Here is a 112719-nt window from a genome sequence, read left to right on the forward strand (position 1 = left end):
CCGCCCCGAGACGAAGCTGCTCTTCGCCGAGACCATCGGCAACCCCGCGATCAACGTCCTCGACATCCGGACGGTCGCCGACATCGCGCACGAGGCCGGTGTGCCGCTCATCGTCGACAACACGATCGCGACGCCGTACCTCATCCGCCCGTTCGAGCACGGCGCCGACATCGTCGTGCACTCGGCGACGAAGTTCCTCGGCGGCCATGGCACGGTCCTCGGCGGCGCGATCGTCGACGGCGGCACCTTCAAGTGGTCGGAGAACGTCGAGAAGTTCCCCGGCCTCACCGAGCCCGACCCCTCGTACCACGGCGCGAGCTTCACCGCCGCTGTCGGCGACGAGCTGGCCTTCATCATCAAGGCGCGCGTGCAGCTGCTGCGCGACCTCGGCGCGGCGATCGCCCCGCAGAGCGCGTGGCAGCTCATCCAGGGCATCGAGACGCTGTCGCTGCGCATCGAGCGCCACGTGCAGAACGCGCAGGAGATCGCGGAGTGGCTCGAGAACCACCCCGACGTCGCGACGGTGAACTACGCGGGCCTCCCGACCTCGCCCTGGTACGCCCTCGCCAACCACTACGCCCCCAAGGGCGTCGGCGCCGTGCTGTCGTTCGAGCTGAAGGGCGGCGTGGACGCCGGCCGCACGTTCGTGAACTCGCTGGGTCTGTTCAGCCACCTCGCGAACATCGGCGACGTGCGCTCGCTGGTCATCCACCCCGCCTCGACCACGCACTCGCAGCTCACGCCCGAGCAGCAGCTCACGAGCGGCGTGACGCCGGGCCTCGTCCGCCTGTCGGTGGGCCTCGAGAACGTCGAGGACCTCAAGGCCGACCTCGACCAGGCGCTCGTCGCCGCGCGCGAGACGGCCGAAGCCGCCCGCGCCTGACGCGCGCACGACGGATGCCCCGGGTCTCGGCCCCGGGGCATCCGTCGTTCCGGGGCGCTTCTCCTCCCCGGGCGGCGCAGTGGGGGCGTAACAGTGGCCGGGAACGGCCGGCGGGCACGGGAGAATGGACGGATGGACTGGCAGATCTCCGAGGACACGGTGCCGTCGGCCCCCGTCACGGAAGCCGACGCACGCTCCATGGCCGGCCGCCCGCCCGCGACGGGCGCCTGGCGTGACGGCGACCCCGTCGGCGACCGCTCCTTCGCGGCGTTCGGCCTCATGCGCACGGAGGGCGGCGCGCTGCTGCCCGGCTTCCGCCTCGCGTACGAGTCCTGGGGCGAGCTCAACGCCGCACGCGACAACGCGGTGCTCATCCTCCACGCGCTGACCGGAGACAGCCACGTCCGCGGTCCGGCCGGCCCCGGCCATCCGACGGCCGGATGGTGGGACGCGCTCGTCGGGCCCGGCCTCGCCATCGACACCGACCGCTGGTTCGTGATCGCGCCGAACGTGCTGGGCGGATGCCAGGGGTCCACGGGGCCGGCGAGCATCCACCCCGACGGCGAGGCGTGGGGGTCGCGGTTCCCGTATCTGACCATCCGCGACCAGGTCGCCGCGCAGGTGCGGCTCGCTGATGCGCTCGGCATCGACCGCTGGGCGGCGGTCGTCGGCGGCTCGATGGGCGGCATGCACGCGCTGGAGTGGGCGGTCGGCACGCCCGAGCGCGTCGAGCGGCTGGCGATCCTGTCGTCGCCGCCGATCAACACCGCCGATCAGATCGCGCTGAACTCGGTGCAGCTCGAGGCCATCGAGATCGACCCGCGCTTCGCGGGCGGCGAGTACTACGACGCCGCTCCCGGCGAGGGCCCGCACCGCGGTCTCGCGCTGGCCCGGCGGATGGCCCTGCTCAACTACCGCAGTCCGACCGAGCTCAATCAGCGGTTCCAGCGGTCGTGGCAGTCCGGCGTGAGCCCGCTCGGACACGGCGGGCGCTTCGCGGTGGAGTCGTATCTCGACTTCCACGGCAACAAGTTCACGCGGCGCTTCGACGCGAACACGTACATCCGCCTGGTCGAGGCGATGGACTCGCACGACGTCGGCCGCGACCGCGGCGGCGTGGAGGAGGCGCTCGCCCGCGTGACGGCGACCACCCTCGTGCTCGGAATCGACAGCGACCGGCTGTTCCCCGTCGACGGACAGCACCGCATCGCGCGCAGCGTGCCGAACACGCTGGATGGCGCGGAGTCCGTCGTGCTGCACAGCGACTTCGGCCACGACGGCTTCCTCATCGAGACCGCGGCCGTCGCGCATCACCTGGGCCGGCTCTTCACGGCCTGAGCGGACGGCCCCTCCGCGAGACCTCACGCCCAGCGCGAGACCCCATGCGACAGTGGAGGTCTCGCGGCCGAGCTGAGGTCTCGCGGATCGGGTGCGCGTCAGTCGTCGCTGACGGAGACCTTCACGTCGATGTTGCCGCGCGTCGCGTTCGAGTACGGGCACACCTGGTGCGCGGCGTCGGCGAGCGACTGGGCCGTCTCGGCGTCGAGGTCGGGGATGACGACCTCGAGCTCCACGGCGAGCGCGAAGCCGCCCTCGCCGTTCGAGCCAATGCCGACGCGCGCGCCGACCGACGAGCCCTCGATCGCGACCTTCTTGCTGCGGGCGACGGCCTGCAGCGCGGAGTGGAAGCACGCGGCGTAGCCGGCGGCGAAGAGCTGCTCGGGGTTGGCGCCCTCGCCCGATCCGCCGAGCGCCTTGGGGCTCGCGAGATCGAAGGAGAGGGGGCTCTCGGCGACGGAGACCTGTCCGTCGCGGCCGGCGCCGGTGGCGAGTGCTTCTGTGGTGTAGATGGCTTCCATATTCCGAGGCTATGTCCGCGCGAGAGGCGGGCACCCGACGCGCGGCGGTTCACAGCCAGGACATAGGCGCCGCCCCGTCAGGCCCATTCGCCGGTCTCGAGGAACCGCTCCATCTGCGCGCGATGCGGGGCGATGTCGTGCCCCTGCGCGGCGACCCACGCGTCGTTGTGATACGTGTCGGCGTAGCGCGCGCCGCCGTCGCAGATGAGCGTGACGACGCTTCCCTGCTGACCGGCCGCGACCATCCGCGCGATGAGCTGGAAGGCGCCGACGAGGTTGGTCCCGGTCGAGCCGCCCGCCCAGTGCAGCGTGCGCTCGCGCAGCAGGCGGATGGCGGCGAACGACGCCGCATCTGGGATCGGCAGCACCTCGTCGATCACCCCCGGCACGAACGACGGCTCCACCCGGGGCCGGCCGATGCCCTCGATGCGGCTGGGGATGCCCGTGGCCACGTCCGAGCGACCGGTGCGCCAGGCCTCGTAGAACGCCGAGTTCTCCGGGTCGACGACCGCGACACGGGTGGGATGGCGCCGGTACCGCACGTAGCGCCCGAACGTCGCGCTCGTGCCGCCGGTGCCGGCGCCCACGACGATCCAGCTCGGCACCGGGAACCGCTCCGCCGAGAGCTGCTCGAACACGCTCTCGGCGATGTTGTTGTTGCCGCGCCAGTCCGTCGCGCGCTCGGCGTACGTGAACTGGTCGAGGTAGTGCCCGCCGGACTCCGCCGCGAGCCGCTCCGCCTCGGCGTACATCTCCCCCGGCACGTCGACGTAGTGGCACCGCCCGCCGTAGAACTCGATGAGCTCGATCTTCTCGGGGCTCGTCGCCCTCGGCACCACCGTCACGAAGTCGAGGCCGAGCATGCGCGCGAAGTACGCCTCCGACACGGCCGTCGAGCCGCTCGAGGCCTCGACGAGCGTCGTGCCCTCGACGATGCGCCCGTTGACGAGCCCGTACAGGATGAGCGACCGCGCGAGCCGATGCTTGAGCGACCCGGTTGGATGGACCGACTCGTCCTTCAAATACAGGTCGACACCCCACTCCAGGGGCAGCGGGAACACGTGCAGGTGCGTGTCGGCGCTGCGATTCGCGTCGGCCTCGAGCAGGCGGATGGCGTCGCGCACCCAGGTGCATCGGTCGACCGTCATGCTTCGACTGTATGGGAGCGGGATGCGGAGCACCGGGTCGGGCCAGGGCAGGGCCCGGGGCCGGGCCGGGACACAGCGCAGGAGATCCGGCCCCACTCCCGCTCCTAGCCCGCGGATTCCTGCGGTTGCCGGGTCGCCGGCCGCACGGATCTCCTGCGGTGTGTCCCGGGGCTGGCGCACAACACCGCCAGCGGGCCGCGAACGCGCGCGCGCCCGCCGCGCGTCAGTGGGTCGAGATGGGCGAGGTGCCCGTGTCCTCGGAGGAGAACTCGCGGGTGTCGAGGTCGCGGCAGGCGCGCTCGTCCGCGCGGCGCTCGGCCCCGAAGGCGAACAGCGCGATGCCCACGCCGACGAGCGACAGGGCGACGCCGACCCAGACCGGCGCGACATAGCCCCAGCCGGCCGCGATGACCGCACCGCCGAGCGCCGCGCCGAGGCTGTTGCCGATGTTCAGCGCGGAGTGGTTGAGGGCCGCGCCGATCGCCTGGTGGTCGCGGGCGACGTCGAGAAGGCGCAGCTGCACCGTCGGCGTCGCCGTCGACGACACGGTCGCGAAGACGAAGAGGCCGATGATGAGCGGCACGGTCGCATGGGCGAGCAGGGCGAGGATGGCCGAGCTCGCGGAGATCGCGGCGAGCCCCCACACGAGGGTGCGGCGAACGCTCTTGTCGGCCAGCACGCCGCCGAGCAGGTTGCCGATCGTCATGCCCAGTCCGATGGCGACGAGCGCGATCGGGACGACCCACTCATCCGCCCCGGCGACCTCGGTCACCAGCGTCGCGACGTAGCTGTACACGGCGAAGAAGGCGCCGAATCCGATCGCGCCGATCGCAACCGTGAGCCACACCTGCGGGATGCGGAAGATGCCGAGCTCGTGCCGCACGGTGCGGCTGGCGTCGCCCGACTGCGCGGGGACGAAGAACGCGATCATGAGCAGCGCGAGGAGGAAGACCCCCGCCACGATGACGTAGGCCGCGCGCCATCCGAGATGCTGACCGAGGAGCGTGCCGCCGGGCACGCCGACGACGTTCGCGATCATCAGGCCGCTCATGACGATGGAGATCGCACGGCCGCGCTTCTCGGGGCCGAACAGGTCCGCGGCGGCGACCGCGGCCATCCCGAAGTAGGCGCCGTGCGGCAGACCCGAGAGGAAGCGCGCGACCCCGACGAGCTCGAAGGTCGGCATGACGACCGTGAGCGCGTTGAAGAGCAGCAGCGCCAGCGCGAGCGCGATCAGCACGCGGTGCCGCGGGTAGCGAGACACGAAGGCGGCGATCGTCGGGGCGCCGACGACGACGCCCAGCGCGTAGAGGCTGATGAGGACGCCGGCCTGCGCGACCGCCCCCTCGGGGCTCGTCGCGTAGACGGAGGGCAGGAGGTCGCCGGCGATCTGCGGCAGCAGGCCCATCGAGACGAACTCGGTCGTGCCGATGCCGAAAGCGCCGATGGCGAGCGAGAGGAGCGCCCACATCGCCGCACCCCTCGACGTAGAGGTCGAGGTGGTCATCCGTCGATTCTACAGGTGACCATCAGAGGGGCTCCAGGCGGCCGCCGCCTTCCCCCAGCGGATGGCCGGGGCCGGCTACTGCGCGCCGCCCTCGGCCTTCGCGTCCCCCTCGGCGATCGCCTTCTCGAGCCGCTCGATCTTGCCGTCGATCTCACCGGAGTAGCCGGGGCGGATGTCGGCCTTCAGCACGAGCGACACCCGCGAGCCGAACGGCATGACGGCCTCGGTCGCGCGGCGGACGACGTCCATGACCTCATCCCAGGTCTCACCCTCGATCTCGGTGAACATCGAGGTGGTGCGGTGGGCGAGGCCGGATTCCCGCACGACGGTGACGGCCGCGGCGACCGCGTCGTGCACGGATCCGTCGGCGTCGCCGGTGCCGGAGGGCGCCACTGAGAAGGCCACGAGCATGAGGTTCCCCTTTCGAAGGATGGTCAGGTCGAGATGGTCGCGCGGGGTGCGCGGGCGCGCACGGGCACGCGCACCACGCGCGCCACGGCCCAGGCGAGGAGCGCGAAGAGCAGCACGTTGCGGAGGGACAGCACCGTCACCGCGACGGGCTCCGCGTCCATGACGCCGAGGTACATTAGCGGGTAGACGAGCTGGGTGAGGGCGGCGCACGCCAGGGCGAGGATGGCCGGACCGCATGCGCGACCCCGGTCGACGACGATCCACAGCACGAGTGGGGCGATGAGCCAGTCGTGGAACTGCGGCGAGCCCACCTTGTTGCAGACCATGAGGGCCGCCACGAGCGCGAGGCCGAGGGGCGGCACGAGCGCACGGAAGGCGGCGCCTCGACGCGCCTGCACGAGGCCGAGGGCGGCGATCCCGGCGACGACGACCGCGAGAACCGGGGTCATCGCGGCGATCACGACGTCGACGTTCGGCCCGGTGACCTGGAATGTGAGGATGTCCTGGTCGTAGAACACCCATGACCCCGGCATCCCCAGCGCAGCGCCCCAGAGGTAGAAGGTGCTGACCGGGGCCTCGAGCTGCAGCCCGCGCCCGGTCTGCATCGTCACGAAGCCGAGGAGGTGCCGCGCTCCCCCGCCGGCGACGACGAGCACCACGACGAGCGCGGTCGTGACGAGCGCGCCCGCGACGACCGCGAGGCGACGCCGCATCGCGAGCACCGCGGCCCCGACGAGCGCGGCCGGCCAGATCTTGATCCAGGCGCCGGCGGTGAGGAGCGCTCCGGCGAGCGCGGGGCGCCGGGCGAGAAGCAGCACCGCGATGATCGCGAGCGGCACCGTGATCGCGTCGATCCGGTACATCCCGACCGGCCCGAGGAGCACGGCGAACGCCAGCCAGAACCAGGCCGCGGTGCGGCGCCCGCGCGAGCGCCCGCGGCCGAGGAGCATCCAGAACGCGACGGCGTCGCACAGCGTGACGAGCAGCGCCCAGGCGAGGTCGTACCCGCCGATCCAGGTGAGCGCGTGCGCGACGACCATGGGCGCGAGCGCGAGCTGCGGGTACACCCACGGCTCGGTCACCCCGACGATGCCGCCTCCGGCGAGCGCGCGCGTCGACCAGGGCTCGTAGACGAGGTGCACGTCGCCCATCGGCTGGTTCGGCATCCACCAGCCGGCCGCGGCGACCCAGACGTGCACGATCGCGAACGCGATCCACAGCAGCATCCGCCTCGGCACGCGCCCATCCTACGGAAGGCGCGCTCGCGCCATCCGCTCAGGTGCCGGTCGCGGCGGCGAATGCCTGCGGCAGCGCCTCGGCGACGTCGAGGGCGGTGATCGGATGGCCGGAGCCGGCGGCGAGGCGGCCGGCGGTTCCGTGGAGCCAGGCGGCGGTCGCCGCGACGGGTCCGAGCTCCTCGACGTCGATCTCGCGCCCGTCGACGCGGGCTGCGGCCGCGACGCCCGCGAGGACGGCGCCGGCGGCGCCCGCGAGCACGTCGCCGGTGCCGGCTGCCGCGAGCCACGGCGTGCCGGAGCGCACGGCGGTCCACCAGCCGCCGGGCGTCGCGACGATCGTCGTCGCGCCCTTCAGCAGCACGACGCCGCCGAGCGCGACGGCGGTCTCGCGCACGACGAGCACGCGCTCGCGGAAGTCGCCGCTCAGACGCGGCGCGAGCGGGTCCTCGTCGACGTCGTCGATGCCGAAGCCGAGCGGGATGCGCACCTCGCGCAGCTCGCCCTCGTGCGGGGTGACGATGAGCGGCACCGAGGCCTCGGCGGCGAGATCGAGGGCGCCGGCGTCCACGACTGCGGGCGTCGAGCCGTCGCGGAGCGTCTTGCGCATGCGCGTGGAGTCGTCCTCGCTGCGGGTGCGGGCGTCGATGCCCGAGCCCAGCACCCAGGCGTCCGCGCGCCCCGCGCCGAGCACGGTCTCGGGGCGTCGCTGCAGCACCAGTCCCGCGATCGCGTCCGGGCCATCCCACCGCACCATGCCGACGCCGGTGCGCCACGCGCCCTCGGTCGAGAGCACCGACGCCCCCGGATATTCGAGGGATCCCGTCCGCAGCGCCACGACGCCGCGGGAATACTTGTGATCGGCGGCTGTTGGCACTCGGAGGACGCCCGCGGCGTCCTCGGCGGTCCATTCAGCGGAGTGCCATGCGTGTCCTCCCGGCATGCCGCCACCCTACTCGCGCAACGCCTGACGCCGGTGAAACGGCGTATCGGAGACGGAGAACTCTTGAGCCAGCTGTTCAGCACCCTGACCATCCGCGAGACGACGTTCCGCAACCGCCTGTGGGTGTCGCCCATGTGCATGTACAGCGCGGAGGACGGGGTCGTGAACGACTGGCACCACGTGCACCTCGCGCAGTTCGCCTCGGGCGGCGCCGGGCTCGTGATGAGCGAGGCGTCCGCCGTGTCTCCCGAGGGCCGCATCACGCCGGAGGACGCCGGCATCTGGAACGACGAGCAGCGCGACGCGTGGGCCGGCGTCATCGCCTCGGTGCACGCGCGCGGCGCGCTCGTCGGGGTGCAGCTCGCGCACGCCGGACGCAAGGCGTCGACGTGGCGCCCGTTCGCCAACCAGGACGGCAGCGTGCCGCTCGACCAGGGCGGGTGGCAGACGGTCGCGCCGTCGGCGATCGCGTTCGATGGCTACGCCGCGCCGCAGGAGCTCGACGAGGACGGCATCGCCAAGGTCGTCGCGGACTTCCGCGCCGCCGCACGCCGTGCCGTCGACGCGGGCTTCGACGTGATCGAGGTGCATGCCGCGCACGGGTACCTGCTGCATGAGTTCCTCTCCCCGCTCTCGAACGAGCGGGCGGATGGCTGGGGCGGGTCGCTCGAGAACCGCGCGCGTCTCGTGCTGGACGTCGTCCGCGCGGTGCGCGCCGAGGTCGGCGAGGCGCTGCCGGTGTTCGTGCGCTTCTCCGGCACGGACTCCGCGCCCGGCGGCCTCGAGATCGACGACGTGGCGACCGTCGCGCAGTGGGCGCTCGAGGCGGGCGCCGACCTCTTCGACGTGTCGTCGAGCGGACTCGTCCGGCACCAGCGCATCGAGGTGGGCCCGGGCTACCAGGTGCCGCTCGCCGCGCGCGTGCGCGAGGTGACGGGCGCGCCGACGGCCGCGGTCGGGATCATCGACACGGGCGAGGAGGCCGAGGCGGTGCTCGCCGAGGGCAGCGCCGACGCCGTGTTCGCGGGACGCGAGTTCCTCCGCGACCCGCACTTCGCCCTGCGCGCCGCGTCGGAGCTGGGCGAGGCGCCCGAGGGGCTGTGGCCGCCGCAGTACCTGCGCGCGCACCGGGAGTGGTCGAAGCTCCGTCGCTGAGGCCCGCGCGGGCGGCTCCCCGCGCCAGACGATGTCGTCTCATCCGCGCGACACGGAATCCCGCGGTTTTCCGTGTCGCGTCGGTGAGACGACATCGTCTGGTGACCCGGAGCCGAACCACCCCGCTCGCGCACCCGCCCACGCATCCGATCCACCCGCCACCCCGTCCCCCACTCCCCGCACGCGCTCGAAGCGGCGTGCCGTATCATGAGGCGCACAATGGACGACCCTCCGAGTTACAGACGATCGCCCCACTGCCCGCACCCCGAGCCCCTCGGAGGTGAGAAGTGATCGATTACGTCTTCCTGGGCGTGGGGCTCATCCTGACCGTCGGAACCGGATTGTTCGTCGCGAGCGAGTTCTCGCTCGTGAACCTCGACCGCGCCGACCTCGAGGCCCGCCAGGCGCGCGGCGAGTCGCGACTCGCGCTCACCATCCGCGCGCTGCGCCACACCTCCACGCATCTCTCGAGCGCGCAGCTCGGCATCACGTTGACGACGCTGCTCACCGGCTACACCCTCGAGCCGGCGTTCTCGCACCTCCTCGCCCCGGTGCTGCTCAGCACCGGCCTCGCCGAGGCCGCCGTCGCGCCCATCGCGACGGTCGTCGCCATGGCGGTCGCGACGGTCCTGTCGATGATCCTCGGCGAGCTCGTGCCCAAGAACTTCGCCCTCGCGCTGCCGCTCGGCACAGCGAAGCTCGTCGCGCCGTTCCAGATCGGGTTCACGGCGGTGTTCCGCCCGATCGTCACCCTCCTCAACGGCAGCGCCAACGCCGTGCTGCGCGCGATGGGCATCGAGCCGAAGGAGGAGCTCTCGGGCGCCCGCTCGGCCGATGAGCTCTCCAGCCTCGTGCGGCGCTCGGCCCTCGCCGGCGTCCTCGAGGAGGACACCGCGTCGCTCCTCGACCGCAGCCTCACCTTCGCGCGCCTGAGCGCGGGCGACGTGATGACGCCGCGGCCGCGCGTGCACGCGATCGGCGCGGGCGACTCGGCAGACGACATCATCCAGCTCGCGCGGCAGACCGGGCACAGCCGCTTCCCCGTCTACGACGAGTCCATGGACGACATCGTCGGCATCGTGCACCTCAAGGCCGCCGTCAGCGTGCCGCGCGACCGACGACCCGACGTGCCGGCCGCCGCGCTCTCGAACGAGCCGCTGCGCGTGCCCGAGACGGTGCACCTCGACGCCCTCATCGCGGAGCTCCGCGCGGGCGGGTACCAGATGGCGATCGTCGTCGACGAGTACGGCGGAACCGCCGGCGTCGTCACACTCGAGGACCTCGTCGAGGAGATCGTCGGCGAGGTCTCGGACGAGCACGACCGGCGCCTCGCCGGCGTCGTGCGCCATCGCGACTCCGTGACCTTCCCCGGCCAGCTGCGCCCGGACGAGCTGCGCGACCGCGCCGCCGTCGAGGTGCCCGAGGACGACGCCTACGACACGATCGGCGGATACATCATGAGCGTGCTCGAGCGCGTGCCCGTGCTCGGCGACACCGTGCGCGTCGACGACGGCACGCTGACGGTCGAGCGGATGGACGGACGTCGCGTCGACCGCGTCCGCTTCACCCCCGACCCGCTGCCCGAGGGCGCCGACGACGAGGAGGCCCGCTCGTGAGCGACTGGGCAGGCCTGGCATGGCTCGTCGTGCTGCTGCTGGCGAACGCCTTCTTCGTCGGCGCGGAGTTCGCCGTCATCTCGGCGCGACGCTCGCAGATCGAGCCGCTCGCCGAAAAGGGCCAGCGTTCGGCGAAGACCGCGCTGTACGCCATGGAGCACGCGACGCTCATGCTCGCGACCTCGCAGCTGGGCATCACGATCTGCTCGCTGCTGATCCTGAACGTCTCGGAGCCGGCGCTGCACCACCTCGTCGCCGAGCCGCTGGGTCTCACCGGGATGGCCGAGGGTCTCGTCGACGCGATCGCGTTCGCCATCGCGCTCGTCTTCGTCTCCTACCTGCACGTCGTCTTCGGCGAGATGGTCGCGAAGAACATCGCCTTCTCGGTGCCCGACCGCGCGGTGCTCCTCCTCGCCCCGCCGCTGGTGTGGGTGTCGAAGGTGTTCCACCCCGTCATCTGGCTGCTGAACTGGCTCGCGAACGCCGTGCTCCGGCTGTTCCGCGTCGAGCCGAAGAACGAGGCCGCCTCGACCTTCACGCTCGACGAGGTCGCGACGATCGTCGCCCAGTCGCGCCGCGAGGGTGTGCTCGACGACGCCGCGGGAACGGTCGCCGCGGCGGTGGAGTTCACCGACAAGAAGACGAAGGATGTCGCGGTGCCGCTCTCGCGCATCGTGACGCTCCCTGAGACGGTCACGCCCGACGAGGTCGAGCGCGCGGTCGCGAAGCACGGCTACTCGCGCTACGTGATCGTGGACGACGCCGGCGAGCCCGTCGGGTACGTCCACCTCAAGGACATCCTGCGCGCGGCGGGCGGTGACAGCGCCGACGAGAAGGCGACCCAGCCCATCCCGGCGAAGCGCATCCACGCGATGGTGCCGATCCAGGAGTCGACCGACCTCGAGGACGCGCTCGCCATCATGCGGCGGGCTGGCCGGCACCTCGCCCGCGTGCGCGATGCGAGCGGCGCGACCACGGCCGTCCTCTTCCTCGAGGACATCATCGAGGAGCTCGTCGGCGAGGTGCACGACGCCACCGAGCGCTCGCGCCGCCGCTGACTCGCGCCGCCGCTGACCGGCGTCGACACGCCCCGCCGCGACCCGAAGGCCCTCACCGTCACCAGCTGACGGGGAGGGCCTTCCCCTCTTCGTAGCCGGCGGTGGACTGCAGCCCCACGTGCGCGCGCTCGTGGAACTCCGGCACGCTCGCCGCGCCGGCGTACGTGAACGACGAGCGGACGCCCGACGTGATCATGTCGACGAGGTCCTCCACGCCTGCGCGCTCCGGGTCGAGGTAGATGCGCGACGACGAGATCCCCTCGGCGAAGAGCTCCTTGCGGGCGCGCTCGTACGGGTCGAGGCGCCCGAAGCGCTCCTGCACGGCCTTGGCCGACGCCATCCCCCACGATTCCTTGAAGAGGCGGCCGTTCTCGTCCGTCTCCAGCCGCCCCGGCGCCTCGACGGTGCCGGCGAACCACGAGCCGATCATCACGCTGGCGGCGCCGGCGGCGAGCGCGAGCGCGACGTCGCGCGGGTACCGCACCCCGCCGTCAGCCCACACGTGCGCGCCGAGCTCGCGCGCGGCGGCGGCGGTCTCCAGCACGGTCGAGAACTGCGGGCGCCCGACGGCGGTCATCATGCGCGTCGTGCACATCGCCCCCGGGCCGACGCCCACCTTGAGGATGTTCGCGCCCGCCTCCACGAGATCGCGCACGCCCTCGGCGGTGACGATGTTGCCCGCGACGATGGGGACGCCGAGGTCGAGGCCGGCGACGATGCGGAGCGCGTCGAGCATCGACTCCTGGTGGCCGTGCGCGGTGTCGACGACGAGCACGTCGACGCCGGCGGCGGCGAGGGCGCGCGCCTTCGCCGCGACGTCGCCGTTGATGCCGATCGCCGCGGCGACCGCGAGCCGCCCGGAGGCGTCGACCGCCGGCCGGTACAGCGTCGAGCGCAGCGTGCCGCGCCGGGTCGCGGTGCCGACGAGGCGCCCCTTGCTCACCACGGTCATCATGTCGACGTCGGCCTCGACGAGGAGGTCGAACGCGTGCCGCGCGTCGGTGACGTCGTCGGCGTCGATCGACGGGACGGGGCCGCGCACGAGGTCGCCGAGCTCTGCGTCGGGCAGCGCGGTCGCGAGCCGGGTGGCGGGCAGCACGCCGCGGATGTCGGAGACGTGCGGCATCGTGCCGTCCGGCTCGGGCTCGCGCCCGACGACGATGCCGTGCCCGGCGATCGCGGGCAGCAGCCGCCGCGCGCCCTCGACGGAGGTCTGCGGCGAGAGGACGAGCGGCGTCTCCCAGTGCACGGGCTGGCGCTTCACCCAGCGGATGGCCTCGTCCAGCATCTGCAGGGGCGTGTCCTGCGGGAGCACGCCGAGTCCGCCGCGACGCGCCAGGGCGGCGGCGAGCCGGGGGCCGGTCACCGAGTTCATGTTGCTCGAGACGAGCGGGATGGTCGCAGGGGTGCCGTCGCCGGGGGCGAGATCGACCTGCAGTCGGCTCGTGATGCCCGACCGCCGCGGGGCGAGGAACACGTCGGAGTAGGTGAGGTCGACCGTGGGTGGCTCGCCGATGAATTCCATGCCGCCCACGCTAGCGCCGCCGCCGGACATCCGGCCCTCTCCGGCGCGTCAGCTGGGCGCGGCCCGGGCTCGGCGTGCGGCGAGTGGTCTAGGCTGGATGTCTGAACGTACGCGCATCGTCCCGGCGCGGAGCGACCTTTTGGAAGGTCCGGTTCGGGGGGATTCTGCCGCATTGGAGCGCGTGCCATCCATTCAGGGACGAAAGTGGGCGATCCTGCCGTGTCAAGCCATCTGACGGGCGTCGGTACATCGAGCGAGGGCGAGTTCGGGGCCAACGAGTGGCTCGTCGAAGAGCTCTATGAGCAGTTCAAGGTCGACCGCAACGCGGTCGACAAGGAGTGGTGGCCGATCCTGGAGGCCTACGGCGCCGCCGGCTCCCAGCCGAAGCCGCTCGCGACCGCCAACGACGGCCCCGCGCACCCGCCGACCGCTCCCATCCCCGTGATCGGCCAGCAGCCCGTCGCGCGCACGACGGCGCGCCCCGCCGCCCCGGCGCCGATCCCCGCCGACCAGCCGGTGTCGAAGCCGTCCGCCGAGGCGCAGGCAGAGGCCGAGTCCGACAAGGTCACCGCCCTCAAGGGCATGACCAAGACGCTCGCGAAGAACATGGACGAGTCGCTGACCGTCCCGACGGCGACCAGCGTGCGGACCATCCCCGCGAAGCTGATGATCGACAACCGCATCGTCATCAACAACCACATGGCGCGCGCCCGCGGCGGCAAGGTCAGCTTCACGCACCTCATCGGCTGGGCGCTCATCCGCGCACTCAAGGAGTTCCCGAGCCAGAACGTCTTCTACGCCGAGATCGACGGCAAGCCCTCCGTCGTCGCCCCGGCGCACATCAACCTCGGCATCGCCATCGACCTGCCCCGGCCCGACGGCTCGCGCGCGCTCATGGTGCCGAGCATCAAGAAGGCCGACACGCTGACCTTCAACGAGTACCTCTCCGCCTACGAGGACCTCGTCAAGCGCGCCCGCGCGAACAAGCTCACCGGCGCCGACTTCGCCGGCACGACGATCTCGCTGACGAACCCCGGCGGCATCGGCACGGTCCACTCCGTGCCGCGCCTCATGAAGGGGCAGGGCGCCATCATCGGCGCCGGCGCCCTCGAGTACCCGGCCGAGTTCCAGGGCGCGAGCGCGCGGACCCTCAACGAGCTCGCGATCGGCAAGACGATCACGCTCACGAGCACCTACGACCACCGGGTCATCCAGGGTGCGGGCTCGGGCGAGTTCCTCAAGAAGGTGCACGAGCTGCTGCTCGGGCAGCGCGACTTCTACGAGGAGATCTTCGCGGCGCTGCGCATCCCCTACGCGCCCATCCGCTGGAACTCCGACGTCGCGGTCGACCTCTCCGAGCGGATCGACAAGACCGCTCGCGTGCAGGAGATCATCAACTCGTACCGCGTGCGCGGCCACCTCATGGCCGACGTCGACCCGCTCGAGTACGTCCAGCGCGAGCACCACGACCTCGAGATCGAGTCGCACGGCCTCTCCTTCTGGGACCTCGACCGCGAGTTCGTCACCAACGGCTTCGGCGGTCGCCGCCAGATGAAGCTGCGCGACATCCTCGGCGTGCTCCGCGACTCTTACTGCCGCACGACCGGCGTCGAGTACATGCACATCGCCGACTACGAGCAGCGCGAGTGGTTCCAGCGCAAGCTCGAGGTGCCCTACGTCAAGCCGGCCCACGACGAGCAGCTGCGGATCCTGCGCAAGCTCAACGAGGCGGAGGCGTTCGAGACGTTCCTGCAGACGAAGTACGTCGGCCAGAAGCGCTTCTCGCTCGAGGGCGGCGAGTCGCTCATCCCGCTGCTCGACCGCATCCTGCAGGGCGCAGCCGACGCGGGCCTCGAGGGCGCCGCGATCGGCATGCCGCACCGCGGTCGCCTGAACGTGCTCACCAACATCGCCGGCAAGGCGTACGGCGAGGTGTTCCAGGAGTTCGAGGGCGCACTGCCGGGCAACAAGCGCGGCTCGGGCGACGTGAAGTACCACCTCGGCACCCAGGGCACGTTCACCTCGGATGGCGGCTCCAGCCTCGAGGTGCTGCTCGCGGCCAACCCGTCGCACCTCGAGACCGTCGACGGCGTGCTCGAGGGCATCGCCCGCGCCAAGCAGGACCGCGGCCCGATCGCGTCGTTCGCCTGGCTGCCGATCCTCGTCCACGGCGACGCGGCCTTCGCCGGCCAGGGCGTCGTCTTCGAGACGCTGCAGATGTCGCAGCTGCGCGGCTACCGCACCGGCGGCACGGTGCACATCGTCGTCAACAACCAGGTGGGCTTCACGACCCTCCCGCAGGACTCGCGCACCTCGTACTACGCGAGCGACGTGGCCAAGTCCATCCAGGCTCCCGTGCTGCACGTGAACGGCGACGACCCGGAGGCCGTGGTCCGCGCGGCCGAGTTCGCATTCGAGTACCGCGAGCGCTTCCACCGCGACATCGTCATCGACCTCATCTGCTACCGCCGACGCGGTCACAACGAGGGCGACGACCCGTCGATGACGCAGCCGCTCATGACCGACCTCATCGGCGCCAAGCGCTCCGTCCGCCGGCTGTACACCGAGGCCCTCGTCGGCCGCGGCGACATCACCGAGGAGGAGTACGAGCAGGCGAAGGCCGACTTCCAGAACCGGCTCGAGGTCGCGTTCGCGGAGACGCACGCGGCGGAGACCGGCGCGAACCCCGTGATCACGCCCGACGCGGTGGCGGAGCCGGTCGTCGGCGAGCCCGATGTCACGGGCGTGCCGGCCGAGGTCATCCACCAGATCGGCGACGCGCACGCGAACAAGCCCGAGGGCTTCTCCGTGCACCAGAAGCTGCAGCAGCTGCTCGACAAGCGCGTGCAGATGAGCCGCGAGGGCAAGGTCGACTGGGCGTTCGGCGAGCTGCTCGCGTTCGGCTCGCTCCTCCTCGAGGGCACCAACGTGCGCCTGGCGGGTCAGGACTCGCGTCGCGGCACGTTCGTGCAGCGGCACGCGGCCTTCCACGACCGCGTGAACGGCCAGGAGTGGCTGCCGCTGGTGAACCTGTCGGAGAACCAGGGGCGCTTCTGGGTGTACGACTCGCTGCTCAGCGAGTACGCCGCCCTCGCGTACGAGTACGGCTACTCGGTGGAGGCCGAGGAGGCGCTCACCCTCTGGGAGGCGCAGTTCGGCGACTTCGTGAACGGCGCGCAGTCCGTCATCGACGAGTACATCTCGGCGGCCGACCAGAAGTGGGGCCAGGAGTCGGGCGTCGTGCTCCTCCTCCCCCACGGCTACGAGGGTCAGGGCCCCGACCACTCGTCGGCGCGCATCGAGCGGTTCCTGCAGCTGTGCGCGCAGGACAACATGACCGTCGCGCGCCCGTCGACGCCCGCGTCGTACTTCCACCTGCTGCGCCGCCAGGCATACGCGCGCCCGCGGCGTCCGCTGGTGGTCTTCACGCCGAAGGCCATGCTGCGTCTGCGCGGTGCGACGAGCGACATCGCGGAGTTCACGCAGGGCCGCTTCGAGCCGGTCATCGGCGACGACCGAGGCATCGACAAGGCGGGCGTGAAGAAGGTGCTCCTCCACTCCGGCAAGATCCACTGGGATCTGCGCGGCGAGCTGGAGAAGAGCCCGAACCCCGCCATCGCGCTCGTGCGCGTCGAGCAGTTCTACCCCGCCCCCGTCGAGGCCCTGCAGGCGGTCCTCGCGGAGTACCCGAACGCGGAGGTCGTCTGGGTGCAGGACGAGCCCGAGAACCAGGGCGCGTGGCCGTTCATCTCGCTCGAGATCGCCGGCCGCCTCGGCCGGTCGATCTCGGTCGTGTCGCGTCCGGCGGCGGCCGCGCCGTCGACCGGCTCGTCGAAGGTGCACGCCGTCGAGCAGGCCGACCTGCTCTCCCGCGCCCTCTCCTGAGCGCACCCGCGCGAAAGCGGCCGGTCATCCTCGGATGGCCGGCCGCTTCGTCGTGAGGAGGGCTCAGTACCAGATGGTGAGGGCGGGCGCCTCGACCGGCCGCAGCGCCGCGGTGAGGGCGGCCGCCGCCTGCGCGTCGCCCTGGACGCGGCCCGCCGCGCGGAGCCCCGTGAGCGGCACGCCGCCGAGGTACGCCGCCGACAGCTCCGCGACGCCCAGTCGCAGATCGGGCGTCGCGCCGGGCGCGCTCTCCGCGCGACCGCGGCCATCCGCGTCGATCTCGATGCGCCAGGTTCCGGCGACGAGGCCGAGCGGGTCGCTCACCTCGAGGATGGCCGTGGCCGCGGCGGAGTAGGTGCGCGCGGCGATCGCACGCGGCAGGTCGAGGATGCGCAGCCATCCGTGATCGTGGACGACCTGCGTCGCACCCCGCTCGTCCTGCACGAGCCAGCGCACCGGGTCGTCGACGGGACGCAGCTTCGCGGTGACCTCGCCGACGAGGTCGTGCTGCAGTGCGAAGCGCCAGAGCGCGGCGGCCGCCTCCGGCGTCTCCGCCGTGAGGTGGCGGATCTGCAGCTGCGACGGGCGGAAGTCGCCCTCGCCCTCCTCGATCCGGTACGCCATCGCGCCGCGCACGTCGCCCGCCGCGTCGCGGTAGCGCACGCCGCGCACGGTCTCGCCGTTCTTCGTCGAGGCGTCGAGCCCGGCGTGCTGCCGCCAACGGCGCGGCCAGCCCTCCACCTCGCCCGGCCGTGCGGTGCGCCCGCGCTCGTACACGTCGGAGAGGTCGTCGGCGAGCTGCTCGCGCGAGACGAACTCGACCCGGCCATCCGGCTCGTACCCCGCCCAGCCCGCACGACGGGTGTCGATCGTCCAGCGGCTCATCGGCACGGCCGCGCCGAAGCCGTAGCGTCCGTAGATCGTCGCCTCCGTCGCGGTGAGGCCGGCGATCGCGAGGCCGGCGTCGGCGGCCGCCCGCAGCTCGCCCTCCAGCATCGCGCGGGCGACGCCGCGGCGGCGATGCGTGGGGCTCACGGTCACGCCGCTGACCGCCCACATGTCGAGCTCGCCGCCGGGCACCGTCAGCTCGGTGACCCAGGAGTGCACGGTGGCGACGGGCACGCCCTCCTGCGCGACGCCCTCGTCGAACACCGCCACGTAGCGGTTCGACGTGCTCACGAGCTGCTTCTGCTCGTCGATGTAGGCGTCGTCGACCTCGGGTCCGAGGAAGCCGCGCGAGACGGCCTGGATCATCCGGGAGAACGCGGTGCGGTCGTCGTGATCGACGGTGCGGTAGTCGAGACCCGTCGCCGCGAGGCGCTCGCGCGAGGTCGGGTCGAGGGGAACGGTGCGCGGATCGATGCTGCTCACGCCTCCCACCCTACGGCGCGGCGCGCGGGGCGAGCCCGGCCGGCACCGCCCCGCGGGGGCGCCGGTCAGTGCGAGACCGGACGCACGACGACGGGGACGACGTCGATGGCGACGCCGACGCGCTCGTCGAAGGCGAGCCGCTCGGTCGCCGGGTGCTGCACACGCACGAGCGCGGACCCACCGGGCGACTGCACCCGCACGAGCGAGCGACGGAAGCTGCCGAGGAACGTCGATTCCACGACGACCCCCGGGATCGCGCCGCCGAGCCTCACGTTCTCCGGGCGGACGAACGCTTCCGCGGGACCGTCGGGCGCGGGGGCGACGAGCGGCATCCGCGCGCCCAGCACCTCCGCGACTCCGCCCGTGACGGTCGCGGGAAGCAGCGACGAGAACCCGACGAACGCCGCCACGGTCGGCGTCGCGGGTCGCAGGTAGAGATCCTCGGGAGCGCCGACCTGCTCGATCCGGCCCGAGTTCATGACCGCGATCCGGTCGGACACCGCGAGCGCCTCCTCCTGGTCGTGCGTGACGAAGACCGTCGTGATGCCGAGGCGCAGCTGGAGGGCGCGGATCTCCTCGCGCAGCTGCACGCGCACCTTGGCGTCGAGCGCCGACAGCGGTTCGTCGAGCAGCAGCACACGGGGCTCCGTCACGAGGGCGCGCGCGAGCGCGACGCGCTGCTGCTGTCCGCCCGAGAGCTGGTGGGGGTAGCGGTCGGCGAGGTGATCGAGCGCGACGAGCCGCAGCGCGTCGACGGCGCGCGCTGCCGCCTCACGCTTCGGCACACGGCGGCGCTCGAGGCCGAAGGCCGTGTTCTGCCGCACCGTCAGGTGCGGGAAGAGCGAGTACGACTGGAACACCATGCCGAGATCGCGCCGGTTCGTCGGCACCGTCGAGACGTCGGAACCGGCGATGCGCACGATTCCCGCGGTCGCGTGCTCGAGGCCCGCGAGGATCCGAAGCAGGGTCGTCTTGCCGCACCCCGAAGGGCCGAGGAGCGAGAGGAACTCCCCCGGGCGCACGTCGAGGTCGACGCCGTGCAGCACTCGCGTGCGCCCGTACTCCTTCACGACGCCCTCGAAGCCGACGGGCACGCCCTTGATTCGCTCGGCGGGAGCGGCTGCGCCGATGGTGTCGATCGCGTCGAGGGTCATGGGAGGGTCCTTTTCGAGCGGGTGCGGCCGGCGAGCCCGATGACGGCGAGCAGCGCGAAGGCGAAGACGAGAGAGAGCAGGGAGAGGATGACGGGCGCCCACGGATCCTGCTTGCCGACGACGACGAGCGCGGTCTGCAGGTTCTGCCGGCCCAGGATGGAGGCGATCGTGAACTCGCCGAGCACGACGGCGACCGCGATGAGTGACGCGGCGAGGAGCCCCTGTCGGAGGTTCGGCGCAATGACGCGCAAGAGCGTGGTCGTCCATCCGGCGCCCAGGGTGCGGGCCGCCTCTGACAGGGTCGGCAGATCGACGGCGTCGACGGCCGCTCGGATCGCCCGATAGGCGAACGGGAGGACGGTGATCCCGTAGGCGAAGGCGAGCGTCCAGATGCCGGTGCCCACCGCCCGGCCGATGCCCTGGTAGATGGGGGCCAGCCCCACGACGACCACGATCGCCGGGATGGAGATCGGCAGCAGCACGACGAACTCGAACGCGCGCCGCAGCCTCGGGAATCGCAGCTCGACGAGGATGACCGTCGGGGCGAGCAGCACGAGGACGATCGCGACCGTCACGAGGGCCAGCACGAGGGAGTTCGCGAGCCCGGTCCAGACCGGCCGGTAGGTTCCGGCCAGCGCGGGATCGAACAGCGCCGCCCAATGGACGAGCGAATGGGCGTCGCCGTCGCGCAGCGAGTACTCGATCATCGACAGGATCGGGATGGCGAACACGGCGAGGAGGAGGGCGCCGATGATCCAGCGGGTGACCGGGCGAGGAGCGAACGAAGCGGCGCTCATCGTCGCCACCTCGCCGCCCGGCTCTCGATGGCGGAGTACCCCCACATGCATGCCGCGACGATGACGATCATGCCCAGGGCGAGGGCGCCGGCGAGGTTCTCCCGACCGAGCACGGTCTCGCTCGTGAGCGCCGCGCGGATCTGCAGCGGCACGATCTGAGAGCCCTGACTGGCCAGTGCGGCCGCGGTCGCATAGGAGGAGAACGCGTTGGCGAACAGCAGCAGCAGGCTCGCGAGGAACGCCGGGGCGAGCACGGGGATGCCGATGAAGCGCCAGAAGCCGAGGCGCGTGCCGCCCAGCGTGAGGTTCGCCTCGGCCCAGGTCGGCCGGAGTGCCGCCATGGCGGGCAGGAAGGTGATGATCATGAGGGGAACCTGGAAGTACAGGTAGGTGGGGACGAGGCCCGGCAGCGCGTACAGCCAGTTGCGGCCCTCATGGATGTCGATGCCCGTCGCGTCGAGGATCAGCCGCGTGACGAGCCCCTGCGCGCCCAGCGTCGCGATGAACGCGAAGGCGAGCATGACCCCGCCGAACTGCGCGAGCACGCTGGACGCCGCGTCCACGGCGATGCGGATGCGACCGCCCTCGGGGGCGCCGAGGAGCGCGTAGCAGGCGAGGGCTCCGACGACTGCGCCGACCGCCGCGGTGACCGCCGAGAGCCAGAGGGAGCTGCCGAAGGCGCGGAGCACGGTCGGCTCGAGCAGCCCTGCGATGTTCTCGAGGGTGAACGCGCCGTCGCCGTCGAAGAAGGCGGTGCCGAGCGCGATCGTGGTGGGGACCAGCAGGAAGACGAAGACGTAGGCGGCGAACGGCGCAAGGCCGAGGACGGCAAGACCCGGGCGCACGCGGCGGGGCGGGGGCGGAGAGGGCGCCTGCGCGGCAGCCGGCACCCTCTCCGCGGTGATGGCGAAGGTCACTCGACCGCGGCGGCCCAGGAGTCGCCGAGCACCGCGCCGGCGGCCTCCGACTGCTCCTCGGTGGGCACGACGGTCTGGGCAGGCGTCTCCGGGAGGGCGGCGAAGAGCTCCTCGTCGATGGTGCCGGCCTCGGCCATCGCTTCGGCGCGGACAGGGCGCGCTCCGCCCTTCAGCCACAGGTTCTGCACCTCGTCGCTGTAGAGGAACTCCTGCCAGAGGCGCGCCGCGGCGGGGTGCGGGGCGTCGACGTTGATCGCCTGGTTGTAGTAGCCGGCGTAGCCGATGCCGTCGAGGACGACGGTCTTCCAGTCCGGGTTCTCGGCGCTGTGGGCGGCGTTGAGGTAGTCCCAGTCGAAGACGACCGGTGTCTCGCCGGAGGCCACGGTCGCGGAGGTCACGTCGACCTTGAGGAGATTCCCCGCGTCGTTCAACTCCGAGAAGAAGTCGATCCCCGGCTGGAAGTCGTCGAGCGTGCCGCCCGACTGCACCGCCGCGAGGCCGACCGCGGCGAACGCGGCGCCGGCCTGCGTCGGATCGCCGTTGATCGCCACAGCGCCGGCGTACTCCGTTCCCAGGAGGTCGTCGAGCGATGTCGGCTCGTCGAACGTCGACGCGTCGTAGCCGATCGACATGTACCCGCCGTAGTCGCCGACGAAGAGCCCCTCGGGGTGCTTCAGCTCGTCGGGGATGTCATCCCACGTCTCCACCTGGTACGGCGCGAACTGGTCGGTGCTCTGCAGCGCGACGGTGAGACCGAGGTCGAACACGTCAGGCGCGGTATCGAGGCCTGCGTTGGCCTCCGCGGCCTGGATCTCCTCCGCGCTGGACACGTCGGGCGACTGCTCCTCGATGGCGATCTCCGGGTAGCGCTCGGCGAAGAGGTCGAGGATCTCGCCGTAGTTCGCCCAGTCGCGCGGCAGCGCGATGACGTTCAGCGCGCCCTCCGCCTTCGCCGCCTCCTCGAGCGCCTCGATGGAGCCGAAGTCCTCCAGGCTCTCGGCACCGGCGGCGTCGACGCCGGATGCGTCGGCGGCACCGGCGGCACCGCCGGAAGCGCAGCCGCTGAGAGCGACGGCGGTGGCGGCCAGCAGGCCGAGAGAGGCGAGCACAGGGCGTCGTGACATGGGGATCCTCCGGTGAGGTGCTTCGGGAGCGCGCTCGGGCAGCGCACGAACCGCGAAGTTACCCACGGCGCATGACGGAATGTCCTTCTTCCGGTGACAGGTCCCCCGCGCCCCGGTGACGCGCGGGTGAACGCGGGCTCACATGAGGTGGTCGAACCCCTCGAGGGGCCAGCCGGCCCCGGCGAGGCGCGCGGCGACGCGATGGATGTCCTCGTCGCCCGGGTGCTCGAGCACGCGCTGGCGCGTGGCCTCGGCGATGTCGGCGGCCGTGAACGGCGCGCCCTCGCTCTCGATGAGCGCGCGCGTGACGGCGTCGACCTCCGCGTCGGTGAGCTTGCGGTGCAGCACCTCGAGGAGCGGCACGTAGTCCTGCGCGGGCACGCCGTCGGCGTAACCTCGCCGCAGCCACTCCACGACGGATCCGAGCCCGAGACGGCGGACGACGGGCGTGCCGTCGGGGTACTCGTTCATCTCAGCCACCGAACATCTGCTTCCCGAACACGATGACCACGACGCCGAACAGCGCGATCGCGCCGCAGAGCCCGAAGCAGACCCACGCGCCGATGCGGCCCGCGTGCGTCGTGGGAGCGGAAGCGTCGTCGGTCGCGACGTAGCCCGCGGGCACCGCCGCGAGCGAGCGCATGCCGAGCGCGAACAGCGACGGCAGCCCCGCGCCGAACAGCAGACCGACGACGATCACCTGCCACAGCGAGTCCAGCATCCCGAGCACGTCGAGCTCCATGTCAGACCAGCGCCTTCTCTGCGACCTCGGCGGCGAGCGCCTCGTCCCAGTCCTCGTTCACGTTGTCGGGGTTCACCGGCTTGCGCTTCGCGCGCAGCCACATCGAGAGGGCGAGCACGACGAGGATGGCGAACACGACGAGCACGCCGGCGAGACCGCCGATCGCGCTGCCGAGCATCCAGCAGACCGCGCCCACGATGGCCGCCGCCGGCAGCGTGATGACCCAGGCCACGGCCATCCGACCCGCCACGCCCCAGCGCACCTCGGCGCCCTTCTTGCCGAGGCCGGTGCCGAGGATGGAGCCGGTCGCGACGTGCGTCGTCGACAGCGGCAGGCCCAGGTGGCTCGAGGTGAGGATGATCGCCGCGCTGGACGCCTCCGCGGCCATGCCCTGCGGCGCGCCGATCTCGACGAGGCCCTTGCCGAGGGTGCGGATGACGCGCCATCCGCCGAGGTACGTGCCGAGCGCGATCGCGAGGGCGCAGGAGGCCTTCACCCAGAACGGGATGTCGTCCTCGCCCGTGAGGGCGCCGTGCGCGACGAGGGCGAGGAAGATGACGCCCATCGTCTTCTGCGCGTCGTTGGTGCCGTGCGCGAGCGAGACGAGCGACGCCGAGCCGATCTGGCCCCAGCGGAAGCCCTTCTCCTCGATCCGCCGCGGCACGCGGGCCGTGATGCGGTAGATGGCGCGGGTGCCGACGGCGGCGACGAGCGCCGCGACCACGGGCGCGAGCAGTGCGGGCAGCACGACCTTGGCGACGATCGACCCCCACAGCACGCCGTTGACGCCGTTGACGACGCCCCACACGAGCGCGGCGCCGATGAGGCCGCCGAAGAGCGCGTGGCTCGACGACGACGGCAGGCCGAACAGCCAGGTCAGCAGGTTCCAGATGATGCCGCCGACGAGGCCGGCGAACACGATGAGCATGAGCTGCTCGCCGTGCGCCTGTCCGAGGTCGACGACGTCGCCGCCGATGGTCTTCGCGACCTCGATCGAGAGGAACGCGCCGACGAGGTTCAGTCCGGCCGAGAGGGCGACCGCGGCGCGGGGCTTGAGCGCTCCCGTGGCGATGGAGGTGGCCATCGCGTTGCCGGTGTCGTGGAATCCGTTGGTGAAGTCGAACGCGAGCGCCGTGATCACGACGATCGAGAGCACGAGGAGCTCTTCCATACCTCTATGGTCGCGCGCGCGCGAGGGTCGCGCGTGCGGATGAGGGCTTCAGCGGCGTCTGTTCACCCAACGTTCATCTCGTCGTGGGCGGGTCGGTTGCCAGGTGTTCACCGGCGGGTCGGATGGCCCGCTCAGGCTCCGAAGATCACCTTGCCGAAGACGATGATGACGATGCCGAACACCGCCGCCACCGCGCAGAGCGCGAAGCAGATCCAGGCACCCGCTCGCGCACGGGAGGAGACCTCGGGGTGCTCCTCTGTGCCCGCGAGGAGCCGGGTGCCGAGGGCGAAGAGGGCGGGCAGACCCGCGCCGAGGATCAGACCGGCGATGACGACCTGCAGGAGGGCCGCGGAGATCGCGGCGACGTCGATGTGCATGCCGTTACCGCCTGACCTTCACGACGCTGGTGATGTTCGCGGTGTCGAGGGTGGCGGCGTCCTTCTTCCACGCGTCGTTGACGTTGTGGTGCGACACCTCGTCGCGACGCGAGCGCAGGAACATGAAGATCGACAGGGCGATGAGCAGCCCCAGCACGATGAAGATGCCGCCGAGCCCGTCGAAGGCGCTGCCGAGCCACCAGCACGCGCCGCCCACGAGCGCGGCCGCCGGCAGCGTGACCACCCAGGCCACGGCCATCCGACCCGCCAGCTTCCAGCGGACCTCCGCGCCCTTGCGGCCGAGTCCGGTGCCGAGGATCGAGCCCGTGGCGACGTGCGTGGTCGACAGCGGCAGCCCGAGGTGGCTGGAGGTGAGGATGATCGCCGCGCTCGAGGTCTCCGCGGCGAGCCCCTGCGGCGCCGACAGCTCGACGAGCCCCTTGCCCAGGGTGCGGATGATGCGCCATCCGCCGAGGTAGGTGCCGAGCGCGATCGCGAGCGCGCAGGTGAGCTTCACCCAGAACGGCACGTCGTCCTCGGGGTTCACCGCGCCGTAGGCGATGAGCGCGAGGAAGATCACGCCCATCGTCTTCTGCGCGTCGTTGGTGCCGTGCGCGAGCGAGACGAGCGACGCCGACCCGATCTGGCCCCAGCGGAAGCCGCGCTCGGTGCGGCGCTCGGGCGAGCGGCGCGTGATCCGGTACACGAGCCAGGTGCCGACGCCCGCGACGAGAGCCGCGACGACCGGCGAGAGCACGGCGGGGATGAGGACCTTGCCGATGATGCCGCCCCAGACGACGCCGTTCACGCCGTTGGCGACGCCCCACACCAGCGCGGATCCGACGAGACCCCCGAAGAGCGCGTGGCTCGAGGACGACGGCAGGCCGAAGAGCCACGTCACGAGATTCCAGATGATCGCGCCGACCAGTCCGCAGAAGACGATGAGCATCAGCTCCTCGCCCTGCGCCTGGTTCAGGTCGACGACGTCTCCCCCGACGGTCTTCGCGACCTCGATCGACAGGAACGCGCCGACGAGGTTCAGCACCGCCGACAGCGCGACCGCGACCTTCGGCCGGAGAGCCCCGGTCGCGATGGACGTGGCCATCGCGTTGCCCGTGTCGTGGAACCCGTTGGTGAAGTCGAATGCCAGGGCGGTGACGACCACCAGCAGGAGGACGAAGAGCTCTTCCACGTCGTCTATTGTCCACCCCGCGACTGGGTGCTCGGCGCCGCGGTCTCAGGGTCGGATCAGACGCCGGCTCGGGGTCGGATCAAGCGTGGTCTCGGGGTCTGATCAGGCGACGCTGTGCGCGGCGCGCAGCTTCGCGAGGACCTGGTCGCGCAGCTTCTCGGGGGCGACCTCCTCGCGGCACGAGCGCTGGATTGCCTCGGTCAGCGTGTTCTCGACGAGCACCTCGTCCTGACATGCCGGGCAGCCCTCGATGTGCTCCTTGATCTCCGTGTGCTGGGTGTGGCACAGCTCCACGGCGCCCCGGAGGTACGCCTCGAGGTCCTGTCGGGCCTTCTCGCAGCCGCAGTCGGTCATTTCTTCGCTCCTGTCTCGGCGGCCGAGATGCCTCGCTCGGCCGCGTAGTCGGTCAGCAGTCCGCGCAGCAGTCGCCGGCCCCGGTGCAGGCGGCTCATGACGGTGCCGATGGGGGTCTTCATGATGTCGGCGATCTCCTGGTAGGCGAAGCCCTCGACGTCGGCGAGGTACACCGCCATCCGGAAGTCGTCGGGGATGGACTGCAGCGCGTCCTTCACGACGGAGGCCGGCATCCGGTCGATGGCCTCGGCCTCGGCGGACCGGCTGCTCATCGCGGTGGTGGACTCCGCGCCGCCGAGCTGCCAGTCCTGGAGATCGTCGATCGTCCCCTGGTACGGCTCGCGCTGCTTCTTGCGATAGGTGTTGATGTAGGTGTTCGTCAGGATCCGGTACAGCCACGCCTTGAGGTTCGTGCCCTGGGTGAAGGACGACCACGACGCGAACGCCTTGACGAAGGTCTCCTGGACGAGGTCGGCCGCGTCGGGCGGATTCCGGGTCATCCGCATCGCCGCACCGTAGAGCTGGTCCATGAAGGGGAGCGCCTGCTCTTCGAACTGCGTGCGCGCGTCGACCGGGGAAGACTGTGCGTCGCTCATGATCGGAGAGTCTAGGCGCGAGGAGGCGAGCTCGTCGGGCGCATGATCCTCCGCGACGCGCGGATCCGCAAGGGTGGCGTTCATTCGACTCCTCTCGTGCATTCAGTAGGGTGGAACGCGATGACTGCGCGTGGGTATTCCCTCGACGGCAGCGATGCCGCGAAAAGACCGCAGGGCGCCTATCGGGCTCCCACAGCCGAACGCGCCCTGAGTGCGACGCTGGCCGTTCCCGGATCGAAGTCGCTCACGAACCGAGAGCTCGTGCTCGCGGCGATCGCGGAGGGGCCGAGCACGCTGCACCGGCCGCTGCACTCCGACGACTCGCGTCGCATGATCGAGGCGCTCGGCGCCCTCGGCGTGGAGATCGAGGAGGTCGACGGCGACAGCCCGTTCGGCCCCGACCTGCACGTGACGCCCGCCGCTCCCCTGCGCGGCGGCGGCACCATCGACTCCGGTCAGGCCGGCACCGTCATGCGCTTCATCGCGCCGCTGGCGGGCCTCGCGAACGGCGACGTGTACGTCACCGCGCACGAGAGCGCGCTGCACCGCCCGATGGGCGGCATGATCAAGGCCCTCCGCGACCTCGGCGTCGACATCGACGACGGCGGCCACTGGTCGCTGCCGTTCCGCGTGCACGGCCACGGGCACCTGCGCGGCGGCGAGATCGACATCGACGCATCGGCGTCGAGCCAGTTCGTCTCGGGGCTGCTGCTGGCAGCGCCCCGCTTCGACGTGGGCCTGCGCCTGCGCCACGTCGGCGCGCGCCTGCCCAGCGTGCCGCACATCGACATGACCATCGAGTCGCTCGCGCGGCGCGGCGTGCTCGTCGAGCGCTCCGGCCACGACGAGTGGATCGTGCCGGCCGGACCCGTGCGCGCGAAGGACATCGCGATCGAGCCGGACCTGTCGAACGCCGCGCCGTTCCTGGGCGCCGCGCTCATCGCGGGCGGCCACGTCACGGTCACCGGATGGCCGGCGCACTCCACCCAGCCGGGTGCGCACCTCACCGAGATCCTCGCGGCGATGGGCGCACGCGTCAGCCGACGCTCCGGTAACCTGACCGTCTCCGCGGGCAAGGCCATCCAGGGGGTCGACCTCGACCTGTCGGGCGTGAGCGAGCTCACCCCCACACTCGTGGGCCTCGCCGCCTGCGCCGACGGGCCATCCACCTTCCGCGGCATCGCGCACATCCGCGGCCACGAGACCGACCGTCTCGCGGCGCTCGCGGCGAACCTGCGCGCGGTCGGCGGCGAGGCCGAGGAGCTGCCCGACGGCATCCGCATCATCCCGCGCGAGCTGACCGGCGGCACGTGGCGCGCGTTCCACGACCACCGCATGGCGACGACCGGCGCGCTCATCGGCATCCGGACGCCCGGGGTCGTCGTCGACGATATCGGCACCACCGCGAAGACGCTGCCCGAGTTCGTCCAGCTGTGGGAGGGCATGCTGCGCGGGCCCCGGAGCACCTCCGCGTGAGCTGGCTCGACGACGCCGACGATCTCGACGACGAGTTCGACGAGTTCGACGAGTCCAGCATCCGGGTGCGGCCGAACCCGAAGGGCAACCGGCCGCGCACGAAGCGGCGGCCCGCGCACGACGACGCCCGCATCGCGCGCGTGCTGGGGGTGGACCGCGGCCGCTACACCGTGCTCGTGGACGAGGACGGCCCCGACGAGCACGAGTCGACCGCCGCCCGCGCGCGAGAGCTGCGGCGCACGCCGATCGTCACGGGCGACCGCGCGCGCGTCGTGGGCGACACGTCGGGCCAGGAGGGCACGCTCGGGCGCATCGTCGGCATCGAGGAGCGCACGTCGCTCCTCCGCCGGAGCGCCGACGACACCGACCAGGTCGAGCGCGTGGTCGTGGCCAACGCCGACCAGATGCTCGTCGTCGTTGCGGCGGCCGACCCGGAGCCCCGCCCCCGTCTCGTGGACCGCTACCTCGTCGCGGCGCTCGACGCGGGCATCCGCCCCCTGCTCGTCGTGACGAAGACCGACCTCGCCGACCCCTCGGCCTTCCTCGAGCACTTCGACGGACTGCCCGACCTGCGGGTCTTCCGCAGCGCGCGCGACGAGACCCCGATCGACGAGATCGGCCGCGCGCTCGTCGGGCACTCGACCGTGTTCGTGGGGCACTCGGGCGTCGGCAAGTCGACGCTCGTGAACGCGCTGGTGCCGACCGCGGGTCGTGCGACGGGGCACGTGAACCTCGTCACCGGTCGCGGGCGCCACACGTCGTCGTCGACCGTCTCGCTGCGCTATCAGGGCGCGGATGGCCGGGGCTGGGTCATCGACACCCCGGGCGTCCGCTCGTTCGGGCTCGGGCACGTGGACCCCGCGAACATCCTGCGGGCGTACCCCGACCTCGACGCGGTGGCCGAGGAGTGCCCGCGCGGGTGCACGCACCTCCCGGACGCCCCCGACTGCGCGCTGAACGAGGCCGTCGCCGCGGGAACCCTGCCCGCCGGCCGCCTGGACTCGCTGCAGCGCCTGCTGGAGACGTTCGCGGGGCGCCCGGAGTACTGAGCCCGCGCCGGGGTTGCGTCGCTCGGGGTTCTGCGGTTCGCGGGGTCCTGCGTCTCGCGGGGTTTGCGGCTCGCCAGTGCGGGCGACGCGGTTCGCGGGCTGAAAGCGTGTCGCCCGCACTGGCGAATCGGGCTGTGGAGGCATAACCGCAGAACGGCACCACTGAGCGAGCCACCCCGGACTCGATGGAGCCGAACGCGCCGATTCAAGGCCCAGAACGACACAACCGCACCACCGAACGAGCCCGCACGAAACTCGATGGTGCCGAACTGGCCGATTCAAGGCCCAGAACGACACAACCGCACCACCGAACGAAGCACCCTGCGACTCGGCAGTGCCGAACTCGCCGAATCCCGGCTCATAACGCCAGAACCGCACCACCGAACCGGGACCGTGAGCCCGGCTCGGCAGCGCCGCCCGAGTCACTCCGGCAGGGCGAGCACCGGCGCGAGCTCCTCGCGCGTCAGGGTCATCAGCGGACCCGCCGGATCGATGAGCACGCCGCCGAGCTCCTCGTGATCGCGCAGCATCTTCGCGAGCTTCGGCACCTGGATCGGCAGCGCCTTCTCGCCGCGACCCTGCGCGACGACCTCGAGCGGGTGCGAATGGAGCTGCACGAGCCGTGTGCCGTCCGCCAGACGTGCCTCGGCGATCCCCATCTTCTTGTCGTCCTCGGCGAGCGCGCCGACGGCGACCCACAGCGGCGGGGCCTCGGCCAGCAGCGCGGCGACCTTGTGCGGGGTGTCGGCCTCGCGCGGTGCGGCCAGCAGCGCCTTGAGCCGGAACTCCGGGTCGGCCTGCGTCATCGCCTGCTCGACGATGTCGCGCGGCAGCACGACGCGGCGCGGCGCGGAGTTGTTGTCGATGATGATCCCGCCGAAGTCGGCCTTCAGCAGCTGCTGCAGCAGCGCCGACACCGGCTGCGCGACCGCGGACGTCTCGGCGTCGCCGTCGCTCTGCACGGCCTCGCGCAGCGCCCTGCCCGAGCTGAACGCGACCATGAAGTTCTGGTCGCCGACGCGCGCGATGCCGAATGTCACCGGCTTGCCCTCGGAGATCTGCTGGCGCGCGTCGCCCTTCACGCGCAGGAACACGTGCCCCTGCAGCATCTGCCGCAGCACGCCGAGCACCTGCGCGCCCGTCGGCTTCTCCGGCAGCGCGGCGAGCGCGTCGCGCAGCAGCGCGTTGTCGCGCAGCCCGGGAACCGTCTCGAGAACGGTGGGCGGCGCGGCGGGCGCCTTCGGCAGCTCGGGTCGCGCGGCGGGCGTCGGCTGCGGGGCGGATGGCCGCTGCTGGGGCGCGGCCGACGGCGCGGCGGGGGCGGATGGCTGGGGCTGAGCGGGGGCGGACGCCGACTCGGCGGACGGCTGCTCCTCCGACGGGGGCGCGACCTGCGGGCCCGACGAGCCGACGCCACGGAAGGCGGAGAACGAGATGCCGACCTCGGGCGCGCTGTCGGTCGAAGCCTCGGCGGGCTGCTCAGCGGCCGCCGCAGCGGCCCCCGATCCTTCGACGGGGGTCGAGGTCGCCTCCTCCGCCGTGGGGTCGGTCTTCTTCTTCTTCGAGAACAGGCCCATGCGCCCAGCCTACGGGGCGATCACCCGGGGAGCGGCGCCTCCCCGCCGCTCATTCCGGCTCATCCGCGAGGTACTCGCTGATGGCCTCGAACGCGCGCGCCCGCGCCCGCGCGCCCCGTGCCCCCAGACGCTCGCCGATGGCCATGACGAGCGCCTCGAGGAAGATCGCATGCGCGACGCGGGAGGTCTGCTCGAGCTCCTCGCGGAAGCTCGCCCCTCCTGCCACGAGCAGCACGTCGTCGCTGACCCGGGCGAGCGCGGTGCCGTGGAACGAGGTGATGGCGACGACGTGCGCGCCGGCGCGCGCGGCGGCGTCGGCCGCCGCGACCGTGTCGCGGCTCGACCCGCTGGCGCTGATCGCCACGACGGCGTCGCCCGCCCCCAGACCGCGCGCGACGATGAGCTGCGCCAGCGCGTCGGGCTGATACTCCGCGACCCGCCCCTGGGCCGTCAGCCGCAGCGCGAGATCGACTCCGAGGGGGCCGGACAGCCCCGACGCCACGACGACGAGCCGCCGCGCGTCGACGACGGCCGCCACGGCGGAGTCGAGGCGCGCCGCATCCAGCAGGCTCGTGAGCTCGGGCACCAGCCGTGCCACCCGGGCGACGCCGCGCTGCATGGCTCCGAGGGCGCCGGTTCCGGTCTCCTCCGTCATCTCCTCGCGGCGTTGCGCGAGTTCGGCGGCGAGGGCGACCCGCAGCTGCGGGAAGCCCCGATAGCCGAGCGCCTGACACAGCCGCACCACGCTGCTGCGCCCCACCCCGACGACGTCGGCCAGCTGCTGCGCGGTCATCTCCACGACGTCGGCGGCGCGCTCGACGAGGACCTCCGCGATCCGGAGATCCGCCGCACCGAGCATCTTCCGCTGCGCGGCGATTCGGGTGGTGGGCCCCACCACGGGGGCGCCTGGCTCAGTCACGTCGGAAGGCCCCTTCGGTGAGGCGACGGCGGATGGTCGCCGACAGCGCGTCGACGGCCATCGTAACGACGACCACCACGATGAGGAGCACGCCGACCGTCGACCAGTCGCGGTACTGGGTGTAGCTCGTGAGCATGTCGCCGATCCCGCCCACGCCGATGAGACCGAGCACCGCACTCGATCGCACGTTGATCTCGAAGCGGTACAGCCAGAATGAGAGGAAGTCCGCCGAGACCTCCGGCCACACGCCCCACCGCACGACCTGGGCGGTCGAACCGCCGGCTGCCCGCGCGGCCTCGGCCGCGCCGCGCGGAGCGGCCTCGATCGCCTCGTAGCCCCACTTGCCGAGCGTCCCGATCCCGTTGACCGCGAGAGCGAGGGCCCCGGTGAGCGGCGTGAGCCCGGTGACCGAGAGGATGACGATGGCGATGATGATCTCGGGCACGGCGCGGATGAGCGCGAAGAGCCCGCGCAGCGGCGCCCGCAGCCAGGCGGGGCCGATCCCCCGCGCGGCGAGGAACGACAGCGGGAACGCCAGCAGCGCCCCGAGGACGGTGCCCACCCATGCCATCGCGAGGCTGTTCCAGGTCTGCCGCAGCGCGTCGGGGAGCTTGGCCCAGTTCGGGTCGTGGAACATCAGCCACAGGTAGCGCAGGATCTGGGCGGGAAGGTCGCCGAGCCGATCCCAGGGGATCTGCACCGACCAGAACGCGACGACGACCGTCACGGTGACGACGCCGATGACGATGGCCCGCACCGGGTGCGCTGGGGGGCGGGGCGGATCGACGACGCGGCGGGAGGCGGTGAGGAGGGCGGTCATACGAGTCGCTTTCGGGCCAGGGCGCTCGCACCCTCGAGGAGGAGGACGATGAGCAGGATCTCGAGGATGATCAGCGAGAGCTGGTCGTACCGGTAGAAGGTGCGCACGGCATCGATGAGCAGGCCCATCCCGCCGGCTCCGACGAGACCCAGCACGCTGGACGCGCGGACGTTGAGCTCGAGCGTGTACAGCGTCTGATTGAGGAACGCCGGCCACGCGTCGGGGAGCGCCATGGTCCGGATGATCTGCGCGCGCCATCCGCCGACGGCCGTCCCCGCCTCGAGCGGTCCGGTCGGATTCGCCTCGACGGCCTCGGAGACGAGCTTGACGATGATCCCGACGTTGAACAGGACCAGCGCGATGATGCCGGGCAGTGCCCCCACGCCGACCATGGCGACGAGCACGGCCGCGTACAGCAGGTCGGGGACGGCGCGCACGACGTTGAGCGCGGCCCGCACGGCCCCGCGCAGCCAGGGGTGCGGATTCGTCGTCCGGGCGGCGAGGAACACGAGCGGGAGCGACACCGTCGCGCCGATCGCCGTGGCGATGACCGCCATCTGCAGCGTCTCGAGGAGCGGGGCGACCGTCCGCGGAAGGATGCTCCAGTCCGGCACGAGGAGGAGGGCCACCTTATCGGCCGCGTTCCGCCAGTTGCGGGCGATCGCCGCGATGTCGAAGTCGACCCCGATGCCCGGGAGCATCGTCACCACCGTGATCGCGACGACGGCCGCGAGCGCGGCGATGCGCCGCCCTCGTCCGCGCGGCCGCGGCGGCAGGACGAACGCCCGCGGCGGCGCGCTCACCGGCCCTCGCCGATCCGGTCGCCGCCGAGGATGGGGCGGTCGTAGATGCGCTCGAACACGTCGTCGCCGGCCTGCGCGGCCGGACCGTCGTACACGACGCGCCCCGCGCGCATGCCGATGAGCCGCACGCCGTACCGCCGGGCGAGGTCCAGCACGTGGAGGTTCACGAGCACCGTGATGCCGAGGTCGCGGTTGATGTCGGCCAGGTCCTGCATCACGGCGTGAGCGGTGGGCGGATCGAGGCTGGCCACCGGCTCGTCGGCCAGGACGACGCGGGGCTCCTGCGCGAGCACGCGCGCGATGGCCACCCGCTGCTGCTGGCCTCCCGACAGCGCGTCCGCGCGATGGTGGAGCTTCTCGAGCATGCCCACCCGGTGCAGCGCGCGGTAGGCGAGCTCGCGGTCGTCGGCGCCGTACCATCCCAGCAGCGTGCGCAGCGTGCTCGTCCGGCTGAGCCGGCCGACGAGCACGTTGCTCTGCACGCTGGCTCTTCCGGCGAGATTGAACCCCTGGAACACCATCCCGATGCTGCCGCGCAGGCGTCGCAGCTCCGCAGAGCGCGCCCCGTCCACCCGGCGCCTGCCGACGGAGACCGTGCCGGAGGTCACCGGCACGAGGCCGTTCACGGTGCGGATGAGGGTCGATTTCCCCGAACCGGACAGGCCGACGATCGCCACCATCTCCCCCGCGGCGATCCGCAGCGTCACGTCGTCGAGGCCGACCGTGCCGTTCGGGTAGCGGACGCTCACGCCCTCGAGATCGATGCCCCAGGGCGCCGCCGCCGAATCCGAGGATCCGGCGGCGGCGCTCTCGACGAGCCCTGTCATCACTGCAGGCCGAGCGCGTCGGCCGCGCGCGCCACGACGTCGAGCGAGGCGGGATCGGCCGGCGCGAGGTCGGTGATGCTGTAGACGCTCGTCAGCGCCTCCTGTCCCTCCGGCGTGCCCGCGAAGTCCAGAAGCGCCTGCGTGATGCGCTCCCGCAGCTCGGGCGAGAGCTCCTCCGACAGCGCGACGCCGTCATTCGGGATCTCCTCGGTGAGGGCGAACACGACGACCTTCTCGCCGATGTCGGGGACGTCGGTGACGATCGAGCGGGCGTCCCAGAAGCTGAAGCCGACCTCGGCGTCGCCGTTGTAGACGGCGAGCACGGAGGCATCGTTTGCGGTCACCGGGACCTGCTCGATGTCGGTGTCGATGTCGAGCCCGGCTTCCTGCAGGGCGAGCATCGGGTAGATGTACCCGGCGGGCGAGCCCGGGCCGAGGACGGCGACCTTCGCCCCCTTCACCTTCTCGACGCTGTCCAGTCCGGCGGGGCCGGTCATCGCGTCGGCGCCGTTGCAGAACAGCATCCCGTCGCGCTCGACCGGCTCGTCGTCGCAGTAGGTGTCGGGATCGTTGGTCATGAACTGCGCGGGATAGGTGATGTTGCCGTTGCGCTCGGTCTGGAGGACCACCTCTGCGCCGTACATGTCGTTGGCCTGCCAGAGCTGCAGCGAGGGCAGGAAGCCGATCTGCGCCTGCCCGGCGCCGATCGCCTCGACGGCCGCCTGGTAATCCTTGGAGACGACGCCCCGGACGGTCATCCCGAGCTCCTCCGTGAGGTAGTCAGTGATGGGGGCGGCGGTCTCGACGAGGCCGTCCTGGTCCTGGGAGGGGACGAGGGCGAGGGTGATCTCCTCCGGCTCCGCCGCGGCGTCGGCGGGGCCGGCCTCGGAGGCGCAGCCGGCCAGCGCCAGGGCGGTGACGGAGGCAGCCGCGAGGGCCGAAGCGAGGCGGGTGGGGGTGCGCATGATGCTCCTTCAGGGGTGGTGGGGGGACGACGGGAGGGATGGGGTGCGGGCGAGGTCGTGGGCGGCGTCGACCCAGGCCTCGATGACTTCGTAGAGATCGGCGACGCCGGCGGCGCGGTGATCGGGGGCTGCGGTGGCGGGGACATCCGCGGTCCCCACGAGCGCGGTGGCGTGCCCGCGCTGGTGCGCGGGGGCGAGATCGTTCACCCAGATGTCGCCGATGCTCAGCACGCGTGCGCCGGCGGGCAGACCGTCGAGGTAACCGCTCATGCCGGCCGGCTTGCCCACGTCGGTCAGGACCTCGTCGAACACGTCGGCGAGCCCCAGCGCGGCGAGCGCCTCGTCGATCCGGATGGCCGGGGCGTTGGTCGCGAGCACGCGGCGGGCGCGCCCGCGCAGCGCCGCGAGGAAGACATCGAGGCCGCGCGGTGCGCAGACAGGGCTCTCGGGAGTGGCCAGCTGCGCGCGGCTGGCCAGGTAGGCGGCGTCCAGCGTCGACGCGTCCGCGCCCGCCGCACGCGCCCGGCGCGCGACGAGGTCGTACCCGTCGAGCGCTCCCGCCGGCCGCTCCAGGTCGCTGATGAGGTCCTCGTACGAGACGGCGCTGTCGCGCGCGACGATGTGCCGCGCGTAGGAGCACACCGGCCCGTCGCCCAGCGCGACGGTGCCGTCGAAGTCGAAGACGAGAATGCTCTGTGTCACACTTTCCCTCACTGCCGGACGATGCGTCCAAGCTAAGGAGCTCGCATGGACAGAAAGACCACGAAGGGTGACGGGATGGTGAACGACGACGGTCGTCTGCTCGACGTCCTCCTCGCCGACATCGCGGAGGACCGCGCGGCAGAGCGGTTCGCCGGGTGGGCGCACTCCACGCTCGTGGACGAGAACGTCGGCGCTCCCGTCCTGCCCGTCGCGACCGCCCGTCTGCTGTCGGCGGCGGCGGGGCTGCCCGACGGCTTCCCGGTGGGCAACGCGGGCCTGTGGCACGTGTACGGGTATCTGCTCTCGGAGGTGCCCACTCCCTACGGCCTCAAGCGGGAGCGCTGGCTCGGCGGTGACCTCGCGACAGCGCTGGGCCTGCCCCGTGACGCTTTCGTGCCGGCAGCGCACCCGGGGACCCTGCTCGCGCGTGTGACGGCGGCCGTCTCACCGGTCCTCGAGCACGCCGCCGCCGACGGAGCGGACCTCCTCCTCGCGCACCGGGAGGATCTGCCCGGTGCGGCCACCGGGGTGACGGGCGTGGTGCGCGCGGACTCGGCGGGACCGGCGGCCCTCTGCTACGGCCTGCACGAGGCGGGCCGGCTTCGCATCGTCACGGCCTTTCCCTACTCGGGCCGGATCGACGACCTCCGGCGCGAGTTCGACCGCGGGGCGCGCGTCCGCTGGAACGGCGTGCTGAGCGGCTGAGGTCAGGCTGCGTGCTCGTCGTCGCGCGGGATGAGCGGCAGCGACACGAGCGGCGCGAGCGCGGCCAGCGCGAACGCGAGCGGATAGCCGACCGCCGTGATGAGCGCGCCCATGAGCGGGCCGACGGCCGAGGCCACGATGAACTGCCCCGTGTTCTGCACGCCGAGGGCCTTCCCCGCCCAGCCCGACCCCGCCGCCTCGGCGACCGACGTGAAGGCGAGGCCGTTGTCGGCCACGGTCACCGAGGTGGCGATCACGAGCACGACGGCCGCGGCGGGGCTCCAGGCGAGTGCGGCGACCACGGCCAGCAGCGCCATCACCGCGATGCCGCTCAGCGCGACCCAGCGCAGCACGCGTGCCCGGCTGCCGACGCGGTCGCTCAGCGCGCCGACGGCGATGCGGCCGAACGCGCCGATGAACTGCGACGCCGCGATGAGCGCGCCGGCTGCCGCGGCATTCCACCCGAGCCCCGCGATGAGCCACACCATGCCGAATGTCGACAGCAGGAACTGCGGCACGACGAGCAGCGCGGACACCGTGTGGATGCGCAGCAGGAAGCCGCTGCGCCGATACGGGCTCACGGCGGCGGCGACCTCGGCCGACGTCGCGCGCGGCGGGTTCTCGATGCCCACCGCGCAGAGGACGGCGCACACCCCGGTCGCGACGGCGGCCGCGATGAGCGGCGCCGCGATGCCGTGCGCCGCGGCGAGCGGCGGCACGACGATCGCCGCGGCGGCGACACCGAGGGGCTGCGACATCTGGCGGATGCCCATGGCGAGCCCCCGACGCTCCTTCGGGAACCAGCCGACGACGATCCGGCCGCTGGCCGAGTTGACGCTCGCCGATGCCCCGCCCGCGAGCGCGAGGAGCAGCCCGAGCAGGACCAGCCCGGAGGCGGCGGCCGCCGCCGCGGCGAGAAGCGCGGTGAGCACGAGCCCGACCGCGATGACGCCGCGCTCCCCACGGCGGTCGGCGAGGTGCCCCCACACGACGAGCGTCGCGACCATCCCCGCGGTGGGCGCGGCCGCGACGAGCCCGGCCTGCGCGAGCGTCAGGCCCCGCTCGAGGTGCAGCAGCGGGATGAGGTACGCGGGCGTGCTGACGAGCATCGTCCCGGCGGCCTGCGCGAGCACGCCCAGCACGAGCATGCGCCAGGCCTTCGCCGGCGCGCGGGCGGCGACGTCGGCCATCCTCAGATCTTCGTGATCGGCGCGACCTTGATGAGGAGCTTCTTGGCCCCCACCGTGTCGAAGCGCACGTGCGCCACGCGCTTGGCGCCCTCCCCCGTGACCACGTCGATCGTGCCCTCGCCGAAGTCCTCGTGGCGGATGCGATCGCCCGCGGCGACCTCGAGGTCGCCGTTGTCGCGCACCTTGTTCGTCACGAGGCCCGGGAACCGGTCCATAGCCGTCGACTTCGGCTTTAGCCCGCTGCCGGGCGCCAGCGGCTTCACACCCCAGCGGTCGTTCTGCGGCCGGCGGGCGTTGAGCGCGCGCGACTGCGAGCCGCCGCGCGAGTTCACGTCGCCGGGCGACTGCTTCCAGTCGATGAGCAGGGCGGGGATCTCCTGCAGGAACCGGCTCGGCATCGCGGCGGTGACCTCGCCGAACTGCGCGCGGGTCATCGCCAGCGACACGTAGAGCCGCTTCCGCGCACGGGTGATGCCGACGTAGAACAGCCGGCGCTCCTCCTGCGGCCCGCCCGGCTCGTTGGCCGAGATCCGGTGCGGGATGAGGTCCTCCTCGACGCCGGTGAGGAACACCGCGTCGAATTCGAGGCCCTTCGCCGTGTGCAGCGTCATGAGCGACACCGAGCCCGACTCGTCGTCGAGGTCGTCGGTGTCGGCGACGAGCGCGACCTCGGTGAGGAAGTCGACGATCGTGCCCTCGGGGTTGTTGCGCGCGAACTCGCGGGTGACGGCGACGAGCTCGTCGAGGTTCTCCACGCGCGCCTCGTCCTGCGGGTCGCGGCTGCGGCGCAGCGCGTCGTAGTAGCCGCTGTCGTTGAGGAGCACCCGCAGCGCCTCCGTCACGGAGGTCGACGGCGGCTGCTCCCCCGACGCCGGCTGCAGGATCTCGCTCGCCGCACGCAGCACCTCGTCGAGCTGCGCGATGGCCTTCTGCAGCTTCGGCCCGAGGCCCATCTCGGCCGGGTGGGCGAGGGCGTCGCGGAAGCTCATGCCGTTGTCGGCGGCGAAGCGCGCGATCGTCGTCTCGGTCACGTCGCCGATGCCGCGCTTGGGGCGGTTGAGGATGCGGCGCACCGCCATCTCGTCGGCGGGGTTCGCCACCGCGACGAGGTACGCGAGGGCGTCCTTGATCTCCGCGCGATCGTAGAACTTCGTGCCACCCATGATCTTGTAGGGCACGGCCGCGCGGATGAAGATCTCCTCCAGCGCGCGCGACTGCGAGTTCGTCCGGTAGAAGACCGCCATCTGCTGGTAGTCCATGCCCGAGCGACGCAGCTTCTCGATCTCATCCGCGACGAACTGCGCCTCGTCGTGCTGCGAGTACCCGGTGAAGCCGACGATCTTGTCGCCCTCGCCCTGGTCGCTCCACAGCCGCTTGTCCTTGCGGTCGAAGTTGTTGCGGATGACGGAGTTCGCCGCGTCGAGGATGTTCTGGCTCGAGCGGTAGTTCTGCTCGAGCAGCACGACCTTCGCCCCTGGGAAGTCGCGCTCGAACTCGGTGATGTTCCGGATGTCCGCGCCTCGGAACGCGTAGATGGACTGATCCGAGTCGCCGACGACCGTCAGCGAGGCGCCGTCGGCCTCGGGGATGAGCACGGCCGCGCCGCCGGAGGAGATCTCCGTCTGCACCGGCTTGGTCAGCTCGCGGATGAGCTGGTACTGCGCGTGGTTGGTGTCCTGGTATTCGTCGACGAGGATGTGCCGGAAGCGCTTCCGGTACACGTCGGCGACGTGCGGGAACGCGCGGAAGAGGAACACGGTCTGCGCGATGAGGTCGTCGAAGTCGAAGGCGTTCGCCTTCTGCAGGGCCCGCTGGTAGTCGCCGAAGATCTCCACGAACTTCCGCTCGGCGGGGTCGCTCATGTTCGCGTCGCGCGCGTACGACTCCGCGTCGGCGAGCTCGTTCTTGAGCTTGGAGATGCGCGACTGCACGCCGGCGGGCGTGAGCCCCAGCGCGTCGGCCTCCCGTTCGCGCACGATGCGCTTGAGCAGCGCGCGGGAATCGCCCGAGTCGTAGATGGTGAACGCCTTGGTGAACCCGAACTGGTCGGCCTCGCGGCGGAGGATCCGCACGCAGGCGGAGTGGAAGGTCGCGATCCACATGCCGCGCGCGCTGTCGCCGACGATCTGCTCGACGCGCTCGCGCATCTCACCGGCCGCCTTGTTCGTGAACGTGATCGCGAGGATCTGGCTCGGCCACGCCTCCCGATTGCGCAGCAGCGACGCGATGCGATGGGTGAGCACGCGGGTCTTTCCCGAGCCGGCGCCCGCGACGATGAGCAGCGCCGGACCGCGGTATTCGACGGCCTCGCGCTGAGGCGGGTTGAGCCCCTTCAGCAGGTCGTCGTCGGGGGCGGCGGAGAGGGAGAAGAGCGCGTCTGTCATGTCGGTTTCGAGTGTAGATCGGCCCCCTGACAACGCCGGATCTATGGATATCCCCCACAGCCGGGCTTCAGAGCAACAATCCGCAGGTTGTGACGGTAGTGTTCATCCGTTCGCATCGACTCTGGGAGGTTGCGATGCCGAATTTCATCGGAAAGCTCGACCTGTCACCGGCCCGACTCGGTGACGCTGTGTACGACCGGATCGCCGCGGCGATCGTCGACGGCTCTCTCGCACCCGGCGAGCGGATCCGCGACCTCGATATCGCCGAGAGCCTCGGCGTCTCCCGCATGCCCGTGCGGGAGGCTCTGCAGCGTCTGGAGCGCGAGGGCCTCATCGAGATGTCCGCGAGCCGCTTCACGCGCGTCACCGAGATCACGCCCGAGATGGTGGCCGCGTCCATCGAGTTCGCGCGCTACCAGACCGGCGTCGCCGCTCGGATGGCGGCGGAGCGGATGGACGACGACGCACGCGAGCGCGCGCTCGCGCTGCTCGACGAGCTCCGCACGGCGCTGACCGCGGGCGACCGCGACCGCGCCTGCGAGCGCTACTTCGCGTCGTTCATGTTCCTCGTCGACCAGACGGAGAACCCCGTGTTCCGCTCGCTGACCGGCGAGGCGCGCTTCGCCCTGGAGCGCAACATCGGACAGGGCGACTTCGCGATCGCCGTCGACGAGGCCTCCGCGGCTCTCTTCGACGACCTGCGTGCGGCCATCCAGGATGGCGAGGGTGTGCGCGCCGAGCAGATCATCCTCGATCTGTTCGACGCGGTCACGCCGCAGCCCTGACGTCACATGCTTGGCGCTTCCGTCTTGGAGCGCTAGCTTCTCTGCAGGGGGGTCTGCCATGGAGCGTTCTTCTGGGCAGGTGCGTGTCGTCGAGCACGCCGAGCTGTTCCGCGCGATCGATCACGTCGCCGATGCCATCCGGTCGGGTGATCTGCCGCCGGGGGCGCGCATCCGCGATGCGCGACTCGCGGTCGAGCTCGGCATTCCGCGCATCCTCGTGCGCGTGGCGCTGCGCGAGCTCGAGCAGCACGGGCTCGTCCGCGAGACGCGCGCGCGCTTCTACCGGGTGACGGAGCCCACGCCGAACCGCTTCCAGACGGCGATGGAGTGCGTGGGGCTCGAGATCGGCATCGCCATGCAGCTCGCACTGCCGAAGATGGACGCCGCCGAACGCGCGGACCTGTCGGCGCGGCTGCGCCGGGCCGCGCTGGTCTGCACGCGTCCGGGGGCCACCGCCGAGGCCGTGTACGCCGTCACCTTCGACCTCTTCGACGAGATGGTCGCACGGACGGGCAATCCCTTCCTGCGCACGTCGTACGACCGGGCAGGCCGCGAGGTCCAGCGCAGCATGCGCGGTGAGATGCCGCTCCTCAATCCACCGAGCGTCATCGGCGCGTGCGCGGCCGAGGTCGCCCGCGCGGTGGACGACGGCGATCCTCGCCGAGCCGACCGCGCGCTGCGACGCATGTTCCGGCCCACATTCGGCCACGCTCTCACGTGACCGGTCGGAAGACGTCCATTCCCAGATCGGGATGGTCGACGAAGACGCCGTCGAGCTCGCGCAGGAGCTCCCACTCCGCACGGTAGTCGCCGAACGCCGAGCGCCCGCCGGCGCCGCCGAACTCTGGCAGCAGGAACGCATTCTCCGGCCGGCATGTCCACGCGTAGATCAGCAGGCCGCGCTCCCGCGCGTCGGCCACCAGGCGAGCCGGCCCCCGCGCGCGACCCGCGCCATCCGGGTCGAGCACCATCTTCTTGTCCACGCTGATGCCGTCCACGACCCCGACGAGGGCGTCGAGCCCCGCCGGGCTCACGATCTCGGCATACGTCCGCGCGGCGGCGCCGTCGCGCGCGACGAGATCGGCCGGGGCGCCGTCCGCCTCGATGAGATGGATGAACGTCGCCGCGACGCCCCGCTCCCGAACCTGCTCGAGAACCGTCCCCTCGAACGACTCGACGATGAGTGGAAGGCCCGACCCGGGCCATCCGCTCTCGCGCAGGTCGCGCTCGACGAGCGCCGCGAGGTCAATGCCGAGACCCGCGAAGTACGTCGCGTGCTTGATCTCGAGCACGACGCCGATCTCGCGGCCGTGCTCGAGCGACGCGTCGCGGACGAGGTCGAGCAGGTCCGTCAGCCGCAGGATGGGCTCCGCGTCGTCGAAGCTCGCGCTCGCCGGGCGAATCGCCGGGATGCGCTCGCGGGTGCGGAGCGTGGCAAGCTCGTCCCAGGTGAAGTCCTCGGTGAACCAGCCGGCCATTCGCTGCCCGTCGACCGTCTTCTCGGTGCGTCGATCGGCGAACTCCGGATGGTCGGCGACGTCGGTGGTCCCGGAGATCTCGTTCTCGTGGCGCACGACGAGCACGCCATCGCGGGTGGCGACCACATCCGGCTCGACGGCGTCGACCCCCATCGCGAGCGCGAGCGCGTACGACGAGCGGGAGTGCTCGGGGCGGTACCCGGGGGCACCGCGGTGGCCGATGACGAGCGGGTGGTGACGGGGCATCTCAGCAGGCTAGTTTCGCCCGCGGAGAACCGGCGACAATCACAGCCCGTCCATAGCGTCGCGTGACTAGCCTGAGGAGACAGCATCATCGTGGGGCTTCCGCGAAGCTCGACGATGAGATCGCGCCGTCTTTGCAGACATTGGAGTGACCACATCATGGCCAGCCCCGGTTTCAACAACCCCGTCTTCTCGCCGGACCCGCGCGCGGTCCGGTCCTACCCCGGCGCGCCCCGCACCGCGCAGTACGGCACACCCACGACCCCGCCGCCCGCGGACCAGTTCGGACAGATGGGCGTCGACGCCGCTGCGAACGCGCAGATGGAGGGGGCGTTCGCCGCTCCCCCCGCCGGCGCGCACCAGACCGGGCGCATGACCATCGAGGACACCGTCATGAAGACGGTGCTCCTGTTCGCGGTGCTCCTCGTGACGGCGGCGGTGGGCTGGATCGTCACGCTCGGCGGCTCGCTCAGCCCCGCGAACGCCACCTCGCTGTCGATGGGCCCGTGGCTCATCGGCGTCATCGGCGGCGGCATCCTCGGTCTCGTCAACGCGTTCAAGAAGAACCCGAGCGTTCCGCTCATCGTCGCGTACGCGGCGTTCGAAGGTCTGTTCGTCGGCGGCATCTCCGCCTACTTCGAGTTCATCTACCCGAGCATCATCGTGCAGGCCACGCTCGCCACGGTCGCAGTCGTCGGCGTGACGCTCGCGCTGTTCATGAGCGGCAAGGTCCGCGCCACCCCGCGCGGCGCCAAGATCCTCATGATCGCGATGATCGGCTACCTCGTCTTCTCGGTGCTGAACCTCGTGCTCTCGATGACCGGCGTCGTCGACGGCTGGGGCCTCCGCTCCGGCTGGATCGGCATCGCGATCGGCGTGCTCGTCGTCTTCATGGCCGCGTACTCGCTCGTGATGGACTTCGACATGGTGCAGCAGGGCGTCCGCAACGGCGCTCCCCGCAAGTTCGCCTGGCAGGCCGCCTTCGGCATCATGGTCACCGTCGTGTGGCTGTACGTCGAGATCCTGCGCATGATCGCGATCCTCCGCGGCAGCGACTGACCCCGCCACCGCTTCCCACGAAGGCCGTCCCGTCTCGGGGCGGCCTTCGTCGTACCGGGTCCCAGCATCCGACGAGCGCGCCCGCTCCCCACGCGGTCCGCGCATCTCGTAGCGCCGCCATCCCCCTGACATAGCAGCGGCATAGCGGGCGCGTCGAGCATCGGCTCATGACCGAAAGACGCACCCTCTCCCGCCGGGCCTTCCTCATCGGCGGCGCGACCGCCGTCGTCGGCGCCGGCTCCGCGACCTGGTGGGCCGCGGATCGCTTCCTCATCCCCCACGTCGAGGTCGCCGACGTCTCCGCCGTCGAGCAAGAGCAGGCGCAGCAGCAGACCGGAACCGCGGCGTCCGCCACGACCTCGACCGCACCCGACGTCACCGTCGAGACCGTGACGACCGGCTCCGGCAGCGACACCGTCACCGCCTACGTGGCGAAGGTGTCGCTCGACGACCCGACCGCCCTGCGCACGGCGTTCGCGCACGACCAGTTCGGCGAGAACATCACCCAGCTCGTGTCGGAGATGGCTACGGCGCAGGGGGCGGTCTTCGCCGTCAACGGCGACTACTACGGCTTCCGCGACACCGGCATCCAGATCCGCAACGGCGTGATCTACCGCGACCTCGGCGCACGCGAGGGCCTCGCGCTCTATGCGGATGGCCGTGCCGCGATCTACGACGAGACGACGACGAGCGCGCAGGAGCTTCTCGACGACGGCGTGTGGACCACCCTGTCGTTCGGCCCCGCCCTCGTGCGCGACGGCGCCGCGATCGCCGGCGTCGACGAGGTGGAGATCGACACGAACGTCGGCAACCACTCGATTCAGGGCCGGCAGCCGCGCACCGCCATCGGCGTCATCGACGCCTCGCACCTCGTCTTCGTGGTCGTCGATGGACGCGACGAGGGCTACAGCCGCGGGATGACCCTCCCCGAGCTCGCCGACATGCTCGTCGGCCTCGGCGCGCAGACCGCGTACAACCTCGACGGCGGCGGCTCGAGCGAGATGTGGCACGAGGGCGAGGTCGTGAACCGCCCCTCGAACGGCGGAGAGCGCGCGACCAGCGACATCCTCTACATCGGCGGTGCGGCGTGACGGTCGTGGCGATCCCCGCGTACGAGCCGGATCATCGCCTCGTCGACCTGACCGCGGCCATCCGCCGGCTCGACCCGGGTCTCGAGATCGTCGTGGTCGACGACGGCAGCGCCGTCTTCTCGGCGCCCGTGTTCGCCGCCCTCGAGGCCGCCGGCATCGCGGTGCTGAGCCACGGCGCGAACCGGGGCAAGGGCGCCGCCCTCCGAACGCTGTTCCAGCACGCGCGGGCGCACCATCCGGGCGCCGCCGTCGTCACCGCCGATGCGGATGGCCAGCATGCGCCGGACGACATCGTCCGCGTCGCGCGGGAGGCGGAGAGCCGCCCGGAGGCGATCGTCCTGGGGGTCCGCGCCTTCGACGGCGAGGACGTCCCGCTGCGCAGCCGCTTCGGCAACGCCGTGGCCGCCCGGGCCTTCGCGCTGGCGACCGGCGAGCGCGTCGCCGACACGCAGACCGGGCTGCGCGGCGTCCCCGCGGCCGCCCTCCCCTGGGCGGTCGGCCTGCCCGGCGACCGCTTCGAGTACGAGGCGGTGATGCTGCTGCGCGCGCGGCGTGCGGGCTTCGCGCTCGCGCAGACGCCGATCGCGACGGTCTACCTCGACGAGAACCGCAGCTCGCACTTCCGGCCGCTGCGGGACTCCGCGCGGGTGCTGGCCCCGCTCGCGGCGTTCCTCGCGTCGTCGCTGCTCGCGGCCGCGGTCGACGCCGTGCTCCTCTGGGCGCTGCTGCAGGCGAGCGGATGGCTGCCGGGCGCGATCGTGATGGCTCGCCTCGTGAGCGCGGCCGTCAACTTCGTCGTCAACCGGCAGTGGGTGTTCGGGCGCGACGGCCGGCCATCCGCTCTCGGCGTGGCGCTGGGCCGGTATGCGGCGCTGGCCACGGCCATCCTCGCGGCGAATGTGACCCTCATGACCGTGCTCGACGCGCTGGGTGTGGGGCTGGTCGTGGCGAAGCTCGCGACCGAGGGCGTGCTGTGGGTGGCGGCGTTCGTCGTGCAGCGGGTGTGGGTGTTCGCCCGCGACCGGGCCGCCGGATCAGCTCGCCAGTGCGGGCGACACGCTTCCGGCGCCGAGACCGCATCGCCCGCACTGGCGAACCGGAAGGCGGTGCGCAGACCCTATGTCCTCGCATGAGCCGCCCATAGAAGCCGCATAGCCGGCCCGATTTCACTGAAAGCAACGAAAGGTGAACGACATGCCCGATCTCACGATGCTCCTCATCGACCTGGCCGCCATCACGCTGCTGACGGTCGCCGTGTACTTCCAGCGCCACCGGCGCCGCGACCTCGTCGTCGCCTTCTTCGGCGTCAACATCGGCGTCTTCGCCGTCTGCCAGGTGCTCGCCACGTCGGAGGTCGCCGTCGGCCTCGGACTCGGCCTGTTCGGCGTGCTGTCGATCATCCGCCTCCGCTCGAGCGAGATCTCGCAGCGCGAGGTGGCCTACTACTTCGCTGCCCTCGCGGTCGGGCTCCTCACCGGCCTGTCGCAGTCGTTCAGCGTGCTGCCGACCGTGCTCGTCGCGGTCATCGTCGTCGCCCTCGCGATCGTCGACCATCCCGCGCTCTTCTCCTCCTACCGCCACCGAACCGTGCAGCTCGACGAGGCGATCGGCGACGACACGCGACTGCGGGCGGTGCTGGAGGAGCGCCTGAGCGGCGACGTCCGCGCCCTCTCCGTGCAGCACATCGACTTCGTCAACGACACGACGCTCGTCGATGTCCGCTACCGCGCGCACGCCCGCACCACGCGCACGGCCGGTCGCGCCGTCCGCGCCGCCCTCGGCGAGGACGTGGCGGCATGACTCCCGGGTTCGCGGACCGCTTCGCGGCGATCTCCCTCGACGACCTCGTCGCGGAGGCCGAGCTCCTCACCCGGGTCGACCGCAAGTACCTCCTCACGGCGGCCGACGCCGAGCGCGTGCTGGCCCGGGTCGACGACCGCACCCGCGTGCTGGAGATCGACGGCGAGCGCGGCTCGCAGTACGGCACCATGTACTTCGACACCCCCGACCTGCTGAGCTACCGGCTCGCCGCCCTGGGGCGGCGTCGCCGCTTCAAGCTCCGCGCCCGCCATTACGTCGACACCGATGCCGCGTTCCTCGAGCTGAAGACGCGCGGCAGCCGCGGCACGACCGTGAAGGACCGCATCCCTTCGGAGGCCGTCGACCGGCTCACCGCCGAGGGCCGAGCGTATGCCGCCGAAGGCATGGCGGCCCTGGGCATCGCTCCCGAGGTCGTCGACGAGCTCGTCCCCACGCTCCACACGTCGTACCGACGCACCACGCTGCTCCTGCCCGAGGGAGCGCGCGCGACCGTCGACACGCACCTCGAGTGGGCGGATGTCCACGGCGAGCGGATGGCCAGGGCCGACCTCGTCATCGTGGAGACGAAATCGTCCAGCCGCGCATCGTCGCTGGACCGCCTGCTGTGGCGGGCGGGCATCCGCCCCGTCGGCATCAGCAAGTTCGCGACGGGCCTCGCAGCCCTCCGCCCCGACCTCCCTTCCAACAAGTGGAGCCGCGTGCTCCGCACCCACTTCGACGCGCATCACGCGCTCGCCGCCTGACCGGAGATCCTCATGAACCCTCACCGCCCCACTTCCCGCACCGCCCGCACTCCCCGCACCGCGAGGGTCGGCCTCGGCCTCGTCTTCGCCCTCGCGGTCGCCGGCGTCACCGGATGCTCGGCCATCGCGAGCGCCGACACCGGTGCGGCAGCGTCCGGGTCCAGCACCGCCTCCGCGGACTCGAGCACCGACTCGAGCACCGGCACCGGCACCGACTCGGCCGTCGACGCCCCCGCCAGCGTCACCGAGGTGCTCGACGCGAACGCCGACCAGACCGTCGTGAACGACGACGAGTGGTCGGTCGACGACGCCGTGGACGTCACGCTCTCCGGCGACACCGCGACCACCGACGCCTCCGGCGTGACGAGCGCCGACGGCACCGTCACCATCGCCGAGGCCGGCGTCTACCGCCTCTCCGGCGAGCTCGACGGCTCCGTCGTCATCGATGCGCCCGACGACGCGCAGGTGATCCTCGTCCTCGACGGCGCGACCATCACCGCCGACGCGGCCCCGGCCATCCAGGTCGTCGCGGCTGACGACGTCGCGATCTTCCTCGCCGACGGGTCGACGAACGCCGTGGCGTCGACCGGCACCTACGCCGACGACGCCGACGCGAACGCCGCGATCTGGAGCGCGGCCGACCTCACCGTTTCGGGCACGGGCTCGCTCGCCGTCGACGGCTCCGCCGAGGACGGCATCACGAGCAAGGACGACCTCGTCGTCCTCTCCGGCGACCTCGACGTCACGGCGGCCGACGACGGGCTGAAGGGCAACGACTCGCTCACCGTCCGCGGCGGCACGGTCGCCGTCGACGCCGGCGGCGACGGCCTCGCCTCCGACCAGGACGAGGACGACACGCAGGGCTACGTCTCGATCGAGGGCGGCACCCTCGACATCACCGCGGGCAGCGACGGGATCGACGGGTACACCGATGTCATCGTGACGGACGGCGCGATCACCATCTCCGCGGAGGAGGGCATCGAGGCGGGCACGATCGCGATCGGCGGCGGCACGGTCGACATCACGTCGACCGACGACGGCATCAACGGGTCGGCGGGGTCATCGGCGGAGTCCACCAGCACCGATCAGGGCCCGGGCGGCATGGGCGGCGGAGGGATGGCGGACAGCGGCGAGTACGTGCTCATCGCCGGCGGCACCCTGACGATCGACGCCGAGGGCGACGGCCTCGACTCGAACGGCTCGATGGAGATCACCGGCGGCACCACCGTCGTGTACGGCCCGACGAGCTCCGGCAACGGCGCGCTCGACACCAACGGCACGCTCTCGGTGACGGGCGGCACGGTGCTCGCTCTCGACTCCGGCGGCATGAGCGAGTCGCCCGACGCCGACTCCGCGCAGGCGTGGGTGGCGGCGAGCGCTTCCGGCTCGGCGGGTTCGACGGTCGAGATCACCGCGGCGGATGGCACGGTGCTGTTCTCGACGACCGCCGCGAAGGCGTTCGCCGCGGTGGTGTTCTCGAGCGCCGACGTCGTGTCGGGCGACACCTACTCGATCACCGTGGACGGCTCAGCGGCGGCCGAGGCGACGACCGGCCAGGCTCTCGCCGGCGGCATGGGCGGCGGCCCCGGCGGCGGCGCCCCCGGTGGTGCCCGCCCCGGTCGCTGATCCGGGGCGCCGTTCGAGGGCCCTCCGTCCAGAGACCCCCGGCGCCGGCTCCCCCGTACACACCGCAGGAGATCCCAGCGGGCTCGGCCCGTGCCGACGCGCTCCGCCCGCCCAACGAGCGGGGCCGGGGGCGGCGGACTGCCGCCCCCGCCACGGATCTCCTGCGGTATGTCCCGGGCCCCGGCTCCCCGCGTCACCCGCGCCCGCGCCGCCGCTCCAGGAAGCCCGACAGCAGCACGACGAGCACGCCCGACACCGGCACGATGAGCAGGCTGACGCGCAGCTCGGTGGCGTCGGAGATCGCGCCGATCACGAGCGGCGAGATGAGGAAGCCCAGCCGCATCAGCCACGTCACGACCGTGAGCCCGGATCCCGGGCGCAGGCCCGGCAGCTCGTCGGCCGCGTGCATCGCGGCCGGCACGAGCGTCGCCACGCCGAAGCCCGCCGCCGCGAAGCCGATGAGGGTCCCGGGGATGGTGGGCACCGCGAGAGCCGAGCCCATGCCCACCGCGACGAGCAGACCGCCGGCGACCGCGACCATCCGCTGGCCGAACCGGTCGACGAGGCGGTCGCCGACGAGGCGCCCGATGAACTGCGACCCGATGAGGGCGATGAAGCCCATCGGGGCGAGCACCGCGGCGGCGCCGAGCGACTCGCGCATGTAGAGCGTCGCCCAGGAGCTGCCGACCTCCTCGACGATGGTGCCCGCGATGGCGATGACCGCGAGGCCCGCCATGATGAACGCGACGCGCGGCGTGAGCCTGCCGGGGGCGGCGGCGGATGGCCGTGGCGCGTCGGTCTCGCCGGATTCCTCCTCGGGCCCCGGCAGCGCGAACCGCGAGGCGACGACGGCGGTGAGCGCGAAGATGAGCCCGGTGATCGCGAGATGGATCCCGAGCGGCAGGCCGAGGGCGATCGCGCCGGCCGACATGAGTCCGCCGACCACCGCGCCGAGTGACCAGAGGGCGTGGAAGCCGTTGATGATCGAGCGTCCGTAGCGGCGCTGCACGCGCAGGCCGTGCGCGTTCTGCGCGACGTCGGTCACCGAGTCGAGGAGCCCGGCGGTGAACAGCGCCAGCGCGAAGAGGATGGGCAGCGGCGCGAGCCCGATGCCGAGCATCGCCACGGCGAGGAGGACAGAGCCGATCGCGGCGAGGCGTCCGGAGCCGACCCGGCGGATGAGCGACGCGGCCGCGAGCCCGGAGATCAGCGCGCCGACCGGCATCGCGGCGATCGATGCGCCGTAGAGGGTGTCGCTGAGGCCGAGGGCGTCCTTGATCTCGGGCAGGCGCGGCACGACGTTCGCGTACAGGGCGCCGTTCGTGAGGAACAGCGCCGAGACCGCGCCCCGGGCGCGACGGGCGGCCCGGTCCGGCTCGGCACGCGCGGCCGAGGGATCGGGCGTCACAGCGGCCCGCCCTCCGCGACGACGCGGTCGATGAGCGCGCGGATGATCCGCGGATCCTGCCGCAGGCCGTCGTGCTCGTACTCGTTCGTCACCCACAGGTGCGTGTTCGGCACGAAGCGCGCGGTCTCCTCCGCCTGGTGGAAGTCCACGTACATGTCGTCGTAGTACATCGCGGCGGCGACCGGCACCTCGTTCCGCGCGAGCTGCGCGCGGTCGTACAGACGCGGATGGTCGTCGGCCGCCGCCAGCGCATGTGCGGCGTCGCGGAAGGGACGAAGGGAGGCGATCTCGTCGAACATCCACGGGAAGAACATCTCCCCCGTGAACGGCATCGGGCCATCCGTCGCCGGCAGGCCACCCCGCTCGTCGCGCACGCGTTGAGCCGCCCACGCGGTCGCGCCCGGGCCATCCGCGTAGATCTCCTCCTGCAGGAGGGCGTAGAGCGGGTTGCCCCAGTACTGCGTGGCGTCGTCGACCGCGGCGAGGAAGGCGTCGCTGAGGCGTCCGGGGCGCGAGAACGCCTCGTCGAAGAGCCAGTGGAGCCGCTCGAAGCCCGGCTTCATGCCGAAGTCGATGCCGAGGGTCTGCAGGCGCCGGGCGGAGAGCCGGTCGCCGCTCGGGAGGCGGACGTCGTCGTTCTCGACGACCTCGACGACGCGGGCGATGGTGTCGGCGTCCTGCGGGTAGCGGCGGTAGAACTCGGCGGTCTTCGTCGCGACGCGCGGCAGCGTGCGGCGGTAGATCTCGACCGGGTCGGGGTCCGTCGCGGTGAGCCCGCCGGTGACGTACGAGGCCGAGAGCGCCTCGGGGTGGAACGAGAGGTACGTGAGGGTGAGGAAGCCGCCGTAGCTCTGGCCGAGGGTCTGCCAGCGGATGCCGCCGAACTCCTCCCGGCGGATGTGCTCGAGGTCGGCGATGATCTGCTCGGCGCGGAACAGCCGGATGTATGCGGCGGCCTCGTCCCCGCCCATGCCGGCGATGGACGCGCGCTCGACGCGCGTGGAGCGTCCCGTGCCGCGCTGGTCGAGGAGCAGCAGCCGGTGCGTCTTCAGGGCCTCGTCGATCCAATCGCCGCCCGGCATGGGGCGCGGTCCCTTGCCGCCGGGGCCGCCCTGGAGGAAGACGAGCACGGGGGCCTCGGGGCGGTCGACGTGGGCGACCTCGCGCGCGAAGACCTCGAGGGTGCGGCCGTCGTCGGGGCTCGACCAGTCGAGCGGCACCGTCACGGTGTGGTCGCGGATGAGCCGGTCGCGCATGCGGTAGGAGGTCACCGGTCCATTCTCCCGGGTCGCGGCTCCGGCGCGTGTTCGCTCCCGGAACGGCGAAGGCCGCCGCTGCGACTGCAGCGACGGCCTCACGCGCGCGGGATCACTCCCACTCGATGGTCCCCGGCGGCTTGGAGGTCACGTCGAGCACGACGCGGTTGACCTCGCGCACCTCGTTGGTGATGCGGTTGGAGATCTTCGACAGCACGTCGTACGGCAAGCGGGTCCAGTCGGCCGTCATCGCGTCCTCGCTCGAGACGGGGCGCAGCACGATCGGATGGCCGTAGGTGCGGCCATCCCCCTGGACGCCGACCGAGCGCACGTCGGCGAGCAGCACCACGGGGCACTGCCAGATCTCGCGGTCGAGACCGGCCGCGCTCAGCTCCTCGCGGGCGATGGCGTCGGCCTCACGCAGGATCTCGAGGCGGTCAGCGGTGACCTCGCCCACGATGCGGATGCCAAGACCGGGCCCCGGAAAGGGCTGGCGTCCGACGATCGCCTCGGGCAGGCCGAGCTCGCGGCCGATGGCGCGCACCTCATCCTTGAAGAGGGTGCGCAGCGGCTCGATGAGCTCGAAGTCGAGGTCCTCGGGCAGGCCGCCCACGTTGTGGTGGCTCTTGATGTTGGCCGTGCCCGCACCGCCGCCCGATTCCACGACGTCGGGGTACAGCGTGCCCTGCACGAGGAAGCGGATGGGCTCGCCCTCGGCCTTGGCCTCCTCGACGAGGTCGCGCTGCACCTTCTCGAACGCGCGGATGAACTCGCGGCCGATGATCTTGCGCTTCTGCTCGGGGTCGGTGACCCCGGCGAGGTGCCCGAGGAACGTGTCGGCCGCCTCGACCGTGATGAGGCGCACGCCGGTGGACGCGACGTAGTCCTGCTCGACCTGCTCCCGCTCGCCCTTGCGGAGGAGCCCGTGGTCGACGAACACGGCGGTGAGCTGATCGCCGATCGCGCGGTGCACGAGCGCGGTCGACACGGCGGAGTCCACGCCGCCCGACAACGCGGAGATGACGCGCGCGGAGCCGACCTGCTCGCGGATGCGCGCGACCTGCTCCTCGATGACGTTGCCGCTGTTCCAGTCGGCAGGAAGGCCCGCCGCCCGGTGCAGGAAGTTCTCGAGCACGTCCTGACCGTACGGCGAGTGCTTCACCTCGGGGTGCCACTGCACGCCGTACAGGCAGCGCTCGTCGTCGGCGAACGCGGCGACCGGGGTCACCGCCGTCGAGGCGAGCACCTGGAAGCCCTCGGGCGCCTGCGACACCTGGTCGCCGTGGCTCATCCACACGTTCTGCTCGACCGGCTGGCCGCCGAGGAGCACGCCGCCGTCGCCGGCGATCACGGCGTCGGTCGCGCCGTACTCGCGCAGGCCGGTGTGCGCGACCTCGCCGCCGAGGGTCTTCGCCATCACCTGGAAGCCGTAGCAGATGCCGAGTGTCGGCACCTTCAGGTCGAAGATGGCGGGGTCGAGCGAGGGCGCTCCGGGCTCGTACACGGACGACGGGCCGCCCGACAGGATGATCCCGACGGGGTTCTTCGCGGCGACCTCGTCGGCCGTGACCGTGTGCGGCACCAGCTCGCTGTAGACGCCGGCCTCGCGCACGCGACGTGCGATGAGCTGGGCGTACTGCGCGCCGAAGTCGACGACGAGGACGGGGCGCGCAGCGGTGTCTGCGCTCATCGGGGGACCTCCTGGGTGGGGGCGGACGGAGAAGAGGGATCGCCGGCGCTCTTGGCCGCGCGCTTCTCGGCGGCCACCTCCTCGCGCTGAGCGAGGTACCGCTTCACGTCGCGGGCGACGAAGTACTCCATGAAGAAGGAGAGGAACGGCACCACGCCGCCGCCGGCGAGCAGGATGAAGCGCCAGAACGGCCAGCGCATGAGGCTCCACACGCGGAAGCACCCGAACAGGTACACGACGTAGAACCATCCGTGCGCGATGAGGATGCCGAGCGAGAGGTTCACGCCGTCGCCGGTCGAGTCGAGGCCGCCCGTCGGGTTCGGCACGACCTCGCGGAACGCGAACAGGCCGTGCGAATCGAGGAAGAACAGCTCCACCGCGAGCGGCGTGTACTTCAGCAGCATCTCCGCGCACAGCAGCAGCAGGCCGACGCCGGTGATGACCGAGCAGACCTGATAGAAGCGGAGCGCCCGGCGGATCTGAGGGAACGAGGAGACCCGCGGCTGTGGCATGGTCCCATTCTACGGGGCGGCTCGCTGGCCATTCGCCGAGGCGGGATGGCCCCTCCCGCGGTTGCGGGAGGGGCCATCCGCTCGTCTGACGGAAGGATCAGGGAGCCGGGTACGGCGTCTCCGAGAGGAGCTTCGCGAGGTGCGCGGCATTGCGCGCGAGGGTCGCGGTGGTCTGCGCGACGGGCTCGGGCGTCTCGTCGAGGTCCTTGTAGTCGGTCGTCTGCATGGCCTCGCCGTTCCAGTAGACGCCGCCCTGCGAAGGGACGGTGTAGCCGACGTCGTTGAGACCCTGGAACAGCGCGGCCGTGATGGCGTGCGCCCCGTCCTCGTTGCCGACCACGACCGTCACGGCGACCTTGCCGGCGAGGATCGGGCGCCCCTCGTCGTCGGTCTCCGACAGCTCCGCGTCGAGGCGCTCCAGCACGCGCTGCGCGACGCTCGACATGTGGCCGACCCAGGTCGGGGTGGCGAGCACGAGGATGTCGGCGGCGAGGACCTGCTCGCGGAGCGTCGGCCACTGGTCGCCCTCCCCCATGTCGGCCTCGACGCCCGGCTTCACGTCGTAGTCGACGACACGCACGATCTCCCCCGCGACCCCGTGCGGAGCGAGCGCGTCCAGCACCTGCTGAGCGAGGACGTCCGTGCTGGACACGGCGGGCGAGGGCTTGAGCGAGCAGTTCAGGGCGAGTGCGCGGAGCATGTCGATCCTTCCGTTGGGGTGTGCCGCCACGCTAGCCACCCCGATCGCTGTCGCGACAGGGGTTGACGGACTTCGCTCTCGGACCGGCGCGCTCTTCAGGGACGACCCATGACGCGTCGAGCTGCCTCCTTCCCGAATCGACGTTCGTACTCCTGCCGCAGGAGTTCGAGCTGCTCGCGCTCGCGGTTGCTGATCGGCTCGGCCGCCCCGGCGGCGATCTCCCGTCGCAGCGCGCTGATGCTCTGCCGGGTGCGGAGGGTCTCCCCTTCCTCGGTTCCGGCATCCTGCAGCTGCGCGATCGTCTTGGTGATCATGGCGAGCTCCATCGGCGTCGCCTCCGCGGAAAGGGCGAGCAGCGCCTCGTTGGCCACTTCGCGGTCCGACTGCCTGCTCGAGGCCGCCATCTCCAGCGCCCACTGCGCGCGGTTCCACCACTGCTCGCGCGCGCCGTTCTCCTGTGCAATGCGCGTCGACCGATAGGCCGGACCGAACGCGATCAACGCGGCGATGATCGCGAGGATGCCCGCCATCGGGGCTCCGGTCCAGAAGGCGAACCAGAAGTCGTCTCCCACCGACCAGGGCCAGACGACGCGGCCGATGACCGCGCCGAGGATCAGCCCCACGACCAGCGCGCCGGCCGTGACGGCGATCCACCGCCTCCTCGTCATGCGGGGAGTGTATTGCGGACCGCGGACATCCGCAGCGGGCCTACTCCTCGTCGGGGTCGACGCCGGCGATCGCCTCGAGCTCGCGCTCCCAGTCGTCCTTGGCGAGCCGGTACCAGAGGTAGAACGAGAACCCGGCGAAGACCGCCCACTCGGCGGCATAGAAGAGGTTCAGCCAGTTGACCGCGCCGCTCTCCTGCGGTGCGTGCGACGAGATCGTCTTGAGATCCGTCTCGACGAGGCCCGCGACCGGATCGTCGGAGGTGAGGTACTGGCGGTAGACGTCGATGTGCGCGCCGTCGATCTCGGTATCGTGCCAGCGCGAGAGGAGCGCGGCAGGGGACATCCGGATCATCTCGGAGATGTCATCGCCCGGGGGCAGCTGGGGCCCCTCATCCGGGATGATACGCCCGGTCAGCTCGGTGCGCTGCCAGTCCGCGACGTGGCGCTGATCCGGCGCGACGTAGGCCGCTTCCGCGCGCTTCTCGAGCTGCGCGGCCGCGGCGTCCGCCTCGTCACGCGAGTCGGACCATCCGATGGCCACCGCGATCGACCGAGCTTCGGGGGACGCGTCGACGCTGAACTGCCCGGTCACCCAGTAGCCCTCGGCGCCGTCGTCGTAGCGGGAGGAGACGACGAGGAAGTCGCCGGGAACCCACTGCCCCTCGACCGCCACCTTCTGGCCCACGAGCGAATCGTCGAGGTACTGCCCCGGCTGCACGACCTCGTCGATGGGCCGGATGATCTCGGTCGCGCCGGACTCGGGCCGGTCGGTGTCGATCGCGCGGACGAGCTGCCACTGCAGCAGCCACGAGAAGACGCCCGCCACGACGAGGCACAGCACCAGCATCGCGATCCACCGCGGGCGGAGCATGACCTCGCGCAGGGTCGGTGGGAAGACCTCCCCCTGCGTCGAGGTGCTCTCGGATGGCGCGGGGTCGGGCATCAGCGCGGCGGGTTGACGACGACGTCGACGCGCTGGAACTCCTTGAGGTCCGAGTAGCCGGTCGTCGCCATGGACTTGCGCAGCGCGCCGATGAGGTTCGCGGTGCCGTCGGCGACGAGGGCGGGCCCGTAGAGGACCTCTTCGAGCGTGCCGACCTGGTCGACGGTCACGCGGCGTCCGCGGGGCAGGCGGGCGTGGCGCGCCTCGGGGCCCCAGTGCGTGCCGCGGCCGGGAGCATCGGTGGCACGCGCGAGCGCGACGCCGAGCATCACGGCGTCGGCGCCCATGGCGAGCGCCTTGACGAGGTCGCCGGAGGTGCCGACGCCGCCATCCGCGATGACGTGCACGTAGCGTCCGCCCGACTCGTCGAGGTAGTCGCGGCGCGCGCCGGCGACGTCGGAGACGGCCGTGGCCATGGGGGTCGAGAGTCCGAGGGTGGCGCGCGTGGTCGACGCCGCTCCCCCGCCGAACCCGACGAGCACACCCGCCGCGCCCGTGCGCATGAGGTGGAGAGCGGCGGTGTACGTGCCGACGCCGCCGACGATGACGGGCACGTCGAGCTCGTAGATGAACTCCTTGAGGTTCAGCGGCTCTTCGGCGCTGGACACGTGCTCGGCCGACACGGTCGTGTCGCGGATGACGAAGAGGTCGACGCCCGCGTTGACCACGGTCTCGTAGTGCTCCTGCGTGCGCTGCGGCGACAGGGCGCCGGCGACGACGACGCCGGAGTCGCGGATCTCGGAGAGGCGCGCGGTGATGAGCTCGGGCTTGATCGGCTCGGCGTACAGCGCCTGCATGCGCGCGATGGCGGAGCGCTCGGGCAGCGAGGCGATCTCGGCGAGGAGCGGCTCCGGGTCTTCGTAGCGCGTCCAGAGGCCCTCGAGGTCGAGCACGCCGAGGCCGCCGAGCTTGCCCAGCGCGATGGCTGTCTGGGGGCTGACGACCGAGTCCATGGGCGCGCCCAGGACGGGGATGTCGAACGAGTACGCGTCGATGGCCCATGCCGTCGAGACGTCTTCGTGGCTTCGGGTGCGCCGCGAGGGCACGACCGCGATGTCGTCGAACGTGTAGGCGAGTCGCCCTCGCTTGCCGCGGCCCAGCTCGATGTCACTGCTCACCCGCCCAGCCTACCCGCCGTGCCGGACAGGCTGGTTTCCCGCCCCGGACGCGGAGCGGCCGAGGAGCCAGTCCTCCCCCGGGAGTTGAGCGGCTGAGCGCCAGCCCTCCCCCGGACGTTGAGCGACCGAGCGCCAGCGAGGAAGACGAAACGCGGTGACCCGCCCTCAGGGCCGGTCACCGCGTTTCGTCTCGCTCCGCTCGCTCGACGTCCGAGCGGCTGCGGCTCAGCGCTTGTAGTTCGGCGCCTCGACGACGATCTGCACGTCGTGCGGGTGCGACTCCTTGAGCCCCGCCGAGGTGATGCGCACGAACTTGCCGCGGGCCTTGAGCTCTTCGACCGTGCGCGAGCCGACGTAGAACATCGACTGACGCAGGCCGCCGACGAGCTGGTACACGACCGCCGACACCGGGCCGCGGTAGGGAACCTGGCCCTCGATGCCCTCGGGGATCAGCTTGTCGTCCGTCGGAACGTCCGCCTGGAAGTAGCGGTCCTTGGAGTAGGACGTCTGCTTGCCGCGCGTCTGCATGGCGCCGAGCGAGCCCATCCCGCGGTACTGCTTGTACTGCTTGCCGCCCTGGAAGACGACCTCGCCCGGCGACTCGTCGGTGCCGGCGAGGAGCGAGCCGAGCATGACCGTGTCGGCCCCGGCCACGAGCGCCTTCGCGATGTCACCCGAGTACTGCAAACCGCCATCCGCGATGACCGGGACGTCGGCCGCACGAGCGGCGAGCGAAGCCTCGTAGATCGCGGTGACCTGCGGCACGCCGACGCCCGCGACGACGCGCGTGGTGCAGATCGAGCCCGGCCCGACGCCCACCTTCACGGCGTCGACGCCCGCGTCGATGAGCGCCTGGGCGCCCTCGCGCGTGGCGATGTTGCCGCCGATGACGTCGATGTGCGCGAACGTCTCGTCGGCCTTGAGCCGGCGGACGATGTCGATGACGCCCTGCGACTGGCCGTTCGCGGTGTCGACGACGATGACGTCGACGCCCGCGTCGCGCAGCGCCTCGGCGCGCTCCCACGCGTCGCCGAAGAAGCCGATGGCCGCGCCGACGCGGAGGCGTCCCTGGTCGTCCTTCGTGGCGAGCGGGTACTGCTCGCTCTTGTCGAAGTCCTTGATGGTGATGAGGCCGGCGAGCTTGCCATCGTCGTCGATGAGCGGGAGCTTCTCGATGCGGTGCTTCGCGAAGAGGTTCATGACGTCTTCCGCGGCGATGCCGACCGGACCCGTGACGAGGCCCTCGGTGGTCATGACGTCCTTGACGCGGGTGACCGAGCGGCGACGCTCCGACACGAAGCGCATGTCGCGGTTCGTGATGATGCCGGTCAGGCGCCCATCGGCGTCGACGACGGGGAGGCCCGAGATGCGGTACTTCGCGCACATCGCGTCGACCTCGGCGATCGTCGCGTCGGGCGACGTCGTGATCGGGTCGGTGATCATGCCCGACTCGCTGCGCTTCACGCGGTCCACGGCGTTGGCCTGGTCGGCGATCGAGAGGTTGCGGTGCAGGATGCCGATGCCGCCCTGGCGCGCGAGCGCGATCGCCATGCGAGCTTCGGTGACGGTGTCCATGGCGCTCGAGAGGAGCGGGACGGCGACCCGGATGCGGCGTGTGAGGCGCGACGACGTGTCCGCCTCGCTGGGGATGACATCCGTGTGCCCCGGGAGGAGCAGGACGTCGTCGTAGGTCAGTCCTACGAAGCCGAACGGGTCGTGTTCTGTCATTGGGGGTGTCTCCTGCCGACGCGGTGAGGGCTGCTCCGGTACGGGAAAGGATCACCATCCCGTGCAGGAATTCTACCGGCGTGTCTGGGAGCGACGTTCTGCCCCCTCACACCGCGCGCTCAGGTAGCGGGTGGATGGCCGCGGCTGGGTCGGGTGCGGATGGCCGAACCCGGCCCCGGCCATCCGCCGTCGTCAGCCGACGCGCGCGGCCCGGAGCCGGGCCATCCGCCGCCCGAGCAGGCCGTGGCGCGGACCGAAGAGGTAGACGAGCGTGAACACCACGCCCTGCACGAGGATGACGAGCGCGCCCGACGCCGCATCGAGCCAGAAGCTGAGGTAGATGCCGACGACCGAGCTCGCGGCCGAGAGGGCGGGGGCGATGATGAGCATCCGCCCGAACCGGTCGGTGAGCAGGTGCGCGGTGGCTCCCGGGATGATCAGCATCGCCACGACGAGGATCACGCCGACCACCTGCAGCGCGACGACCGACGTCAGCGCGAGCACGCCCAGCAGGATGGCCCCGAGCAGCCGCGGGGAGAGGCCGATCGCGAACGCATGCGTGGGGTCGAACGCGTAGAGGGTGAGGTCGCGGCGCTTCACGAGCAGCACCGCGAGCGCGACGGCGGCGAGCACTCCGATCTGGATGAGGTCGCCGTCGGACACGCCGAGGATGTTGCCGAAGATGATGTGGTTGAGGTCGGTCTGGCTCGGCGTCACCGAGATGAGGACGAGCCCGAGCGCGAACAGCGTCGTGAAGACGATGCCGATGGCGGCGTCCTCCTTCACGCGGCTCGTGTCGCGGAGCACGCCGATGAGCGCGACGGCGAGGAGCCCGAATGCGAGCGCCCCGAGCGCGAACGGCGCGCCGACGATGTAGGCGAGCACGACCCCCGGCAGCACCGCGTGCGAGACCGCGTCGCCCATCAGCGACCAGCCGACGAGCACGAGCCAGCACGACAGCAACGCGCACACGATCGCGGCGACGACGGTGGCGGCGAGCGCGCGCAGCATGAAGTCGTACTGCAGCGGCTCGAGGAGGAGGTCGAGCGGGCTCATGCGACGCCTTCCAGTCCGAACGCCTTCGCGAGGTTCTCCGGGCGCAGCGCGACGTCGACCGGTCCGTGGAAGAGGGGGCGGCGCAGCAGCAGGACGGCCTCGTCGGCCAGCTGCGGAAGCGCATGCAGGTCGTGGGTCGAGACGAGCACCGCGCAGCCATCCGCCGCGAGCTCTCGCAGCAGGCGCACGATCGTCGCCTCGGAGCGCTTGTCGACGCCGGCGAACGGCTCGTCGAGGAGGAGGATCCGCGCGCCCTGCGCGATGCCGCGCGCGACGAACGCGCGCTTCCGCTGGCCGCCGGAGAGCTGGCCGATCTGCCGGTCGGCGAGGTCCGCGAGGTCGACCCGCTCGAGCGCTGTGGCGACGGCGGCCCGGTCCTCCGGGCGGGGGCGCCGCGTGATGCCCTGGCGCCCGAACCTGCCCATCATCACGACGTCGCGGACGGAGACGGGGAACGCCCAGTCGACGTCCTCGCTCTGCGGCACGTAGCCGACGACGCCGCGCCGCCGGGCGGTCGCGGGCGAGCCACCCTCGATGCGCACCCTCCCCTCGTCCGGGCGGATGAGCCCCAGCGCGGTCTTGAACAGCGTCGACTTGCCGGAGCCGTTCATGCCGATGAGCGCGGTCACGCGGCCGGGCTCGACGGCGATCGACGCCCCGTCGAGGGCGAGGATGTCGCCGTACCGCACGGTGATGTCGGCGAGTTCGATGGCGGGGGTCATCCCGTGAGCCCTTCCACGATGAGGTCGACGTCGTGTCGGATGAGATCGAGATACGTCGGCACCGGGCCGTCGGCCTCGGACAGGGAGTCGACGTAGAGGGTGCCGCCGAACGCGGCGCCCGTCGCCTCGACCACGCGCTGCATGGGCTTGTCCGAGACCGTCGACTCGCAGAACACGGCCGGCACGTCGCGGTCGTCGACGAACTCGGTGACGGCGGCGATCTGCTGCGGCCGCGCCTGCTGCTCGGCGTTCACCGGCCAGATGTACGCCTCGGCGAGGTCGGCGTCGCGGGCGAGGTACGAGAAGGCGCCCTCGCACGTGACGAGCGCGCGCTCGTTCTCCGGCAGCGGCGCGAGGGCGGCGACGAGCTCGTCCGCCACGGCCTGCAGCTCGCCGCGGTACGCCGCGCCGTTGGCCGCGTACGCGTCGGCGTGCGCGGGGTCGAGGTCGCTGAAGGCGGCGACGATGTTGTCGACGTAGATCCGCGCGTTCGCCGGACTCATCCACGCGTGGGGGTTCGGATGGTCGGTGCCCTCGATCGAGATCGGCTCCACCCCGTCCGACACGACGACGTGCGGGGCGTCGACCGCATCGACGAACTGCGCGAACCAGGCCTCGAGCCCCATGCCGTTGTCGAGGACGAGCGCGGCGTCCGCGGCGCGGCGCATGTCGCCGGGGGTCGGCTCGTAGCCGTGGATCTCGGCGCCGACCTTCGTGATCGACTGGACGGCGAGGTGCTCCCCCGCGACGTTCTGCGCGATGTCGGCGAGCACCGTGAACGTCGTGAGCACCACCGGGCGGCCGTCGCCCTCCGCCGCGGGCTGCGCCGCGCAGGCGGACAGCAGCGCGGCGACCGCGAGGAGCGCGGCACCGGCGACCCGACGATTTTTCGGCATACCGAAAAATTAGAGCCGCGCGCCCTCCGGGGCAAGCGGCACGCGCGGATCCACCCGACCACCCGGTTTGCCAGTGCGGGCGACACGCTTCCGGTGCCGAAACCGTGCCACCCGCACTGGCGAAGCGAAGAGGCCTCGCCTCAGCCGACCGGATCCGCCACTGGAGCCGCCTGCCGCGAGCGCCGGGCGTTCTGCACCATGTCGAACGAGAGCACCGCGAGCGCGACCCACACGATGCCGAACCCGATCCACCGCTCAAGGGGCATGGGCTCGCCGAGCACGACCACGCCGCACAGGAACTGCAGGATCGGCGCGATGAACTGCAGCAGCCCGATCGTCGTCAGCGAGACGCGCCGCGCGCCGGCCGCGAAGAGCAGCAGCGGGATGGCCGTGGCCACGCCCGCGAGCGACAGCATCACCGTGTGCAGGATGCTGACCGACCCGTACGTGAGCCCCGTCGTCATCGCGACGACCACGAGCTGCACGACCGCGACCGGCGTCAGCCAGGCCGTCTCGATCGCGAGGCCGCTGACGGCGTCCACCGCGCCGCCGATGCGGTTCTTCACGAGGCCGTAGAACCCGAACGAGGCGGAGAGGAGGAGCGAGATCCACGGCACCGACCCGTACGCGATGACGATCACGGCCACCGCGACCGCGGCGATCCCGATCGCCGCCCACTGCGCGGGCCGCAGCCTCTCGTGCAGCACGAGCACGGCCAGCAGCACCGTCACGATCGGGTTGATGAAGTACCCGAGGCTCGACTCGATGACGTGTCCGGTGAGCGTCGCGATGAGGAACGTCTGCCAGTTCACGTAGATGAGCACGCCCGCGATCGCCGTCCACAGCGCGAGTCGACGATTCCGCAGCACCGCGGCCATCCGCCCCCAGCCGCGCGTGACGGTCAGCAGCAGAGCGCAGAACACGAGCGACAGCAGCACCCGCCACGCGACGACCTCCCACGGACCGGTCGGCGCCAGCAGCACGAAGTACAGCGGTAGCACGCCCCAGAGCAGATAGGCGCCGAAGCCGTATCCGGTGCCGAGCATCCGCTCGCGGTCGGGGGCGGATGGCGCGGGTCCGGTCATCCCTCCAGGTTACGTCGGGAGACCCGGCCGAGGCGCTCCGCGGCCCGCCGCCGACGCCCGCGGGAGCGGTCGGCTGGCTCGTGCGCGCGGCCCGGAGCCTGCTCGAGGGTCTGCCCGTCGCCGCGCTCCTCCACCCGCACCCGCCGCGCGGGGAGCGACTCGCCCCGTCGGGAGACGTACGCGACGAGACGCTCGCGCACGAGGCAGCGGAGGTCCCACAGGTCGCCGGAGTTCGCCGCGGTCACCGTCGCGCGCACCTGCACGGCGTCGGCGCGGGCGTCGACCATGACGAGACCGGCCGAGCGGCCATCCCACGAGGGAGCGGACTCGACGACGCGCTGCAGCTCCGCGCGGAGGCCGTCGAGGTCGACTCCCCAGTCCACGTCGATGAGCACGACGCCGGTGAGCTGCGTCTGCGAGCGCGTCCAGTTGGCGTAGGGCGTGGTCGTGAAGTAGGTCGACGGCAGCACGAGGCGCCGGTCGTCCCAGATCTGAACGACGACGTAGGTGAGGGTGAGCTCCTCGACGACGCCGAACTCGCCGTCCACCTCGACGGTGTCGCCCACGCGCAGCGCGTCGGAGAACGCCAGCTGCATGCCGGCGACGACGTTGCCGAGCGTGGACTGCGCGGCGATGCCGGCGACGATCGATGCGACGCCGGCCGACGCGAGCAGCGAGGTCCCGAAGCTCTCCGCGCCCGGGATCGTCATGAGGATCGTGCCGGCGGTGAGCACCACGACGACCACGATGACGAGCCGCCGGATGATGAGGATCTGCGTGCGGCGACGGCGCAGCGTGTAGTCGGCATCGCCATCCGGAACGCTGCGCGCGAGCAGGCCGTCGACGAGGAAGAGCAGGATGCTCGCGATGAGCCAGCCGATCGTGATGATCGAGGCGAGCTTCAGGGTGTAGCGGATGGCGCCGGCCAGGGCGGGCGCGACCTGCTCGAGCGGCTGCGCGGTCGCCACCCAGAGGCCGACCGCCAGGATGGTCCAGAACAGCGGCGAGCGCAGTCGACGGGAGAGCCGCGTGAAGAGCTCGCGACGGCGCCCAAGGGTGCGCATGACGACCCCGAGCACCCAGGTGCACACGAACGCGGCGGCGAGCGCGGCCGCCACGGCGATGGCGACGGTACCCCACCCCCAGGCGAGCGAGGCGGCGTCCACGGGCTGTTCGACGTCGAGAGGGAGCATCCGTCCACGCTAACGACGCCGACCTCCGTGGATGCAGAAAGGCCCGGCGCCGAAGCGCCGGGCCTTTCCGAAGGCTGTCGTCAGCGGACGACGACCGCGAGCACGTCGCGGGCCGAGAGCACCAGGTACTCGTCGGCGCCGAACTTGACCTCGGTTCCGCCGTACTTGCTGTACAGGACGCGGTCGCCGACGGCGACGTCGAGCGGAACGCGGTTGCCGTTGTCGTCGATGCGGCCGGGACCCACGGCCACGACCTCGCCCTCCTGGGGCTTCTCCTTGGCGGTGTCGGGGATGACCAGACCGCTGGCGGTGGTCTGCTCGGCCTCGACCTGCTTGATGACGATGCGGTCCTCGAGCGGCTTGATGGAAACCGACACGGTGTACCTCTTCTTTCGTTGCTTCGACGGAAGACTGGTTCGCACTCTCATGCCGAGAGTGCTAATGCCAGCATAGGACGACGCCTGGCACTCATGCAACGCGAGTGCCAACGCGCGTCGCGAGCGGGGGCGGTCGTCCGGCGGCACGGGAGAATGGGACTCATGGATCAGGGAGAACTCGACGCGCTGCTCACCTCCGAGGGGCTCGCGCTGCTCGACGCCCTCGACCCCGTCGAGACGACCGCCGACGTCGCCCGCGCGGTCTCCCGCCTGCGCGCGGAGGGACACTCCCCCGACCTCGTCTCCGCCGTCGTCGGCCAGTCGCGGCTGCGCCTGCGCGCCGAGGCGAAGTTCGGCCCGTTCGCCTCGCGCATGCTGTTCACGCGCGCGGGTGTCGAGCAGGCGACGCGGATGGCCGTGGCCGCGCACCACGCGGCGCGCTTCCGTCGGGCGGGCATCGGCCGGGTCGCCGACCTCGGCTGCGGCATCGGCGGCGACGCGCTCGCGTTCGCCGGCAGCGGGCTCGACGTGCTCGCGGTCGATGCCGATCCGGTGACCGCCGCCCTCGCCGCCTACAACCTCCGCCCGTTCGGGGATGCGGTCGAGGTGCGCTCCGCCCGCGCGGAAGAAGTCGACCTGGCCGGGTGGGACGCCGTCTGGCTCGACCCGGCCCGGCGCACGGCCGGGCACTCCGAGACGCGGCGCGTGGCGCCATCCGATTACTCGCCGTCGCTTGACTGGGCGCACGAGCTGGGCGAGCGGATGCCCGTGGGCATGAAGCTCGGACCAGCGCACGACCGCGAGGCGATTCCGGACGGCGTCGAGGCGCAGTGGGTGAGCGTGGACGGGTCCACCGTCGAGGTCGTGCTGTGGTCGGGCGCGCTCGCCCGCGAGGGCGTGGGGCGCGCGGCACTCGTCATCCGCGGCGAGGCCTCGCACGAGCTCACCAGTGCGGGCGACACGGAGGACGAGCCGGTGCGCGAGCTCGGGGCGTTCCTGCACGAGCCCGAGGGTGCGGTCATCCGCGCGCGGCTGGTCGGCGAGGTGGCGCGGTCGCTCGAGGCGGGGCCGGTGGCGCCGGGCATCGCGTACCTCACGGGCGACGCGGCGGTGACGACGCCGTTCGTGACGTCGTTCCGCGTGCGCGAGACGCTCCCCGCCGATGCGAAGGCGCTCGCGAAGGCCCTGCGCGCGCGAGGCATCGGCACGCTGGAGATCAAGAAGCGCGGCGTCGACATCGACCCGGCGCTGTTCCGGAAGAAGCTGAACCTGCGGGGCGACGAGTCCGCGACGCTGTTCGTGACGCGCATCGGCGGCAAGCGGACGGCCATCCTTGCCGACCGCGTGTGAGGCACGCGGACGTCGAGCGAGCGAAGCGAGACGACACGCCGCAACCCTTCCCCGGGACCCCGGGAGGGGCCATCCGAATCACAGCAGCCCCGGCACCGCCAGCACCGGCGTCTCCCCCAGCTGACCGAGAATCCACACCGCCCACACGCTGCAGCCCACGAGCGCGGCGATGCCGAGACCGAAACCCCACCACGCCATCGAGCGGTCCGCGTGCCGGCGGACGAGCGCGATGACGGCGAGCACGACGGCGACCAGAGCGAGCGGCGCCACCCACGGCGTGAACCAGGATGTCGGCAGCGCGAACATCCCGAGCATGAGCGCGGGCGTCGAGAGCGAGATCCGGCGGCGGACCACCGGGATCGCGGAGGACACCTCGTTCAGCAGCTCGTCGTCGTCGAGCTGTGCGGCGTCCTCGGGCTCGGTCATGGCACCGGCGCGACCTGGATCTCGGTGACGGGCAGCGTGGAGTCCGCGCCGAACGCGAGCGTCGACGGGCGGCGTCCGCTCTGGATGAGCTCCGACGCGAGCGCGGCGATCATCGCGCCGTTGTCGGTGCAGAGGCGCAGCGGCGGGATGCGCACGGTGACGCCGGCGGCCTCCGCGCGGGCGAGCGCGACCTCGCGCAGGCGGCGGTTCGCGATGACCCCGCCGCCGAGCAGCAGGCGCGGTACGCCGTGCTCGGCGCACGCGTCGAGGGCCTTGGTCACGAGAACGTCGACCACGGCCTCGCGGAAGCTCGCCGCGACATCCGCCATCGGGATGGCCTCGCCCTCGGCCTCGCGCTGCTCCGTCCACCGCGCGACGGCGGTCTTGAGGCCGGAGAAGGAGAAGTCCCAGCGGTGCTTCTCGCGGTCGCTCGCCCGCGAGAGGCCGCGGGGGAAGCGGATGGCGTCGGGGTCGCCGCCGACGGCCGCCCGGTCGATCTCGGGGCCGCCCGGGTAGGGCAGCCCGAGGATGCGCGCGACCTTGTCGAACGCCTCGCCGGCGGCGTCGTCCACGGTCTCGCCCAGCAGCTCGACGTCGCTCGTGAGGTCGCGGACGAGCAGCAGCGAGGTGTGCCCGCCCGAGACGAGGAGCGCGACCGTCGGGTACTCGAGCGGCTCGCTGTCGTCGGCGAGGAGGTCCGCGGCGATGTGGCCGACGAGGTGGTTCACGGCGTACAGCGGCTTCTCGAGCGAGACGGCGAGCGCCTTCGCGGCCCCGACACCCACCATGAGCGCGCCGGCGAGACCCGGGCCGCTCGTCACGGCGACGGCATCGACGTCGGCGAGGCGGATGCCGGCCTCGGCCACGGCCTGCTCGATCGCGGGCTGCATCGCCTCGAGGTGCGCGCGTGCGGCCACCTCGGGCACGACGCCGCCGAAGCGTGCGTGCTCGTCCATGGAGCTCGCGATCGTGTTCGACAGCAGCGTGCGGCCGCGGACGATCCCGATTCCGGTCTCGTCGCAGCTCGTCTCGATGCCGAGGACGAGGGGTTCGGCGGGGGTCATGAGCAGGCTCCGGCATCGGCAGGGTCGGGGGTGCGCGCGGCGCGCCACGCGGGGACGTCGAGGCGCATCACGATCGCATCCACATCGTCGGGTTGGTAGTACCCGGGGCGGCGTCCGAGCTCGGTGAAGCCCTCGCTCGCATACAGCGCCTGGGCGACGGGATTGTCCGCGCGCACCTCGAGGAACACCTCGCGCACGCGGCGCCGGTCGGCCTCCTCCACGAGCGAGCGCAGCAGCGCGCGCCCCTGGCCGCGGCCGCGAGCGCTCTCGGCGACGGCGATCGTCTGCACGTCGGCGTCCTTCGAGCCGGGCAGCGCGCGCAGGCCGGCATAGCCGACGACCTGCCCCGCCTGCTCGAGGACGAGATAGTGCCCGTGCTCGGAGCCGAGCTCCTCGCGCATCATCGCCTCGCTCCACGCGTCGGTGGGGAACGATGCGCGCTCGAGCGCGATGATCGGGGGCAGATCGAGGATGGTCGCGGGCCGGATGTTCACGCGCTCACCTTCTTCCGCGGCGCGGGCATCTTCACATCGGGCGACCGCAGGTACAGCGGCTCGTCGACGTCGGGCGCTTCACCGGCGCCGAGGCGGATGGCCGCGACCCGGCCCAGCATCCCGATCGGGATGCGCGTGGCCGCGAAGATCACGGAGTTCGGGAGGAGATGTGCGTTCGGGAGGACCCCTGTGCGGGATTCCTCCTCCTGACTGCTCATCTCCTCCGGAAAGCGCAGGCTCGCGAGCAGGAGGTCCGCCGCGAGGTCGGCGTCACGCGGGCGGAGCTCGGGCCCCGCGACTCGGCGCGGCAGGCGCCATCCGTCGGGCTCGCCGTAGACCGAGATCGCGTTCTCCCGACGGCGGGCGTCGGTGGTCACGGCGAATCCGCCGTCGGGATGCGTCTCGAGGAGCTCCAGTGCGACGGCGTCGTGGCTCACGACGGGCAGCACGGGGATGCCGCGGCCCAGTGCGAATACGCGCGCGGCGGCGATGCCGATGCGCAGGCCGGTGAACGGCCCCGGTCCCATTCCCGCCGCGACATGCGTGATGTCGCCGGCCGCGACGCCCGCGTCGGCGAGCGCGCGCTCGAGGAGCGTGCCGATCACCTCGGCGTGCCCGAGGGCGTTCTCGCTCTCGACGGCGGAGCGGATCTCGCCGTCGGGCGCGACGACCGCCGCGCCCGAGCCGAGGGAGGTGTCGACGGCCAGGATCATGCCCTCCAGCGTAGTTTCCCGGGCCTCGGGAACGCCGGGAACGCGCGGAGGGCCCGGCCCTACGCCTCTACGAGCGCCGCGCGGTACTTGGCCTCGGCGAGCGCGCCGACGCGGGAGTGCCGTCGACCGTAGCCGAGGTAGATCACCGCGCCCACGACCATCCAGCAGGCGAAGGCGATCCAGGTGCTCGCCGACAGCTGCGACATGAGCGCGAGGCAGGTGAGCGCGCCGAGCACGGGGATGACCGGGAAGAGCGGCACCCGATACGTGCGCGGCAGCTCCGGGCGGCGGTAGCGCAGCACGATCACGGCGATGTTGACGACGGTGAACGCGGCGAAGGTCCCGATGCTCGTGGCGTTCGCGAGCTCTCCGAGGGGCACGACGCCGGCGGCGACGGCGATGACGATCCCGACGATGAGGGTGCCGACGACCGGCGTCTGAGTGCGCGGCGAGATCCGGCCGAGCACGCGCGGCACGAGGCCGTCGCGCGACATCGTGAGGAGGATCCGCGTCTGTCCGTAGAGCACGGTGAGCACGATGCTCGCGAAGGCGATGAGCGCGCCGAGCGAGAAGACCACGCCGAACCAGGGCTGCCCGGTGACCTCGGCGAGCACGGTGACGAGGCCGTTCTCGCGGAACCACGACGCCTCGCGCGCGCCGATCGCCGCGACGGCGACCACCACGTAGATCACCGTGACGAGACCCATGCCGAGCAGGATGGCCCGAGGCAGATCGCGGGTCGGGTTGCGTGCTTCCTCTCCCGCGGTGGACGCGGCATCGAAGCCGATGTACGAGAAGAACAGCACGGCGGCGGCGCCCGTGACACCGGGGAAGAACGTGTCGAACATGCCGGAGAAGTGATCGATCCGGAACGCCGTGAATGCGACGGCGGCGAAGAACAGCAGCACGACGATCTTGAGGAGGACGAGCACGGTGTTGATCCATGCCGCTTCGCGTACGCCTCGCAGCAGCAGCACCATCGCGAGGATCACGAGGAGGAATGCGCTGAGGTTGAACACGCCGCCCTCCGCCGAGGGGTCCGAGGCGATGGCGGTGGGGAGCGACAGGTCGAAGATCGCGAGCGTCTCGTCCACGTACTGCCCGGCGCCCGCCGCGACCGCGGCCACCGAGACGCCGTACTCCAGCACGAGACACCAGCCGACGACCCATGCGACGCCCTCACCGAGGGTGACGTAGGCGTATGAGTAGCTCGATCCGGAGACGGGCACGGCGCCCGCCATCTCCGCGTACGACAGCGCGGACAGCAGCGCCGGGATGGCCGCGAGGAGCACGCTCATCCAGATGCCGGGACCGGCATGCGGGATCTGCTCCGCAAGCAGCGCGAGGATGCCGGTGCCGAGCGTCGCCCCGACGGAGATCATCGCGAGCTGGATCATCGAGAGGTGGCGGCCCAGCGTGCCCGGGCCCTCGCTCGAGGTGCCGGCTTCGGCGACGAGCATGCCGATCGTGCGACGGCGCAGGAGCTGCGCCGCCAGAGAGGGGCGGGTCATGCGGCGGTGCGCCGCTCGATCCGGACGACGCGCGGGGCGTCTTCGTCGAGCTCGGCCGATGCGCGCGACAGGTCGCCGCACATCGTGTCGGAGCCGCGGCCGCCGACGGGCCGCGTGATCTCCACGTCCCACCACACGTCGCGCAAGCCCTCGACCTTGTCGCGGCCCCACTCCATGACGACGACGGAGCCGTCCACGTCGATGTCGAGATCGTCGAGCTCGAGCGCCGACGACAGGCGGTAGGCGTCGGCATGCACGAGCGGCACTCCCCCGACGAGCGACGGGTGCGTGCGCGCGATGACGAAGGTGGGGCTCTGGATGGGCCCGCGCACGCCGAGCTTCTCGGCGAGGCCGCGCGTCAGCGTCGTCTTGCCCGCGCCGAGCGGCCCGGTGAGGACGACGAGGTCGCCCGCTTCCAGGTGCGCGCCGAGGCGGCGCCCGAGCTCTTCCATGTCGGATGCGGTGGGCACGTCGTGCGTGCCGAGCAGGTCGTCGGGAATCATCCCGTCACCCTCCGTGCCACGCGCGGACCGATGCGCGTGACGATCTCGTAGTTGATGGTGGACGCGGCCTCCGCCCACTCCTCGACCGCCGGCGTCCCCGCGCTCGGATCGCCGAAGAGCACGACCTCGTCGCCGATCTCGACGGGAAGGTCGCCCACCTCGACGACGAACTGGTCCATGGCGATGCGGCCGCAGACGCGCAGGCGCTCCCCGCGGATGGCCACCGGCGCGACATCCGATGCCTGCCGCGGGATGCCATCCGCGTAGCCGAGCGGCACGAGCGCGAGGGTCGTCTCGCATGCCGTCCGGTGCACATATCCGTAGGAGACGCCCTGCCCCTCGGACACCCGGCGCACCGCGGCGACCCGGCCGGTGAGCGTCATGACCGGCCGCAGCCCGAGGTCCGCCGAGGTCGCGTCGTCGAACGGCGAGAGACCGTAGATGCCGAGACCGACGCGCACGGCGTCGAACCGCGCGGCGGGCAGGCGGATGGCCGCCGCAGTCGCGGCGAGGTGGCGGATGGCCGGGGCCAGGCCCGCCGCCGATGCTGCGGCGAGCGCTCCCTCGAAGACGCCGACCTGGTCGAGGTCGTCGGCGTCGCTCGTGCCGGACAGGTGGCTGAAGACGCCCTCGACGACGAGGCGCCCGTCGCGCTCGAGGCGTGCGGCTTCGGCGAATGCGTCGGCCCAGTCCGCGGGGGCGAGCCCGTTGCGGCCGAGCCCGGTCTCGACCTTCAGGTGCACACGCGGCGCGCCGGTGCCGGCCGCGTCGCCCGCACGGGCGATCGCCTCGAGCTGCGGGATGCGCGAGACGCCGAGCTCGAGGCGGGCGTGCGCCGCGGCGACGAAGTCCTCGTTCGGGTCGTGCAGCCAGGCGATGATCGGCGCGTCGATGCCGACGGCGCGCAGGGCGAGCGCCTCGGGGATCTCCGCCACGCCGAGCCGCGTCGCACCGCCCTCGAGCGCTGCGCGGGCGGCGGTCTCGGCGCCGTGCCCGTAGGCGTCGGCCTTCACGACGGCGATGAACTCGCGCGTGCCGGCGACCTCCCGCAGGTGGCGCACGTTGTGGACGATGGCGGCGCGGTCGATGACGGCCTCGCGCATGGGCGATTCTCCCCCGCTCACGAGGCGGGGCCATCCGTCGGGGCAGCACCCGGACCATCCGTCGCGGCAGCACCCGGACCATCCGGCCCCTCGGCGACGACGTACGCGACGGCGAGGCCGGCGTCGTGGGAGAGCGAGAGGTGCACGGCGGTCACGCCGCGGGCGGCGATCGCGTCGGCGGTGGCGCCGGTGAACTCGAAGCGCGGGGCCTCGCGTTCGCCGTTGCGGGCGACCTCGGCCTCGGTCCAGGTGAGGCCCTCGGATCCGCCGAGCGCCTTGATGAGCGCCTCCTTCGCGGCGTACCGCGCGGCCAGCGACCGGAGCGGCAGCGGCCGCTCGGCGGGCGTGAAGAGGCGCTCGCGCAGGCGCGGCGTGCGCGTGAGGGTGCGCTCGAACCGCGCGATGTCGACCACGTCGACGCCGATTCCGACGATCATGCTGCTGCCCTTCTCCCGCCCAGACGACATCGTCTCACCGGAAGGACACGCTTTTCCGCGTTGGACGGTGTCGCGTCGGTGAGACGACATCGTCTGGCGGATGGTTACGGAGGCCGACGGGACGACGCCCGCGGGGCCGTACGGGGGCGCGGACGCCCCCGCACCGGCTCACTCGACCGTGACGGACTTCGCGAGGTTGCGGGGCTGGTCGACGTCGAGGCCCTTCGCCGTGGCGAGGCCCATGGCGAAGATGTGCAGCGGCACGACCGAGAGCACCGGCTCGAACAGCGGTGCTGCGAGCGGCACGCGCAGCACCTCGTCGGCGAAGGGCAGCACGGCGGCGTCGCCCTCCTCCGCCACCGCGATCACGCGCGCGCCGCGGGCGCGGATCTCCTCGATGTTCGAGATGACCTTCGAGTGCAGCGTCGCGCCGTCGCGCGGCGAGGGCACCATGACGAACACCGGCTGACCGGGCTCGATGAGCGCGATCGGCCCGTGCTTCAGCTCGCCGGCGGCGAAGCCCTCCGCGTGGATGTACGACAGCTCCTTGAGCTTCAGCGCACCCTCGAGCGCGATCGGGAAGCCCACGTGACGCCCGAGGAACAGCACCGAGCGGGTGTCGGTCATCCAGTGCGCGAGCTGCTCGATGCGGCCCTGCTCGTTGTCGAGGATCCACTGGATCTTCTCCGGCAGCGCCTCGAGCTCCTCGATCGCCTCCACGCCGACCTCGGCCGACAGCGCGCCGCGCACGCGGCCGACATGCAGCGCCAGCAGGTAGAGCGCGGTGATCTGCGCGACGAACGCCTTCGTCGATGCGACCGCCACCTCCGGGCCGGCGTGCGTGTAGACGATCGCGTCCGACTCGCGCGGGATGGTCGCCCCCTGCGTGTTGCAGATGGAGAGGGTCTTCGCGCCGAGGCGCGCGGCCTCCTTGACCGCCATGAGCGTGTCCATCGTCTCGCCCGACTGGCTGATGGACACCACCAGCGTGTCGGGGCCGACGATCGCGTCGCGGTAGCGGAACTCGTGCGCGAGCTCGACATCGACGGGGATGCGCGCCCACTGCTCGAGCGCGTACTTGCCGACGAGGCCCGCGTAGTACGCCGTGCCGCAGGCGAGGACGATGACCCGGCTGACGCCCTGGAACAGCTCGTCCATGCCGTCGAGCTCGGGGATGACGATCTGCCCGTCGTGCACGCGACCCAGCACCGTCTTCGCGACGGCGTCGGGCTCCTCCGCGACCTCCTTGGCCATGAAGCTCGACCAGCCGCCCTTGTCGGCGGCGGCGGCATCCCACGACACCTCGAACGCCTCGACCTCGACGACGTTGCCGTCGAAGTCCGTCACCGTCACGCCCTCCGGCGTGATGGCGACGATCTGGTCCTGGCCGATCGCGAGCGCGCGGCGGGTGTGCTCGACGAACGCCGCGACATCCGACCCGAGGAAGTTCTCCCCCTCGCCCAGCCCGATGACGAGCGGCGAGTTGCGGCGCGCGCCGACGACGAGGCCCGGGTGGTCCTCGTGCATGGCGAGCAGCGTGAACGCGCCCTCGAGGCGCGCCACCACCGCGCGGAACGCGGCCTGCAGGTCGCCGCCCGCGACCCGGTACTCGCGGCCCAGCAGCACGGCCGCGACCTCGGTGTCGGTCTGGCTGCGGAAGGAGTAGCCCTCCGCCTGGAGCTCGGCGCGCAGCGCGGAGAAGTTCTCGATGATGCCGTTGTGGATCACCGCGAGCTTGTCGTCATCCGCGAGGTGCGGGTGCGCGTTCTCGTCCGTCGGGCCGCCGTGCGTGGCCCAGCGGGTGTGGCCGATGCCGGTCGTGCCCGCGGCGAGCGGGGTCTCCTCCAGCGTCTCGCGCAGACGAGCGAGCTTGCCCGCCTTCTTGCGCATGCCCAGAGCGCCATCCCGGTCGATGACCGCGATGCCTGCGGAGTCATACCCGCGGTACTCCAGACGGGCGAGGCCCGAGAGGAGGATGTCCTGGCTTTCCCGAGGGCCGACGTATCCGACGATTCCACACATGCGCTCAATCCTAGATCTGGCGAGGGATCGGTCCCGCCATGATCGAAGGAGGCGGCATCCGCGCTTTTGATGCATCGGCTTCCTGCGCTCGCCAGTGCGGGCGACACGCTTCGGAGTCCGAAACCGTGTCGCCCGCACTGGCGAACCGAGAAAGGGGGGTCAGCGGCGCACCGTGATCACCGGGTCCTGCTTCCGGCCACGGCGGAGCGCGGACTGGATGAGCGGCAGCACGATCACGATCACGGCGACGAGGATGAGCACGCCGGAGATCGGGCGCGTGATGAACCCGGTCGGGTCGCCGCCGAACAGCAGCAGTGAGCGGCGGATGCTCGACTCGAGGAGCGAGCCCAGCACGAACGCCAGCACGAGCGGCCCGGGCTCGAACCCGAACTTCTTCATGAGGTAGCCGATCGCACCGAACGCGACGACGAGCCCCACGTCGAAGACCGAGTTGTTGATCGTGTACGCGCCGACGAGCGTGATGAGCGCCGTGATCGGGGCGAGGATGGCCGCGCGCACCCGGAGGACGCGGACGAACAGCCCCACGAGCGGCAGCGACATGATGAGCAGCAGCACGTTGCCGATGTACATCGAGTTCACGACGCCCCAGAAGAGCTCGGGGTGCTGGTCGACGAGCTGCGGGCCGGGCGTCACGCCCTGGATGAGCAGCGCGCCGAACATGAGCGCCATGGTCGCGTTGGCCGGGATGCCGAGGGTGAGCAGCGGGATGAACGAGCTCGTCGCGGCCGCGTTGTTGGCGGTCTCGGGGCCCGCGATGCCCTCGACGGCGCCGTGGCCGAAGCGGGAGGGGTCCTTCGCGCGCTTCTTCTCGACGGCGTAGCCCGCCATCGAGGCGATCGTCGCACCGCCGCCGGGGAGCAGGCCGAGGAGGAAGCCGAGCACCGATCCGCGGGCGATCGCGCCGGACGACTGGCGCAGCTCGGAGCGGCTCGGCCAGACGTTCGCGACGTGCGCGGGAGCCATGGCCTCGGCGCGGTGGCGCTCCTCGAGGCTGTAGAGGATCTCGCCGAGGCCGAACAGGCCCATCGCGATCGGCACGAAGTCGATGCCGTCGGCGAGCTGCAGGCTCTCGAACGTGAAGCGCTCGGCGCCCGTGAACGGGTCGCGGCCGACGGTGGCGAGCAGCAGGCCGATGGCCGCGGCGATGATCGCCTTGAGCTTCGAGCCGCTGGAGATCGTGGCGACGAGGAGGATGCCGAGGAGCGCGAGCGCCGCGTACTCGGCGGGCCCGAAGCTCAGGGCCCAGCCGGCGAGGATGGGCGCGAAGATCGTCAGCGCGATGATCGAGACGGTGCCGCCGACGAACGAGCCGATGGCGGCGATGCCGAGCGCGGTGCCCGCCTTTCCGCGTTTGGCGAGCGCGTACCCGTCGAAGACGGTGACGACCGAGCTCGCCTCGCCGGGCAGTCGCAGCAGCACCGAGGTGATCGTGCCGCCGTACTGTGCGCCGTAGAAGATGCCCGCGAGCATGATGATCGCCGTGACCGGCTCGATCCCGTAGGTGAGCGGCAGCAGGATGGCGATGGTCGCCGCGGGGCCGAGGCCCGGCAGCACGCCGACGAGCATGCCGACGACGACGCCGATGAGGCAGTAGAGGAGGTTGAGGGGCTCGAAGACGGTCCCGAAGCCGTCGAGCACGGGCTGGAAGTCCATGATGTCTCCGCGCGTCAGATGAGGTGAGGGATCGACGTCTGCAGCGCGACGACGAACACGAGATAGAAGGCGACCGTGATGAGCACGGACCCGACGATGGTCGAGACCCACTTCTCGTGGCCGAGCACGCGCATCCACAGGAACGCCATCAGCAGCGTCGGGATCTCGAAGCCGATGATCGGCAGCAGCGCGACGAACACGATGAGGCTCGCGAAGCCGGCCGCGGCCATCCACGACGCCCGCCCGAACTTCTCGCCGTCGCCGCCGTGGCGGCCGACGACGATCTGGATGAGCGAGAGCGCGGCGATGACGATGCTCACGCCGAGCGGCCAGAGGCCCGGGCCCGGCTGCGCGAGCGAGCCGACGCCGAGACCGACCGCGAGGATGGCGCCGAGCACGCCGACCGCGGCGGTGACGAGGGATGCCGCGAGGTTCGCGATCGGCCCCGCCGCGGGCGGGGTGTCGTCGATCGGAAGCGGGGTGGTGTCCTCCGGCGGCGGCACGGGGAGGCGGAAAATACCGGCCATGCGGCGTCCTCTTCTTCGAGTGGGTCGTGCGGATGGGAGGGAGCGCGGCCGGGGATGGCCCGGCCGCGCTCGCGCTCAGCCCTCGGTGAGCGAGATGTCGTTCTCTTCGACGAGGGTGCGGTAGGTGTCGGCGAGCTCGGTCCACTCGGAGACGACCTCGTCGCCGGAGATCTCGTGCGGCGTGAGGAGGTTGGTCTCGTTGAGCTGCTGGTACGCGTCGGACTCGAGCGCGGCGTCGATGCCCGACACGAGCGCCTCCTGCACGTTCTCCGGCAGGTCCTTCGGGCCGGCGACGGCGCGGTACTGGGCGACGGGGATGTCGTAGCCCTCCTCGGTCGCGGTCGGCACGTCGGAGAGGTACTCGTTGCGCTCGTCGGAGAAGGTCAGAAGCGGCACGACGGTGCCGGCGTCGATCTGCGGCTTCGCCTCGCCGAGCTGGATGGTCGCGACCTGCACCTGGTTGCCCATCACGGCGGTGAGGGCGGGCGAGCCCGAGTCGAAGGGCACCGCGGTGCCCTCGATGCCGGCCTCGGCGAACAGGATGGCCTGGGCCAGCTGCGATCCCGTGCCCACGCCGGTCGTGCCATAGGACAGGTTCTCGGCGCCCTTGAGGTCTTCCAGGCTCGTGAAGCCCGAGTCCTTGCTCGCGACGAGCACGTAGTCGTCCTGCGACAGGCCCTTCAGCACGGTGAGCTCGTCGAGGCTCACGGCCTCGTTCTCGCTGACGGCGAGCGGCGTGATGGTGATGAGCGAGGCGTTCAGCAGCACGAGGTTGTAGCCGTCGGGCTTGGTGCCGGCGACCTCCTCGGTCGCGAGCGCGCCGTTTGCGCCGGGCTTGTTGACGACGGGCACGGCGACGCCGAGCTCGTCGGACATGCCCTCGGCGACGGCGCGGGCGATGAGGTCGGTCGAGCCGCCGGCGGCCTGGCCGACGGTGAGGGTGATGGGGCCGGTGGGGAACTCCTCCTCCGAGCCTCCGCCGGAGGAGATGTTGCCGCCGCACGCGGTGAGAGCGAGGGCGCTGGCGGCGAGGATGCCGAGTCCGGCGAGACGGTAGGCGTTCATGTCGGGTCCTTTCGGTCGGGCATCGCTGCCCGCTTCTCGGGTGCCCACTGCTGTGTGGGGCAGTTCACCAGATTATGGAGATCGTCGATGCCCGTCCAAGCCCGTCTTCGCATGGCGCGATACCCTCACGGCATGGACTTCACGCTCGATCAGGTGCGCTGCTTCATCGCGGTCGCGGAGGAGCTGCACTTCGGTCGCGCGGCCGAGCGACTGCGGATGACGCAGCCGCCGCTCAGCCGCCAGATCCAGCGTCTCGAGGCGCTGCTGGGGGTCTCGCTGCTCGACCGCGACAACCGCCGGGTCGCCCTCACCGAGGCGGGCCACGCGTTCCTCCGGGAGAGCCGCGAGATCATGGCGGCCGTCGAGCGCGCGCCGTCGACCGCGCGCGAGGTGGCGGCGGGGCGCAGTGGCATCGTGCGGATCGGCTTCACCGCGGCCTCGGGCTACAGCGTGCTCGGCCCCCTGCTCAATCTCATCTCCGATGCTCTGCCGCGCGTGCGGATTGAGCTCGAGGAGCTGGTGACGGGGCAGCAGATGACGGCGATCGAGAACGGATCGCTCGACCTCGGCCTCGCCCGCCCGCCCTTCGACGTCAAGGAGTTCGGCTCCCGTCTCCTCCTCGCGGAGGATCTCGTCCTCGCGGTCCCCTTCGGCCATCCGCTCGCCCATGCCGAGAAGCCGCCGACCGCGGCCCAGCTGCAGCAGGAGCCGCTCGTCATGCACTCCCCCACGCGTGCGCGGTACTTCTACGACCTCGCCGTGCGGATGTTGCCCGTCGACCACGGCCGGGTCGAGCACGTCGTGAGCCAGATCGCCACGATGGTGGCGCTGGTCGGAGCGGGCCGCGGCATCGCTTTCGTGCCCGCGTCCGCGCGGCTCCTCGGCATCCACGGCGTCTCGTACGTCGGGCTCGGCGATGTCGGGCGCGACGCCGTGCAGCTGCACGCGATCTGGAATCGCGCGAGCGGCAACCCCGCTCTGCAGCGCGTCGTGGAGCTGCTGAGGGAGCTGCCCGACGATGCACTCGGGGCATCGAACCATCCATAGTTTGGCTTGGACAGGTATGGTTCGGCGCGCTTAGCGTGGCAGTGATCCGACCGACGCCGGTGTCGCCGGCACTGCCTTCAGGAGCACACTCGTGGCACACTTCACCCCCGCCGAGCTGACGGCCCATCTCAAGGATGGCCTCCTCTCCTTCCCCGTCACCGCCTTCACCGCGGACCTGCAGTTCGACGAGCGCGCGTACCGCGAGCACGTGGAGTGGCAGTCGAGCTTCGGCGTCGCGGGCCTGTTCGCCGCGGGCGGCACGGGCGAGGGCTTCAGCCTCAGCCCCGCGGAGTCGGCCGCGGTCGTGCGCGCCGCCGTCGAGTCGTCGCGCCCCGAGGTCCCCGTGCTCGCCTCCGCCGGCGGCGCGACCTGGCAGGCCGTCGAGAACGCCCGCGCGGCCGAGGAGGCCGGCGCCGAGGGCCTCCTCGTGCTGCCGCCGTACCTCACCGAGTGCGACCAGCGCGGTCTCGAGGCCCACGTCGACGCCATCGCGTCGGCGACGAACCTCGCGATCATCGTCTACAACCGCGGCAACGGCATCTACTCGGCCGAGACCGTCGCGCGCCTCGCGGAGAAGCACGAGAACTTCATCGGCTTCAAAGACGCCATCGGCGACATCGAGCACCTCGCCAAGGTCTACAGCCGCAACGGCGACCGCCTCTTCTACCTCGGCGGCCTCCCCACGGCCGAGACGTTCGCGCTGCCGCTCCTGCAGATGGGCCTCAGCACCTACTCGTCGGCGATCTTCAACTTCCTGCCCGAGTTCGCGCTCGAGTTCTACAGCGACGTGCGCGCCCTCGACCGCACCGCCGTCACCGAGAAGCTGACGAACTTCGTGCTGCCCTACCTCGACATCCGCGATCGCGTGCGCGGCTACGGCGTCTCCATCGTCAAGGCGGGCCTCCGCGCCGTCGGCCGCGACGCCGGACCCGTCCGCCCGCCGCTGCAGGACCTCACCGAGCAGGACTTCGCCGACCTCTCGGCGCTCATCGAGCGAGCCGGCGTCCGCCAGCCCGCCGCCGTCTGATTCGAAAGGACTCCCTTCCTATGACCGAACTGACCGGCCACTCCTTCATCGCCGGCGAGCGCGTCGTCGGCACGTCGGGCACGACGTACGGCATCAACGCCGAGACCGGCGAGCGCCTCGAGCCCGGCTACTCGCTGCTCGACGTTGACCAGGTCGCCACCGCCACCGCGGCCGCCGCCGAGGCGTTCCCGTCGTTCTCGAGCCTCGAGCCCGAGAAGCACGCCGCGTTCCTCGAGAGCGTCGCCGACCGCATCGACGCCCTCGGCGACGAGCTCATCGAGCGCACCTCCCTCGAGACCGGGCTCACGGCCATCCGCCTCACCGGCGAGCGCACGCGCACGTCGAACCAGCTGCGCCTGTTCGCGAAGGTCGTCCGTCAGGGCGACTTCCGCGGCGTCCGCATCGATCCGGCCATCCCCGACCGCACGCCGCTCCCCCGGGTCGACATCCGGCAGCGGAAGGTCGCGCTCGGCCCGGTCGCCGTGTTCGGCGCGTCGAACTTCCCGTTCGCGTTCTCGACCGCCGGCGGCGACACCGCGGCCGCCCTCGCGGCCGGCTGCCCGGTCGTCTTCAAGGCGCACAACGCGCACCCCGCCACGAGCGAGCTGGTCGGCACCGCGATCGCCGCGGCCGTCGCCGAGCACGGCCTGCACCCGGGCGTCTTCTCGCTCGTCTACGGGCCCGGATCGTCCGTCGGCCAGGCGCTCGTCGCCGACCCGGTCATCCAAGCCGTCGGCTTCACGGGCTCGCGCTCGGGCGGTCTGTCGATCCTCGCCACCGCGCAGAGCCGCCCCGTGCCGATCCCCGTCTACGCGGAGATGAGCTCGGTGAACCCCGTCTTCATCCTGCCGGGATCGCTCGAGGGCGACGTCGAGAAGCTCGCCGCCGACTACGTCACGAGTCTGTCGGCCTCGAGCGGCCAGCTCTGCACGCAGCCGGGCATCGTGTTCGTGCCGCGCGGCGAGGCGGGCGACCGCTTCCTCGCCGAGAGCGGCCGCATCCTCGGCACCGCGGCGGGCCAGGTCATGCTGACCCCCGGGATGGCCAGGGCCTGGCGTGAGGGCGTCGACTCGCGAGCCAAGGTGGCGGGTGTCGAGCTCATCGCCGCCGGCTCCGACGGACCGGGCGAGAACGCGCCGGCGCCCGTGATCCACGGGGTCGACGCGTCGACCTTCCTCTCCGAGGACGAGCTGCAGGAGGAGATCTTCGGCGCCGCGTCGCTCGTCGTCCGCTACGACGGCGCGGCCGACCTCGCCGCGGCCGCCGCGCGGATGGAAGGCCAGCTCACCGCGACCATCCACCTCACCGAGACCGACCACGAGATCGCCGCGCAGCTGCTGCCGGTGCTCGAGCACCGCGTCGGGCGCATCCTCGCGAACGGGTGGCCGACGGGCGTCGAGGTCGGGCACGCGATGGTGCACGGCGGGCCGTTCCCGGCCACGTCGGACTCGCGCACCACGAGCGTCGGGACGCTCGCGATCGAGCGGTTCCTCCGCCCGGTCGCGTACCAGAACATCCCCGACGCGCTGCTGCCGCCGGCCCTGCGCGATGCGAACCCGTGGCACCTCAACCGTCGCATCGACGGTGACATCCAGCTGAGCGAGAAGCGATGAGCGCCACCGTCGCCCGCGTCGAGGTCGTGCCCGTCGCCGGGCACGACTCGATGCTCCTCAACCTGTCGGGCGCGCATGCGCCGTTCTTCACGCGCAACATCGCCATCGTGACGGACTCCGACGGGCGCGAGGGGCTCGGCGAGGTCCCCGGCGGCGAGGCCATCCGCTCGACGATCGAGGAGGCGGGCGCGATGCTCGTCGGCCAGCCGGTCGCGCGGTTCCGCTCGCTGCTGCGCGACGTGGCCCGGCGCTTCGCCGACCGCGACGCCGGTGGCCGCGGACTGCAGACGTTCGACCTGCGCACGACCGTGCACGCGGTCACCGCGCTCGAGTCGGCGCTGCTCGACCTGCACGGTCAGGAGCTCGGCGTGCCGGTGGCCGAGCTCCTCGGCTCGGGTCAGCAGCGCGAGGCGGTGCCCATGCTCGGGTACCTCTTCTTCGTCGGCGACCCCGACCGCACCGACCTGCCGTACCTGCGCGAGCCTCAGGGGGCGGACCCGTGGGAGCGGGTGCGCCGCGAGGAGGCCATGGATGCCGCCGGCGTCGTGCGTCTCGCCGAGGCCGCGCAGGAGCGCTACGGGTTCAAGGATTTCAAGCTCAAGGGCGGCGTGCTCGACGGCGACAGCGAGGTGGAGGTCGTCACGGCCCTCGCGAAGCGGTTCCCGGAGGCGCGCATCACCCTCGACCCCAACGGCGGATGGCTGCTGGAGGAGGCGGTGCGCCTCGCCGAGGGTCTGCGCGGCGTCGTGGCGTACGCGGAGGACCCGTGCGGGGCGGAGGGCCGGTTCTCCGGCCGCGAGGTGATGGCGGAGTTCCGTCGTCGCACCGGACTCCGCACGGCGACGAACATGATCGCGACCGACTGGCGCGAGATGGCGCACGCCGTGCGCGAGAACGCCGTGGACATCCCGCTCGCCGACCCGCACTTCTGGACGATGGCGGGCTCCGTGCGCGTCGCGGAGCTGTGCGCGGACTTCGACCTGACGTGGGGTTCGCACTCGAACAACCACTTCGACATCTCGCTGGCGATGTTCACACACGTGGGCGCCGCAGCGCCGGGCGAGATCACCGCGCTCGACACGCACTGGATCTGGCAGGACGGCCAGGAGCTCACCACCGCTCCCCCGGTCATCCGCGGCGGCGAGGTGCAGGTGCCGACCAGCGGCGGCCTCGGCGTGACGATCGACCGCGACCGGCTCGCGGCGGCCAACGCGCTGTACCTCGAGCACGGCCTGGGAGCGCGCGACGACGCCCTCGCGATGCAGTACCTCGTGCCCGAGTGGGCGTTCGACCCGAAGCGGCCCTGCCTCGTTCGCTGAACGGGTATTCGCGGGTGCTCGTCGCCCGCGGCGGAGCCCGCCGCGTGTCCTCGGACGCGCGGCGGGCTTCCTCTTTGCGTGGGCGGCTTCCGGCGCGCTTCCAGGCCCGAAGAGCGAGGTCGGCACCACCGAGCGCGTGGGCGCGGCCTTCGATGGTGCGGAACTCGTCAAATGCGGGGCGATAGAGCAAGTTCCGCACCACCAAGTCGGATGCCGCCGGCTTCGGCAGTGCGGAACTCGCGGAAAGCGGGGCCATAGCTCGAGTTCGGCACCACCGAAGCCGAGGGCGCACTCTTCGGTGGTGCGCAACTCGTCAAATGCGGGGCCATAGAGCAAGTTCGGCACCACCGAGTCGGATGGCGCCGGCTTCGGTAGTGCGTAACTCTCGGAAAGCGACTCCATAGAGCAAGCTCGGCACCACCGAGTCGGATGGCGCCGGCTTCGATGGTGCGGAACTCGCGGAAAGCGACTCCATAGAGCAAGTTCGGCACCACCGAGTCGGATGGCGCCGGCTTCGATGGTGCGCAACTCGTCAAATGCGACTCCATAGAGCAAGTTCGGCACCACCGAACCCGAGGGGCGCTGCACTGGGTGGTGCCGAACTCGCGGAAAGCGCGAACTCCCCCGGTGCGACGGACCCGGAAGCATTCGCCAGTGCGGGCGACACGCTTCACCCGTCGAAAGCGTCCCGCCCGCACTGGCGAACCACTACAGGTTACGAGACAGATCACAAACCTGTCTGGTAGGTTGTGTTCAACGCTCTCGAGGAGGAGACCATGACCTACACCCCCGACGCCATCCGCTCGATCACGCTGTCGACGCTGCGTCTGCCGCTTTCCGTGCCGATCTCCGACGCCAAGGTCTTCACCGGCCGCCAGAAGCCGATGACCGAGGTCGCGTTCCTCATCGCCGAGATCCAGACCGAGCAGGGCTTCTCGGGTCACGGCTTCAGCTACTCCAAGCGCGCCGGCGGCGCCGCCCAGTACGCGCACGCCAAGGAGGTCGCGGACGCGGCTATCGGCGAGGATCCGAACGACATCCAGAAGCTCTACACGAAGCTGCTCTGGGCCGGCGCCTCGGTCGGACGTTCGGGCGTCGCCACCCAGGCCCTCGCCGCCATCGACATCGCGCTCTACGACCTGAAGGCCAAGCGTGCGGGTCTCCCCCTGTCGAAGCTGCTCGGTGCGCATCGCGACTCGGTCCGCACGTACAACACGTCCGGCGGCTTCCTCAACGCCTCGCTCGATGAGGTGCTCGCCCGCGCATCGCAGTCGATCGAGGAGGGCATCGGCGGCATCAAGATCAAGGTCGGCCTGCCCGACAGCGCCGAGGACCTCCGCCGCGTGCGCGCGGTCCGCGAGCACATCGGCGACGCCTTCCCGCTCATGGTCGACGCGAACCAGCAGTGGGACCGCGCCACCGCCCTGCGCATGGGCCGCCGCTTCGAGGAGCTCGACCTCATCTGGATCGAGGAGCCCCTCGACGCCTACGACGCCGAGGGTCACGCCGACCTCGCCCGCGCCCTCGACACCCCCATCGCCACGGGCGAGATGCTCGCCTCGGTCGCCGAGCACGAGCGGCTCATCGCGGCGCGCTCGTGCGACATCATCCAGCCCGACGCCCCGCGCGTGGGCGGCATCACGCAGTTCATGCGCCTCATGACGCTCGCCGACCAGGCCGGCCTCGACCTCGCGCCGCACTTCGCGATGGAGATCCACCTCCACCTCGCCGCCTGCTACCCCCGCGAGCCGTGGGTGGAGCACTTCGACTGGCTCGACCCGCTCTTCGAGGAGCGCCTCGAGACGCGCGACGGCCGCATGATCGTGCCGGATCGTCCCGGCCTCGGCATCACCTTCAGCGACCAGGCGCGTGCCTGGACGACCGAGTCGGTGACCATCGGCCGCTGACGGATGGCCGGGCGCCGGCCTCGGACGTCGAGCGAGCGAAGCGGGACGAAACGCGGTGACCGATTCTCGACAAGGGCTCGCCCCGTTTCGTCTCGGCCGCTGACGGATGGCCGGCGCCAGTCCGGACGTCGAGCGAGCGAAACGAGACGAAACGCGGTGACCGGCTCTCGACGACGGCCCCGTCTCGTCTTGGTCGCTGCGTCCCTCGCTCAACGTCCGGATGCATCGACAACGAATGAAACGATGAGCGGATGAGCCGATCACGCGCGGAGGACATCGCCCGGGTTCTCGCAGACCGCATCGTCGAGGGCACGATCGCCCCCGGCGAGCGCCTGCCGAGCGAGGGGCGCCTCGTCGAGGAGTTCGGCGCGAGCCGGACCGTCGTGCGCGAGGCGCTCCAGCGTCTGCAGTCGCTCGGCCTCGTGCGCACGCGCGTCGGCTCGGGCAGCTACGCGCTCACTCCGCCCGCGCCGACGACCGGCGATGACTGGCTCGCCGCGCGCGGAGAATCCGAGCGCGCCGAGCTGCACGCCTTCCGCATCGCCGTCGAGACGGAAGCCGCCGCGCTCGCGGCGCGCGCGCCATCCGCCCCCGATCTCGCGACGATCGACGCGGCGCTCGACGCGCTGGCCGGGGCGACGCTCCCGGTGGAGACGGTCGAGGCGGACTTCGCGTTCCACCGTGCGGTCGCCGCCGCGTCGGGCAATCGCTACCTGCTGACCGCCCTCGACCGGATCGGGGCGCGTGCGATCGTGCTGCCGACCGCGCGGATCTCCGACGCCGAACGCGATCCCGCGGATGCGGCCGCGGTCCTCGCGGAGCATCGTGCCGTGGCCACGGCCATCCGCCTCGCCGACCCGCTCGCCGCGGCTGCTGCGATGCGCGCGCACCTCATGGCGTCCGCCGCGCGTCGCGCCCGTTGACCGATCCCCGCTGACCCACCCGCTCGCCCGCACTGGCGAACCGGAGAAGAGCGCCCCGAGCGCTACAGCTTCCGCAGCAGCACGCTCTCCACCGCGTGATCGCGGCCCTTGTTCAGCACGAGGGTCGCGCGGTGCCGCGTGGGCGCGACGTTGTCGATGAGATTCGGGAGGTTGATGTCGTTCCAGATCCCGCGCGCGGTGCTGATCGCCTCCGCGTCGCTGAGGTGCTGGAATACGTTGAAGTACGACGACGGGTTCGAGAACGCGCCCGCCCGCAGCGCGAGGAAGCGATTCACGAACCACTCCTCGATGTGCGCGGCGTCGGCGTCGACGTAGATCGAGAAGTCGAACAGGTCGCTCACCGCCACGTCGTTCGGCGTGGGCGGCGGCTGCAGCACGTTCAGCCCCTCGATGATGAGCACGTCCGGACGCCGCACCACCACCTGCGCATCGGGCATGATGTCGTACTTCATGTGCGAGTAGAACGGTGCGCGCACCTCGTCGGCCCCGCTCTTCACGCGCGTGACGAAGTCGACCAGCGCGCGGCGGTCGTACGACTCGGGAAAGCCCTTGCGGTCCATGATCCCGCGCCGCTCGAGCTCGGCGTTCGGGTACAGGAACCCGTCCGTCGTCACGAGCTCGACCCGCGGGGTGTCCGGCCAGCGGCTCACGAGCTCGCGCAGCAAACGGGCGATCGTCGACTTGCCCACCGCGACGGATCCCGCGACGCCGATCACGAACGGTGTCGTCTGGTCCTCCTCCTGCAGGAACGTCGACACCTCCGCGCCGATCCGCCGCACGCCGCTCGCCCAGATGCTCAGCGCGCGACTCAGCGGAAGGTGCACATCCCGCACCTCGGCGATGTCGAGACGATCCCCGAGCCCGCGCAGCTGCACGACCTCGGTCTCGGTGAGCGGCTGATCCATGCCCGCGGCCATCCGCGCCCACTCGGCGCGAGGGATCTCGCGATACAGCGAGAGGGAGGCGGGGATGGCAGGCGAACTCACCGCCCCATCGTACCGGCGCGGCTCCGGGGCCCTCTGGCCGCTCGGCCGTGCCCGGCGTTCGCGCGGGCCGCGGTGCCGAATTTCGGATGGCCGGGGCTGATGTGCGCGTGTCGGTCACAGCAGTCACCACCCGTGCCACCGCTCTGAAATCCGACACGTCCACCGAGGGCCGTCGATCGCCCGCCCGTCACGAATTTCGGATGGCCGGGGCTGGTGTGCGCGTGTCGGCCACAGCAGTTGCCACCCGCCCCACCGGTCCGAAATCCGGCACGTCCGCCGAGCGCCGTCGATCGCCCGCCCGTCACGAATTTCGGATGGCCGGGGCTGGTGTGCGCGTGTCGGCCACAGCAGTTGCCACCCGCCCCACCGGTCCGAAATCCGGCACGGGCGACCCAGCACGTACCCGACCCAGCACGTACCCACCCCGACCCGACCCGCCCCGACCCGGCCCGCCCCGCCGGCCCCCAGCCCCGGCCATCCGCGCAATAGAACGACCACCGCCCCAGCGCAACCCCCGCACTCCCGATCCCTGCGCCGCGCTAGCCTTGCGGCGTGCGCCTGGGAGTCCTCGATATCGGATCGAACACCGTCCACCTGCTCGTCGCGAACGCGCATCCGGGCGGTCGCCCGCTCGCGCAGACGAGCGAGAAGTCCGTGCTGCGTCTCATGCGGTACCTCGAGGACGACGGGCGCATCAACGACGAGGGCGTGACGGCCATCCTCGAGGCCGTCAAGCGAGCGCGGGATGTCGCCGAGAAGGAGGGCGTCGACGAGCTGCTCGCGACCGCGACCTCCGCCGTGCGCGAGGCCGCGAACGGCATCGATGTCATCCTGCAGATCGAAGCCGCGCTCGGGCAGCCGCTGCAGGTGCTCGGCGGCGAGCAGGAGGCGCGCTTCACGTTCCTCGCGGTCCGGCGCTGGTTCGGATGGTCCGCGGGACAGATCCTGCTGTTCGACATCGGCGGCGGGTCGCTCGAGCTCGCGACCGGCAGCGAGGAGCTTCCCGAGCTCGCGGAGTCCGTGCCGCTCGGCGCCGGGCGCATGACGATCGGCTTCCTGCCCGATGACCCGCCCGGCGAGCGGCAGGTCGAGCGCCTCCGCGGGCACGCGGCGACGGCCCTCGCGCCCCTCGCCGAGCGCTTCGCCGCACAGCCTCGCCCGGATCACGTCGTCGGCTCGTCCAAGACGATCCGGTCGCTCGCGCGTCTCGCCGGTCAGTCGATAAGCGGATGGTCGGGGACCGAGCGCCTGCTGCTGCGGCGGGATGCGCTCAAGTCGTGGATCCCGCGCCTCGCGAAGATCCCCGCCTCGGCTCGGCAGGAGCTGCCCGGCATCACGGCGGACCGCACGTTCCAGATCACGGCCGGTGCGGTCGTCCTGCACGAGGCGATGTCCGCACTCGACGTCGAGGAGCTCGAGGTGTCGCCGTGGGCGCTTCGCGAGGGGGTCCTCATCCGGTACATCGAAGACCTGGGCTGGTGAACCCAGCCGACATCGACCGAGCGAAGCGAGACGGAACATCGCCGCCCGCCCTGGAGGCCACCGCATGAATCGCTTCCCCCAGCGCGTCTACCGTCACGGTGACGAGCCCGACCCGCGCTTCAGCCTCGCGAACGAACGCACGTTCCTCGCCTGGCTCCGCACCGCGCTCGCGATGTACGCCGGGGCGTTCGCGCTCGAAGCGCTCGCCCTCCCCGAGGCGACAGCCTGGCGACTCGCTGCGGCGGGCGTCTTCCTCGTCCTCGGCACGCTCGCGGCCATCCAGGCCTGGATCGGCTGGTCGCAGACGGAGAAGGCGCTGCGCGACAACAAGCCCCTGCCGGGTCTCGGCGTAGGCGGGGTGCTCGTGGTCGGCGTGATCGTGGCGGTCGCACTCGTCACCGTCGGGATGTTCGTGTGAGCGAGACCGTCTTCGACCCGGGCCTGCAGCCCGAGCGGACGCTTCTCGCCTGGCGGCGCACCTGCCTCTCGTTCGGCCTCGGCAGTCTCGTCGCGATGCGCTTCACGGCCGAGGTCGCGGGCATCTTCGCCGTGCTCGTCGGGCTCATCGGCGTCGGGCTCGCGGTCGCCGCGTACTTCGCGGCCGCCGTCGGGTACCAGCGCGCCAACCGGTCGCTCAATCGCACGGGCGCGCTCGAGCACGGCGCGTGGCCGATGGCGCTCGCGACCGCTGCGGCGCTGGTGCTGGGTGCCGCGTGTGCGGCCTATCTCGTGCTGAGTGCGCTGCGCGGCTGATCCGTCGCGCCACCTCGGACGTTGAGCGAGCGAAGCGGAGACGAAACGCCCCAACCTGCCCTCCAAACGCGGACGTTGAGCGAGCGAAGCGAGACGAAACGCCCCGACCCGTTCTCCAAACCCGGACGTTGAGCGAGCGAAGCGAGACGAAACGCCGCGCCCAGCCCCTCAGTCCTCGACCGGACGGTCCCCGATCAGCGGGCTCTCGCCATCCACCACGCCGTCCTCGTTCATGTCGCTGCTCCGGGCCTTGCGGGCATCCAGTCGCAGGGTGACGGCGGCGAGGATGGCCGCGAGCAGGCTCGCGATGAGGATCGCGATCTTCGCGCCCGACGTCGCCTCCTCGTCCGACCCGAACGACAGCTCGGCGATGAGGAGGGAGACGGTGAACCCGATCGCGGTGAGGAAGCCCACCGGCAGGAGGTCGCGGATGCCGATGCGGTCCGGCAGGCGCAGCGGAGTCACCTTGGTGACGAGCGCGGTGACGCCGAGCACGCCGACGAGCTTTCCGATCACGAGGGCGGCGACGACCGCGATGACCACCGGCTCGGTGAGAACCGCGCCGGCGTCGCTGCCGACGATGGTCACGCCGGCGGCGAAGAACGCGAAGATCGGCAGCGCGATGCCCGCCGACAGCGGCTTCACCGCGTGCTCGAGCTGGTGCGTGCGCGGCTCGACCTCATCGCGCAGCGGGCGCGCGGGGATGCAGAAGCCCAGCAGCACGCCGGCGATCGTCGCGTGCACGCCCGATTCGTGCATGAGCGCCCAGGCGACGAGCGCGAGCGGGATCATCAGCCACCACCGCATGCGGCGAGCGCGCGCGGCGAGGGCGAACAGCGCGATGACGGCGATCGCGCCGATCAGGCTGACGAGGTGGATGGTCGCGGTGTAGAACACGGCGATGACGACGATGGCGAGCAGGTCGTCCACGACGGCGAGGGTGAGGAGGAAGATCCGCAGCTCGACCGGCAGACCGCGCCCGAAGATCCCGAGGATGGCCAGCGCGAACGCGATATCCGTCGCGGTGGGGATGGCCCATCCGTGCAGCATCTCGGGAGCGCCGAGCGCGAGCACGACGCCGACGTAGATGAGGGCCGGAAGCATCATGCCGCCGACGGCCGCGAGCACGGGCACGGCCGCCTGCCGCGGGTTGCGGAGGTTGCCCGCGACGATCTCGTGCTTCAGCTCGACGCCCACGACGAAGAAGAACACGGCGAGGAGGCCGTCGGCCGCCCACGTCGACAGCGACAGGTCGAGGTGGATGCTCTCGGGTCCGAGCGTGAACGCCGACAGCGCGGCGTAGCTTTCGCGCCAGGGCGAGTTCGCCCATGCGAGGCCGAGGATGGCCGCGGCGATCATGAGCACTCCGCCGGTGACGTCCTGCGAGAAGCGGTGTGCGAAGCGGGCCCAGAGTGAGCGGCGGGCGGTGGTTGCCATGAGAATCCCTTAGTCGTCGACAAATGCGTCGCCGACCAGACTTCCCGGCACTCCGCGTTCGAGCCTACAGGTCAACCCCGGGCGTTGAGCGAGCGAAGCGAGACGAAACGCCCCCAAGCTGCACTCAACGACGGGTGCCCCAGCACGTCGCTTTTACGAGAACAGCGAAAGCGTCACCAGCGAGGAGCCGTCACTCTCCGAATAGTCCACCGTGAGCGCGGACTTCCCCGGCTTGTCCGGCTTCCCCGGCTTATCCGGCTTCCCAGGCTTGTCCGGTTTCCCGGGCTTGTCCGGCTTCCCAGGCTTGTCCGGCTTTCCAGGCTTATCCGGCTTCCCCGGCTTCCCGGGCTTATCCGGCTTCCCCGGCCCATCGCACGCCCCCGACACCACGACGCCGGGCAGCCCATCCTCGAAGGGACGGGCCTTTCCGTTCGAGCGGTCGCGCACGAGATCGGCGACATCGGCCGGAACGTGCAGCACCGGCCCGCGGCACTGCGCCTCGTCGATCGTCACCTGAATCGTCACGTCGGCTTCGTCGCCGATCGGATCGGCGGCGTGCGCGACGCCACCGCTGATGAGAACGGCGCAGGCGCCTGCAAGCGCACTCCACCGCGAGATATGCCCCGGCATGCTCGAAGCCTAGTGGTGCCGCGACTCGCCGCGCATCACCGGCGACCCGCGCGCCTCACACCCCGCGCAGTGCCGCCGCAGCGGACTCCAGCGTCTCCCCGACCACCGCGAAGTAGGCCCACTTGCCTCGCTGCTCGCGGCGCACGAGCCCGGCCTCGGCGAGCAGCTTCATGTGATGCGAGACGGTCCCCTGCGACAGGCCGACCGGCGCGGTGAGGTCGCAGATGCACGCCTCCCCGCCCTCGCCGGCCGAGATCAACGACAGCAGCTTCACGCGCGTCGGGTCGCCGAGGGCCTTGAACACGCGCGCCACCCGCTCCGCGTCGCCGTCGGTGATCGCTGACGTGATCACGGGAACGCAGCAGCTCGAATCGCTCACGCCTCGAGTTTCGCACACATTGACATTCTTCGATACGTCCCCCAGAGTAATCGCATTGAAGTTCTTCGATGTGAGGAGTCACCATGCCGGATCTGCCCGTCGTCGTCATCGGCGCCGGCCCACAGGGCCTCACCGCCGCCGCGCACCTCGTCGAGCGCCAGCAACGCGTCATCGTCCTGGAGCGGGGCGACTCCGCCGGAGCCGCCGTGGCCGAGTGGGGTCACGTCCGCCTCTTCTCCGGATGGCCGGAGCTGGTCGACGCGGCATCCCGTCGCCTTCTCGAGGCGGCCGGATGGCAGGCGCCCGCCCGGGGCTACCCGACCGGCGCGGAGTGGGTGGAGCGCTACCTCCTCCCCCTCGCCGACGCGCTCGGCGACCGCGTCCGCACGGGCGTCAACGTGACCGGCATCAGCCGCGCCGGGCGCGACAAGGTCGTCGACGGCGGCCGCCGCGGGGCCCCCTTCACCGTGCACACCCTCGCGGCCGACGGCACCGAGGGTCGCATCGCCGCCCGCGCGGTCATCGACGCGTCGGGCACCTGGTCGCAGCCGAACCCCGCCGGCGCCGACGGACTCCCCGCCCTCGGCGAGCGCGCCGCCCGTGACTTCGTCTCCTACCGCATCCCCGCCGACGTGTCAGAGTTCGCCGGCCGCCACGTCGTCGTCGTGGGCGCCGGGCACTCGGCGACCCACGCCATCCTGCGCCTGGCCGAACTCGCCCGCACCTCCCCCGAGACGCGTGTGACGTGGCTGCTGCGTCGCGGGTCGGCGACCTCCGCGCTCGGCGGCGGCGCGAGCGACGGGCTGCCCGAGCGCGCGGCCCTCGGCGTGCGCGCACGACGGGCGATCGAACGCGGCGAGGTCGAGGTCGTGACGGGGTTCCGCGTGAGCGAGATCCGACGGGCAGCGGATGGCCTGGGCCTCGTCTCCGAAGACGGTCGCGTCGTCGACGGGTTCGCGCACGTGTTCGCGCTGACGGGGTTCCGCCCCGACGCGAGCATCCTGTCGGGGCTGCGCGTCGCCCTCGACCCCGCACTCGAGGCGGTCGCGGGCATCGCGGAGGAGATCGACCCGAACATCCACTCGTGTGGAACGGTGGCGGCCACCGGTGCGCGGCAGCTCGCGCAGCCGGAGCCGGGGTTCTTCATCGTCGGGGCGAAGAGCTACGGGCGGGCGCCGACCTTCCTCGCGCTGACCGGGTACGAGCAGGTGCGCAGCGTGGTCGCGCTTCTCGTGGGCGACCACGAGGCCGCGGCGCGCAACGATCTGGCGCTGCCGGAGACGGGTGTGTGCGGCGGTGCGGGTGACTTCGGTGCCGCGAGCGCGGCTTGCTGTTCCCCGCTCCTCTCGATCGGAGCTGCCCCCTCCGGACGTTGAGCAACCACTCCGGACGTTGAGCGAGCGAAGCGAGACGAAACGCCGCGACCCGCTCTCTGCAACGCCCCTCAGACCGCCCCGGCTCCGGATGGCGCGAGCACCGCGGTCTCGCCGGTCCCGACCACGCGCGGCCGCTCCCACCGCGCCTTGAAGCGCTGCTGGATCGGCAGCTCGTAGAAGCGGAACGACGCCCACGCGATGACGATGGAGATCGCCGCGAGGCCGAGTCGCGGCAGGCCGGCGGCTTCGGGCCCCCACCACGCGATCCACAGCAGCACGGCATGCCAGAGGTAGAGGCCATAGGAGATGGTGCCGAACCACACGAGCGGCTTGGCGCTGAGCAGGCGCCCGCCCGACGCGGACCCGGCGACGACGACCACGGCCAGTAGGGCGGCGCCGAGAACGGTCCAGTTCCGCACGATCGGCGAGCCCTCCGGCAGCAGCACCGACGCGACGGCGATCACCGCAAGCGCTGCGACCGCGAGCCACCGCGGCACGCGTGTGATCGTCTCCTTCTTCATCACGGCCAGCAGACATCCGAGCAGGATGATGAACGCGTTCGTGTCCGGGGCGTAGTAGACCCGGTCGGCGTCAAGGATGAGCGTCGCGACAACGCGCCAGGCGAGTCCGACGAAGGCAAGCGATGCGACGATCGCGACGAGCCGCCTCCGGCTTCCACTCACGCCCCATCCGACAGCGCCCAGCAGGCCCACGAGCAGCAGCGGCCAGATGAGGTAGAACTGCTCCTCGACCGCCAGCGACCACATATGGGTGAAGAAGCCGAGGTTGACCCCGGAGGCCTGGAAGAAGTCGGCGAGGTAGAGGCCGGAGACGACGGCCGGGTACCCGTAGGTCTCCAGGCGCGCATCGGTCGCGATCCACAGCAGGATGGGCGTCACCGCCAGCACGAGAAGCAGCGCCGGCATCAGTCGCAGAACGCGGCGCATGTAGAACCCGGTGAAGCTGATGCTTCCGTAGCGGTCGCGCTCCCGCAGCAGCAGAGACGTGATGAGGTACCCCGACAGCACCAAGAACAGCGTCACGCCGACGTTGCCCGCGTAGGGCGCCCACGTTCCCGAGATGTGGCCGAGGACCACAAGAAGAACGGCGACCCCTCGGACGCCGTCGAGTGCTACAAGTCGGCGGCCACTGCTCATGGGCAGAGCATAAAAGCGGGCAGACCGGCATCCTCCGCCGCGCGAGCGCTTCTTACCCTTCCGTCATCCCCCGCTCGCCCAGCGACAAGCCGGCGGATGGCGGCGGCGCGTTCCCGAAACACACGGCCTTCACGCACGCGGAGCGGCCGTCGGGCACGGGGTCGGCGCGCACGCGATGCGCCAGTACTAGCCATCGACCGGAGACGAGCCATGACGATCGCGGCGGTCCTCCAGCGTGGGGATCCTTCTGACCTAGCGGATGCGTGAACTGCGTCCGCAATCGGCTTCCGGCGCTTCCTATCGCGCTCGTGGGCGTCAGTGCGCAATGCCCCGCGATGCGTCTACGGCGCCGGCGTGTTCTCCGGTTCGGCGGGCGCGGTAGTCTCGGGCTCCGGCGCCACGTCAGATTCCTCGTCCGGCAGCGGCACAGGATCAGGCGTGGCCTCAGGCTCCGGAATGACCTCTGGCTCCGGGAGGGGTTGCGGCACGGGCGGCGGAACCACCTGCTGCTGACGTTCGCGCTCGAGGGCTTCGAGGCGCTCCGCCTCAATGCGCTGAGCCTCCAGACGCTCGGCTTCGATCGCCTCCGCGGCCCGCTGCTGGTCCCCTCGAAGCGCATCGACGGCAGCACGGAACTTCTCGAGCGATCCCGGCAGCGCCGACAGGTCTTCATCAGCGGCGATACCGGCCGCGGCCTCGTTCACCGCCGTCCGGAACTCCTCCACCGCATCCGGGTTCTCCCCTGCGAGCACCTCCGCGCGGGGCGGCAGCGATTCGCGGAAGCCGACGAGCGCCGCGCGCAGGGAGGCCTCGAGCGAGTCCAACTTCCCAGCGGCCGCGGAAAGCGCCTCGGCCCCGGTCGCAGCGTCGCCCTTCACTCGCTCAAGCGCTCCGAGCGCGGTGGCGAACTCCTCCGGATCCTCGACGTCTGACTCCACAGGAAGCGCCTCAAGCGGCTCCGGCAGGTCGACCGCGCTCAGCCCCTTCACGTAGCCGTCGACGGCCGCGAGCGCATCGGTGCGGGCCTGCTCCTCGAGGTACCCCTCTGAGGCTCCGAGAGCAGCAGACAGCTGCTTACCGGTCTCGATGCGCGAAGAGATCAGCGCCTCGGTCTCGTCCCGTGCCTTCGAGAACTCCTCCACCGTGCCAACAGTCTCAGCCCTCGCGCTGTCGTACTGCGTGTGTCGGCTGATCTCGCTGGCGCCGGAACGCCCCGAACCGACGACGAGCGCGGCGACGACGAGCACCGCCACCACCAGCGCGAGCGCGGCCACGAGCCCGATACGCAGCCACGGGAGGGGCGGGCGGTCGCGGAACATCGCTGTCTCTGGCGATACGGCGATCCACGTCTTGCGGACGGGTGGCGTGCGCGTATCGGAAGCAGGCATGGTGACTTCAGGATAGTGAAATGCCGCCGCGCTCCACATATCGCGGAGGGCGGCGGCATGTCCGAGAGTCGGACCTAGAGGGCGAGGCGCTCCCGCACGACGTCCGCGATCGCGTCGGCATGGCGCTGAGCCGTCTCGCCGTCGGCGGCTTCGACCATCACGCGCACGAGGGGCTCGGTGCCCGAGGCGCGCAGCAGCACGCGGCCGCTGTCGCCCAGCTCAGCTTCGATTCCTCCGACGATCTCCTGCACGCCAGCGTCGTGAACGCGCGCCTTGTCGACGCCGCGAACATTGACGAGCACCTGCGGGTACACCTTCATGATCGAGGCGAGCTCGGCGAGGGTCTTGCCCTGCCTCGCCATCTCCGCCACGAGATGCAGACCGGTCAGAACACCGTCGCCCGTGGTGGCGTGCGCGCTCATGATGACGTGACCGGACTGCTCGCCGCCCAGCGAATAGCCGCCCGCGTTCATCTCCTCGAGCACGTAGCGGTCGCCGACCGCGGTGGTCTTCACCGAGATGCCGTGCTCACGCATGGCCACGTGAAGGCCGAGGTTGCTCATGACCGTCGCGACGAGCGTGTCGTTCGCGAGCAGTCCCCGCTCCTTCATCGAGACAGCGAGGATGGCCATGATCTGGTCGCCATCGACGACGGTTCCGTCGGCCGTGACCGCGAGGCAGCGGTCCGCGTCCCCGTCGTGCGCGATGCCCACGTCGGCGCCATGCTCGAGCACCGCGCGAGCCAGCAGGTCGAGGTGCGTCGAGCCGACCCCGTCGTTGATGTTGATGCCGTCAGGCTCGGCGCCGATGACCGTCACCTGGGCTCCGGCGTCGCGGAACACCTCGGGCGAGACGCCCGAGGCGGCACCATGCGCACAGTCGAGCACGACGTGAATGCCGTCGAGGCGCGACGGCAGCGAGCCGAGCAGGTGCAGCACGTAGCGGTCCTCGGCATCCGAGAACCGCTGGATGCGTCCGACGTCGCCGCCCGTGGGCAGCAGCTTCTCGCCGGTCAGGTGCTCTTCGATCCGCTGCTCGACCTCGTCGGGCAGCTTGACGCCGCCGCTGGCGAAGATCTTGATGCCGTTGTCGGGCGCCGGGTTGTGCGACGCAGAGACCATGACACCGAAGTCGGCCTCGCGGTCCGCGATGAGGAACGCGAGGGCGGGCGTCGGAATGACCCCGGCGTCGAGCACGTCGACTCCGGACGCGGCAAGGCCCGCGGCCACCGCTGCTCCGAGGAAGTCTCCAGAGATGCGCGGGTCGCGGGCGATGACCGCGGTAGCGCGCTTGCCGGCGGCGCGGCGCGCCTCGGCGGAACGCCCCTGGCCCAGGACGACCGCGGTCGCCTGGGCCAGGGAGAGAGCCAGATCGGCGGTGAGGGCGCCATTGGCAAGCCCTCGTACGCCGTCCGTGCCGAAAAGCGGCATGGAGAGGGTCTGCCTCAGCGCTTCGAGAACTGCGAGGCCTTGCGGGCCTTCTTGAGACCGGCCTTCTTGCGCTCGATGACGCGGGCGTCACGCGTGAGGAAGCCGGCCTTCTTGAGCGTCGGGCGGTTGTTCTCGCGGTCGACCTCGTTGAGCGCACGGGCGATCGCGAGGCGGAGCGCACCGGCCTGACCCGAGGGGCCACCGCCGTTGATGCGAGCGATCACGTCGTACGCGCCGTTGAGGTTGAGCACCGTGAAGGGGTCGGTGATCAGCTGCTGGTGCAGCTTGTTCGGGAAGTAGTCCTCCAGCGTGCGACCGTTGACCGTGAAGGAGCCCGAGCCGGGGATGATGCGCACGCGGGCGATGGCCTGCTTGCGGCGACCCACAGCGGCACCGGGAACGCTGACGACGGGGCGCTCAGCGACCGCCACGTCGCCCGCAGGCGTCTCGGTGGAGTAGTTCTGGATGTCGTTTTCGATTTCGTTCGCCACGATAAGTCCTTAAACGCCGCTTACTGGGCGACCTGGTCGAGGGTGTACGTCTTGGGCTGCTGCGCGGCGTGCGGGTGCTCGGCACCGGCGTACACCTTCAGCTTGGCGAGCTGGTCGCGACCAAGCGTGTTCTTGGGGAGCATGCCGCGGACGGCCTTCTCGACGGCGCGAACCGGGTTCTTCTCGAGGAACTCCGCGTAGGTGACCGACTTGAGGCCGCCCGGGAAGCCCGAGTGACGGTAGGCCTTCTTCTGCTGGAGCTTCTGACCGGTGAGCGCGACCTTGTCGGCGTTCACGATGACGACGAAGTCGCCCATGTCCATGTGCGGGGCGAAGGTCGCCTTGTGCTTGCCGCGGAGGAGGGCGGCGGCGTGCGAGGCCAGGCGGCCGAGAACGACGTCGGTGGCGTCGATCACGAGCCACTCGCGCTGGGCTTCACCGGCCTTCGGGCTGTAGGTGCGCGTCACAGTTGTGCTGCTTTCTGTTCGAACGGAGACGTTCGTGAATCCCGCTCCGAGCGGTTTGGCTGATAGATCTCGGCCATCACCTGCGGTGGAGGGCTCACGTTCGCGGCGCCCGAGACGGGCACCAACAGAACAGCTTAGGCTACGCCCGCCGCAAGCGCAAAACAGCCATGGCGAACAGTCGTCGCCCTTCTTCTGCGTCTACCGGTAGCTCGCCCGCACGAGGATCGGCAGGTGGTCGCTGCTCCCCTGCGGCAGTGTGGTGACGTCGTCGATCGTCAGCCCCTGCGAGGTCGCGAAGTCGTAGTGCCCCTTGAAGAACCGATACCGCGTGTACGTGCGCGAATCGCTGAGCGTGAGGTCGTAGCCCGCCCCGCGCACCCGCTCGTGCAGCCGCTCCTTGAACACGGGGTAGTTGTAGTCCCCCACCATGAGCATCGGCAGTCCCGGCCCGAGCCGCTCGAGCGCGCCGAGCGCCGCACGGATCTGGTGCCGCCGCAGCGAGTTCAGCGCCGTGAGCGGAGCCGCGTGGAACGACGCGACGATCACCTCGGTGCCGGCGTCGATGTCGGTCAGCCGCACCCCCAGCAGCCGCTCGTGTGCCGGCCGCAGCACGATGTCGTGCAGCGAGCGCTTGAGCGACAGCACGACGGCGTCGCCGAGACGGAACATGTTCTCGCGGTAGTACAGCGCGAGCCCCAGTCGATTGCGCTCGGTGGCCCTCGCAAGCTTCAAGCCGGCGATGTGCTCAGGAAGCGCGCGGGTATCGGCCTCCTGCAGACACAGCACGTTCGCCTCCCACCGCTCGACGAGCTGCTCGAGCTCGTGAGCTGCCGCGTGCTTGCGCAGGTTGTAGGAGAGGACTCTCATCTACCCCACGGTAGGCCCGGGCCATCCGCCCGGCTAGCGCTTGCGCCGGTGCGTCGCACTCTGTCCAGCGATTCGCTCAGCAACGCCCAAGTAGTATTCCGGGTATGGCGGATGGCGGGGGGCGCACGGTAGTAGCGCGCGCCCCGGTACCCCGCCACGAGGGCGATGCGCGCACACGATCCATCTGGCGCCATCAGCTCATCCTCGCCTTCAGCACGGTCGCGATCGTCACGGTCGTCGCACTGCTGCAGCCGGAGCTCTTCGTCATCCCGACCTTCGGGTTCGGGCTCACGGCGGTCATCGTCTGGACCGTTCTCGCCGTCGCCCTCCCCTGGCACCGCCTGCCGAGCGGCGCCGTCCTCGCGCTGCCGATCCTCGACATCCTCTCGATCGGCCTCCTCGCGCAGGCGGGCGGCGATGCCCTCGGTCTGCTGTGGGCCTTTCCGATCGTCTGGCTCGCGAACTACTACTCGGTCGGATGGCTCGTCACCGGCATCTGCCTCGTCGCCGGCTCCATCCTCGGCGCGAGTCTCGCGAACGGCAGCTTCCAGACCCACGACGCGCTGCGCCTGTTCGCGATGGTGCTCACGCTCGCCTTCATCGGCATCACCCTGAGTCTGGGGATGAGCCGCACCCGCGCGGCCGCGCGCCTCATGCGCCGCCAGTCCCGGCAGCTCGACGCGGCCCTCGCCCTCGCGCGGCGCGAAGAGCAGCGACGCACCGCCCTCCTCGACACCCTGCAGACCGGCATCGCCCAGGTCGACCCCGACGGCACCCTCCCCGCGACGAACGCCGCCTACCGCCGCATGTACGGCATCGAGAACCTCCCGATGCTCCATCCCACGCGCGCGGTCGAGTACCGCGAACGACGGGGCGAGGCCATCCCCGCCGAGCAGACGACCGTCGCGCGCGCGGCCCGGGGCGAGAACTTCGCGGCCGAGCGGGTCTGGCTGTTCGATCGGGATGGCCGGTGGCGGCTTCTCGAGGTGTCCGCCCGCTATCGCCTCGACGGGATGATCGTCGTCGCCGAGGACGTCACCGCGCAGACCGAGGCGAAGACCGAGCGCCAGTCGATGGCGCGGGCGGTGTCGCACGAGCTGCGCAGCCCGCTGACGGCAGTGCTCGGCCACGCCGACCTGCTGCTCGAGCGCAGCGACCTGCCCGACTCCGCACGCGAGCAGCTCTCGACGATCGAGAACGCCGCGGAGCGCATGCAGCACCTCATCGCGCGCATCCTGCAGGACCCGGGGCGCGACCCCGCCGACGCGCACACCGTCGTCGACCTCGCCTCCATCGCCGTCGCCTCGGTCTCGGCCTTCGGGCCCGCCGCGCTCTCGGGGGGCGTGCGGATCGTCCGCCCGGAGGAGGGCGACAGCGCTGTCATCGTGGGCGACGGGTTCCGCCTGCGGCAGGTCGTCGACAACGTCATCGGCAACGCGGTGAAGTACACCCCTCGCGGCGGCACCGTCACCGTGCAGGTCTACTCCACCGGCGACGAGGTCGGGGTCAGCGTCGCCGACACCGGCATCGGCATCCCCGACGACGAGGTGGCGCACATCTTCGATCAGTACTTCCGCGCCTCGAGCGCCCGCGACGCCGGCATCCCCGGCACCGGGCTCGGCATGGGCATCTCGCGTGAGATCGTCGCCGAGCACGGTGGCACCCTCGAGCTGAAGAGCGCCCTCGGGCACGGCACCACCGTGACCATCCGGCTCCCCCGCACCATCGACAAGGAGACGGCGTGAACACGACCGTTCCGTTCATCGCCGTCGCGACGGTGGCCTGCATCATCATGATCGGCCTGGGCTTCCTCCCCCGCCCCTCATATGCCGCGGCGCACTGGTCGCTCGCGTTCGTGCTCGCGATGAACGCCTCGTACACGTACCTGTACGCCGAGACGACCGACTACTGGTTCCTCCCCGCATACGCGTCGGGCATCTTCCTGCCGGCGAACGCGTTTCTCTGGACCGGACTGCGGTTCTTCAACGAGCGGCGCAGATCCGGATGGTCGTGGGCGACGGTCTATCTCGTCGCGTCGCCGACCGTCCTCATCCTCCTGTATCCCACGCCCTACTACTCCATGGCGTTCCGCCTCGACTTCCTCGTCTCGTGCGTCTTCGCGGTGCTGTGCATCGCCGAGCTGCTGAAGCTCTACCCGCGCGTGCACGAGGCCATCCTGCCGATGGTCGTCGCGGCAGCGATCTTCCCCGTGTTCGCGGTCTACGGCCTGCTCGACGGACTGCTGCGCTGGATTCACGGCAACCCCTCCTCGGACGACCTCGCCACGGTGCGCGCCGTGAACGGCGTGGGCACGAGCGTCTACATCGTCTGCGTGCTCATCACGCTGCTACTCATCGTGCGTCAGCCGCGTGCGGCGTCGGCGCGCACCGACGGCACGTTCGAGGCCGTCGCGAAGAACCGGCTGGAGCGCGCGCAGAAGACCGGCGACGACTGGTGGTCGCTCATCGACGTGCGGCTCGACGACCCGGAGGACATCCGCACCGCCCTCGGCGGCGGCGCCTTCGAGGAGATCGCGGAGCGCTTCTGCGCGGCCGTGAACGCGGGCCTCCCCGCCGACGCCGACATCGAGCAGCGCGGCGAGACCCGGTTCGTCGCCCTCGTTCCGCGCTCGAGCGAGGCCGCCCGCCGGCTCATCGTCTCGCTGCTGGAGCGGATCGGAGAACCCGACCCCGACCATCCGCTGCCCGTGCGCACCTCGGCGAGCATCGGATGGGCGACGGTCGCCGCCACCGGGTACGACCTCGACGCGCTGCTGACCGCCGCGAGCGACGCGAACGCCGCAGCCCGGCAGATGGGCGGCGACCGCTGGGAGCGCGCGGGCAAGCCCGACGTCGTGACCACCGGCATCGCCACCGTCACCGCCGGGAAGCGCGCGTGATGGTGCGGCGTGGGCGGATGGCGCGGGCTCCGAGGGCACCGCGGGCGGCTCGGGTGCGGCGGGTGTCGCGGGTGCCGCGCGCGCTCCGGTCGCCGTGGCTGTGGATCGGCGTGCTCAGCGCCGTCGTCGTCGGCATGCTCGCCGTGGGAGGCGTCTTCGTGAGCCACTGGGCCAACGCCGTCACCGCCCGCCCGCCCGGGGTCGGCACGGAGTTCATCGCGCCGACGCTGTCGAAGGCGCAGCGCGCGCTCGACTCCGACCTGACGCCCGAGCAGCAGGAGGCGGCGGAGTACCTCGCCGCGCAGCCCTCGACGTACTGGATCACCCCCGAGCAGGACCCGATCGGCCAGGCCGGCGCGACCGTCGGCGCGCTCGCCAAGCAGGCCCGCAGCGAGGGCAAGGCGCTGTCGGTCGCGGTGTACGGGTTGCCGGGGCGCGACTGCGGCAACCACTCCGCGGGCGGACTCGAGCCCGACGACTACAAGACGTGGGTCGCCGAGATCGGCGCCGCGCTCGACAACGCCCGCGACGTGCAGAAGATCGTCGTGCTCGAGCCCGACAGCCTCGCGCTCGCCCCCGAGTGCGGCAACCTCGACGAGCGCGTGACGCAGCTGCGCGGCGCGGTCGCCGCGCTGCAGTCCGTGGACACCTGGATCTACCTCGACGGCGGGCACAGCTCGTGGCTCGCCCCCGAGCGGATGGCCCAGCTCATCTCGGCCGTCGACGTCGCGGACTCGGTGCGCGGCTTCGCGACGAACGTGTCGAACTTCCAGTCGCTGACCGACGAGTTCGCCTACGCGCACGCGGTGGCCTCGCACCTCGACGGCATGCACGCCGTCATCGACACGTCGCGCAACGGCACCGCATCGGCGGGTGCGGAGTGGTGCAACCCCGCCGGGCAGACGGTCGGTGAGACCGCCGGCGAATACGGCGACGACGTCGTCGACACGAACCTCTGGATCAAGCCGCCGGGTGAGAGCGACGGCCCCTGCAACGGCGGGCCGGCTGCGGGCAAGTGGTGGCCCGAGGGGGCGGTCGCCCTGACGGCCGCTGCCCGATGACGAAGGCTAGGATGACTAGCAATAGCAGTATTCTGCATGCGAGTGGAGCAAGATGACTGACCCGGGCGTCCCGATCAAGACCGCCGTGATCGTCGAGGACGATCCCGACATCCGTCACCTCCTCGTGGAGGTGCTGGAGTCCGCGGGCTTCTCCACCGTCTCGGCGGGGAACGGCATCGACGGGGTGAACGCGGTGCTGCGGTATCAGCCGCTCATCACGACGCTCGACGTGAACATGCCGGGCATCGACGGCTTCGAGGCCGCTCGCCGCATCCGCGCGGGCAGCGACACGTACATCATCATGCTCACGGCCCTCGACGATGAGGCCGATGTCGTGCTCGGGCTCAGCTCGGGCGCCGACGAGTACCTGAATAAGCCGTTCCGCCCCCGCGAGCTGCGCGCGCGCATCGACGCCATGCTGCGCCGCCCCCGTGCCGGTGCGGCGGCGCCGGCCGCGCCCCGGCAGGATGCGGCCGGTCCGTCGTTCCCGGCCGCGCGCACCGCGCCTGGTGTGTCGGGGTTCCCGGCGGCGTCGGCGCCGTCGCCGCCCGTGCAGCCCGGCGCCCAGGGCGAGCCCGAGGTCTGGCGGGTCTCGCCCGCGAACGAGGCAGCGCCATCCGCCCCCGTCGTCGTGAACGGCGATGTCGGGCCGCAGGAGGGCGGGCAGGAGCTCGCCACCAGCGGGCCGACCGGCCTCGGCCCGCACACGCTCGCGCACCGCGACCTCTACGTCGACCCGGAGAGCCGCATCGCGAAGATCGGCGACCGCGACCTCGAGCTCACGCGCACGGAGTTCGATCTGCTCGCCGCACTGATGGAGTCGAAGCGCCGCGTGCGCAGCAAGGCCGACCTCACACTCGTGCTGCGCGGTGAGTCGTACGTGACGAGCTACTTCGTGGGCGACGCCGACAAGCGCGCGATCGAGGCGCACATGACGAACCTGCGTCGCAAGCTCGGCGACAATCCCGTCACGCCCCGGTACATCGAGACCGTGCGCGGCGTGGGCTATCGGCTGACGTCGCAGGTGGCGCCCGCCTACTGAGTCGTTCCTGCAAACGCGAGAGCCGGCCATCCGATGGGATGGCCGGCTCTCGCGTCCTCGAGAAGACTCAGACCTTGTAGCCGTGCTGGCGACGCAGGAGGCGGAAGATCATCGCGACGGTCTGGATCACGGTGACGATGCCGACGATCGGCCACCCCACCCAGAGGATCGACGACTGCACGACCGGGCCGAGCATGAGCCAGATCACGGTGACCGCGGCGACCACGACGACGAGGAGGATGAGCGGCATCCAGTGCGAGCTTCCGCCGCCCTTCTCCGCGCGAGCCTGCATCGCCCAGTTGTCGACCTTGCGGCGCGAGAGGAAGCGCGACCAGGAGCGGACGAAGTGACTCATCCGCACCCACATGAAGATCTCCGCGGGGAAGATCAGCGCGGCGAACAGCACGTCGCGCTTGGTGCGCGTCGCGAGGGTCATCGCGATGCGGACGTTCAGCAGCGTCGCGACGAGCGGCGTGATGAGCCACACCGGCGAGAAGACGAACGCACCGATGGAGAGCGAGCCGGCGAGCAGCACGACGAACGCGAAGCGCACGAACAGGTTCGTGAGCATGTCGAAGTTCTCGAGCCACCGCAGACGCAGGTTCGGGTGGAAGGGCTGGCCCTTGGTGTCGCCGCGCTGGCCGGGCCACATGAGCTCGATGGCGCCGTACGTCCACTTGACCTGCTGCGCGTCGTAGCCGCGGAGCGTGGTCATGCCGCCGACATCGGCGCGGGCGAAGGGGCTGATCTTCGTGAGGTACCCGGCGCTCTTGATCTGCAGCGAGAGAAGCGAGTCCTCGACCTCGCTGTCCTTCACCCACGGGGTGCGCTGGTGGTTGCTCTTCATGACGTCGCGCAGGGCCGCGGTGGAGAAGATCGAGAACTGCCCGCCGAGCACGGCCATGTTGCGGCCGCGCAGGAGGTTCTGCATGTTGAACGCCGCGAACTGCGTGCGCTGTCCGGCGATGAGGAACTTCGGGATGATGCCCTTGATCGGGCGGTCGTCGATCGAGTACACCGCGGAGATGCCGCCGATGCGCGAGTCGGAGACCGCCTCGTTCTCGAGGTGCTCGACCGCCTGGCGGTCGGCGACCGTGTCGCCATCCACACCGAGGAGGTAGTCGTAGCCCTCCACGAGCGAGTAGCCGTAGTTCAGCGCGCCGACCTTCTTGTCGGGGTTCTTGCCGATGTCGTGGACGAACACCTCGGTGAACTGGTCGCCGAGCTCGGTGGTGATCTCGTGGGCGCCGGCGTACTCCGAAGCGATGCGCACGGTGCCGTCCGAGGAGTTGTTGACGACGACGTGGATGACATCCGGCACGCGGGTCTGAGCGAGGAGCGCCTGGATCACATCGGCTATCGACTCCTCCTCGTTGTATGCGGGGATGATGCAGCCGATGGTCGAGCGGTGACCCGGGACATCCTCCAGCACGGAGGCGAAGTCGTCGGCGAATCCGACCGGCTCCATCTCGGCCGACGATGCGCTGGCCGGCTCCATCTCGGCCGACGGCGCGAGGGGGACGATGGTGGTGTCCTGGGTGGTCACGGTGGTTCCTGTCTTCGGGGTGCTTCGTTGAGACGAGTATTCCGGGCGGACCGCGAGGAACGGTGGGGTTTTGCCCCGACGAACCTCAAGATCAGCGCAAGGAAAATCAGCTCTGGGCGGCGAAGATCGCGATCGGGAGCGTCTGGTGGATCGTCTGCTCGGAGAACGAGCCGTCGCTGTTCGGCGAGCCCTCGGCCGACAGGGTCAGCGCGAAGTCCAGCGTGATGCCGGTGGTGCCATCCGGAAGCTGCGAGATCGTGCTCTCGGGAACGAGCAGCCCACCCTGGAAGCTGTTGAGCAGCAGACCGCGGTCGGTGCTCATGGCGTCGCTCGGCACGAGCGTGCGCGGGTCGGTGGTGAAGTTGACCGGGCCGGGCGTCTGCGCGGGGCTGAGCGTCGAGGTGACGGCGAGCTGCGAGAGGTACACGCGGCGCTTCTGGTCGAGCGTGGCCTTCTCTGCCACGCGGTAGTCGGCGACGTTGATGGCGTAGCCGAACGTCTTGTCGCCCGTCGTCGTCCACTCCTGGGTGCGCTTGGGGCTCTCGGCCCACACGTCGATGGTGACCTCGAGGTCGTCCGCGACGTCCGTCGTGAGCGACACCGAGCCATCCTGCGAGAGGACCGACTCGAACGCGGCCGCGTCGTCGGTGCCGGCGGCGCTCGTGGACGACGCGTCGGGCGTGCGCTCCACGATCGGCTGGGCCATCGCGGCGATCTGGCTGCAGCCGGCGGTCGCGATCAGCGAGGCGGCGAGGATGGCCGTGGCGGCCGTCGCGCGGATGGTGCGTGTGAGCATGACTGTTTCTCCTGGAAGTCCATGGGCGCTCGTGCGCACCTTGGCCGAGGTGCGCACGAGCGCAGTGGTGCCGTCGCACGAGCTCGGGTGCTGCGCGAGGGCTGGTCGCGTATTCGGGTTACGCGGGGCCGCCTCCCCAGAAGACGACCTGCTCAGATAATCACGCCGGATGGCCCGAATCCGGCCTCTCCGGGATTCCCTGCGTCAGTCTTGCGCTTGCCTTGAGGTTGGAGGCCGGTTGGGGTCGGCGGCTTGGTGCGCGCTTGGTGGGGGCTTGAGGTTCGGGACTCGCGGCCCTGCGGTTCGCCCGTGCGGGCGACACGGAATGGGGGCTGATTGCGGCTCGCCAGTGCGGGCGACGCGGCGGCGGCCGAGCGCGGCCATCCGTCGTGTCAGATTTCGGATGGCCGGGGCGGGTGTGCGCGTGTCGGCCACAGGAGGCGACTCCCGCACCACCGGCCCGAAATCAGAGACGCGACCCGGGCCATCCGTCGTGTCGGATTTCGGATGGCCGGGGCTGGTGTGCGCGTGTCCGCCACACGGGGCTACTCCTGCACCGGCGGTCCGAAATCAGGGACGGAAGCCGGGCCATCCGCCGTGTCGAATCCCAGATGGCCGGGGCTGGCGCGGCCGGGTCAGCCGGCGATGGCGACGGTGAGGCTGTCGGTCGCCGTCTGCTTCGCGTACTCGTCGGATGTCGGGGTCGTCTGCACGAGGAACTCGTACCGGATCTGCAGCGTGACCGAGCGGGTGCCATCCGGCACGGCGCCGATCGTGAACGTCTGCGAGTAGCTGTAGGGCGAGAGCACGAGGTATCCGTGCGGCTCGGTGGAGGCGTCCTCCTGCACGGGGAGCGCCTCGCCGCCATCCGGCACGACGGTGACGCTCGCGCGCTGCAGGTACACACCCTGCCCGTCGTTCGGCGTGATGGTCGTCGAGAGGGAGAGGCTCAGGGGCTTGGCGGCCGCGGCGGTCCACTGATCGAGCGCGAGGTCGGACCAGTACGTGACGTCGGCCACGACCGCGCCGGCGTCGAGCTGCCGCTTGGCGCTGCCGGTCTCGAGGTCGTTGACGACGGGCTCCGGGGTCTCGGTCGGCGCGGGAGCTTCTGCACCGTCGCCGTAGGAGCGCTGGGATGCGGTCGGCGTCGGGCTGGGGGTGGTCGCGTCGACCCAGGGCGCGGCCCCGTTGCATCCCGTGAGCGCTGCGGCGAGCGCGCCGAGGGTCAGAGCGAACGTGGCCCTCTTCATGGCGCGCATCGGCATCCCCTTCGTCTCAGCCAGGATACCGGTGTGGACACCGGCGGCTCCGGGCCTGCTCCCAGGGGCGCGAGCGCGGGGCGGGTCAGCCGCCCACCTCGTCGGCATCGCGGCGCTTGCGGGTCTGCTCGGCGCGCTGGCCGAGCAGCTCGTCCGCCGGGTACCCCACCTCGGTCAGCGTGAGGCCCCGCGCGGCGAGCACCTTGAACTCGCTCGTGCGCTCGAGGTTGTCGCGGATGATCCGAAGATGCTCACCCGTGAGCTTCCCCTCCCCCACCGCCACGCACGCGCCGACGAGCGCGCGCACCATGGAGTGGCAGAACGCATCGGCGCGGACGTTCGCGACGAGCACGCCGTCGGCATCCCGACGCCAGTCGAACTCGAGCAGGGTGCGGATGGTCGTGGATTCGGGACGAGGCTTGCAGTAGGCCGCGAAATCCCACAGCCCGACGAGGCCGCGGGCGGCCTCATCCATCGCGGCGACATCGAGATCCGCGCGGACGGTCGTGGTGCGGTGCCGCTCCATCGGGTCGTACCCGACGACCTGATCCGCGATGCGGTACGAGTACCGACGCCAGGTCGCCGAAAAGCGTGCATCGAACCCCTCGGGCGCAGTCGAGGCGCGCGTGACGAAGACGTCGGGGTACTGCCCGAGCACCCCGGCCATCCGCTTCGCCACGGGCTCGATCGGGTCGGCCGCTTCGGGGGCGTTGCGGCGCCGGACCGTGAGGCGCTCCCACTGCTCGTCGTCGACGTCGACGTGCGCGACCTGGCCGCTCGCATGCACGCCGGCGTCGGTGCGTCCGGCGACGACGAGCTGCACGGGCGATCCCGCGATGCGGCCGAGCGCTCCCTCGAGGGTGCCCTGCACCGTGCGGAGCGCGGGCTGGCGGGCCCATCCGCGGAAGTGCGTGCCGTCGTAGGCGATGTCGAGGCGGATACGACGCATCGCCGGCCCCTACAGCTGCGCGAGCGCCGCGAGCACGACCTGCGCGGAACGCTCGGCGGCGTCGTCGATGTGGGTCTCGAACTCCGTGCCGTCCGGCGCGCACAGGTCGCTGATCGCACGGAGCGATGCGAACCGCAGACCGAGGTTGAAGGCCGTCTGCGCGAGGGCTGCGGTCTCCATGTCGACGGCGAGGATGGCCGGGAACACCTCCCGCAGGCGGTGCGCGATGTCGACGGTGACGAACTTCTCACCGGAGCCGATCGCGCCCTCGCGGCCACGGCCATCCGCCAGCGCCGCCGTGATGAGCGCGGCGTGCGCGAACGGGTCGGGCGCGTAGCTCGGCGGCATGCCGGGCACCTGGCCGGGAACGTAGCCGAAGGCCTGCGCGTCGGCGTCGACGTTGATGTACTGCGTGCCGACGACGATGTCGCCGACCTGCACGCCGGGGCCGAGGCCTCCCGCGGATCCGGCGGAGATGAGGAGGATGTCGTCGCCGTAGCGATGCGCGGACCCGACGGCCGCGACGGCGGCATTCACCATGCCGATGCCCGAGCGGACGAGCACGAACGTGCGCCCGCCGACGACGACACCGCGGTGGATGGCCCGGCCGATCTGCACGGGTTCGGAGACTTCCGAGGCGGCATCGAGGAAGGGCTGGGCCTCCTCGTCCATGGCGACCTGGACGACGACGTGGCTCATGCCGCGTACACCGTGCTCCACTGGTCGCGCTCGGCGAGGAACGCGCGGACGGCGGACTGGGCGCCCTCGAGGGTGTGGTTCGCACCCCATCCGCACTGCGTCTCGTTCGCGGCAGGGACCTCGGTGGCGTCGAGGATGTCGGTGAGGGTCGCCTCGATGAGCGCGAGGACCTCGTCGTATGCGGGCTCGCCCTGCAGGATGAGGTAGAAGCCGGTCTGGCACCCCATGGGCGAGAAGTCGATGACGCGGTCGGAGTGGTTGCGGCTCTTCTCGGCGAACAGGTGCTCGATCGAGTGCACGGTCGGCATCTCGAGGTGCGCGCGGTTCGGCTGCGCGAAGCGGACGTCGTACTTCACGATGACGTCGCCCGCGGGGAGCTGCTTCCGGTTGGCGAGGCGCACATACGGCGCGGAGACGATGCGGTGGTCGAGGTTGAACGACTCGACGTTCATGCGGGGCGCTTCAGTCACCATCCGAGGATACGCGGGGTGCGGTTGGCGGGCGGTGGGTGCGGGGGGTCTTGCGGGGCGGGGGCCTGTAGGGGCGGGGGTCTGTAAGGGCGGGGGCCCTTGATGCGGTTCGCCAGTGCGGGCGACACGGCTCGCGGCTCGGAACCGTGTCGCCCGCACTGGCGAACGTGGGGAGGTTACTCGCAGCCGACGCCGTCGCCGTCGCGGTCGAGGTGGCTGCCGTAGCCCGGGTCGCCCACGCGCACGGGTGCGGCGCCCGCGTTGCGCGCCTCGGTGCAGTTCTTGTAGTACGCGCTCGGCTGCGCGGGCTCGGCGACCGGCGGCGCGGCCTGCTCCGGAGCGGCGGCCTCGGGAGCGGGAGCCGCGGCGACCGGCTGCGAGGCGAGCTCGTCGTACTCCGCCGTCTTCGCGTCGAGCGCGGCGGTCTTCGCGTCGAGCTCGCTGGTGAGGTCGGCGGTCTGGCCCTCGAGCTCGCTCACCTGCGCGGTGAGGTCGGCGGTCGAGTCCTCGGCCTTGGCCAGCGCGGCGACGGTGTCGGCGTGCTCGGCGTCGAGGGCGTCGTACTCGTCCTGGATGGATTCAAGCGCGCCCAGACGCTCGTCCATCGCGGCCTTGGTCTGATCGAGCTCGGCGACCTGCGCCGTGAGCTCGGAGTTCTCGGACGAGCTGCCCGCGGTGCCGAAGCCGGCCCCGAGGATGAGGCCTGCGATGGCGGTGACCGTCGGAACGAGGAACTTCTTGAGATTGCGCTTCTTCTTCGCAGGAGGTGCTGCGGGCGCGCTGAAGTCGAAGGTGGGTGCGGACATGGGTGACTCCGTCAGGGATCGAGCGAAGGCCGCCGGGGGGAGCGGCCGGAAGATTGCGTCCGGAAACGGTCCGGTCGCATTCCTTTGAAAATATCGCGATACCGTTAGAGGGCGCTACAGGCAGGAATGCCATCCTCGGCTCCGTCCGAGAGGTACCGAGGAAGCGCTCGCCAGTGCGGACGACACGTTTCGGGGGCGTTAGTCGTGTCGGCCGCACTGGTGAATCCCCGGACCCGCTCAAAACGCGAGAACCGCACCACGGAGCGGACCGGCCCCGCACTCGGTGGTGCCGAACCCGCGGAATAACCCAGCTATCCGCGACAAGGGCACCACCGAATCGGATGGTCGCGGCTTCGATGGTGCCTAACTCGCGGATACGCGCTTCAGAACGCGAGAACGGCACCACCGAGCGGACGAGCGCCGCACTCGGTGGTGCCAAACTCGCGGAATGGCCCCGCTATCCGCGACAAGGGCACCACCGAATCGGACGGCCCTGGCTTCGGTGGCGCCGAACTCGCGGATACGCGCTTCAGAACGCAAGAACCGCACCACCGAACGGACCGGCCCCACACTCAGTGGTGCCGAACTCGCGGAATCGCGCCCCGGCCATCCGCCGGCGCCCCGCGCTACTCCCCGCCGAGGTTTCCCGACAGCCGGCCGTGGAAGTCCTGCGTCGAGGTGTTCATCCCGACGATCTCCACCTCGACACCATGGCGCGCGTACTTCGTCTCGATCGCGTCGAGCGCCGCAACCGACGAGGCATCCCAGACGTGCGAGCGCGACATGTCGATGACCACGCGCTTCGGGTCGTCCGCGTAGGAGAACTGCGTCGTGAGGTCGTTGGACGAGGCGAAGAAGAGCTCGCCATCCACCTCGTAGCGGGCGACGCCATCCGCCACCGTCCGTCGCACGGTCGTGAAGTGCGCGACGCGGCGCGCGAACAGCACCATCGCGAGCAGCACTCCCCCGCCGACGCCGACGGCGAGGTTGTGCGTCAGAACGGTCAGCACGACCGTCAGCACCATGACCGCGGTCTCGCTCCGGGGCATCCGCCGCAGTGTCGAGGGTCGGATGCTGTGCCAGTCGAACGCGGCCACCGACACCATGATCATGACCGCGACGAGCGCCGCCATCGGGATCAGCGCGACGACGTCGCCGAAGAGCACGACGAGCACGAGCAGGAACGCTCCGGCAAGGAACGTCGAGATGCGCGTGCGGGCGCCCGCCACGCGGACGTTCATCATCGTCTGCCCGACGACCGCACAGCCGCCCATCCCGCCGAAGAACGCCGACGCGAGCTGCGCGGTGCCCTGGCCCCACGCCTCGCACGTCTTCGACGAGTGCGAGTCGGTGATCTCGTCGACGAGCTTGGCCGTCATGAGCGACTCGAGCAGGCCCACCGCCGCGACGCCGATCGCGTACGGCGCGATGATCGCGAGCGTCTCGCCGGTGAGCGGCACGTTCGGGATGAACAGCGACGGCAGGCTCCGCGGCAGCGCGCCCTGGTCGCCGACCGTCGGGATGTTCACACCCGCGACCACGACGAACACCGTCAGCACGATGATCGCGATGAGCGGCGCGGGGATGGCCGTGGTCAGCTTCGGGAACGCGAAGATGATCGCGACGCCGACGACGATCAGCGGGTACACGAGCCACGGGACGTCGATCACGTGCGGCAGCTGCGCGATGACGACGAGGATGGCCAGCGCGTTCACGAAGCCCGTCATCACGCTGCGAGGGATGAAGCGCATGAGCTTCGCGACGCCGAAGACCGCGAGCAGGATCTGGATGACGCCCGCGAGCATGATCGTCGCGATGAGGTAGTCCACGCCGTACGTCGGAGCGACCGGGGCCACGACGAGCGCCACAGCGCCGGTCGCGGCGGAGATCATGGCCGCGCGTCCGCCGACGATCGAGATGACGATGCCCATGATGAACGACGAGTAGAGCCCGACCCGCGGGTCGACCCCGGCGATGATCGAGAACGCGATCGCCTCGGGGATGAGCGCGAGGGCCACGACGAGCCCGGCGAGCACCTCGCGCGTGAGCGTGCGCGGTGAGCGGATGGCCTGCAGGACCGTGACGCCAGAGGACACCGTGCTCCTTCGAGAACGTGCGCGAGGATGGGAGCGGCCGAACGGCCATCCCCAACCCTACCGTAACGTGAGGGTTGCTGCCGACTGGAGAGGACGTCCGTGACCGCGACGATGCACATCGGCGAGCTCGCCGACCGCTCGGAACTGTCGCTGCGGACCATCCGCCACTACGACGAGATCGGGCTGCTGAAGCCGTCCGCCCGATCGGATGGCGGCTATCGGCTCTACACGGAGCGCGACTTCGAGCGCCTCATGCTGATCCGACGCATGAAGCCGCTCGGCTTCGCGCTGGAGGAGATGGGCGAGCTACTCGCGGCGACCGACGCGCTTGAGGCAGACCCGGCGGATGGCGCTGCTCGCGCGCGCGTCGACGCCTTCCTCGCCGAGGCGGTCGAGCGCCGCGCCAAGCTCGAGCGGCAGCTGGCGGCGGCGGACGAGTTCATCGCGCGGCTGTCGGCGCGGTAGGGCCGCCGCCGACCCGACCCCGGCCATCCGCCCCACCGCACCGCCCCACCGAACCGCCGCACACAGCAGAACGCCCCCGACCCGAAGGTCGAGGGCGTTCCGCTGAAGCGAGAGTTACTTCGCGTCGGCCTCGGGAGCGTCTGCCTCCTCGGCAGCCTCCTCGTCGCCGGCCTCGTTGTCGACGAGCGCCTCGCCGAGCTTGTCGTCGGCAGCAGCACCCGCCTCTTCGACCTCGGCGGGCTCAGCCGTCTCGTTCTCGTTGGCGACCGGAGCCGCCGACTCGGCGGGGGCAGCCGGCTCGGCCGAAGCGTCGGCGGCAGCAGCCTTCGACGACGTCGACGAGTTCTTCGCCTTCGGGGTGACGGGCTCGAGAACGAGCTCGATCACGGCCATGGGGGCGTTGTCGC

General features: G+C 71.4%; 108 protein-coding genes (2 of these 108 running past the window's edge). 33 read left to right on the plus strand and 75 right to left on the minus strand.

The genetic code is table 11. The features are described from left to right. Positions 1 to 883, plus strand: partial view of a bifunctional o-acetylhomoserine/o-acetylserine sulfhydrylase gene (locus D7D94_RS06850; RefSeq protein WP_156241908.1) — the 3' portion only. The gene continues 434 nt to the left of window position 1, outside the view; the window shows 883 of its 1317 coding nt (coding positions 435-1317); the start codon falls outside the window, past its left edge; it ends in the stop codon at positions 881 to 883. A 132-nt stretch (positions 884 to 1015) separates the two neighbouring features. Further along, a complete protein-coding gene (gene metX / locus D7D94_RS06855) occupies positions 1016 to 2221 on the plus strand; it encodes a homoserine O-acetyltransferase MetX (RefSeq protein WP_156241909.1) in 1206 nt (401 codons plus the stop codon). Between the two features lie 98 nt (positions 2222 to 2319). On the opposite strand, the gene D7D94_RS06860 is transcribed toward metX, so the two are convergent. The 6 genes from D7D94_RS06860 to D7D94_RS06885 form a co-directional block, all read right to left on the minus strand. Beyond that, positions 2320 to 2742: an organic hydroperoxide resistance protein gene (locus D7D94_RS06860; protein ID WP_156241910.1), complete on the minus strand. Its 423-nt coding sequence runs from the start codon at positions 2740 to 2742 to the stop codon at positions 2320 to 2322. A gap of 77 nt (positions 2743 to 2819) precedes the next feature. Beyond that, the gene (gene cds1 / locus D7D94_RS06865; RefSeq protein WP_156241911.1) at positions 2820 to 3890 is read right to left on the minus strand and encodes an L-cysteine desulfhydrase Cds1; all 1071 of its coding nucleotides are present in this window, start codon (positions 3888 to 3890) and stop codon (positions 2820 to 2822) included. A gap of 223 nt (positions 3891 to 4113) precedes the next feature. Further along, positions 4114 to 5397 carry an MFS transporter gene (locus D7D94_RS06870; protein ID WP_156241912.1) on the minus strand — a complete coding sequence of 428 codons (1284 nt, stop codon included), beginning with the start codon at positions 5395 to 5397 and terminating at the stop codon, positions 4114 to 4116. 75 nt (positions 5398 to 5472) lie between these two features. Then, positions 5473 to 5808 carry a thiamine-binding protein gene (locus D7D94_RS06875; RefSeq protein ID WP_156241913.1) on the minus strand — a complete coding sequence of 112 codons (336 nt, stop codon included), beginning with the start codon at positions 5806 to 5808 and terminating at the stop codon, positions 5473 to 5475. A 23-nt stretch (positions 5809 to 5831) separates the two neighbouring features. Further along, positions 5832 to 7046, minus strand: coding sequence for a glycosyltransferase 87 family protein (locus tag D7D94_RS06880; protein WP_156241914.1), 1215 nt, complete (start codon positions 7044 to 7046; stop codon positions 5832 to 5834). Between the two features lie 37 nt (positions 7047 to 7083). After that, on the minus strand, positions 7084 to 7986 hold the full coding sequence (locus D7D94_RS06885) for an ADP-dependent NAD(P)H-hydrate dehydratase (RefSeq protein WP_156241915.1): 903 nt from the start codon (positions 7984 to 7986) through the stop codon (positions 7084 to 7086). A gap of 63 nt (positions 7987 to 8049) precedes the next feature. Here D7D94_RS06885 and D7D94_RS06890 point away from each other — a divergent pair, with 63 nt between their 5' ends. The 3 genes from D7D94_RS06890 (at position 8050) to D7D94_RS06900 (ending at position 11815) form a co-directional block, all read left to right on the plus strand. Then, entirely contained in the window at positions 8050 to 9141 is a 1092-nt protein-coding gene (locus D7D94_RS06890; RefSeq protein WP_156241916.1) for an NADH:flavin oxidoreductase/NADH oxidase, read from the plus strand. 290 nt (positions 9142 to 9431) lie between these two features. Continuing rightward, the gene (locus D7D94_RS06895) at positions 9432 to 10757 is read left to right on the plus strand and encodes a hemolysin family protein (RefSeq protein ID WP_156243360.1); all 1326 of its coding nucleotides are present in this window, start codon (positions 9432 to 9434) and stop codon (positions 10755 to 10757) included. Further along, a complete protein-coding gene (locus tag D7D94_RS06900) occupies positions 10754 to 11815 on the plus strand; it encodes a hemolysin family protein (protein WP_156241917.1) in 1062 nt (353 codons plus the stop codon). The genes D7D94_RS06895 and D7D94_RS06900 overlap by 4 nt, the downstream gene beginning before the upstream one ends. Before the next feature lie 58 nt (positions 11816 to 11873). Here D7D94_RS06900 and guaB1 read toward each other — a convergent pair whose 3' ends face one another. After that, positions 11874 to 13340: a GMP reductase gene (gene guaB1, locus D7D94_RS06905; protein WP_156241918.1), complete on the minus strand. Its 1467-nt coding sequence runs from the start codon at positions 13338 to 13340 to the stop codon at positions 11874 to 11876. 219 nt (positions 13341 to 13559) lie between these two features. On the opposite strand from guaB1, the gene D7D94_RS06910 reads away from it, so the two are divergent. Continuing rightward, positions 13560 to 17225 (plus strand): multifunctional oxoglutarate decarboxylase/oxoglutarate dehydrogenase thiamine pyrophosphate-binding subunit/dihydrolipoyllysine-residue succinyltransferase subunit, encoded by a 3666-nt coding sequence (locus tag D7D94_RS06910; protein ID WP_156241919.1) that lies wholly within the window; start codon positions 13560 to 13562, stop codon positions 17223 to 17225. Between the two features lie 63 nt (positions 17226 to 17288). Here the strand turns inward: D7D94_RS06910 and D7D94_RS06915 are convergent, their stop codons facing one another. From D7D94_RS06915 to D7D94_RS06970, 12 genes are all read right to left on the minus strand, one after another. Next, complete coding sequence (locus D7D94_RS06915) at positions 17289 to 18596, minus strand: GNAT family N-acetyltransferase (RefSeq protein ID WP_156241920.1); 1308 nt, start codon at positions 18594 to 18596, stop codon at positions 17289 to 17291. A 65-nt stretch (positions 18597 to 18661) separates the two neighbouring features. After that, the gene (locus tag D7D94_RS06920) at positions 18662 to 19750 is read right to left on the minus strand and encodes an ABC transporter ATP-binding protein (RefSeq protein ID WP_156241921.1); all 1089 of its coding nucleotides are present in this window, start codon (positions 19748 to 19750) and stop codon (positions 18662 to 18664) included. Beyond that, positions 19747 to 20547, minus strand: a complete 801-nt coding sequence (locus D7D94_RS06925; RefSeq protein ID WP_156241922.1) for an ABC transporter permease — start codon at positions 20545 to 20547, stop codon at positions 19747 to 19749. The genes D7D94_RS06920 and D7D94_RS06925 overlap by 4 nt, the downstream gene beginning before the upstream one ends. Continuing rightward, positions 20544 to 21464, minus strand: a complete 921-nt coding sequence (locus D7D94_RS06930) for an ABC transporter permease (protein ID WP_246171897.1) — start codon at positions 21462 to 21464, stop codon at positions 20544 to 20546. The genes D7D94_RS06925 and D7D94_RS06930 overlap by 4 nt, the downstream gene beginning before the upstream one ends. Next, complete coding sequence (locus tag D7D94_RS06935) at positions 21461 to 22588, minus strand: ABC transporter substrate-binding protein (protein ID WP_156241923.1); 1128 nt, start codon at positions 22586 to 22588, stop codon at positions 21461 to 21463. Before D7D94_RS06935 ends, D7D94_RS06930 begins: the two co-directional genes overlap by 4 nt. A 138-nt stretch (positions 22589 to 22726) precedes the next feature. After that, the gene (locus tag D7D94_RS06940) at positions 22727 to 23059 is read right to left on the minus strand and encodes a DUF3349 domain-containing protein (protein WP_156243362.1); all 333 of its coding nucleotides are present in this window, start codon (positions 23057 to 23059) and stop codon (positions 22727 to 22729) included. Between the two features lies 1 nt (position 23060). Continuing rightward, positions 23061 to 23330, minus strand: coding sequence for a hypothetical protein (locus D7D94_RS06945; RefSeq protein WP_156241924.1), 270 nt, complete (start codon positions 23328 to 23330; stop codon positions 23061 to 23063). Between the two features lies 1 nt (position 23331). Further along, the gene (locus D7D94_RS06950) at positions 23332 to 24501 is read right to left on the minus strand and encodes an inorganic phosphate transporter (RefSeq protein WP_156241925.1); all 1170 of its coding nucleotides are present in this window, start codon (positions 24499 to 24501) and stop codon (positions 23332 to 23334) included. Positions 24502 to 24632: 131 nt separating this feature from the next. Beyond that, complete coding sequence (locus D7D94_RS06955; protein WP_156241926.1) at positions 24633 to 24878, minus strand: hypothetical protein; 246 nt, start codon at positions 24876 to 24878, stop codon at positions 24633 to 24635. 4 nt (positions 24879 to 24882) lie between these two features. Beyond that, a complete protein-coding gene (locus D7D94_RS06960; RefSeq protein WP_216648696.1) occupies positions 24883 to 26070 on the minus strand; it encodes an inorganic phosphate transporter in 1188 nt (395 codons plus the stop codon). Positions 26071 to 26172: 102 nt separating this feature from the next. Next, the gene (locus D7D94_RS06965; RefSeq protein ID WP_156241927.1) at positions 26173 to 26424 is read right to left on the minus strand and encodes a zf-HC2 domain-containing protein; all 252 of its coding nucleotides are present in this window, start codon (positions 26422 to 26424) and stop codon (positions 26173 to 26175) included. Next, complete coding sequence (locus D7D94_RS06970; RefSeq protein ID WP_156241928.1) at positions 26421 to 27020, minus strand: sigma-70 family RNA polymerase sigma factor; 600 nt, start codon at positions 27018 to 27020, stop codon at positions 26421 to 26423. Before D7D94_RS06970 ends, D7D94_RS06965 begins: the two co-directional genes overlap by 4 nt. A gap of 120 nt (positions 27021 to 27140) precedes the next feature. On the opposite strand from D7D94_RS06970, the gene aroA reads away from it, so the two are divergent. Continuing rightward, positions 27141 to 28496, plus strand: coding sequence for a 3-phosphoshikimate 1-carboxyvinyltransferase (aroA, locus tag D7D94_RS06975; protein ID WP_156241929.1), 1356 nt, complete (start codon positions 27141 to 27143; stop codon positions 28494 to 28496). Beyond that, positions 28493 to 29545, plus strand: a complete 1053-nt coding sequence (rsgA, locus tag D7D94_RS06980) for a ribosome small subunit-dependent GTPase A (protein WP_156241930.1) — start codon at positions 28493 to 28495, stop codon at positions 29543 to 29545. Before aroA ends, rsgA begins: the two co-directional genes overlap by 4 nt. A gap of 422 nt (positions 29546 to 29967) precedes the next feature. On the opposite strand, the gene D7D94_RS06985 is transcribed toward rsgA, so the two are convergent. Genes D7D94_RS06985 through D7D94_RS07015 form a run of 7 tightly spaced genes read right to left on the minus strand, consistent with a single transcriptional unit; the run spans position 29968 to position 36158 of the window. Then, complete coding sequence (locus D7D94_RS06985; protein WP_156241931.1) at positions 29968 to 31122, minus strand: SseB family protein; 1155 nt, start codon at positions 31120 to 31122, stop codon at positions 29968 to 29970. Between the two features lie 49 nt (positions 31123 to 31171). Next, a complete protein-coding gene (locus D7D94_RS06990) occupies positions 31172 to 32041 on the minus strand; it encodes a MurR/RpiR family transcriptional regulator (protein ID WP_246171898.1) in 870 nt (289 codons plus the stop codon). Continuing rightward, positions 32034 to 32861 (minus strand): phosphonate ABC transporter, permease protein PhnE, encoded by an 828-nt coding sequence (gene phnE / locus D7D94_RS06995; protein ID WP_156241932.1) that lies wholly within the window; start codon positions 32859 to 32861, stop codon positions 32034 to 32036. Before phnE (D7D94_RS06995) ends, D7D94_RS06990 begins: the two co-directional genes overlap by 8 nt. Further along, a complete protein-coding gene (gene phnE / locus D7D94_RS07000; protein WP_156241933.1) occupies positions 32858 to 33664 on the minus strand; it encodes a phosphonate ABC transporter, permease protein PhnE in 807 nt (268 codons plus the stop codon). Before phnE (D7D94_RS07000) ends, phnE (D7D94_RS06995) begins: the two co-directional genes overlap by 4 nt. Next, positions 33661 to 34491 carry a phosphonate ABC transporter ATP-binding protein gene (gene phnC, locus D7D94_RS07005; protein ID WP_156241934.1) on the minus strand — a complete coding sequence of 277 codons (831 nt, stop codon included), beginning with the start codon at positions 34489 to 34491 and terminating at the stop codon, positions 33661 to 33663. Before phnC ends, phnE (D7D94_RS07000) begins: the two co-directional genes overlap by 4 nt. Then, complete coding sequence (locus D7D94_RS07010; RefSeq protein WP_156241935.1) at positions 34491 to 35456, minus strand: phosphate/phosphite/phosphonate ABC transporter substrate-binding protein; 966 nt, start codon at positions 35454 to 35456, stop codon at positions 34491 to 34493. Before D7D94_RS07010 ends, phnC begins: the two co-directional genes overlap by 1 nt. 9 nt (positions 35457 to 35465) lie before the next feature. Then, on the minus strand, positions 35466 to 36158 hold the full coding sequence (locus D7D94_RS07015; RefSeq protein WP_216648697.1) for an HAD family hydrolase: 693 nt from the start codon (positions 36156 to 36158) through the stop codon (positions 35466 to 35468). A 45-nt stretch (positions 36159 to 36203) separates the two neighbouring features. On the opposite strand from D7D94_RS07015, the gene D7D94_RS07020 reads away from it, so the two are divergent. Further along, positions 36204 to 36863 carry an amino acid deaminase gene (locus tag D7D94_RS07020; protein WP_156241936.1) on the plus strand — a complete coding sequence of 220 codons (660 nt, stop codon included), beginning with the start codon at positions 36204 to 36206 and terminating at the stop codon, positions 36861 to 36863. A 2-nt stretch (positions 36864 to 36865) separates the two neighbouring features. Here the strand turns inward: D7D94_RS07020 and D7D94_RS07025 are convergent, their stop codons facing one another. Together D7D94_RS07025 and D7D94_RS07030 are read right to left on the minus strand one after the other, a co-directional pair. Next, positions 36866 to 38053 (minus strand): MFS transporter, encoded by a 1188-nt coding sequence (locus D7D94_RS07025; RefSeq protein WP_216648698.1) that lies wholly within the window; start codon positions 38051 to 38053, stop codon positions 36866 to 36868. A gap of 2 nt (positions 38054 to 38055) precedes the next feature. After that, positions 38056 to 40437, minus strand: a complete 2382-nt coding sequence (locus D7D94_RS07030) for an ATP-dependent helicase (protein ID WP_156241937.1) — start codon at positions 40435 to 40437, stop codon at positions 38056 to 38058. Positions 40438 to 40571: 134 nt separating this feature from the next. Between D7D94_RS07030 and D7D94_RS07035 the strand changes: the two genes are divergently transcribed. Then, entirely contained in the window at positions 40572 to 41222 is a 651-nt protein-coding gene (locus D7D94_RS07035; RefSeq protein ID WP_156241938.1) for a GntR family transcriptional regulator, read from the plus strand. A gap of 58 nt (positions 41223 to 41280) precedes the next feature. After that, entirely contained in the window at positions 41281 to 41943 is a 663-nt protein-coding gene (locus D7D94_RS07040) for a GntR family transcriptional regulator (RefSeq protein WP_173024247.1), read from the plus strand. Here D7D94_RS07040 and D7D94_RS07045 read toward each other — a convergent pair. Then, on the minus strand, positions 41936 to 42946 hold the full coding sequence (locus tag D7D94_RS07045; protein ID WP_156241940.1) for a glycerophosphodiester phosphodiesterase family protein: 1011 nt from the start codon (positions 42944 to 42946) through the stop codon (positions 41936 to 41938). The two genes, D7D94_RS07040 and D7D94_RS07045, sit on opposite strands and share 8 nt — an antisense overlap. Before the next feature lie 156 nt (positions 42947 to 43102). On the opposite strand from D7D94_RS07045, the gene D7D94_RS07050 reads away from it, so the two are divergent. The 6 genes from D7D94_RS07050 (at position 43103) to D7D94_RS07075 (ending at position 49283) form a co-directional block, all read left to right on the plus strand. Then, a complete protein-coding gene (locus D7D94_RS07050) occupies positions 43103 to 44002 on the plus strand; it encodes a Bax inhibitor-1/YccA family protein (protein ID WP_156241941.1) in 900 nt (299 codons plus the stop codon). A gap of 167 nt (positions 44003 to 44169) precedes the next feature. Next, positions 44170 to 45093 (plus strand): phosphodiester glycosidase family protein, encoded by a 924-nt coding sequence (locus tag D7D94_RS07055; protein WP_156241942.1) that lies wholly within the window; start codon positions 44170 to 44172, stop codon positions 45091 to 45093. Further along, positions 45090 to 46226: a bifunctional glycosyltransferase family 2/GtrA family protein gene (locus D7D94_RS07060; protein WP_156241943.1), complete on the plus strand. Its 1137-nt coding sequence runs from the start codon at positions 45090 to 45092 to the stop codon at positions 46224 to 46226. The genes D7D94_RS07055 and D7D94_RS07060 overlap by 4 nt, the downstream gene beginning before the upstream one ends. A 61-nt stretch (positions 46227 to 46287) precedes the next feature. After that, positions 46288 to 46893, plus strand: coding sequence for a DUF4956 domain-containing protein (locus tag D7D94_RS07065; protein WP_156241944.1), 606 nt, complete (start codon positions 46288 to 46290; stop codon positions 46891 to 46893). Continuing rightward, positions 46890 to 47657: a polyphosphate polymerase domain-containing protein gene (locus D7D94_RS07070; protein WP_156241945.1), complete on the plus strand. Its 768-nt coding sequence runs from the start codon at positions 46890 to 46892 to the stop codon at positions 47655 to 47657. The genes D7D94_RS07065 and D7D94_RS07070 overlap by 4 nt, the downstream gene beginning before the upstream one ends. A gap of 12 nt (positions 47658 to 47669) precedes the next feature. After that, positions 47670 to 49283 carry a carbohydrate-binding domain-containing protein gene (locus D7D94_RS07075; RefSeq protein ID WP_156241946.1) on the plus strand — a complete coding sequence of 538 codons (1614 nt, stop codon included), beginning with the start codon at positions 47670 to 47672 and terminating at the stop codon, positions 49281 to 49283. Between the two features lie 193 nt (positions 49284 to 49476). Here D7D94_RS07075 and D7D94_RS07080 read toward each other — a convergent pair whose 3' ends face one another. The 15 genes from D7D94_RS07080 to groES all read right to left on the minus strand — a co-directional run bounded on the left by D7D94_RS07080 (position 49477) and on the right by groES (position 64635). Beyond that, positions 49477 to 50691: an MFS transporter gene (locus D7D94_RS07080; protein ID WP_156241947.1), complete on the minus strand. Its 1215-nt coding sequence runs from the start codon at positions 50689 to 50691 to the stop codon at positions 49477 to 49479. Next, positions 50688 to 51962: an alpha/beta fold hydrolase gene (locus D7D94_RS07085; RefSeq protein WP_246171718.1), complete on the minus strand. Its 1275-nt coding sequence runs from the start codon at positions 51960 to 51962 to the stop codon at positions 50688 to 50690. The genes D7D94_RS07080 and D7D94_RS07085 overlap by 4 nt, the downstream gene beginning before the upstream one ends. A 97-nt stretch (positions 51963 to 52059) precedes the next feature. Further along, positions 52060 to 53637 carry a glutamine-hydrolyzing GMP synthase gene (gene guaA / locus D7D94_RS07090; RefSeq protein WP_156241948.1) on the minus strand — a complete coding sequence of 526 codons (1578 nt, stop codon included), beginning with the start codon at positions 53635 to 53637 and terminating at the stop codon, positions 52060 to 52062. After that, entirely contained in the window at positions 53634 to 54149 is a 516-nt protein-coding gene (locus D7D94_RS07095) for a DUF3817 domain-containing protein (protein ID WP_156241949.1), read from the minus strand. The genes guaA and D7D94_RS07095 overlap by 4 nt, the downstream gene beginning before the upstream one ends. 97 nt (positions 54150 to 54246) lie before the next feature. After that, entirely contained in the window at positions 54247 to 54849 is a 603-nt protein-coding gene (locus D7D94_RS07100; protein WP_156241950.1) for a flavodoxin family protein, read from the minus strand. Positions 54850 to 54944: 95 nt separating this feature from the next. After that, positions 54945 to 55517 (minus strand): hypothetical protein, encoded by a 573-nt coding sequence (locus D7D94_RS07105; protein ID WP_156241951.1) that lies wholly within the window; start codon positions 55515 to 55517, stop codon positions 54945 to 54947. Positions 55518 to 55557: 40 nt separating this feature from the next. Continuing rightward, positions 55558 to 56460, minus strand: a complete 903-nt coding sequence (locus D7D94_RS07110) for an SURF1 family cytochrome oxidase biogenesis protein (protein WP_246171720.1) — start codon at positions 56458 to 56460, stop codon at positions 55558 to 55560. After that, positions 56460 to 57578 carry a GuaB3 family IMP dehydrogenase-related protein gene (locus D7D94_RS07115; RefSeq protein ID WP_156241952.1) on the minus strand — a complete coding sequence of 373 codons (1119 nt, stop codon included), beginning with the start codon at positions 57576 to 57578 and terminating at the stop codon, positions 56460 to 56462. Before D7D94_RS07115 ends, D7D94_RS07110 begins: the two co-directional genes overlap by 1 nt. Before the next feature lie 225 nt (positions 57579 to 57803). Further along, on the minus strand, positions 57804 to 59306 hold the full coding sequence (gene guaB, locus D7D94_RS07120) for an IMP dehydrogenase (protein WP_156241953.1): 1503 nt from the start codon (positions 59304 to 59306) through the stop codon (positions 57804 to 57806). A gap of 192 nt (positions 59307 to 59498) precedes the next feature. Continuing rightward, positions 59499 to 60362 (minus strand): metal ABC transporter permease, encoded by an 864-nt coding sequence (locus tag D7D94_RS07125; protein ID WP_156241954.1) that lies wholly within the window; start codon positions 60360 to 60362, stop codon positions 59499 to 59501. Next, a complete protein-coding gene (locus D7D94_RS07130; protein ID WP_156241955.1) occupies positions 60359 to 61084 on the minus strand; it encodes a metal ABC transporter ATP-binding protein in 726 nt (241 codons plus the stop codon). The genes D7D94_RS07125 and D7D94_RS07130 overlap by 4 nt, the downstream gene beginning before the upstream one ends. Then, positions 61081 to 61980: a metal ABC transporter substrate-binding protein gene (locus D7D94_RS07135; RefSeq protein WP_156241956.1), complete on the minus strand. Its 900-nt coding sequence runs from the start codon at positions 61978 to 61980 to the stop codon at positions 61081 to 61083. The genes D7D94_RS07130 and D7D94_RS07135 overlap by 4 nt, the downstream gene beginning before the upstream one ends. Positions 61981 to 62120: 140 nt before the next feature. After that, the gene (rarD, locus tag D7D94_RS07140; protein WP_156241957.1) at positions 62121 to 63065 is read right to left on the minus strand and encodes an EamA family transporter RarD; all 945 of its coding nucleotides are present in this window, start codon (positions 63063 to 63065) and stop codon (positions 62121 to 62123) included. Then, on the minus strand, positions 63062 to 64258 hold the full coding sequence (locus D7D94_RS07145; RefSeq protein WP_156241958.1) for a mechanosensitive ion channel family protein: 1197 nt from the start codon (positions 64256 to 64258) through the stop codon (positions 63062 to 63064). Before D7D94_RS07145 ends, rarD begins: the two co-directional genes overlap by 4 nt. Before the next feature lie 80 nt (positions 64259 to 64338). Beyond that, entirely contained in the window at positions 64339 to 64635 is a 297-nt protein-coding gene (gene groES / locus D7D94_RS07150; RefSeq protein WP_039394204.1) for a co-chaperone GroES, read from the minus strand. A 162-nt stretch (positions 64636 to 64797) separates the two neighbouring features. On the opposite strand from groES, the gene D7D94_RS07155 reads away from it, so the two are divergent. Then, on the plus strand, positions 64798 to 65985 hold the full coding sequence (locus D7D94_RS07155) for a class I SAM-dependent methyltransferase (RefSeq protein WP_156241959.1): 1188 nt from the start codon (positions 64798 to 64800) through the stop codon (positions 65983 to 65985). 78 nt (positions 65986 to 66063) lie between these two features. Here D7D94_RS07155 and D7D94_RS07160 read toward each other — a convergent pair whose 3' ends face one another. The 12 genes from D7D94_RS07160 to D7D94_RS07215 all read right to left on the minus strand — a co-directional run bounded on the left by D7D94_RS07160 (position 66064) and on the right by D7D94_RS07215 (position 77524). Continuing rightward, positions 66064 to 66411 carry a hypothetical protein gene (locus tag D7D94_RS07160; protein WP_156241960.1) on the minus strand — a complete coding sequence of 116 codons (348 nt, stop codon included), beginning with the start codon at positions 66409 to 66411 and terminating at the stop codon, positions 66064 to 66066. After that, complete coding sequence (gene tsaD, locus D7D94_RS07165; RefSeq protein ID WP_156241961.1) at positions 66408 to 67475, minus strand: tRNA (adenosine(37)-N6)-threonylcarbamoyltransferase complex transferase subunit TsaD; 1068 nt, start codon at positions 67473 to 67475, stop codon at positions 66408 to 66410. The genes D7D94_RS07160 and tsaD overlap by 4 nt, the downstream gene beginning before the upstream one ends. Then, a complete protein-coding gene (rimI, locus tag D7D94_RS07170; protein WP_156241962.1) occupies positions 67472 to 67969 on the minus strand; it encodes a ribosomal protein S18-alanine N-acetyltransferase in 498 nt (165 codons plus the stop codon). Before rimI ends, tsaD begins: the two co-directional genes overlap by 4 nt. Then, positions 67966 to 68682: a tRNA (adenosine(37)-N6)-threonylcarbamoyltransferase complex dimerization subunit type 1 TsaB gene (tsaB, locus tag D7D94_RS07175; protein WP_156241963.1), complete on the minus strand. Its 717-nt coding sequence runs from the start codon at positions 68680 to 68682 to the stop codon at positions 67966 to 67968. The genes rimI and tsaB overlap by 4 nt, the downstream gene beginning before the upstream one ends. A 59-nt stretch (positions 68683 to 68741) precedes the next feature. Further along, a complete protein-coding gene (locus D7D94_RS07180; RefSeq protein WP_156241964.1) occupies positions 68742 to 70193 on the minus strand; it encodes an APC family permease in 1452 nt (483 codons plus the stop codon). Further along, positions 70190 to 70696: a tRNA (adenosine(37)-N6)-threonylcarbamoyltransferase complex ATPase subunit type 1 TsaE gene (gene tsaE / locus D7D94_RS07185; protein WP_156241965.1), complete on the minus strand. Its 507-nt coding sequence runs from the start codon at positions 70694 to 70696 to the stop codon at positions 70190 to 70192. Before tsaE ends, D7D94_RS07180 begins: the two co-directional genes overlap by 4 nt. Continuing rightward, positions 70693 to 71799, minus strand: coding sequence for an alanine racemase (gene alr / locus D7D94_RS07190; protein ID WP_156241966.1), 1107 nt, complete (start codon positions 71797 to 71799; stop codon positions 70693 to 70695). The genes tsaE and alr overlap by 4 nt, the downstream gene beginning before the upstream one ends. 17 nt (positions 71800 to 71816) lie before the next feature. Beyond that, complete coding sequence (locus D7D94_RS07195; protein ID WP_156241967.1) at positions 71817 to 72236, minus strand: holo-ACP synthase; 420 nt, start codon at positions 72234 to 72236, stop codon at positions 71817 to 71819. 168 nt (positions 72237 to 72404) lie between these two features. Further along, a complete protein-coding gene (gene glmS, locus D7D94_RS07200; protein WP_156241968.1) occupies positions 72405 to 74258 on the minus strand; it encodes a glutamine--fructose-6-phosphate transaminase (isomerizing) in 1854 nt (617 codons plus the stop codon). A gap of 159 nt (positions 74259 to 74417) precedes the next feature. After that, a complete protein-coding gene (locus D7D94_RS07205) occupies positions 74418 to 75932 on the minus strand; it encodes a tripartite tricarboxylate transporter permease (RefSeq protein WP_156241969.1) in 1515 nt (504 codons plus the stop codon). Between the two features lie 14 nt (positions 75933 to 75946). Beyond that, positions 75947 to 76459 (minus strand): tripartite tricarboxylate transporter TctB family protein, encoded by a 513-nt coding sequence (locus D7D94_RS07210; RefSeq protein ID WP_156241970.1) that lies wholly within the window; start codon positions 76457 to 76459, stop codon positions 75947 to 75949. Positions 76460 to 76534: 75 nt separating this feature from the next. Further along, the gene (locus tag D7D94_RS07215) at positions 76535 to 77524 is read right to left on the minus strand and encodes a tripartite tricarboxylate transporter substrate binding protein (RefSeq protein WP_156241971.1); all 990 of its coding nucleotides are present in this window, start codon (positions 77522 to 77524) and stop codon (positions 76535 to 76537) included. Between the two features lie 132 nt (positions 77525 to 77656). On the opposite strand from D7D94_RS07215, the gene D7D94_RS07220 reads away from it, so the two are divergent. The 6 genes from D7D94_RS07220 (at position 77657) to D7D94_RS07245 (ending at position 85360) form a co-directional block, all read left to right on the plus strand. Further along, positions 77657 to 78571, plus strand: a complete 915-nt coding sequence (locus D7D94_RS07220; RefSeq protein WP_156241972.1) for a LysR family transcriptional regulator — start codon at positions 77657 to 77659, stop codon at positions 78569 to 78571. Between the two features lie 91 nt (positions 78572 to 78662). After that, positions 78663 to 79598, plus strand: coding sequence for a 5-dehydro-4-deoxyglucarate dehydratase (gene kdgD, locus D7D94_RS07225; protein WP_156241973.1), 936 nt, complete (start codon positions 78663 to 78665; stop codon positions 79596 to 79598). 20 nt (positions 79599 to 79618) lie between these two features. Beyond that, the gene (locus tag D7D94_RS07230; protein ID WP_156241974.1) at positions 79619 to 81211 is read left to right on the plus strand and encodes an aldehyde dehydrogenase (NADP(+)); all 1593 of its coding nucleotides are present in this window, start codon (positions 79619 to 79621) and stop codon (positions 81209 to 81211) included. Further along, positions 81208 to 82530, plus strand: coding sequence for an enolase C-terminal domain-like protein (locus D7D94_RS07235; RefSeq protein ID WP_156241975.1), 1323 nt, complete (start codon positions 81208 to 81210; stop codon positions 82528 to 82530). Before D7D94_RS07230 ends, D7D94_RS07235 begins: the two co-directional genes overlap by 4 nt. Before the next feature lie 776 nt (positions 82531 to 83306). After that, on the plus strand, positions 83307 to 84437 hold the full coding sequence (locus D7D94_RS07240) for an L-talarate/galactarate dehydratase (protein WP_156241976.1): 1131 nt from the start codon (positions 83307 to 83309) through the stop codon (positions 84435 to 84437). Between the two features lie 251 nt (positions 84438 to 84688). After that, entirely contained in the window at positions 84689 to 85360 is a 672-nt protein-coding gene (locus tag D7D94_RS07245) for a FadR/GntR family transcriptional regulator (RefSeq protein ID WP_156241977.1), read from the plus strand. Positions 85361 to 85422: 62 nt separating this feature from the next. Here the strand turns inward: D7D94_RS07245 and coaA are convergent, their stop codons facing one another. Further along, positions 85423 to 86367 (minus strand): type I pantothenate kinase, encoded by a 945-nt coding sequence (coaA, locus tag D7D94_RS07250; RefSeq protein ID WP_156241978.1) that lies wholly within the window; start codon positions 86365 to 86367, stop codon positions 85423 to 85425. A gap of 552 nt (positions 86368 to 86919) precedes the next feature. On the opposite strand from coaA, the gene D7D94_RS07255 reads away from it, so the two are divergent. From D7D94_RS07255 to D7D94_RS07265, 3 genes are all read left to right on the plus strand, one after another. Then, positions 86920 to 87849: a Ppx/GppA phosphatase family protein gene (locus D7D94_RS07255; RefSeq protein WP_156241979.1), complete on the plus strand. Its 930-nt coding sequence runs from the start codon at positions 86920 to 86922 to the stop codon at positions 87847 to 87849. A 64-nt stretch (positions 87850 to 87913) separates the two neighbouring features. Continuing rightward, complete coding sequence (locus tag D7D94_RS07260) at positions 87914 to 88267, plus strand: YidH family protein (RefSeq protein WP_156241980.1); 354 nt, start codon at positions 87914 to 87916, stop codon at positions 88265 to 88267. Then, a complete protein-coding gene (locus D7D94_RS07265; protein WP_156241981.1) occupies positions 88264 to 88602 on the plus strand; it encodes a DUF202 domain-containing protein in 339 nt (112 codons plus the stop codon). Before D7D94_RS07260 ends, D7D94_RS07265 begins: the two co-directional genes overlap by 4 nt. A gap of 168 nt (positions 88603 to 88770) precedes the next feature. On the opposite strand, the gene nhaA is transcribed toward D7D94_RS07265, so the two are convergent. The 3 genes from nhaA to D7D94_RS07280 form a co-directional block, all read right to left on the minus strand. After that, positions 88771 to 90039 (minus strand): Na+/H+ antiporter NhaA, encoded by a 1269-nt coding sequence (gene nhaA, locus D7D94_RS07270; RefSeq protein ID WP_156241982.1) that lies wholly within the window; start codon positions 90037 to 90039, stop codon positions 88771 to 88773. 153 nt (positions 90040 to 90192) lie between these two features. After that, positions 90193 to 90669 (minus strand): hypothetical protein, encoded by a 477-nt coding sequence (locus tag D7D94_RS14350; protein WP_156241983.1) that lies wholly within the window; start codon positions 90667 to 90669, stop codon positions 90193 to 90195. Positions 90670 to 90724: 55 nt separating this feature from the next. Further along, positions 90725 to 91048 (minus strand): ArsR/SmtB family transcription factor, encoded by a 324-nt coding sequence (locus D7D94_RS07280; protein ID WP_246171721.1) that lies wholly within the window; start codon positions 91046 to 91048, stop codon positions 90725 to 90727. Positions 91049 to 91131: 83 nt separating this feature from the next. Between D7D94_RS07280 and D7D94_RS07285 the strand changes: the two genes are divergently transcribed. Then, positions 91132 to 92424: an FAD-dependent oxidoreductase gene (locus D7D94_RS07285; protein WP_156241985.1), complete on the plus strand. Its 1293-nt coding sequence runs from the start codon at positions 91132 to 91134 to the stop codon at positions 92422 to 92424. A gap of 68 nt (positions 92425 to 92492) precedes the next feature. Here D7D94_RS07285 and D7D94_RS07290 read toward each other — a convergent pair whose 3' ends face one another. From D7D94_RS07290 to D7D94_RS07315, 6 genes are all read right to left on the minus strand, one after another. Further along, a complete protein-coding gene (locus tag D7D94_RS07290) occupies positions 92493 to 93581 on the minus strand; it encodes an acyltransferase family protein (protein ID WP_156241986.1) in 1089 nt (362 codons plus the stop codon). A gap of 341 nt (positions 93582 to 93922) precedes the next feature. After that, positions 93923 to 94969 carry a hypothetical protein gene (locus tag D7D94_RS07295; protein WP_156241987.1) on the minus strand — a complete coding sequence of 349 codons (1047 nt, stop codon included), beginning with the start codon at positions 94967 to 94969 and terminating at the stop codon, positions 93923 to 93925. Between the two features lie 74 nt (positions 94970 to 95043). Continuing rightward, positions 95044 to 96399: a phosphoglucosamine mutase gene (glmM, locus tag D7D94_RS07300; protein ID WP_156241988.1), complete on the minus strand. Its 1356-nt coding sequence runs from the start codon at positions 96397 to 96399 to the stop codon at positions 95044 to 95046. A gap of 14 nt (positions 96400 to 96413) precedes the next feature. After that, positions 96414 to 96878: a 30S ribosomal protein S9 gene (gene rpsI / locus D7D94_RS07305; RefSeq protein WP_425486991.1), complete on the minus strand. Its 465-nt coding sequence runs from the start codon at positions 96876 to 96878 to the stop codon at positions 96414 to 96416. Positions 96879 to 96910: 32 nt separating this feature from the next. Next, on the minus strand, positions 96911 to 97357 hold the full coding sequence (rplM, locus tag D7D94_RS07310) for a 50S ribosomal protein L13 (protein ID WP_156241990.1): 447 nt from the start codon (positions 97355 to 97357) through the stop codon (positions 96911 to 96913). A gap of 198 nt (positions 97358 to 97555) precedes the next feature. Then, on the minus strand, positions 97556 to 98224 hold the full coding sequence (locus tag D7D94_RS07315; protein ID WP_156241991.1) for an endonuclease/exonuclease/phosphatase family protein: 669 nt from the start codon (positions 98222 to 98224) through the stop codon (positions 97556 to 97558). A gap of 104 nt (positions 98225 to 98328) precedes the next feature. On the opposite strand from D7D94_RS07315, the gene D7D94_RS07320 reads away from it, so the two are divergent. From D7D94_RS07320 to D7D94_RS07335, 4 genes are all read left to right on the plus strand, one after another. Beyond that, entirely contained in the window at positions 98329 to 99969 is a 1641-nt protein-coding gene (locus D7D94_RS07320) for a sensor histidine kinase (RefSeq protein WP_156241992.1), read from the plus strand. Beyond that, the gene (locus tag D7D94_RS07325) at positions 99966 to 101123 is read left to right on the plus strand and encodes a hypothetical protein (protein ID WP_156241993.1); all 1158 of its coding nucleotides are present in this window, start codon (positions 99966 to 99968) and stop codon (positions 101121 to 101123) included. Before D7D94_RS07320 ends, D7D94_RS07325 begins: the two co-directional genes overlap by 4 nt. Positions 101124 to 101194: 71 nt before the next feature. After that, positions 101195 to 102184 (plus strand): glycoside hydrolase family 6 protein, encoded by a 990-nt coding sequence (locus D7D94_RS07330; protein ID WP_246171722.1) that lies wholly within the window; start codon positions 101195 to 101197, stop codon positions 102182 to 102184. Between the two features lie 52 nt (positions 102185 to 102236). Further along, a complete protein-coding gene (locus D7D94_RS07335; RefSeq protein WP_156241995.1) occupies positions 102237 to 103226 on the plus strand; it encodes a response regulator transcription factor in 990 nt (329 codons plus the stop codon). Between the two features lie 67 nt (positions 103227 to 103293). Here the strand turns inward: D7D94_RS07335 and D7D94_RS07340 are convergent, their stop codons facing one another. The 8 genes from D7D94_RS07340 to D7D94_RS07375 form a co-directional block, all read right to left on the minus strand. Beyond that, positions 103294 to 104724, minus strand: coding sequence for a glycosyltransferase family 2 protein (locus D7D94_RS07340; RefSeq protein WP_156243368.1), 1431 nt, complete (start codon positions 104722 to 104724; stop codon positions 103294 to 103296). Positions 104725 to 104878: 154 nt separating this feature from the next. Further along, entirely contained in the window at positions 104879 to 105568 is a 690-nt protein-coding gene (locus D7D94_RS07345) for a fructose 1,6-bisphosphatase (RefSeq protein ID WP_156241996.1), read from the minus strand. Between the two features lie 635 nt (positions 105569 to 106203). Beyond that, positions 106204 to 106827 carry a hypothetical protein gene (locus tag D7D94_RS07350; protein ID WP_246171723.1) on the minus strand — a complete coding sequence of 208 codons (624 nt, stop codon included), beginning with the start codon at positions 106825 to 106827 and terminating at the stop codon, positions 106204 to 106206. Between the two features lie 85 nt (positions 106828 to 106912). Then, a complete protein-coding gene (gene truA / locus D7D94_RS07355; RefSeq protein WP_156241997.1) occupies positions 106913 to 107776 on the minus strand; it encodes a tRNA pseudouridine(38-40) synthase TruA in 864 nt (287 codons plus the stop codon). Positions 107777 to 107785: 9 nt separating this feature from the next. Continuing rightward, on the minus strand, positions 107786 to 108475 hold the full coding sequence (gene mtnN, locus D7D94_RS07360; protein ID WP_156241998.1) for a 5'-methylthioadenosine/S-adenosylhomocysteine nucleosidase: 690 nt from the start codon (positions 108473 to 108475) through the stop codon (positions 107786 to 107788). Further along, complete coding sequence (locus D7D94_RS07365; protein ID WP_246171724.1) at positions 108472 to 108948, minus strand: S-ribosylhomocysteine lyase; 477 nt, start codon at positions 108946 to 108948, stop codon at positions 108472 to 108474. The genes mtnN and D7D94_RS07365 overlap by 4 nt, the downstream gene beginning before the upstream one ends. A gap of 173 nt (positions 108949 to 109121) precedes the next feature. Continuing rightward, positions 109122 to 109751, minus strand: coding sequence for an excalibur calcium-binding domain-containing protein (locus D7D94_RS14355; protein WP_216648640.1), 630 nt, complete (start codon positions 109749 to 109751; stop codon positions 109122 to 109124). A 626-nt stretch (positions 109752 to 110377) separates the two neighbouring features. Further along, positions 110378 to 111847, minus strand: a complete 1470-nt coding sequence (locus D7D94_RS07375; protein WP_156241999.1) for a SulP family inorganic anion transporter — start codon at positions 111845 to 111847, stop codon at positions 110378 to 110380. A gap of 111 nt (positions 111848 to 111958) precedes the next feature. Between D7D94_RS07375 and D7D94_RS07380 the strand changes: the two genes are divergently transcribed. Beyond that, positions 111959 to 112312, plus strand: coding sequence for a MerR family transcriptional regulator (locus D7D94_RS07380; protein WP_156243372.1), 354 nt, complete (start codon positions 111959 to 111961; stop codon positions 112310 to 112312). Positions 112313 to 112426: 114 nt separating this feature from the next. Here D7D94_RS07380 and rplQ read toward each other — a convergent pair whose 3' ends face one another. Next, positions 112427 to 112719 carry the 3' end of a 50S ribosomal protein L17 gene (gene rplQ, locus D7D94_RS07385; RefSeq protein WP_156242000.1) on the minus strand. The gene runs 313 nt beyond the window's last position, so the window shows 293 of its 606 coding nt (coding positions 314-606); its start codon lies beyond the right edge, outside the window; the stop codon is at positions 112427 to 112429.

It is taken from the genome of Microbacterium oryzae, assembly GCF_009735645.1.
In the GTDB taxonomy this organism is placed as follows: domain Bacteria; phylum Actinomycetota; class Actinomycetes; order Actinomycetales; family Microbacteriaceae; genus Microbacterium; species Microbacterium oryzae.

What these genes read in the sequence shown, in the direction of transcription:
- D7D94_RS07040 (WP_173024247.1), top strand. Translation starts at nt 41,281, where the DNA reads ATGGAGCGTTCTTCTGGGCAGGTGCGTGTCGTCGAGCACGCCGAGCTG.
- guaB1 (WP_156241918.1), bottom strand. Translation starts at nt 13,340, where the DNA reads ATGGAATTCATCGGCGAGCCACCCACGGTCGACCTCACCTACTCCGAC.
- D7D94_RS07290 (WP_156241986.1), bottom strand. Translation starts at nt 93,581, where the DNA reads ATGAGCAGTGGCCGCCGACTTGTAGCACTCGACGGCGTCCGAGGGGTC.
- D7D94_RS07350 (WP_246171723.1), bottom strand. Translation starts at nt 106,827, where the DNA reads ATGCGCGCCATGAAGAGGGCCACGTTCGCTCTGACCCTCGGCGCGCTC.
- D7D94_RS07010 (WP_156241935.1), bottom strand. Translation starts at nt 35,456, where the DNA reads ATGCGCACCCCCACCCGCCTCGCTTCGGCCCTCGCGGCTGCCTCCGTC.
- D7D94_RS07235 (WP_156241975.1), top strand. Translation starts at nt 81,208, where the DNA reads ATGAGCGCCACCGTCGCCCGCGTCGAGGTCGTGCCCGTCGCCGGGCAC.
- D7D94_RS07285 (WP_156241985.1), top strand. Translation starts at nt 91,132, where the DNA reads ATGCCGGATCTGCCCGTCGTCGTCATCGGCGCCGGCCCACAGGGCCTC.
- D7D94_RS07025 (WP_216648698.1), bottom strand. Translation starts at nt 38,053, where the DNA reads ATGGCCGACGTCGCCGCCCGCGCGCCGGCGAAGGCCTGGCGCATGCTC.
- D7D94_RS07135 (WP_156241956.1), bottom strand. Translation starts at nt 61,980, where the DNA reads ATGCCGAAAAATCGTCGGGTCGCCGGTGCCGCGCTCCTCGCGGTCGCC.
- glmS (WP_156241968.1), bottom strand. Translation starts at nt 74,258, where the DNA reads ATGTGTGGAATCGTCGGATACGTCGGCCCTCGGGAAAGCCAGGACATC.
- D7D94_RS06940 (WP_156243362.1), bottom strand. Translation starts at nt 23,059, where the DNA reads ATGAACGAGTACCCCGACGGCACGCCCGTCGTCCGCCGTCTCGGGCTC.
- D7D94_RS07075 (WP_156241946.1), top strand. Translation starts at nt 47,670, where the DNA reads ATGAACCCTCACCGCCCCACTTCCCGCACCGCCCGCACTCCCCGCACC.
- D7D94_RS07100 (WP_156241950.1), bottom strand. Translation starts at nt 54,849, where the DNA reads ATGCTCCGCGCACTCGCCCTGAACTGCTCGCTCAAGCCCTCGCCCGCC.
- D7D94_RS07240 (WP_156241976.1), top strand. Translation starts at nt 83,307, where the DNA reads ATGACCTACACCCCCGACGCCATCCGCTCGATCACGCTGTCGACGCTG.
- D7D94_RS06870 (WP_156241912.1), bottom strand. Translation starts at nt 5,397, where the DNA reads ATGACCACCTCGACCTCTACGTCGAGGGGTGCGGCGATGTGGGCGCTC.
- nhaA (WP_156241982.1), bottom strand. Translation starts at nt 90,039, where the DNA reads ATGGCAACCACCGCCCGCCGCTCACTCTGGGCCCGCTTCGCACACCGC.
- D7D94_RS07215 (WP_156241971.1), bottom strand. Translation starts at nt 77,524, where the DNA reads ATGAACGCCTACCGTCTCGCCGGACTCGGCATCCTCGCCGCCAGCGCC.
- guaB (WP_156241953.1), bottom strand. Translation starts at nt 59,306, where the DNA reads ATGACAGAACACGACCCGTTCGGCTTCGTAGGACTGACCTACGACGAC.
- D7D94_RS07205 (WP_156241969.1), bottom strand. Translation starts at nt 75,932, where the DNA reads ATGGACTTCCAGCCCGTGCTCGACGGCTTCGGGACCGTCTTCGAGCCC.
- D7D94_RS14355 (WP_216648640.1), bottom strand. Translation starts at nt 109,751, where the DNA reads ATGTCCGCACCCACCTTCGACTTCAGCGCGCCCGCAGCACCTCCTGCG.
- D7D94_RS07230 (WP_156241974.1), top strand. Translation starts at nt 79,619, where the DNA reads ATGACCGAACTGACCGGCCACTCCTTCATCGCCGGCGAGCGCGTCGTC.
- D7D94_RS06955 (WP_156241926.1), bottom strand. Translation starts at nt 24,878, where the DNA reads ATGCACATCGACGTCGCCGCGATCTCCGCGGCCCTCCTGCAGGTCGTC.
- D7D94_RS14350 (WP_156241983.1), bottom strand. Translation starts at nt 90,669, where the DNA reads ATGCCGGGGCATATCTCGCGGTGGAGTGCGCTTGCAGGCGCCTGCGCC.
- truA (WP_156241997.1), bottom strand. Translation starts at nt 107,776, where the DNA reads ATGCGTCGTATCCGCCTCGACATCGCCTACGACGGCACGCACTTCCGC.
- D7D94_RS06935 (WP_156241923.1), bottom strand. Translation starts at nt 22,588, where the DNA reads ATGTCACGACGCCCTGTGCTCGCCTCTCTCGGCCTGCTGGCCGCCACC.
- D7D94_RS07220 (WP_156241972.1), top strand. Translation starts at nt 77,657, where the DNA reads ATGGACTTCACGCTCGATCAGGTGCGCTGCTTCATCGCGGTCGCGGAG.
- glmM (WP_156241988.1), bottom strand. Translation starts at nt 96,399, where the DNA reads ATGCCGCTTTTCGGCACGGACGGCGTACGAGGGCTTGCCAATGGCGCC.
- D7D94_RS06885 (WP_156241915.1), bottom strand. Translation starts at nt 7,986, where the DNA reads ATGCCGGGAGGACACGCATGGCACTCCGCTGAATGGACCGCCGAGGAC.
- phnE (WP_156241932.1), bottom strand. Translation starts at nt 32,861, where the DNA reads ATGACCGCCCTCCTCACCGCCTCCCGCCGCGTCGTCGATCCGCCCCGC.
- D7D94_RS07340 (WP_156243368.1), bottom strand. Translation starts at nt 104,724, where the DNA reads ATGGAGCCGGCCAGCGCATCGTCGGCCGAGATGGAGCCGGTCGGATTC.
- D7D94_RS06965 (WP_156241927.1), bottom strand. Translation starts at nt 26,424, where the DNA reads ATGACCGACTGCGGCTGCGAGAAGGCCCGACAGGACCTCGAGGCGTAC.
- D7D94_RS07130 (WP_156241955.1), bottom strand. Translation starts at nt 61,084, where the DNA reads ATGACCCCCGCCATCGAACTCGCCGACATCACCGTGCGGTACGGCGAC.
- D7D94_RS07315 (WP_156241991.1), bottom strand. Translation starts at nt 98,224, where the DNA reads ATGAGAGTCCTCTCCTACAACCTGCGCAAGCACGCGGCAGCTCACGAG.
- D7D94_RS07210 (WP_156241970.1), bottom strand. Translation starts at nt 76,459, where the DNA reads ATGGCCGGTATTTTCCGCCTCCCCGTGCCGCCGCCGGAGGACACCACC.
- mtnN (WP_156241998.1), bottom strand. Translation starts at nt 108,475, where the DNA reads ATGAGCCACGTCGTCGTCCAGGTCGCCATGGACGAGGAGGCCCAGCCC.
- D7D94_RS06860 (WP_156241910.1), bottom strand. Translation starts at nt 2,742, where the DNA reads ATGGAAGCCATCTACACCACAGAAGCACTCGCCACCGGCGCCGGCCGC.
- D7D94_RS07320 (WP_156241992.1), top strand. Translation starts at nt 98,329, where the DNA reads ATGGCGGATGGCGGGGGGCGCACGGTAGTAGCGCGCGCCCCGGTACCC.
- D7D94_RS07155 (WP_156241959.1), top strand. Translation starts at nt 64,798, where the DNA reads ATGGATCAGGGAGAACTCGACGCGCTGCTCACCTCCGAGGGGCTCGCG.
- D7D94_RS07105 (WP_156241951.1), bottom strand. Translation starts at nt 55,517, where the DNA reads ATGACGAGGAGGCGGTGGATCGCCGTCACGGCCGGCGCGCTGGTCGTG.
- D7D94_RS07045 (WP_156241940.1), bottom strand. Translation starts at nt 42,946, where the DNA reads ATGCCCCGTCACCACCCGCTCGTCATCGGCCACCGCGGTGCCCCCGGG.
- cds1 (WP_156241911.1), bottom strand. Translation starts at nt 3,890, where the DNA reads ATGACGGTCGACCGATGCACCTGGGTGCGCGACGCCATCCGCCTGCTC.
- D7D94_RS07070 (WP_156241945.1), top strand. Translation starts at nt 46,890, where the DNA reads ATGACTCCCGGGTTCGCGGACCGCTTCGCGGCGATCTCCCTCGACGAC.
- phnC (WP_156241934.1), bottom strand. Translation starts at nt 34,491, where the DNA reads ATGACAGGGCTCGTCGAGAGCGCCGCCGCCGGATCCTCGGATTCGGCG.
- D7D94_RS06985 (WP_156241931.1), bottom strand. Translation starts at nt 31,122, where the DNA reads ATGGGCCTGTTCTCGAAGAAGAAGAAGACCGACCCCACGGCGGAGGAG.
- D7D94_RS06875 (WP_156241913.1), bottom strand. Translation starts at nt 5,808, where the DNA reads ATGCTCGTGGCCTTCTCAGTGGCGCCCTCCGGCACCGGCGACGCCGAC.
- D7D94_RS07050 (WP_156241941.1), top strand. Translation starts at nt 43,103, where the DNA reads ATGGCCAGCCCCGGTTTCAACAACCCCGTCTTCTCGCCGGACCCGCGC.
- alr (WP_156241966.1), bottom strand. Translation starts at nt 71,799, where the DNA reads ATGCGCGAGGCCGTCATCGACCGCGCCGCCATCGTCCACAACGTGCGC.
- D7D94_RS07035 (WP_156241938.1), top strand. Translation starts at nt 40,572, where the DNA reads ATGCCGAATTTCATCGGAAAGCTCGACCTGTCACCGGCCCGACTCGGT.
- D7D94_RS07055 (WP_156241942.1), top strand. Translation starts at nt 44,170, where the DNA reads ATGACCGAAAGACGCACCCTCTCCCGCCGGGCCTTCCTCATCGGCGGC.
- D7D94_RS07295 (WP_156241987.1), bottom strand. Translation starts at nt 94,969, where the DNA reads ATGCCTGCTTCCGATACGCGCACGCCACCCGTCCGCAAGACGTGGATC.
- D7D94_RS07065 (WP_156241944.1), top strand. Translation starts at nt 46,288, where the DNA reads ATGCCCGATCTCACGATGCTCCTCATCGACCTGGCCGCCATCACGCTG.
- D7D94_RS06920 (WP_156241921.1), bottom strand. Translation starts at nt 19,750, where the DNA reads ATGACCCTCGACGCGATCGACACCATCGGCGCAGCCGCTCCCGCCGAG.
- D7D94_RS07030 (WP_156241937.1), bottom strand. Translation starts at nt 40,437, where the DNA reads ATGACAGACGCGCTCTTCTCCCTCTCCGCCGCCCCCGACGACGACCTG.
- D7D94_RS07180 (WP_156241964.1), bottom strand. Translation starts at nt 70,193, where the DNA reads ATGACCCGCCCCTCTCTGGCGGCGCAGCTCCTGCGCCGTCGCACGATC.
- D7D94_RS07245 (WP_156241977.1), top strand. Translation starts at nt 84,689, where the DNA reads ATGAGCCGATCACGCGCGGAGGACATCGCCCGGGTTCTCGCAGACCGC.
- D7D94_RS07160 (WP_156241960.1), bottom strand. Translation starts at nt 66,411, where the DNA reads ATGACCGAGCCCGAGGACGCCGCACAGCTCGACGACGACGAGCTGCTG.
- D7D94_RS07380 (WP_156243372.1), top strand. Translation starts at nt 111,959, where the DNA reads ATGCACATCGGCGAGCTCGCCGACCGCTCGGAACTGTCGCTGCGGACC.
- D7D94_RS06925 (WP_156241922.1), bottom strand. Translation starts at nt 20,547, where the DNA reads ATGAGCGCCGCTTCGTTCGCTCCTCGCCCGGTCACCCGCTGGATCATC.
- D7D94_RS07020 (WP_156241936.1), top strand. Translation starts at nt 36,204, where the DNA reads ATGGACAGAAAGACCACGAAGGGTGACGGGATGGTGAACGACGACGGT.
- D7D94_RS07260 (WP_156241980.1), top strand. Translation starts at nt 87,914, where the DNA reads ATGAATCGCTTCCCCCAGCGCGTCTACCGTCACGGTGACGAGCCCGAC.
- guaA (WP_156241948.1), bottom strand. Translation starts at nt 53,637, where the DNA reads ATGAGCGCAGACACCGCTGCGCGCCCCGTCCTCGTCGTCGACTTCGGC.
- tsaE (WP_156241965.1), bottom strand. Translation starts at nt 70,696, where the DNA reads ATGATTCCCGACGACCTGCTCGGCACGCACGACGTGCCCACCGCATCC.
- D7D94_RS07145 (WP_156241958.1), bottom strand. Translation starts at nt 64,258, where the DNA reads ATGCTCCCTCTCGACGTCGAACAGCCCGTGGACGCCGCCTCGCTCGCC.
- D7D94_RS06945 (WP_156241924.1), bottom strand. Translation starts at nt 23,330, where the DNA reads ATGGAGCTCGACGTGCTCGGGATGCTGGACTCGCTGTGGCAGGTGATC.
- D7D94_RS07365 (WP_246171724.1), bottom strand. Translation starts at nt 108,948, where the DNA reads ATGGTGACTGAAGCGCCCCGCATGAACGTCGAGTCGTTCAACCTCGAC.
- aroA (WP_156241929.1), top strand. Translation starts at nt 27,141, where the DNA reads ATGACTGCGCGTGGGTATTCCCTCGACGGCAGCGATGCCGCGAAAAGA.
- D7D94_RS07345 (WP_156241996.1), bottom strand. Translation starts at nt 105,568, where the DNA reads ATGCTCACACGCACCATCCGCGCGACGGCCGCCACGGCCATCCTCGCC.
- D7D94_RS07335 (WP_156241995.1), top strand. Translation starts at nt 102,237, where the DNA reads ATGACTGACCCGGGCGTCCCGATCAAGACCGCCGTGATCGTCGAGGAC.
- D7D94_RS07195 (WP_156241967.1), bottom strand. Translation starts at nt 72,236, where the DNA reads ATGATCGTCGGAATCGGCGTCGACGTGGTCGACATCGCGCGGTTCGAG.
- tsaB (WP_156241963.1), bottom strand. Translation starts at nt 68,682, where the DNA reads ATGATCCTGGCCGTCGACACCTCCCTCGGCTCGGGCGCGGCGGTCGTC.
- rarD (WP_156241957.1), bottom strand. Translation starts at nt 63,065, where the DNA reads ATGACCGGACCCGCGCCATCCGCCCCCGACCGCGAGCGGATGCTCGGC.
- D7D94_RS06950 (WP_156241925.1), bottom strand. Translation starts at nt 24,501, where the DNA reads ATGGAAGAGCTCCTCGTGCTCTCGATCGTCGTGATCACGGCGCTCGCG.
- metX (WP_156241909.1), top strand. Translation starts at nt 1,016, where the DNA reads ATGGACTGGCAGATCTCCGAGGACACGGTGCCGTCGGCCCCCGTCACG.
- D7D94_RS07110 (WP_246171720.1), bottom strand. Translation starts at nt 56,460, where the DNA reads ATGCCCGACCCCGCGCCATCCGAGAGCACCTCGACGCAGGGGGAGGTC.
- D7D94_RS07125 (WP_156241954.1), bottom strand. Translation starts at nt 60,362, where the DNA reads ATGAGCCCGCTCGACCTCCTCCTCGAGCCGCTGCAGTACGACTTCATG.
- tsaD (WP_156241961.1), bottom strand. Translation starts at nt 67,475, where the DNA reads ATGACCCCCGCCGAACCCCTCGTCCTCGGCATCGAGACGAGCTGCGAC.
- D7D94_RS07095 (WP_156241949.1), bottom strand. Translation starts at nt 54,149, where the DNA reads ATGCCACAGCCGCGGGTCTCCTCGTTCCCTCAGATCCGCCGGGCGCTC.
- D7D94_RS06970 (WP_156241928.1), bottom strand. Translation starts at nt 27,020, where the DNA reads ATGAGCGACGCACAGTCTTCCCCGGTCGACGCGCGCACGCAGTTCGAA.